We start from the raw sequence: 115,343 nt of genomic DNA, 5'->3' as shown, positions 1-115,343 counted from the left end.
GGGCTTTACCTGGTTACTGACGGAAAAGCAGGACTAGGGAAGTTTGTTAAGCAGTAAACGAGGGGCTTGGGTAATCCGGGAGGGAATGTTTCCCGGTCTGAGGCTAAACTCAGCGGTTGATTTCCGGCAGGTGTCTCCCGCACTTTTTGGGGTGTAGAGTGTTCTATACGCGGATAAACCAAGAGAAAACTATTTATGCCCGCAAATCCCGAAAAGGAAGCTACAAGTACCAATCTGGCTGACAGTATTGAAAAAATTGAGCTGAAGTACCTCACGATCGGTCAGTATCGTCAGCTCAAAGCATTAATGGAAGAAGCCTACGCTGTTCTTCCGGAATCAGCATGGGAACGGCACGAGATCCAGAAACTGATTGACGTGTTCCCCGAAGGGCAGATTGCGATACTAATCGACGGGCAACTGGCGGGTTGCGCACTGAGTATTATTGTCGATTACCCTCAGTTTGGGGATAACCACACCTACGCCGAAATTACCGGCGACTATAGCTTTAATACCCACACTGCTGAGGGTAATATGCTATACGGTATTGATGTGTTTGTTGCGCCAGCCTTCCGAGGTCTCCGCCTGGGGCGGCGGATGTACGACTACCGAAAAGAGCTTTGTGAACAACTCAATCTGGAAGGGATCGTCTTCGGAGGCCGCTTGCCCAAGTACCACCTTTACGCAAAGGAAATGCCGGTACGGAAATACATGGAGGCTGTCAAGTCGCGGGAAATTCATGACCCCGTGCTCAATTTTCAATTCGCTAACGATTTCTACGTCAAGAAGATCATCAAGGGCTATCTGGAGGGGGATACGGACAGTAAAGAATATGCGGCGCTCCTGATGTGGAATAACGTCTTGTATACTCCTCCTACGAAGAAGCCCTCTACCACCAAAAGTGTTGTCCGGCTTGGCCTCGTTCAGTGGCAGATGCGTCCGTACCGGACCCTCGAGGAGCTCATTGAACAGATGGAGTATTTCGTCCAGACGGTGAGTAACTACCGCTCTGACTTTGCCCTCTTCCCCGAGTTTTTCAATGCACCACTCATGGCTGCCTATAACAACCTCTCCGAGCCGGATGCCATCCGGAAGCTGGCAGAGTTCACAGAGCCCATTGTGCGCAAGTTCAGCGAGTTTAGCATTCAGTACAATATTAACATCATCACCGGCTCCATGCCTTCCGTGGAAAACGGAACATTATACAATGTGGGCTTTCTCTGTAAGCGGGATGGTACGATGGAGAAATTCTATAAGCTTCACGTTACCCCCGATGAGGTGAAAGTCTGGGGCATGACCGGAGGAAATCAGGTAAAAACATTCGATACCGACTGTGGAAAGATTGGTATTGTAATCTGCTATGATGTCGAGTTTCCGGAATTGCCCAGGCTATTGGCCGGGCAGGGAATGAACATTCTCTTCGTTCCTTTTCTGACCGACACCCAGAATGGCTACAGCCGGGTACGCCACTGCTCCCAGGCGCGAGCCATCGAAAACGAATGTTATGTGGCCATTGCGGGTTCAGTGGGTAACCTGCCGAAGGTGCACAATATGGACATTCAGTACGCCCAGTCAATGGTTTTTACGCCCTGTGATTTTGCTTTCCCCTCCAATGGGGTCAAAGCCGAAGCAACCCCGAATACCGAAATGATTCTCGTGGCGGACGTTGATCTGGACCTGCTCAAAGAATTACACGAACATGGCTCCGTTCATAACTTGCAGGATCGGAGGACAGATGTGTATCGTTTAGAGCTACAGTAGGGGAGGGGATTCACTTTGACTCAGGTATGTCAGCGCTAAGGTTATTTTTACGCCCAAATCATTAGCCTTGTCCAATCCCGTCAGATCTGCCCATCTCCCCTCCGCCGAAGTTTCCTGGTTTGCCCCCATCTGTAACGGTGATGACCGCTTTCTGGGCAAACGGGATCCTTTCTACAAAAGCAGTTTTCGCAACGCCAGCCAGATCGCCCGTACGGCGGATGAGCTGGGGTACCGGAATATGCTCTTGCCCAGCAGTTATCAGGTCGGGCAGGATACCCTGACCTTCGCCGCTGCCCTGGCTCCACAACTGCGGCAGATGAACCTGCTTACGGCCATCCGTTGCGGAGAGGTGCATCCCCCCATGCTGGCCCGCGCGCTGGCTACGCTCGATCATATGCTGCTGGGCAAACTGACCGTCAACATCATCAGTAGTGACCTGCCGGGAACCAAAGTGGAAAGCGCCGTCCGCTACCGCAAAAGCCGGGAGGTGATTGAAATACTGAAGCAATGCTGGACGAAAGATCATCTTTCTTTTAGGGGAGAGTTTTACGATCTTGACCTGCCCACGGCCCCGGTCAGGCCCTACCAGCAAAATGGTGGCCCGCTGCTTTATTTCGGTGGGTACAGCCCGGATGGGGTAGAGCTGTGCGCCGAGCATTGCGATGTCTACCTGATGTGGCCGGAAACAGAAGACAAGATTCAGGCGCACATGCAGAAGGTGGGCGCGGCCGCAGGTGCAAAGTTTGGACGAACGCTCGACTTCGGTCTCCGGGTCCACGTCATCGTCCGGGAGACGGAAGCTGAGGCTCTCCAGGCCAGCCGGGATCTGATGCACCTCATCGATGATGAATCCGGCGAAGAGCTGAAGAACCGGGCCCTTGACGCCAAATCTTATGGCGTAAGCAAGCAGGCTGCCCTCCGGGAACAATCGGACAAGGACGGCTTCGTCGAAGATCACCTCTGGACCGGCATCGGCCGCGCCCGCAGCGGCTGCGGGGCCGCCATCGTCGGTACCCCCGATCAGGTCTACGACAAGCTGATGCGCTACCACGCCATGGGCATTCGGTCTTTCATCCTTTCCGGCTACCCCCACCTGGAAGAATGCGAACTCTTCGCCCGCTACGTGCTGCCCCGCATGAAAACCTGCTCCCTGCCCGAAGAGCTGGGCCGCCGGCCCGCTATGGTGCCGGATTCGCCGCTGGGAGGAGGGACCAGACTTTAAGCCCGGGCTGGAGTCTTATGGCGACGTTTGGGCCGATCTTAAGAATAATCTGTGCAAAAGACGCTTGCTGACATTTCTTAAGTATTGGGTACTTGCCTTCGTCCGAAATTATTGTTGGAGTGTATTTAGATGCACGCACAAATATTATGTGCTTCTAATTTTTTCACACCAAAATATTTTCATCATGACCTTTTTCAGAAATATGTTTTATGCTAAAAGCAATTTCCTTTCGGCAAATCCTGAGAGCTCTTTAGCTTGTCCTAATTGCTGGGGCGTTCAGGAGTATGGTGGTTGTTACGTAGAGTTACTGCCTGACCAAACTAAAGCCAATATAAACGGAGATGTATTACGCAAGAAAACCTTCGTTCAGCAGTTTGTAGAAACTTATGTCACCGGTATTAAACTCAGAAAGCGTAGTTGAAATCAAAACTGCTATTCTTACGGTGAGATCCCCGCTAACCGATCAGTTAGTGGGGATTTTTAGTCGAAGAATCAAAGATTCAAAACTTTCAGAAAAAATTGAAAGTTTAAAATTTTCCCCTACCTTTGTCTTGTCATCAACCCCTGAAGACATGACTAACTACACCTTTCTCTACGACGATGCCTGCCCGATGTGCAAGGCCTATACTGGCGCCTTTACCCGTTTAAGCTGGAGTAAACGTAAGGCTTTCAGCCGTTTGGCAACCGGAGAACTCCCCACGCTTGACCTGGACCGCGGCCGACACGAAATACCTTTAGTGGATAGCGAAACCGGAGAAGTCCGCTACGGCCTGGACGCTATGACCACCGTGATCGCTGATGCCTTCCCCTTACTTCGTCCCCTTCTGAGAAGCCGCGTTTTTATCGCGGCCCTGAAACCCCTTTATTGGCTCATTACTTACAACCGGCGTGTAATTGCTGGCACAAAACCCCCGGCTGAAGGCTTTGATTGTGCGCCGGATTTTAATCCGGCCTGGCGCCTGGCGTACATTGGCCTGATGGTGGTGCTCATCGCCCTGCTGGGGGTTCCGTTCGTTCCCCTGCTGATGGGCTTCGGTCTGGCTTTGATTGTTGGCTTATTGGTGCACCGGGAGCGACTGACCTTCCTCGGTCACCTGGTGACCGTGTTGTTTATGGCCGCCATTGCTCTTGCGGTCTTGCCAGCAGGGTGGGGGATAGTTGTCGCCTACGGAATCACCATCTGGGAAGGAGGGCGACGCTTAGCCTAACCTTTCCCTGCACCTGCTGAAGTGCCCAAAAAATTCGGAAAATGAACCCTCTTAACCAATACGCCTGGGCGATTACTGCGCTCACCCTGATTGCCGGTTTCCTCTTGTTGCATTCCGGCTGGGCAGACTATGGCAGCGCCTTTTTTGTGTTGTTTCCCTGTATGGTCGGCTTCTCCATCGGCACCCATGACAAACGCACCAGAGGAATGATGAGCCTGCTTTTTGGGGGCTTGATATTCTTTGGCTTTCTACTCGCCGGAGCGCTGGAAGGCCTGGTCTGCGTAGCGATGGCATTGCCCATCTTTTTGATCATGATGCTGATCGGTTATGGTTTCCGGCGGTGGCTCATCCCTGACAGCCGACAACCCAAAAAGCCGACGGATCACCTGCTGGTTTCTCTACTGCCCTTACTCGTGCTTCTACTGACAAACCCCATCGAGCAGGCACTACTACCCGAGCCGGAAATAGTGGAGATTGAGACCTCCGTGCTATTGCCCTATCCGGCAGACCTCGTCTTCGATCAGGTGAAAGCGATGGATAAACTCGATGCCGAAAAGCCCTGGGGCATTTGGCTGGGTTTGCCCTCTCCATATCGTTGCATTCTGGCGGCCGATACCGTCGGCGCCCAGCGGCATTGCCTCTTTAAGAACGGGGAAATTATTGCAGAAATCACCCGCTACGAAAAGGGGGAAGTGCTGGAGATGGACGTCGTGGATTACACCCTCACCAGCCGCGAATGGTTTCAATTTCAGGACGCGACTTACACCTTTGAGCGAGTAGACGGACAAACGAAAATCACCCGGACGAGTTCCTATAAATCCACCCTGCACCCCCGCGCCTACTGGCAACCGCTGGAAGGCTGGGGAATCCAGCAGGAACACGATTTTGTGCTGGCGAGTTTGCGCAAAAACCTGGGGGAGATTAGTGGTCAGGAGTAAAATGGGGAGGCTCCGCTGCGCAGCAGCCCCTTCGCCTTCTGCGTCCCTCTCCTCCTTCCGCGCCACTCTGCGTGAAACCCTCCACTGCGCAGCAGCCCCCAAAAAACAAAAGCCCCACCTTCCTTCCGGAAAGCAGGGCTTCATTCTATGTTCTTAAACGACCTAAGCCGCCGTCAGCTGCGCTTCGATCTTCTCGATCAGCGCCTGCTTGGTGGTAACACCCACGTGCTTATCCACGACCTCTCCGTCCTTCAGGATGAGGATTGTCGGGATAGAGCGTACGCCAAACTGCTGGCTGAGCTCAGCGTTTTCGTCCACGTCGACCTTACCGACGAGCACTTTGCCTTCGTACTCTCCGGCAAGCTCTTCGATAACGGGGCCGATCATGCGACAAGGGCCACACCATTCTGCCCAAAAGTCTACGACAGCAACTCCGCTGGTTACTTTTTCCTTGAAGTTTGCATCTGTGAATTCGAAAGCCATTATTTTATTATTTTATCCTTGTTGTGCAATTCGCACGTTCATACAACAACGGCAAAATTCTCATAGTTTAATGGACAGACAAATCCCGATCCCTAAGTGACGCAAAACGACACCCCCTCAATGCTGAAAGTGACTTTTTCCCACTGGTGGCCGCTATTTGCGGCACTGCTGTTGGTGGGCTTACGCTTATTCGCTTCCCCGGCTTTTATCGAGTCTGTTTACAGCAGAGGATTGTACCCAATCCTGCGCTACGGCTGGGATTTTACCCTGCCATTGCTTTCTCCGTTCCCGCTTTATTATCTGTTTTGGGCCTTAGTCATTTGGTGGGTATGGGCGACGGTGCGCAGGTGCCGGGCAAGGGTAAAGGAAGCAGGGTGGGGAGCCGCCGTCGGCTTTTTTCTCCGAAGGCTACTGAACGCTATCGCGGGCCTCGTAGCCGTTTTTCTGTTGGTGTGGGGCTTCAACTACGGTCGGGAGGATGTAGACAAAAGAATGGGCTTCGGCCGCTACCAGCCCAGCCTGGAAGAGTTGCGCGAACGAGTCCATGACGGCGCCCGGGAGTTGGCCGACTGGCGCCGCCAGATTACGCCAGACTCCGCCGCGCTTACCGCCGCAGACCTGCCCGAAGACCCTTACCTGGCCGTCCGGGGGCTCGTCCGTCAGGCGCTGCGAGACCATGATTACCCCGATCCCGGCCGGCCCCGGGGCCGGCAGCTTCGGCCCGAAGGCATCCTGATGCGCTTCAGCACCGCCGGCGTCTACTGGCCCTGGGTGGGCGAGAGTAACATCGACGCGGGCCTTCACCCGCTGCAGAAGCCCGCCGTGATGGCGCACGAACTGGCCCACGCCTACGGCTTCGGCGACGAAGGCACCTGTACCTTCTGGGCCTGGCTCGCCGGCCAGCGGACGGAAGACCCCGCCCTGGCCTATGCCTTTCGCCTGGCCTACTGGCGGCGCATCGCCGGCCGCCTCCGGATGGCCGAGCCAGAAGCCTACGCCACCTGGCGCGCTGACTCCCTCGACCCCGGCATCCGCAACGACTTGCAGGCCATCTACACCAACTCCGCCCGCTTCGAAGACATCGCCCCCGCCATCCGCAACGCCACCTACAATACCTACCTCAAAGCCCAGGGCGTACACGACGGTCTGTTGAATTACGGAACGGTGGTGCAGTTGGTGGAGGGGTATCGGCGGGCTGAGCCGTCGGCCGGCTGAGTTAGCGTTCAAACCGGCGCCTCCTTCCTCGGGAATCGGGGAAACGGCTTTAACCTGCAACCAAAATATCCCTACATTAGCAGACCAAACACCCACTTAGGCTAAACCTATGCGAACCTTGTTAACCCTGGTATTTATTACCTCTCTCTTTGTTTCTCCTATGAACGCGCAAAATGAAGAATTAAGGCTTGTTCTTAAGCAACTAATCGAGAAAGAATACTTAAATAATACGGATACCGCATCCATCCTGCTGGAATACAAGGCCATCGCAAATGAAGTGCCTTTTCGAATGTATTTATTGAGTGATTTAGCTGATCGCTCTGCGTATAGGCTATTTCAAAGAATGGAGTTTCCCTATCCGGGAGAAGGTCACCGTGGAGCTGCGAATATGCTCATGAGTTCGGTTGGTAATCCGGACAGTTTTTACCCCGATAGGGAGAAACAAATAGATAAAATAAATAAGCTGAATACAGATCTACTCGAATTGGGCATAGTACCCAAAAAAAGCGAAATGACGGTCATGGCTCAGCTTAGGGGGAAGGTGGTGCCAGAGTCAATGGTACTTTTATATTATTCCTTTTTGGCAAGAGAGGCCGCGCTTTTACCCGGTAAGCGAAGAGAACAGGAGGAACGCATCAGGCAGTATCAGTCAGAGAATATATTTAGGGATTCTTTCATTGGTTCACCGGCTGCAACGGATCTGGAAAATGTAGATCATTTTGACTTGTTACCTTACTTCAAATTTTCAAAAACATTTTACACGGAAGAGGTGGCAACAGACCCTGATGATGGTTTTAGAGAGATTTATCAAAATATTTTGAGCGAATGTCCGGTAACCGGAATTGAGCTGACTGGTGTGTCGACCAGCATCGTAGAAGAAAATGATGGTAAAGAGTTACAGATAACTGTTGACTTAAGTGTCGACGGCACCATTGTGTCTGATACGTTTGCTTACTTGTTGTACAGAAACACTATGACGGATTCAGGGGATCCGAAGACTGAGTTCACCTCCTACATCATTTCAGTTTTAAATAAAGCGCTTAAGAAAAAGGATGCGCTTTACCGCTTGTATTTTTTTAAGCCAGAAGAAATGAGGGGGCGTGAATCTGTCGGCTTCGCTTACCTCACCCGAAGGCAGTATCGCCCAGTTAAGGAATTGACGAAAACGGGGTACTTTTCTGGTCCCCACCCGGAGGAATCCATGAGCCCCAACGTGGTGAAAGAGATGCTGGGGGAAGCTCAGCAACTTGGGCTAATACCAATGGATGCATCATTCAAGAAGGCGAAGGATACCATAAAAACAATGCGCAGTTTGCTGATAGCGTATAATATCGTTCAGAAAGAACCTGATTTAGGCAGTAAAGAAAGATATTCAGATCTTTTACGCCAACTAGCCAAAGCGAGTAGAGGTGATTTTGATCCTTCTAATTTCAAAGAAATAGACCGTGGCGAAGATGGTGGATATTTGCTGATGTTTGACCTGAACGGTACGTCGATAGAAATATCCACCGTAAAAAACAGTAGGAGTGGTTTTTATAGCCATTTTCTGAAAGAGCTTAGAAAGATAGTTCCAACGCTACAACTTCCCCGCTCTTTTTATACGGTTGGTGACACTTCAGATTATGGCAACAGCTTTGGTGTAGCGTATCTTAATCAGAAGCAATTAGAATGGCTGAAAAGTAATACTAATATCTTGTGGGTAGGCAAATACCTGTAGCATATATCTCACAACCTGCAACCTAAAACTTGCAACTTGAAACACCTCATCGCCCTCGTCTGGCTCGCCAACGGCCTCCTTGCCAAAGTTCTGAACTTCGTGCCCCGTCACACTGAGATTGTCGCTAATATCCTCGGCCCGGGCTACGCCCGGCCGCTCACCATCCTCATTGGCCTGTCGGAGATCGCTATGGCGGTATGGATCGTCCTCGACCGGCAACGGAAACCCACGGCGATCCTCCAGATCGCCATCATCCTGACGATGAATACCCTGGAGAGTGTCCTCGTGCCGGAACTATTACTTTGGGGCTATCTTAACCCGGTCTTCGCCGTCTTATTTTGTGGCGTGATCTATTACCACGCCTTTGTCGCTAAGGCTGACCACGGAGTGGTCAAACATCCTTAGCCCCGGACGAAGGCGAAGGCGGAGCCTTCCCCGTAGTCCGGGGAGTACGAGTGCAAAGCACGAGCCATGTCACGTCATCTTGAGCACGAATCCCAGGTCCTTCCACTTGCTTTGCCTCCCAATACCTCCCCATGCACCTGCGTAAGCGCCACCCTTTCCCCGTCTCTGCCCACTTCAACCAATCGTTGGTGCTCACCTTCGCCCTGCCGCCCGGGGAGTTGCAAACTCTCCTGCCGCCGCCGCTGGAACTCGATACTTTCAACAACGAGCACGCCTTCGTTGCCGTCGCTATGGTGCAGACCAAAAGCCTGCGGCCGAGCATAATGCCCGCCTTTCTCGGGAATGATTTTTTCCTGGTCGGTTACCGCATCTTTACCCGCTACGGGAACCAGGCGGGTAAACGGCTGCGAGGCCTGTATATTCTGGAATCCCAGACGGATAGCCGCCAGATGGCATTGCTCGGTAACCTGATGACGCACTACAATTACTCGAGAATTTCCGTACAACAAGAGAAAACCGCCGACCATTATCACGTGTCCAGCGCCAGCGAGAGCTTTGAGGTCAGCGTTCGCTACGCCGAAGATCCTGCTTTGCCGCCCGGCTCTCCCTTCGCGAACTGGAAGGAAGCCCGCCGCTTCGCCGGTCCGCTGCCGTTCACCTTTACCTACCTCGCGGAAACACGGGAAATGCTCATCGTCGAAGGTCGCCGCCAAAACTGGCAACCCCGCCCGGTAGCGGTTGAAAGTCTTACCTTGCCCTGGCTGGAAAAACGAGGTTGGCCGTACGCCACCCTTGCCAGCGCATTTGTCGTCGAAAACATTCCCTATTCCTGGAAAAAAGGAGTCGTGGAAACTCTGGAAGCCGAAAAACTATGATGGTTAATACACGCACACCTCTGCAGGGGCTTCGGAATATCATTCGCTTCAACTGGCCGTTTTACGTCCTGGCCATCGCCGGCGTGTTTGCAGGCATGTGGCTGGCGACCTGGCTGGGCGGGCGGTTCATTTTACTCGGCGGACTTATTGCCATTTTTGTGCTCTTTACCACCTTCACTTCACTACTCGTTTCCTGGTACGTTTACGATGGCTCCGATCTTTATGGACTGGACTGGCTGGGAGATTTCGGGCAACCCAAAAACATCGTTAATATCAACGCTGGTTTTGACGAGACCAGCAGCTTACTGGCCATTCGCTTCCCCAGCGCGAAACTTCGCGTTTTCGATTTTTACGATCCCGAACGACACACGGAACCCGCCATAAAACGCGCCCGCAAAATCTATCCGCCTTATCCCGGAACGGAACTTATCACTACCAGCCAGCTGCCGCTGGCAGCGCATTCGACCGACCTCATATTCCTGCTCTTCGCCGCTCACGAAATCCGGAACCCGGAGGAAAGAGCTAATTTTTTTGGGGTACTGCGGGAAAGTCTGAAGCCTGACGGGAAAATTATCGTCGTAGAACATCTGCGCGATACGGCCAATTATCTGGCTTATTCCTTTGGGGCCCTTCACTTTATCTCTGATGCCAACTGGCAGCTTACCTTCTCTTCGGCGGGCTTTGAAGACGTGACCAGGACCCGGATTAACCCCTTCGTTGTCAAATACACCCTAAGCCCGAATGCTGCTACATCTTAAAATTATTGGTGGGTTGTTACTATTCCTGTCCTTGCTTCACGTGTTTATTCCGGGGCACCTCGACTGGAAGCGGGACCTGAAGCCCCTCAGCCTGATGAACCGGCAGATGATGCAGACCCACATGATTTTTATCGCCATCACAGTGTTTGCGATTGGCCTGCTGTGTTTCACTTCTGCAGAAGAACTAACCACTACACCATTAGGCCGCAAAATCTGTCTTGGCCTGTCGGTTTTCTGGGCCCTTCGACTGGTTTTTCAGTTTTTCGTTTACTCCCCAAAGCTGTGGCGGGGAAAACGATTTGAGACCTTCATTCACGTGGTGGCAGTTGGCTTCTGGACCTATATGACGGTGGTGTTTTATCTGGCTGCCGGGATGTAGTTGAATAACTCAAGGAGTCAGAGCGCCTTCCCGTTTTCCTCCTCGGCGTGGACCCCCTCGCTGCGCAGCAGCCTCCCAACGCCTCCAATATGCGGCAGCCCCAAAGGACCAAAGGACCAAAACACCAAAGAACCAAAGAACTAAAGAACCAAAGAACCAAAGAACCAAAATACTATTCCCCAATAAAATCCAGCAATTCCCCATACACCATACTCTGCCGCAGAATTTCCGGGCAGCCGACGATCACGAGGTGCTCCCGTGCCCGGGTCATGGCTACGTTCAGCTTGCGGTCCACCCCTTCTTCACTGACCTGAGAGAGCATCTGGATCTGCGCGTCTTCGTTGGTGCAAAGAGATATGAGTACGATGCGTTTGGCACCTCCCTGGTAGCGCTCCACGGTGTCCACCATATAATTTTCGGCGGCGAGGCCTGCATCGTGAAGGTGCCGGCGGATGTGCGCAATCTGCGCCCGGTAGGGGGTAATGATGCCGATGTCTCCCGGGGCGATGGGGCGCTCGGTATCTGCATATAGTTCGGTGAAGCCAGCGATGAGTTGAATCATCAGCTCCGCTTCGTGTCCGTTCACCTTGGGGTCGGCGTTGCGGTGGTCGGGTGGGGTTTCGAGGAAGAGGAGGCGATGGCTGCCGAGACGAGTGGTCAGGGGCGCGGCCGCAGGTGCGGGGGGGAGTTTCTGGAGCTGAGTTTGGTGGTGAGGAATGTTCTCCGGTAAAATTTCCAGTTGCCCGTCGTAGAAGTGCCTGGCCGGAAAGGCCATAATGTCTTCGTGCATCCGCCCCTGGTGGCGGAGTTGGTCGTAGGCCCAGGTCCAGCCTTTGCGCTGGGCCGTGAGGAACAGGCGTTCGAAGAGGCTGGTCGCCAGGTCCTTCAGCCCGATGTCGATCAGCGCTTCGTCGGATACTTTCGTCTCCGCAGGGCGTTGCTGCACTACGGCAGGTAACTGCCGGTGATCACCGATGAGTAAGGCCCTCGGGGCACGCGGTAGCAGGCCCGCCAGCAACGGTTCGAGGATCTGGCTGGCCTCATCCACAATGATCCGGTCAAACTGCTTGAGCTGAAACAGCTCACTCTTACCCCCCACACTCGCCACGGTACTGACGATGATGCGGGTACGCTGGATCAATGCCCGCAATTCCGCCCGTTTATTGATCTTTTGGCTCTGCACCTGCAGCAGCCTTTCCTCAAAGCGAGGGGATACCCCGTAGCGACTACCAATGCGCAGGTAGTTAGTAAAAGACTCCCCCTCCGGCGTAACGATCCGTTCGATGCTTTCGCAGATTTCGTCTACCGCCCGGTTAGTGTAGGCGACGAGCAGGAGACTTTCCTGGCTGTTGTCCAGCAAGTGCCTTACGAGGTGGTGCAGCATCTGGCTCGTCTTTCCCGTGCCGGGCGGGCCCCAGAGGAGGAAGTAATCTGGCGCAGTGATGATCGTCTGCAGGATGCGGTTTTGCTCTTCGGTGAGACCGTCGGCAATGCTTGATGTGAGCGGCGGAGCCTGCCCCGGAGGGCGTTGGCCCAGCCATTGGCGGCGTAGCTCTACGGGAGCCGATGCCCAGGTAAGCAGGCCCTGGTAGTGGTGGCGGAAGCTACTGTCCAGTACGTCTTTTTCAATGCTCCAGAAGCCGCTCCTGCGGAAGGCTGCATCATTGAGTTGCTGGCTGCGTAGCCGCAGCCGTACCTGGCTTGGGCTGATCTCGATGATGGTCGATTTCAGAATCTGAGAGCGGATGGCGTCCTGCGGCCGGGCGGCCTCTTCGGCAGTTGCGTAAAGAGCAATGATGTCTCCCTGCCGAAACTTGACCAACCGGTCGTCCTCCGCCGGACGGGCCAGGGTGAGGATGGCCGTCTCGGGGTCGTAGGCAGCGTAGGTTAGCCCGTCGAGCAGCTCAAAGCGTTCGATCTTGTCTTCCCGTTCCTCCAGCCAGAGGCTGGCCAGCCCATTGATACTCTCCAGCCGCTGTTCACCGGTTTTGGAGAGTTGCTGTTCCCGGGCCGTGAAGCCGAGGAAAGCTCCAAAGTACCGCCGCTCCAGCTCATTGAGTTTTCCGTAGACGTCGAGTACTTTTTCGTGGTCCCGTCGGGAAAAAGTTCCCAGGCTGGGGATTTTGGCCGGGTTCAGCCGGCTGATCAGGGCATCGGTCTCTTTGGCAAGGTCTTTCCCGGCCTCCACGCCGAGTTTCCCGATCAGGAGTTCAACGCCCAGTAGCTGGTTTCTTGCGGCAATGGCTTCCAGCTTTTGCTGATATTCCGGCGGAGCATATTTGAGCCCGTTTTCAAAGTCGTTGCTGTACAGAATGTAGGACCGTACGTTGGCTCCTTCACCCAGTGCCTCGTTGATCATCAGATCGTAGAGCAAAGTTTGTATGTAGTTCGTCTGGTTGATGCCGTGCTTGTTCGGCTTCCAGTATTTACTGGTTTTTAGCTCGACAATAGTCGTTGGGTCTGCTTTGGTGGCGCCTGCTTGCAGCAAGTCCAGTCGGCCCTGCACACCGTAGGTTGGGCTCAGGAAAGAGGGCTCCAGAAGAATGGACTCCCGGTTGACGTCAATGCGCGCCAATTCCTGATTAACGAACTTTTGCAGGCTGACGAAGTGGTGCTTCAACTGGGCAATCAGGTCCGTAATTTCCCGGTCTTCGAAGAGGCAAAGAGCTAGTGGCTGGGTCTGGAAAATGTTAGCTAGTAGTTCTTTGAAGGTAACGTCGGGCTTTTCCACCAGCCGGTCAAGAAAGTAATTGACGAGATTACCCCGTACGAGGGGCAGAGCCGTTCGCATGGGCACCAGCTTACGGGCCATATTGCTCCAGGGCTGATAGCTCTTGTCCGATTCAAAGCTTTCCGCTACGGCGGTTACGTCGATCAGGTAATCCGGCTGTACGACGATCTGGGCGGGGTGCAGATGCCCGTCGCTCCGCAACTCGGCATTAATTAAGTTGAGCAGAACGGGGAGTCCGCTGATTTTTCGAACAATGGCGAGTGCCTGAGCGACGAACGGGTTATTCACCTCCTCCGCACCAAAGGGGATACTGTATACGCTTTCGGGGCGGGCTTCTTCCCGGACGTAGAGCAGTTCTTCTTCCGGCTCAATTTCCACGGCGAGGACACGCAGGCGGGCAAAACGGTCTTTTACTTCCGGTTTAACGTAGGGGAAAGGGTAGGGAAGGGTCAGGTAGCTCACCCAGTCTTCGGGCACTGCGCCGCCGAAGAGGGCGCGGGTGAGTTCCGTAGCCAGGCGATAGCCGGTGGTGAGCTGCTTGTCAATGTCTTCCGCGGAGAGCCGGGAGAGGCGGCGGCTGCGGAAGCGCCGCTCCTGATGAATATGCGTAGCCGGAATGCCGAACTTGTGCGCCGCGTAGCTAATCCGGGAGAAGTTAGTACTGAAATGCAATTGGTCTTTCTCCGTCGCTCGCTCAAAGAGCTCCAGCAGGAAGCGCCGGAGTGCCAGGCAGCGTTCCTGCGGGGTGTAATCTTCGTTATCCCGAAGGCGATTCAGCTTACGGTAGAAGTATTTACGGAAGGCATCGTTACGTTGGTCTTCAGTCATCAGTGGCGAAGGTAAAGACATTTTAGTTCGATATGACCTGCATTGTTTTACACCCTGCCCCTCAACCAATCCCCTGCACCTGCGGACCGCGCCGAGCCTGCTGAAATGCCTGCACCCGAAAAGCTGACCAAAATCCGACAAACAAAAGCTCACGAAGTCCGGCTTAAACCTATCTTCGCTACAGATGAAAAGAATCATGATCTGCGGTGCCGGCGGTCAACTCGGGCAGAAACTTATTGGTGCTGCCCGGGCGAGTAAAGAGCTGCGCATATTTGCCTATAACCGCTCAGCACTTGATCTGACCAAACCAGAGGATTTACGGGCGGCCTTTGCTGAGGCTAAGCCTGATATCTGCTTTAATGCTGCCGCTTATACGGCAGTGGATCGGGCGGAAAGCGAGCCGGATAAAGCCCGAGAGGTAAATGTAGAAGGTGCTGCCCGCCTGGCGGCAGCCTGCCATCAACGAGGTGTTGGCTTTGTTCACTTTTCTACGGATTATGTGTACGACGACGGATACAACCGCCCGCTGAGGGAGTCAGACCGTACACTGGGAACCAGTGTGTATGCCCGCACGAAACTGGAAGGAGAGAATGAGATCATGCGACACAACCCTGATGCCTGGATTATTCGAACCAGCTGGGTTTATGCGGAGTACGGCCATAATTTCCTCCGGACCATGATGCGTTTAGGGCAGGAGAGGGAAAGCCTGAGTATCGTAGCCGATCAGGTTGGCTCACCTACCTATGCCGCCGATCTTGCTGCGGCAGCACTGTCCCTTGCCGCCAGCGAAGCGCCTTCGGGTATTTATAATTTTGCGAATAGCGGTGTGGCTTCCTGGTACGATTTTGCGCACGCAATTTTCGAGAAAGCGGGAATCGATTGTCACTTAAAACCTATCCGCACGGAGCAATATCCAACCCCGGCGAAGCGCCCGTCTTACAGCGTATTGGATACGCAAAAGATTGCAGCGTATGCCGGCCCTCCCCGCCATTGGCGGGAGGCCCTGGAGGAGTGCATGAAGAAGATCACCTAGAGCAAAAGGGGAAGTTACCGCCGCCGCTTACTCCGGCTGTTACGACTCTTGTTGGCGTAGTTGTTCTGCTTAGGGCGGTTATTCTTCTTCTTTTTCTTTTTCTTACGAAGGTTGTCGTGTTGTGCAGGCTGGTTAGGGCCGGGAACTCCGATTTTAACATCGGGGAGCAAGACGAGTTGTTTATCACTCATCTCGTACAGGTCCTTACGAATCATTTCTTCATTGACGAACTTGCCCTGGTTCCAGGAGCTGAGGGCAACCTTCATGTAATAAGCTGCGGCGTAAGTTGCCTGATCTTTTTCCGGACCGTCTTCCAGCGCAATAGCAGACTTGATTAACTGCTGCACATTTTGACCGTAGTGCCGCATACGGGACTTGGTCTGATCAGGGTAGGGCAGGCGCTCGAGCTGTTCTACCTCGGTTTCCTTGTCCAGGCTGATCCCTTCGGGAATCGTAACTCTGAGTGGTTCGCCGGCAATTAAAAAGGCATGACGCCAAAGCCGTTCCTGATAGTTCTCCTGGGTCTTAATCCCCGGATCCATCTGTAACATCAGCTTAATGACCCGTTCTACATAGGCCTGCCGCTCGGTATCATCCTCCACGCTATTGGCATTGCGTAAGAGTTCCTGAACGTTACGGCCGTATTCACTGATGACGAGTTCATCCTGCGTGGTATTATAGGCGATATCCCATTCCATGGTTAGTATTTTTGGACGAAAACCGAGCCGGGGCCGGGTTTTCTTGTAAACATTCGCGGCGTCCTTTTTTAGACGCTAACGCTTATTGGCGAAAACCGTATTTAGGTCGGCTTTCCTCGAGGTGTTCACTCTTTTAAAGGGCGCGCTAAGATAGCTGCCACAAAATTAAAATAGCGAGTGCTGTGATTATTCAAAAAACAGCGGGTTTACTCTACCGTTACGGACTTGGCGAGGTTGCGGGGCTGATCAACGTTTCTTCCCAACTCTACGGCGATATGGTAGCTGAGAAGTTGAAGGGGGATAACCGACAATAAGGGGCTGAAGGGCTCTTCTGTGTCAGGAATTTCAATAACGTGATCGGCTATATTACTAATAGCTTCTTCACCCTGATTCACCACCGCGATGACACGGCCTTTGCGGGCAATGACTTCCTGTACGTTACTGACGATTTTTTCGTAGGCGCTCTTGTTGGTAGCTACCACGATGACGGGCATATTCTCATCAATCAGGGCGATGGGGCCGTGCTTCATCTCCGCAGCCGGGTAACCTTCTGCGTGGATGTAGCTGATTTCTTTAAGTTTCAGGGCTCCTTCCAGTGCAACGGGGAAGTTGTATCCACGCCCGAGGTACAGTGCATTGTGATGATCTTTGATCTCACCGGCAATGTATTTGATGTGATCGTTAGCTTTCAGAGCTTCTTCCACCTTGCCGGGGATGAGCTCCAGTTCACTCACTAAGCGCTGGAAATAAGTATTACTGATGGTGCTGAGCTTGCGCGCCAGGGTAAGGGCCAGCAAAGAAAGAACCGTTACCTGGCCGGTGAAGGCTTTAGTACTGGCAACACCAATTTCGGGGCCTGCGTGGATGTAACTGCCAGCATCGGTCAGTCGTGCGATGCTGGAGCCTACCGAGTTGACAATGCCGTAGATCATCGCTCCTTTTCTCTGTGCGAGTTCAAGCGCTGCCATCGTGTCGGCCGTTTCTCCACTTTGACTGAGAGCGATAACGATGTCCCGTTCACTCAGGATAGGATTACGGTACCGGAACTCACTGGCGTATTCTACCTCAACGGGAATCCGGGCAAGGTCTTCGATCAGATATTCACCGATAAGACCGGAGTGATAGCTAGTGCCACAGGCAACGATGATAATCCGGTCGGCCCGCACAAAGCGATTAGCATATTCTTCGATGCCACGGAGAGCTACCCGGCTGTCTTTACTGTTAATTCTGCCGCGCATAGCGTCCAGAATAGTTTTCGGTTGCTCGTAGATTTCCTTGAGCATAAAGTGATCGTAACCTTCTTTTTCGAGGGCTTCGATCTGCATGTCCAGTTCCTGAATAAAGGGCGGTTGCTCCTCATTATCAGTATTTCGGATTTGAAGACCATTTTTCAACGAAATGGAAGCCACCTGATTGTCGTCAAGATAGACGACCTTTTTGGTGCTGTCCAGAAAGGGAGACGCATCTGACCCGATAAAAAATTCATCCTTGCCAATGCCTACAACCAGTGGGCTGGCCTTACGGGCGCCAACCATGATGTCCGGGTTCTCCCGGTCGATGACAGCAATAGCGTAGGCTCCTTCCACTCGGGTTAGTGCCAGGCGAACGGCTTCTTCGAGTGAAAGATTCCCTTCCTGCTGTATTTGTTCAATCAGGTGAACGAGCACCTCAGTATCCGTGTCACTAAGAAAGGAATGACCCTCAGCAATTAGAGCATTTTTAAGAACGGCATAATTTTCAATAATGCCGTTGTGCACGAGAGCTAAGCGACTGTTTTCGCCCGTATGGGGGTGAGCATTGGTGTCATTAGGCTCTCCGTGGGTCGCCCAGCGGGTGTGGCCGATACCAACGGTGCCGCTGGTATCCGTATTTTTGATGAGCTTACGTAGTGCCTTAACCTTTCCAGCTTTCTTATGAACAGTAAGGGAGCCATTAATGATAGCAATGCCAGCACTGTCATACCCACGGTATTCAAGCCGTTCAAGGCCCTTAATGATTAATTCGTCAGCTTGACGATGGCCAAGGTAGCCTACGATTCCACACATAGTAAAGTCTTTAGGATGGTCTTTTATTTCATAGTACGACGGAGGAGACCCCGAGAAGTAACGCTATAGGTTGATCCTTAGTTTGCTGAAAAGAACAGGCTCGCTCTTAATCAAGATTGGTGTAGGTAACTTTAACAGTAGCCGGACGTACACTTGCTGCCGGGCCTCGTAGAATTACACGAGAAGGATCCTGGTCAATGGGGACTACCCTCAGGTATATAGTGGAAGGGACAACACCATCCACCATTTGCTGCATATGAACGGAAATCCGGGGTTGGAAGAAGATGTTTCCATCGTCATCCGTTTGGGGATCTCCACCGAGGAACTGCCGGACGGCAGCACTGGAGTTAGGGTTACCCAATCTTTGACGGTCCTGAATAGGAGTCAGGTTACCATCGTTATCCAGATAGTATAAGGCCACAAAGGTCGAGATGGGGTAGGTGTCGTAATCGTATCCTTCTATCTCATCTACATAGAAGGTAAGCTCCGCCTGGTTGATAACGGTGTTTTCTAAGTCCGTAAGGTTGGGGAAATTAATTTCCGTCAGCAGGCCGGCCTGGCCGGCAATCAGCGCCTGTTCATTGTCTATCCCGGTACGAAGCTTGTCTCCGGCCACCGAGCCGGCATAGTTCTTTTGGTAGCTGGGCAGCCATAAAGACAGCGGTGCCCGGTAAAAAGTAGGCGACTGATCGGAAGTGTCAGGATAGAAAAAATACATCTCGGCCCGGGAAACTTCACCCGTTCGCTGAAATTTGATCGGGAGCAGACTTCCGGATTCAGCCGTTGGTTCCAGAAACATTCCGGACAAAAACTGCCAGAAGGCGGTGTCGCTGTCGAAGGTTGAGGCTGGTGTTTGGTTGAGTTCCGTCAGGAACTGATCGTCAAAGGCAATTCTAACGTGAGGCAGAGAATCTCCGCCACCAATCAAAGTATCGTATACCAGCGTCGCCTCGGGTACCGCCGTGAAAGAATTGTCCCGGTTTAAATCGTTAAAGTCAACCGTCAGGCGATCATTGGAATAGTAATTGCGAAGTTGATCAACGATCGTTCCTCCTAAGCCTTTAAGCCTGTACTCAAAAGTGTTATTGGTTCCGTAGAGCCCTGCAAGAGTATCAAGGGGAAGAATAAGCACTACAGAATCCACCATTACGCTGGGGTCGTCAGCAAAGGCAGGCCGGGCAATCTGGCCATCCGCCGTATTACGACGCAGGGTCGGGACGATGTAGATGCCATGTTTCCACTGCCCGAAAACATCGTCGGTTAGCTGTCCGAAAGTAAGCGTACCGAGGGTCAGGTTATCGACAAAGTCAAACGCCAGCAAGCTGTCGTCTTCCACTACTTTCGTGGTGAACGTCAGATCAGTAATTTGCCCCAGCGTAGCCCGGTCTTCCTCCAGTAAATCAGATCCTACAGTGATGGGTTCTGTACAGGCGGATACCAAAAGTAAAGCGGTAGCAAAAAAGAGGTAGAGAAAATTGAGTTTCATTCGATGGGAGGGGGCAAGAGTTAGTATAGTAGTAAGGTAGTAGGATAGTGTTGTAGTACTAGTACAGTGTAACATAAGTTGAGTTAGGTTTTTGCGCCGGGATTTTGTTTGCTGGCTAGATGAAAAAATAGATGCATCCCGCAGTATTGCGGGACGGACCTGTTTTTTCATGACGCCAGCAGGCAAAAGACCAAGCAGAAATCAGCGAATACTTATATTACACTGTACTTGTTGCATTGGGGCAAATCAACACTGCCAAACTAAAACAAGTCCTTTTCCGGAAGAAAAGGACTTGTTTGCCTGGGAAAGACACCCGAAACCCGTTTCCGGTTGGCCGGGGAGGGAACAGAAGTGTCTTTTAACGGACGGTCATTTATTTGGCGACCTCTTCTTCAAGAAGGCTCTTGTAAAATTCTACACTGGCGGCCGGAGCATCTTCTCCCTGAACGTCGAGAACGGGGATTTCAGCTGCTGCCAAAAGTGCTGCATTACGTTCATTGATCTCCACGGAGCCTTTGATCACGGCGTCAGCGAACTGGATAGCCCCTGCGTGCAGGTCCGGCTTGCCTTCATGCATGTAAGGCGCCAGGTCTTCTTCAGCCAGCGCATTGATGCTTGCCTTAAGGGCGAACTCAGGATCAATGTGCTCTTCGGCTTCGCTCTGGTAGAGACTGTAGACGATCTTGCTGTCTTTGAACAGGGGCTCGGTCTGGTAAGCAGTACGGAGATAGAAAGGAATAAGGCTCGTCATCCAACCGTGACAGTGAATGATGTCTGGCGGCCAGCCAAACTTCTTAACGGTTTCAATCACACCCTTACAGAAAAAGGCAGTACGATCGGCGTTATCATCAAAGGGCTTGCCGTCCTTATCATGATGAACAAACTTGCGCTTGAAAAAATCTTCGTTATCGAGGAAGTAAACCTGCATCCGGACACCTTTGTCCGGTAGTGAAGCAACCTTGATAATGAGGGGGAAATCGTTGTCGTCAACAATGATGTTCATACCGGAAAGGCGAACTACTTCATGAAGACGGTGGCGGCGTTCATTGATGGTGCCATAACGAGGCATCAATACGCGAATTTCCATCTGGTTCTTCTGGAGGTGGGGAGCCAGGGCCCGAACAGTCGTCGAAATATCTTTCGCGATCGTGTAGGGTTCCATTTCCTGGGTGACAATTAGCACCTTCTTTTTACTCATATCGCTGGCGGTATCATTTCAGTTTTAGAGAGTCGGGCTGCCATTGCAAGCCGACCTCCGGCCTTAGCCGGGTGCAAATTTACGAAATATAATGGACACGGACTATCTTCGCGCCGTTTTGAAAAGTTCAGGATCACCTTCCCGGGCCTTTCGGGGCGCGCACGCAGGTGCAGGGTTCTGTCTTCAAAAGGCAGTGTGGGCTTCTCCTCATTGCTTTTAATACCTTCCCTCTGCACCTGCGTCTGCGCCCTGCTTCAAAAAATTATATGCAAACCATTACTACCGCTGCCGCACTCCGCGCGGCCCTTTCCAGCCGGTCAGGTTCCGTAGCCTTTGTGCCCACCATGGGAGCATTGCACGATGGCCATATGGCCCTGATCTCGGCCGCCGTGGCGAGTCACGATATTGTGGTGTCCAGCATTTTCGTCAATCCTACCCAATTCAATGAATCGGCTGACCTGGACGCCTACCCCCGTACCCCGGAAGCGGACGCAGCCCTGCTCCAGGCACATGGTTGTGACGTTTTGTACCTGCCGGAAGTAGCGGATGTCTACCCCGGAGGCACGGACGAAAGCCTGACGGCCGGGCTCGACTTCGGCAGCCTCACCGCCCGGATGGAAGGCGCTAACCGGCCGGGACACTTTGACGGTGTCGCTCAGGTCGTTAGCCGTCTGTTGGAAATTGTTCAGCCGGACACGTTGGTCATGGGGCAAAAAGATTACCAACAGGTAGCTGTCGTCAGATCCATGATCTCCCAGTTGAAGCTGGGGGTGGAATTGCTCATCGTACCAACGGTACGGGAAGCCAGCGGCCTGGCCATGAGTAGCCGTAACCGCCGGCTCAGTATTCCCGAAACGGTCGCCGCTGCAACCATTAACCGCCATCTCTCTGCCGTGACAGCGGGGCTGGCGGCAGGCTGGCCCGCCCGGGAGTTAGAGGCAATTGCCCTGCGGGAGTTGGGCCTTCACCCCATGCTAACCCCCGAATACGTGGAAATCTGTGACGGAGACACGCTGCTGCCCTACGAAAACGGAGCGCCGGTGCGGGAAATCGTGGTCGCTACCGCCGTCCGCTGCGGACCCGTTCGCTTGATCGATAACCGATTATTTGTGCCATCCCTGGCGGAAGAGGTCAACCCTTAACAGTCTTTTATGTTTCCATGGCGGCGACTATTCGTCAGAATCATTGTCACGCTAACTATTTTAGTCCAATTTGTCGACTTATGCTTATTCAGAGATTTAAAGGCAAGATTCATCGCGCCACCGTTACGGAGGCGAACCTCAATTATGTGGGCTCCATCACTATTGATGGGCTGCTGCTGGATGCCGCTGGCATCATTGAAGGAGAGAAAGTCCAGATCGTTAATAATAACAACGGTGAACGGATTGAAACCTACACCATTCGGGGAGAAGAAGGCTCGGGCATTATCTGCCTTAACGGTGCTGCCGCCCGCCGCTGCCAGGTCGGTGACCTGGTGATCATCATCGCCTATGGCTACATGACAACGGAGGAAGCCCTGGCTTTTGAGCCTAAGGTGGCTTTCCCGGATGAACAGAACCGGGTGTAAGCCAGCAGGCTTCAAGGCCACACTACTCCCCTAAATAGTATGCCCCGCCGGTCACCCACTCTCCGTCTGACGGATTAGAGAAGGTGACGAAATCTTCCACCACCTCTGCGTCCCGCAGAGCGGTTTTCTCGTATTTCCCGTTCCGCATCTGGAAAGCGAAATAGGTCTGTCCTTCTTTCACTACCGCGTCCAGCGGTAAGCCGTAGACCTCCTGGCTGCCGGTGAGAATAGTGGCATTGACGAACAAACCGGGAAGTAACTTCTCCCGATCTGTGCCCTCGAAATGGCAATGAACCTGCAGGCTGGAGGAGGCATCGTCTACCATCGGGTTGATTTTCTCAATCCTTGCCGTTCCGGTCTTCGCCTCAAAGGGTAAGGTATAGTTGACGGTTTGTCCCTTTTGCAATCGCCCGATCTGCTGGGAGGGCACCATCAGCTCCAGGTGGAGATGGTCCGTTCCCGCAATTTCCATCAACTGATCGCTGGGGGAAACCATCCGGCCTTCATTAACGGTGACTTCATGGATGAAGCCCGCAGCCTGGGCGTATACTCCTACGGTACTTTGAAAAGTTCCCTCCTTTTCCAGCGCATCGACCCCGATGCCGTACTGTTGCAATTCAGTCTTCAGGCCTTTGTAGGTAGCCGTCAGCAATGCCACCCGGCCTTTGCTGTCCTGTAAAGCGGCAGCGGTTGTTGCGTCCCCGGCACTGAGGATCTTTTGCCGCTCCAGGGCCTGCCGTGCGGTAGTCAGGCTGGCGCTGGTTTCCAGTAACTGGCGTTGTAGGGGAATCAATTCAGGGTTGGAAATCCGGCAAAGCAATGCTCCTTTACGGACGTAATCTCCCGGAATCAGGCGCAGGCCGGAGACCTGCCCCGTGGTGCGGGAGTGAACGGAAAGACGGTCCGAAGGAGGAATCTCGATCGTACCGGTGCAGGCAATGGAATTGCTGACCGTCCGCCGGGCCAGCGGCCCGGTGGTGATGGCTTCGTTGGTGGCTGCGACTTTTGTCGTCTCCGCTGCTGCTTTTGCCGGCTCGTCCGGCTGGCAACCAGGAAGTAAGACAAGTGCCAAAGGGAAAAAGATCAGGTACTTCATGATCAAAACTGGTTTTGGAGGTAGCTCAGTTCAATGACCAGCTGGTTAAGTTGATGGAGTTGTTGTAAGTATTGGCGACGGCCGTCGAAGCCCCGTTGACTTAGCTGGCTGAAGGTCAGGAAGTCAATTGCGCCCTGCTCGAATTGCAGGCGGGCGATCTGGCTGATTCGGGCATTGCTGGCGTCATTGGCCAGCTTGTAGGCAGCAATGGCGGGCTGCAATTGCGCGATTTGCGCGCGCAGGCTGCCCAGGCGGGTGGTGTAGCGGTCGGTGATCATCCGGCTCTGGTTGTTCAGCGTTTCCCGTTGTAGTGTTGCCTGCTCTGAGCGGACTTTTTGGTTGCGCCGGTCGAGCGGTAAACCCACCCCGATGGCCAGGCCCTGGAAGGCGAAGTCCTTTTCGATGGTCTGCAGGAAGTAACCGGCGGAGAGTTGCGGTTGGCGTTCCAGGCGGTTGGTGAGCGCGGTTTCTTTGTCCAGCCGGTCGCGTTGACGATCAAGAGCGGTGAGGTAGAGGTTTTCGGCAGTATCCTCTTCCGGAACGACTAACAGATTCGGGGGGCGCGGCCGCAGGTGCAAAGAATCCGGTAAGAGAGCAAGGAGGCGCAGCTCTGCCTCCGCCGCTGCCACGCTTTGCTCGCCTGCGACTACTTGCTGACGGAGGTTGCGTAGCTCCTGCCGGAATAGTTCTTCATCGATCACGCCCAGCGTACCCGCCCGGCGGCGGAGCTCGATCTTGTCCGTCAGCTGTACATAGTGCCGGGCCAGGGAATCCTGCAGCTGTAACAGAGCGTTTTGGTGCTCCCATTCCAGATAAGACTTCCGTAGCCTGAACGCCAGCTCCCGGACCAGAACGAGGTTTTCGGCCTCCAGCTCAGCCACTCTGGCGTCGATGACCTCCCCGCGAGGCCCTCGTGAAAAGAGATGGTTCAGATTTTGATGAACACTCAGTTGATGGTCGAAGTCAACGGCGTTGATCTGTCCGCCCTGGTAATCGATCTCCAGCGGAGACCATGCCCCGATCGACCGCCGGTTAAGTGCTTCGGCGCGGACCCTCAGCTGTTGGTTGGCCAGGGAAGGATTGTGCTCCAGGGCATAGTCCAAGAGTTCCGGAAAACTATTGATCGTTTGGGCGGAGAGGCCCGGGCTGAAGAGCAGCATTGCTATTACTACACTTCCCATTGCACCTGCGGCAGCGCCCCCGAAACGCTTCCGGTTCACCAGGTAGTACAGTGCCGGCAAAACCACCAGCGTGAGCAAGGTCGATGACAATAAACCGCCAATCACCACCGTCGCCAGGGGGCGTTGCACCTCTGCTCCACTGCCGTTAGACAGCGCCATCGGCAGAAAACCGAAAGCCGCTACGGCCGCTGTCATCAATACTGGTCGTAAACGGGTGGCCGCAGCATCGGTAATGAGCGCGGAAAAATCAGGATAGTCAGCGGGTTTCAAATGCTTGATCGCGCTAATCAGTACAATACCGTTGAGCACTGAAATGCCGAACAAGGCGATGAAGCCAATCCCCGAGGAAATACTGAAGGGCATTCCCCGTAGTTCCAGCGCTAAAATTCCCCCGATCGCTGAAAGTGGTACCGCAACGAAAATCACGAGGGCATCCCGGAAGGTGCCGAAGGCCAGGTACAGCAGTAACAGAATGAGCCCCAGCGCCAATGGCACTGCCACCAGCAGGCGTACGCGGGCCGACTGCAAGCTCTCGAACTGCCCACCGTACTGAACCTCGTAACCCGGTGGCAAGTCCAGCTTTGCCTCCAGCGCCGTTTGAATATCGGCTACCAGCGTCGCTACGTCCCGGTTACGGACGTTGACGCCGATGTTGATGAAGCGCCGTGCCTGCTCCCGCGAGATCAGCATCGGGCTCTCCCGTTCTTCCACCGAGGCAACTTCGCTCAGGGGAATTAACCGGCCGTTTCGTGCTGTGATGCTCAGTTGATCAAGGTCAAGCGTTTGCCGCGACTGATCGTTGAGCCGAACGACAAGGTCAAATTTTCGTTCCTCCTCGTAAACGCTACCTACAATCTCCCCGGCGTAGGCCGCGCGAATGAGTTGGTTGGCCGCACGAACGGTGACTCCGTATTGGGCCATACGGTTCCGGTCGTAATTGACGGATAGCTGCTGGAGCCCGTCCGTTTGGTCTACCCGCACGTCGCCAGCCCCTTCAATGCCTTCAATGATGGCTGCGGCACGGTCGCCGCTTTCTTTCAGGGTCTCTGCATTCTCACCGAAAATTTTCACGGCGATGTCTGACTTGGCTCCCGTCATCAGCTCATTGAAGCGAAGTTGGATGGGCTGGGTAAAGTCGAATGAGGCCCAGTTGATGGGGGCCAGTTTGTCTTTCATCATCGCCATCAGGTCTTCCCGGTTGTCGGCGGAGGTCCACTCTTCCTTGTCCTTCAGGATGATCATGATGTCCGCATCCTCGATGGCCATCGGATCGGTGGGTACTTCCGCCGTTCCGATCTTGGAGACGACGTGCTTCACCTCCGGGAAATTGTCCAGCAGGATTTTCTCCGCCATCGTCGAAGTATGGATGCTCTCCTGCAAGGAACTTCCCGGTTTGATGGCCTGTTGCATGGCAATGTCGCCTTCCTCCAGGGTAGGGATAAACTCACCGCCCATCCGGCTGAAGACGAAGAGTGCCGCTGCCAGTACCACCAGCGCGATGAGCAGGGTAGGGGCTGCATGGCGAACGGCGGCCCGCACTACCGGCCGGTAGTGCTGTTCCAGCCAGGCCATGATGCGGGCGGCAAAGCCGGTCTCGGCTTTGATATTTTTGGACAGGAACAGCGAAGCCATCACCGGCACGTAGGTGACACTCAGGATCAGGCTGCCCAGAATGGCAAAACTGACTACCTGCGCCATTGGCCGGAAGGTCTTGCCCTCCGTGCCCTCCAGCGTAAGAATGGGCAGGAAAACGAGTAGAATGATCAATACCCCAAAGGCGGCCGAGCGGTAGATTTCGCCCGTAGACTTACGAACCGCTGCGTCCATTTCTGCCTGGGACAAATGCTGGCCGACGTAGCCGATCGCCAGAGCGTGTAGCAGCCCTTCTACAATGATCACGGCGCCGTCAATAACGATGCCGAAGTCAATGGCACCCAACGACATCAGGTTAGCTGATATGCCGAAGTAGCGCATCATGATCAGGGCAAAGAGCATGGATAGCGGGATTACGGAGGCCACCACGAGGCCCGCCCGCAGGTTGCCCAGCAGTAGGAGGAGGACGAAGATGACGATGAGCCCGCCTTCGATCAGGTTGGTCCGGACGGTGTCTATCGTCTTGCCGATCAGGCTGGCCCGGTCAAGGTATGGGTAGATGGATACGCCTTCGGGTAAGGAGGCTTCTACTGTTGCCATCCGCTCCCGGACGTTGCGCAGGGCTTCAGAAGAGTTGGCACCCTTCAGCATCAGGGTGATGCCGCCAACGACCTCGCCTTTGCCGTCCATCGTCATGGCACCGTAGCGCTTGGCGCTGCCGATGGTTACCCTGGCTACATCGCGGATGCGTAGCGGTGGCCCGGCTTCATTTCCGAGCGGGATGGCCATAATGTCTTCCTCTGCACCCACCCGACCTTCGGTACGGATGTAATAGGAGTAGCTGCCTTGCTCCAGGTAACTGCCCCCGCTGTTTTCGTTGTTGTCTTCCAGGGCAGTAATCACCTCTTCAACACTTACGCCATAATTGCGGAGTGCTACCGGGTCAAGAGCTACTTCATACTGTTTCAGGTAGCCGCCAAAGCTGCTTACTTCAATGATGCCTTCGGTACCATTGAGTTGGCGTTTAACGATCCAGTCCTGAATGGTACGCAGCTCCGTAGCGTCATATTTGTGCGCGTACGCAGGTGCAACGGTGAGGACATACTGATAGATTTCGCCCAGTCCGGTAGTAATGGGCATCAGCTCCGTCTCTACGCCGGAGGGTAGTTCTCCGGCAGCGACGTTCAGTTGCTCCTGAACGAATTGCCTGGCCCGCAGTACCTCCACCTTCTCCTCAAAGACGATGGTGATCACCGATAGTCCGTAGCGGGAGATTGACCGGACTTCCACTACATCGGGGATGTTGGTCATCGAGGATTCAAGCGGGTAGGTAATGAGTTGCTCTACTTCCTCCGGGGCGAAAGTGGGGGCTATGCTCACGATCTGTACCTGATTGTTGGTAATGTCGGGAACGGCGTCCAGCGGAATCTGGGAAGCGGAGAAAACACCAATGATGCTGATGGCAAAAACGCCGATCAGCACGATCAGTTTGTTCTCAAGCGAGAACCTGATAATAGCGTCAAACATAGTAGAAAACGTTTAGCAAAATACGAAAACCACCCGCCTGGCCGAAGCGAAGCGGGGAACGAAAAAGAGCTAAACGATGATAGGTGGGCCGCGCGGCGCGTCGGCATCCGGGTACACTCCGGAGGGTGGAAAATGCCAACTGCGGAAAACCCGTTCACGGCGTGTAACGCCAGGCTCAGAGATGACAGCAAGCACAATGTGGGGAAGCGTCGCGGGCGGTAGCGTTGCGGTGAACGCCAGGTCGAGCGTTACGTCGTGATCAGCAGAGAAGTGTTCCAGGTGATCCTCTCCAAGGTCCGTGTTGGTAAAGAAGTCCTGGAGGAGGCCTAACAGGTCTCCCCCGGAAGCAGGGATATGCCCGGCCGTCACTTCCCCGGGCTTACCACACGGCAGACCGTGTACATGAGGCACTACGGAGTGCAGGCTAAGCAGGAGCCCGGCCAGGAGTAAAAGTGTGGTATGAAAGGGGGAATACCTCATTTCAATAAGTAAGGTAAGTGCCCTGCGGGCTTACTTGCTGAAAAATGGATGCTGAACCGGAAATTTGGACGGAGTCTTAATAGTAGGCATGTTGAGCCTTTGTTATGCCACCAGCCCCGAAGGGGCAGATCGCTGGCCGCGTCGGCAAAGTGAAGCCGGACCAAGCCCACAAAAGGAGCTGTCTACGCCGCCGGTAGCTTCGGGGGCAATATTTTTGAATTTCCCGGGCATGATTGCTTACTCCAGAAACACCTTCCCTGACTCCACCATCGCCTCCAGAAAAGCTTCCCGCTCTACCCCCGTCCGGTCAAAGCCGAAGAACTGAAAAAGGTTTTCCGTTGGCATATTGCCGGTCAGGTCGTCCTTGGCCATGGGGCAGCCGCCGAAGCCACGGATGGCACCGTCGTAGCGCAGGCAGCCGCCTTTGGCGGCGGCGGCGATCTTCTCCTCCCAGCTGTCCGGAGTGGTGTGCAGGTGGGCCCCAATCTCCAGGTCGGGATAGCGGGGGATAAGATTGCTGAACAGGTAGTGAATGTTAACGGGGTCACCCACGCCGATGGTGTCTGACAGCTGAAAAATGCGGATGCCAAGCTGGGCTAAACGGCTTAACCATTGCTCTACCACTTCCACGTTCCAGGGGTCACCATAGGGGTTGCCGAAGCCCATACTGAGGTAGAGCACCATCTCCTTGCCGGCCGCAACGGTGAGCTCCTGAATCTGCTTGACCCGTTCCAGACTCTCCGCCAGGGTAGCATTGGTATTCCTGAGCTGAAAGGTCTCGCTGACACTAAAGGGGTAGCCGAGATAGTCGATCTCCGGATGAGACAAGGCGGCTTCCGCGCCCCGGCGGTTGGCAACGATGGCGAGTAACTTCGTGTCGGTCTTACTCAGGTCGAGCATTCCGAGCACTTCGGCGGTGTCCCGCATTTGCGGAATGGCCTTCGGGGAAACGAAGCTGCCGAAATCCAGCGTATTGAAACCGCAGGCCAGTAATTTTTGCAGGTAAGCGGCCTTCGTTTCCGATGGAATGAAATCGTGGCGCCCCTGCATAGCATCACGGGGGCATTCGATGATCTTGATGGGGTGGTGGTTGGGCAAAACGTGGTTAGGTAAGCGGTTAAATCAGAAAGAATATCCTTTGTCGGTAAAATTAAAGCTCATTGCCTCAACACCATGGGCTTGATTGTAGTTTTACAAAAAATTATATCCCCGATGATCAAGCACTCTACCACCATCACCGTTATTGGATTCCTGTTGTTGATGATCGGCATCGTTACGCTCTTCCTCAATATGGTCGGCGTCGACCTGATCTTCCTGGACTGGCTCTACCGGATGAACGTCGGCTTATCTTTTGCCGTCCGGCTCGGTATGGTACTCATCGGTATCGTGATGATCTACGTAGCGCAGACGGATTGGGACCGGGAGGAGGCGTGAGGGATTCTTGATTCTCGATTCTTGATTTTGGATTTTGGATTTGGGCGCGGCCGCAGGTGCAATGTGAGTTGAAAAGCAGCGTATGAACACCCTGAAGTCTCGAATCTTCCAGTAGTTCTATAATTTTTACGCTTAGCGTTCCCCTCGAGTAATGCCCTTTTTCTGTCCAGGGCTTTGACGTTAGCATATAGGTGTTACAGCACAGCTAATGGGCCTTATCTGAAATAGCGAATTTATTTGTCTCTAATCCTGGACGGACAGACCGTTTTTAATTTTTTTCCGCAACCCGCAACCCGCAACCCGCAACCCGCAACCCCTACCAGTAAAAAGTCCCACTCAAACTAGGCAGAATGGGCAGCTGGTTCACGCGGGAGTTCGTGATCCGGTCTACGTAGAAGATGTTTTCCCGGTTGTAGGCATTGGTGACGCTGGCGGTAACTTCCAGGCGGCTGTCGGTGCCGAACTCAAAGGTCCGCTGCAGGGAAAGGTCCAAGCGGTGGAAATCGCTCAGGCGCCCGCCGTTCCGGTCGGGGCTAAGCAGAACGCCGAGGTCGCCGTTGCCCGTCAGGATGTTCGGAAGCACGGGAGCGGTCGTCAGGTCGGGCTCTTCGATGAAGCCCAGCGTTTGGGTGAATGGGAAGGCGGATCCGAAGTTAAAGCGGAAGCCAAATTCCCAGGCATTGTCTCCTCCAAAAACATAGGTGCCGTAGGCATTGACGTTGTGCCGGCGATCAAAGCTCGTGGGGTACTCCTGCTCGCCGTCGTCGCGGGTTACGAAACCCAGGCTGTAGTTAGCCGCCAGGAAGACACGCCCGCTGCGGTATTCTCCGCTGATGTCTCCACCGTAGGCGACACCGTCAAGCGTGACAAAGTTGGGGTCCGTAGCCCGCAGCTTATTCCGGTTCAGCTCAATGAGCTGATTGAAACCCTTGTAGTACCCCTCCAAGTTGAAGGTCAGCTTTTCATTAGCATCCACTTCAATACCAACGATGGCGTGAGCCGCCTTCTGGAGGTTGTCCGCAGCGGCGGTTTCTCCGTCTGGCTCAAAGATGGTGCCCTCCGGCCCGACGAGGAAGCCGGTGAAAAAGTTGACAATGTCGAGGTCGTTCTGGGTAGAGATCAGGTTCTGGCTGTAGAGGCCACCGGCAGCCTTCAGACGGATGTTGTCAGTGGCATTGAACTTCAAGCCCAGGCGTGGCTCAAGGCTGAAGGTGTTCTGGCTTGCGTAGTATTGCATCCGCAGGCCGGGTTCCACGATCAGTTTCCCGAAGGTGCCTTTATATTTTCCGTAACCGTTCAGCTCCGTGGTAAAATCTTCCTGAAGGAAGGTGATGCCCAGTGGATTGACGAAGGTGAAGTTGGTGTTCACGCCGTTATAATCGAAGCCGTAGGAGATCTCATTATTTCCGCCGAAGTAGGTGAAGTCGAGCCGGGCAGTGTAGTTGGCCACGGTACTGCTTCGCGGTGCGCCGTCGCGCTCGGCAAGGCTTACGTCATAGGTAGAGGCAGAAATAACGCCGTTGATGACGACGTTGCTGCTGGCCGGTACGATGTTGAAGCTTGCCCCGCCCCCGTTGTTTGTCCAGGCCAGAGAGGCAATGGCGGGTACTTCGAAGTCGTCCGTGAAGTTAAATCCGAATAGGTTGAGCTTAGAACCGTTGCCGCCTACGAGGCTGACTTTGCCGTAGATGTCCTGATAGTTGTAGGGCAGGCCAATGTCCCCCGCCGTTAGGTTCGAGCTGTCTCCAAGGTTGAAGAAATTATCCTGGACGGCGTATTCATAAATGGCTTTACTCGTTTCGGGGAGCAAGCTCCGCTTAGCGGTAAGCAGGAAGCTGATGCTGCTGCCGGAGTCGTTGAGTTTTTTGATAGGGCCTTCGGCGAGGACCTTCGCCTGGAAGGGGCTGGCGGAGACCAGCCCGCCGAATTGCTTCTTGTCCCCTTCCCGCGTCTTGATGTCAACGATGGCAGAAATACGACCGCCATGTTCTGCGTTGAAGCCGCCGGTGTAAACGTCCGCTGAGCGAATGGCTTCCGTCTCGAAAACGGAGAACAAACCGATACTGTGGAAGGGATTATAGATCGTCATGCCATCCAGTAGCAGCTTGTTCTGTACCGGGCTGCCACCTCGGATGTAGAGCTGGCCGCCCTGGTCGCCAGAACTGACAACACCGGGTAATACCGTCAGGTATTGGGCAATGTCCGGCTCACCTCCGGTGGAAGGTACACTCATGATCTCATCGCTGCTGAAGGTTACTTTGGAGACGGCAACGTCGGAGCGGGCCTGTTCCCGCCGGGCACTAACGTCTACCGTCGATAGGCTTACTCCGCTCGGGAGTAAGGTGATCCGCTTATACTCAATCTCGTTTTCAACGGCGATGTTGATGTCGAACTCTATCGTCTCGTAACCGATATAAGAGGCAATGAGCTTATAGTCTCCTACCTGAAGGTTAGCGAAGCTGAAGAAACCATCGATGTTGGTATTAGCCCCCTTATTGAGCCCATCGGCTCCGGTAAGCTGTACGGTGCCAAAGGCAATGGGGTCACCGTTGTCGTTATCATAAACGTTGCCGCGAATAATCGCAGACTGAGCAGATAAAGCAGTGGTGAATATGGAAAGAAGGGTAAGTAGCAGGTAGGGGCGCATAGCTGAGGTTCGGTGAACAGGCGCAAAAGTAGCTAATCACGGGTAAGGTTCAGAGACAGTTTATGTCGGGTATTTGCGGAGGAGCAATTATTCGGGGAATAAAGGAAAGGTACTCCTGCCCACACTGCTCTGTCCACCTCTCTTTGCACCTGCGGCAGCGCCGGAAAAAGGGCTCCGATCAATAAGAACACTCCCTGCCGACGAACTCCTTACCTTTATATCAGGTTTCCCTATTGTTGGCCGTAAAGGAATTTAGCTTCCGGTGCTGCATCCCTGCTATGTTAAAAAAAATCCTCCGCGTTGTACTGGTATTGTTGACCATTTTGCTGCTGTTGCTGGCAGGTGCGGGGGTGGCCATTAATTCCTATCTGAAGTCCGGTAAGCAGGAGATGCTTGACGATCTGGCCGAGAAGACAGGCCTGGAGGTCGCTTTTGCCGACCTCGACTTCCGGTTCTGGAGCACTTTTCCCGTACTCAAGGTCTCCATTGACAGCCTGGTGCTGCGGGATAGTGAACGGCCTTCCTCGGAACCCGCCTTGCTCTCTGCCGAAAAAATTGTTGGAGCCGTTTCGCTCGCTAAGTTATTGACGGATACCCTGATGATTCAGCAAGTCAGTATCCGTGGCGGCGGGCTCTACGTCAAACGGGATTCAGTGGGGACCGCCAATTTGGGACACCCTCCGCAGGAGCCCGCCCCCGCTTCACCGCCGGAGCTCCCCGGTTTACTCAACCCTGCCCTGGACTGGGGAGGCGTAGTTGTTCGTCTGGAAGATTTCGATGTGGCTTACCACTACGCTGCTCAGCACAAAAAAATGGAATTTTACCTGGACAGTTTACAGACCATCGCTGAAAGAGGAACAGGTAAAGAAGTCCATTTTGATGTCAAAATGGAGGCAGACGTAAAAGGCATTGCCTTTAATACTCTGACGGGGCATTACCTGGACAACTCCTCTCTGCGGGGTGAGGTGTTACTTAGCATGCGGGATACTGCCTGGGCTCTTGCTCCATCGTACCTCTACGTTAATGACGAACGCTACAAAATGAGCTTGTTGGTCGGCCGGAACGGCCGTAAAAGCCTGGATCTTGAGGTAGAAAAGGATGCCATCAATTATGAAGAAGCTCTCGCACTGTTACCCCGTGCGCTGCAAAAAAAGTTAAGTAACTACGGGGTGTCCGGCCCCTTCCAGGCGCAGGTCAAAGTAAAGGAACGGCCCGATGAAAGAGAGGATCCGGAAATCAGCGTTGATTTTGCTATTGCCGGGCAGGACGTTACCATCGAGAAGCACTTCTTTAGTAAGGTGCATACTTCCGGTAACTTCACTAACCGGTTGGCGGCTGAGCAGGGGGGGGTACCGGGAAGTAAACAGAACTTCTTAGTAAAGCTGGACAGTACGGAAGGCTATTGGGGGAAGCTTTTAGTGAAAATGCCACAAGCCGTTCTCCGTGGCACAAGGAACGACCTGCGCTTACGGGGCCCCGTGCGGGCCTTCGGCCCGTCCGACGAGATTAACGACGTCGTCAAAACCCGGGATTTTATCTTTAAGGGAGGTCGCTTTCAGCTAAACACATTCGTAGACGCCTCTCTGAATTCGGTGGATGAAATAATCACTACCAGCGATGGAAAACTGACCTTTCGCCAGGTCGATGTTATGTACCGGCCCGCAGGAATTGTTTTCCCTCTACGTTACCTTGAAATGGGCAAGCGGGAGAAGGACATTCAATTTGCTTTGGAGAGTAGTGCCCGAAAATCAGACTTCGCTTTTAAGCTGGAGGGAAAGCTGGATAATCTTCTTCCCTTGCTGTTGGACCGGCCGGCGGAGAACATCCGCACCGACGTTACGCTTACCGCTCCTCGTCTTGGGTGGACAGACTTTCTCAATGTTTTCGGCGAAGACGGCGTTTTGAGCCCGGAAGAAGAAATGAGCGATAAACAGCGTAAGGAGTCCATGAAAAAAGCGCTGCTTGGCCTTCAGGGAGCGTTTCATCCGAGCATTGAAGTGGAAATAGACACCGTGGCTTACTTTGACGTTTTCTCAGTACTGGATTTCAAAACGGGAATGCGGTTTGACGGAGATACTCTGGTGCTGGAACGAACCACCTTTAATTGGGAAGAGAGTGACTTTGGCCTGTCTGCCCGTCTGGGCCTGAAGCAGCCCGCTCAAACGCCCTTCCGCCTTGGGATCAATGCAGAAAATCTGGACCTGAACCGGCTGCGGCCGAGCCTGGAGTACTTTGGGCTTAGCCTTCCGGAAGGGCTGGATTCTTTGCCGGCTGACCTGAACATAGATTTCTACCATAAAGGGGTTATTGATGATACCCTGGGGATTGCCCCCGGGTACAACTTCGGGAAACTGGCCTTTAAGGAAGGTACGGAGAACCAGTTTGCCGGCACGCTGGCCTATCGCCCCGGCCCCGAAGGCATTCAGTCGCAGTTGCAATTAGACGGGGACCCCAGCTTCATTAATCACCTCTTTGCCGCCGAAGACTTTTTCTTTGGCTCCGGAAAGTTTCGCATTAATCTGGATATAACCGGCACCCCGGCCAGGCTGAGTGATCTGATGGAAAACTCCGTCCTCCGTCTGGAGATTGACAGCAGCCGGATTACCTACCGTCCTGCGGCCGTCTATTTGCCCATCCGAAGGTTTGTCGTGGACGCGAAGAACGAACAAGCCACCTTTGAGCTAGAGCTCTTTTCAGAATTTACCCGCAGCCACGTCAACGTCAGTGGAGTGATGGACCGCCTGACTGCCTTCCTGTACCCTGATCTGGGCCGATCTTTCACGATGAAAGCTGACGCCACGGCGCAAAGTATTCGTCTGTCGGATTTTCAGTACCTCATGCCGGCAGAGGTCGGCGCCACGGTGGCAAAGACCGATACGGGCAGCTTTAACCTTCGTCAGTCATTGATGGCAGCAGAGGGTATATTTTCCTCCTTTCGCCCGGATGTCAGCCTGAAGGTGGATACCTTTTTTGCGAACGACGGGACGGAGTTTACGGATATATACGCAGGCTTCCGCCGGGATGATTCTACCCGGCTGATACTGGAGAAGTCCGGTTTCAGCATCGCGGGCGGCGAGGTAGAGTTCTCCGCTACTTATGATTACAACAAAGAGAAGCAATATCCCTTCGCGGTGGAGTGGAAAACGGACTCTTTAGCCCTGGAGGCATTGAGCCGGAAAGCAGACAATATTAAAGGGCTTAGTGGTACACTGCCAAAGGCTTTGCGGGGAATATTATTTACGGAGGGTAAGTTCGAAGGCGTCCTGAACGATCAGCAAAAGAAGATATTGATGGATCAGACCGTAGGGGAAATCGACCTGCGGCTGACCGATGCGGAGATCAGTAATTGGTCCACGCTTCAGAAAATAGGTCGTAAGCTGAGGATGAGGAAGCGCTTTGAGCGGGTGAAAATGACGCCACTGCTGGTTAAAATGAACTTTGACAGCGGTCAGGTCTGGTTGCCGGAAACGGAGATTCAGTCCACCCCCTTACAACTGTTCGTGGAGGGAAGCTACGATACGCTTGGCGGAGCAGACCTGCTGATATCGATCCCGCTGCGCAACATTGGCCGGGGCGTATTGACGGAGGTACCCCCGCTAACGGGCTACGCGCAGGCTGGTCGTAAGGTCTACCTTGTGGTGGAGAACGATAAGGACGGGGCACCAAAAGTTCGCTTCCGGCTGGGGCGCAAACGGTATTTCCGGGACCGGGGCAGGCTGGGAGAACTCAAAAGTATTAAAGCCGCAGAGCGGGAACTGCGCAAGGCAGCAAGGCAAGAGAGGCGGCGCAAACGCAGGATCAAAGAGTAGTAGCGAACAGCAGGGTGGGGTGGCACGGCGCCTTAAAGGCCCTGCATTGCACCTGCGACCGCGCCCCCACAGTCTGGATACTGTTGCCAAAATCTTAAGGTCGCCCGAAAGCCTTCTCTCTCTGGTTAAAACCGACTTAAAAAACCCGGTGGGCTGCAACCCGGTAATGCCTCTTTCGGACCTTAGTAATACCTCAACTAAACAAGCCCGACATGAAGAACCTGTACATTCTTTTAGCTTTTTCCCTGATGGTTACCAGCGGTTGTTCCATAAGCGACCGAATTGAACGCCGTGAAGAGCGCCTGCTGGGCACCTGGGTGATTGACAGAGCTACCTTCGATGAAGATGGTGCTCTTTTCAATAATAACCTCACCGATGAGTTCCGCAACGACCGCATCACTTTCTTCCCGGACGGAACCCTGGAATACGTCGCCGGAAACGGAGAAGTGTTCGCGGGGCCCTGGTTCATTGACGCCCTCCGGGACCTGGACGATGATCTGGAATTTACCCTCGACGCCGACTTCTTCGATAACCGGGGCTTCCTCGCTTTCCGCTGGGTAGGGACCATTAGCCGACTTACCGAAAACAACTTCAATATCAACATTTCAGAAGTCGACGGAACGCTGCGCTTGCGTTGGGACAAGCTTTGAGGTTAGTCTCTTGCTTCGTTAGCTCGTTAGTCTTTCGGGCTGCCGCGTTTAGGAGGGGACTGCGTGTTGGTCTGTTGGTGAGTCGCAAAGCTGACTTACTTATTTCCTCCTAGTCGTTTTTTATACGGATACTTACGTGAGGAGCTCCAGCCTTATTTTTTGCCTCCCATGCCTCCCATGCCTCCCATGCCTCCCATGCCTCCCATGTGCGGTAGCCCAAAGAACCAAAAGACCAACCTACCGAACTACAAGACTGCGAACCGCCGTTCCCATTCCCCCCGAAACCCGGAGGAAATAAAGCCCCGCCGGCACCTCTCCCGTATTCAGTGAAAGCTGTTGCGGCCCGGAGGAGAGCTGGCTGTGGTAAAGCGAGCGAACTGCCCGCCCGGTCGCGTCCACGAGATCGATGCTTACGGGGCCGGCCTCTTTCAGCAAGAAGTCAAGGCGCAGACGCCCTCCCGTAGGGTTGGGACTCACCTCCAGCTGAAGCCGGGCGATGGCCCTGCTATTGGTGGAGGTGCTGAGGTCTCCGCCACCTCTTGCGATTGGGCGGTCAAGATAAACGTGGTGTTCTCCGGCTTCCAGATCAACCACCATGTCGGGGTCATTAACGGTGATGGATTCACCGGTGGCGTAGTCGTACCAGGTGCCGGCGAAGGGGAAAACACTGGCGGTGCGAACGGGGTTAACGTCAAAATTGCCCACAATGGCTGCCGTGCCGTCCGAGCCTTCGAGGTGGACAATCTTTGCGTCCCCTGACAGCTGCTGGCGGGAGATCGTGCCGTGAAGGAAGCTGTAGTTGTTGCGCAGAAAATTCAGATCCGCGATCCAGTTATAGACCTTTTGCCGGTCCGGGTCGTTGCGGTAATCCCAGCGGATGGGCTTATTGTCTACCCGGCAGTTCGGGTCAATACCGCCGCCAGGGCAGTAGTTGATGCTGAAGTCATACCCTAATTCCCCGAATTGCCAGAGCATTTTTGGTCCGGGAATGGTGTAAAAGAAGGTGGAGGCCAGTTGGATACGGCTAAGGCCGGTTGGGCGATTCTTAACGTTGTAACCATTGGCGGAGTTGCCAAATTGATCGTTCTTGAACTGCATCCGCTCTTCGTCATGGCTTTCCATATAGGCGACCAGCCGACGGCTATCGAATCCACGATTGCTGGCCAGAACCTCTCTGATGTTCCCGCCGTAGCCCATGGAGGCCTCCAGGTAAGCATCGTGCGGTTGGAAACCTGACCAGAAATACATCCCGTTTCCGTACTCGGCCAGTTCATTTTCTTCGCTGACCTCAGCCAGGTGTTCCATAATCATGTAGGTCTCATCGTCTATGCTCCAGATATGGTCGGCATAATCCTTCAGGATGGCGACGCGGCTGGCGTCATACTGGTTCCAAAAGCCGACATTGTTGCCGGAAAAAAGCTGAGTGAACCCCTTACTGAGGTCAAATCGGAAGCCGTCGATCCGAAACTCTTCGATCCAGTATTCGAGTCCGGTTTTCACGTACTCTTTCGTCAGGTCGCTTTCGTGGTTAAAGTCATAACCGACGTTGAAGGGGTGGCGGGCGGTGATGTTGAGGTAGGGGTTCTCCGCCGTAGGGCGGAAGGCGGCCTCGTCCCACCACATCCGGGCCAGCGGAGACTGGCCAAAAGCATGGTTGTAGACGACGTCCAGGATGACGGCCATGCCGCGGGCATGGCAGGCGTCAACGAAAGCTTTGAGGTCTTCGGGGCTGCCGTAGTATTTGTCCAGGGCCATGTGGAAACTGGGGTTGTAGCCCCAGCTCAGGTTGCCCTCAAATTCATTGAGGGGCATCAATTCGATGGCATTGACGCCGAGGCGTTCGAGATAATCCAGGGTGTCCGTCAGGGACTTAAAGCTATGGTCTTCGAGGAAGTCACGGATGAGGAGTTCGTAGACGACCATACGCTCGGGGTCCGGGCGATCGTAGGCGTCTTCGGTTTGCCAGTTGTAGGGGGCGACGGCGCGCCGGTGCCAGCTGACGATACCAGTAGTAGCAAGGCTTGGGTAGTCGGGTATACCCGCAAAGGTGGCCTCGCTGATGAAAGGATCGTTGTTGGGGTCCAGCACAAGGGTGCTGTAAGGGTCGGGCTGGCGCAGGTCGCCATCGATCAGGTATTGATACAGGAGGTCTTCTCCTTGTTCGAGGCCGGAGAGGGTGATCCAGAAGGTGGAACCATCAGCGGAGCGTTTCATCCGGCTTTCTGCCGTTGGGGTCCAGTCGTTGAAATTTCCGATAACGAAGACATCTGACTTGCCCGGCGCGCGCAGCTGCAGGGTAACTTCTCCGTTGTCTCCATCAACGGCTCCGGAACGTTGGCCGGCTGGTGGCTCAGCTGTTTCGGGCTCGCCGGTGACGAAGATCACGCGGTCAACTGCAGTTTCCCCGAGGTAGCTGCTACTTATCGTGTAGGTGGTTACTCCGGCGTTTGGCAAGCTTACACTCTCTGAAAAGTCTGTGGCATTTCCGGAAAAAAAGGTGTTGGTTCCATCGGAGAGAAGCAGGTCGCTGGAGATATAGGAAGTTCCGGTCAGGGAAACACTTTCGCCCGCTGCGGCAGAACTAAAGTCCCGGGAAGGTTCCGTAAACTCAACGACGAGTACCGCATCGAGAGTGAAACTCTCAGAAACTTCTTCCGTGCCCCGCCGCGCAACAAAACGAATGATGTGTTCTCCGGGAGTGGTGAAGACGAGCTCCGAGGCCAGTTCTACGTCGGTGGCTGAGGTGACCAGGGTCTCGTTGTCGTAGATCTCCAGGCTTGCCTCCGCCGTAGCGCCGGCTAAAACGGATAATGGTTTACCGAGCGGCCAGTTATCCTGGCCAGGGTTGCCAACCACGGTGAGGCCGAGGGCTCCGCCCCCGGCGCTAACGTCGACGAAGATGTCGGCTCCGCCAGTGGCTTTACCTTCCATCGTGCCGTCCGCATTACGGAAAACAAAGGCGATTTTCTGGATTTCTTCTCCCGCCGGTACGCTGAAATATTCCCGGATGCTGGGGCCGTAAGTATAGGTGAATTTATTGGGCTCGCCGGCTACCGGCGTGAGCTTCCAGTCTGCATTTGCAACTCCCCATTCGGTTTGTACGTACTTCCAGTCGCTTGGGCTGGAGCTGTTATTGGTAATGACGCCGGTATGGAGGTAGACATCGCAGTTGCAGTTGGCCAGCCCACCGGTACCCCGGGTGGCGTCAAAAGTGATGGTTACCGCCTGATCATCCGTTGGGGCGGCGGGGTCCGTGATGATCAACTGGGCCTGCAGGCCCAGGCTGACGCAGAGGGATAGTAGAAAGAGAAATGTCTTTTGCATGATCGAATGAAGTAAGGGTGGAATTCACTTGGTGTTACACGAATATACGCAGGCCGAAAAACCGCTGCCGGAACAATAGATTCTTGTCAGTATGATTTTCGGGGGTGACAAATCTACTGCTTGTCCAACAAAAAAAACACCCGTGAGCAGCTTGCCCACGGGTGTCTTTTGATTGGTCGATGACAATTAGGAGGATTAGTCCTGATTGTCGTAACGGCTGCTGTCGTCGCTGCGCGTCATACGCGGGCGCCGGCTGTGTCCGTAGTCATTGAAGTTGCCACGGCTTTCCATGTCATCGCTGGAGGAGTCACTGCGGTCATAGCGACCACGATCATAACGGCTTCCGCCGCCACCTTCGTCTCCGCCGCTGTTGCGGTCGAACCCGCCGCCGCGACCACCACGGTCATAACGGCTTCCGCCGCCGCTACCGCCGCGATCATAGCTTCCGCCGCCGCCGCCACGACCACCACGGTCGTAACCGCCGCCGCCGCCACGGTCGTAGCCGCCGCCGCCACCGCCACGGTAACCGCCGCCGCCGCCGCCGCCACGGTCGCCACCACCGCCGCCGCCGCCACGGCCACCGCCGCCGCCGCCGCCACCGCCGCCGCCGCCGCCGCCGCCGCCACCGTCACCGCCACCGCCGCCGCCGCCACGGTAACCGCCACCGCCGCCGCCGCCACCGCAACCGCCGCCGCCGCCGCCGTAGCCGCCACCGCCGCCACCGCCGCCACCTTGGCGATCGTTTTCTTTTACAACAATAGTGCGACCGTCAAGGTCGGATTGGTCCAGGGCCTCAATGGCCGCTTTGGCTTCCTCTTCGTTCGGCATTTCTACAAAACCGAAACCGCGCGAACGACCGGTCTCCCGGTCGAGGATGATTTTAACTGACTCTACTTCTCCGTAAGCGCTGAAGGTGTTCTGGAGAGTGTCCTCATCAGTATCCCAGCTTAACCGGGCAACAAATAAGTTCATAATAAAAAAGGAAAATGAAAAAAGAAGATGATATTGAAATAGCGGAAACTAAAAAAGGCGAAAGCGTAGAAACAAAGAACAAAAACATCTAGGATCTCTAAAAACAAATTAGCCTACTCAAAATCCGCTTGGTAAAGCGTTGATGGGAATAATCGTACAGTGACTATCCAAATACGAGACAAAAGTAGGGGCTTTAAAGTTGGTTTTTCGATTTTTCTTAACATTTGAGACAAGCAATCGGTGAAAAGTTGAGGATTTCCCTTGCTCAATTGACTTACCTTGCACCTGCGGGCCCTCGCTGAGCCTTCCTAAATGTCAGCGCTCCACACGCTTAATTTCTACCCAATGGCCATTCGGTTTTTACCTGCTCTTTTTCTCTGTTTACTACTTTTTAGTTGCCTGTCTGAGTCAGACAAAAAGGACAGCCGATACAGTAATTTGAACGATAATCTAGTCCTTCTCTCGAAGGAATTGGTGGCCGATAGAAGAACAGACCGGGCGGAGTTTGTACTTCGTTACGATGAAGACGACACGGAACTCAATGGATATACCACCCTGCCCGTGGCGCTGGATAGCCTGCAGGCACTCCTCAGGAGCTACCCGGAAATAGAGAATAAGGTCAGGCTTTTGCCGGACGCTGCGGTGGGAAACAAAACGGTAGGCATTATCAAAGTCTCCGTTGCTAACCTCCGGTCTGAACCCGGCCATAGCCAGGAGTTGGCCACCCAGGCTTTGCTGGGCACCCCCATCGAAGTCCTTGACCTGGTGGATAACTGGTGCCTCGTCCGGACTCCCGATCGGTACATCGCCTGGCTGGAGCCAGGCGCCTTTACGGCCATGACGGTTCCGGAAGCTAAAATTTGGCTTGAAGGAGAGCTGCTACGCCTGGTTCCCCCTTCCGGCTTTTTAACAGCAGCCCCTGGCGGCACCACCATTATATCTGACCTGGTGGCCGGCAACCTTCTGCGGCCTACCGGCCGCCAGCAAAGCCAATTCCTGGAACTCGCTTTACCTGATAATACTCTGGGCTGGGCTCCGAAGGCCGATTTCGAACCCTCCGGTAACTGGCAAAGCCCCGATGCCTTGTCTACGGATCGTTTACTGGAGGCCGCCCGCAAACTGGCGGGCCGTCCTTACCTCTGGGGTGGGACCAGCCCGAAAGGCATGGACTGTAGTGGCTTCACCAAAACGGCTTATTACTTAAACGGCTACGTGATCCCAAGAGATGCCAGCCAGCAGGTTCATGCCGGAGTGGAAGTTGAGCTAACGGATGATTTTAAAAACCTTGAAGCGGGAGATTTACTGTTCTTCGGCCGCTTTCGGGAGGATGGCAGTGAGAAGATTACCCACGTAGGGGTTTATCTCGGCGATGGGCAATTTCTGCACGCGGGAGCGGACAACGGACGCATTACCACCAACTCCCTGCGGGCAAGTGCCCCGGACTACGCCGAACACCGACTGAAGAGTCTGCTTCGGGCCAGACGTTTATCACCTGATTCTAAAGGTGTTTTGACGGTAAATGATGCTTTCCGTTCGCTGTTGACGAAGTGAGGGAATGGGACTTTATACAAGGTCTTCCTCACTATAGCCCCGATCATCGAGTTCCCGCAGAGGAATTTTTCTCGGCTGGTCCCGCAGATCGGGTAGCGGGCCCGAAAACTCTATGTCCTCTTCTTTCGGGTGAACGTCTTCCGGATCCTTAAGCGGCCCATAAAGACTCAAGCCCTGCATGGCCACCCCGATACCCCAGCCCAAAATGGGCCAGATGGCCCAGAATTGATGGCTGCCTCCCAGAATATTGAGAGCGATAAAGAAAACACTCATGACCAGATAGGTCCTGAAATGACGCTTAAAATCAATCTGCTTTTCGCGGAGTGTCTTCTCTTCGTATTTGGGTTTGCGTTTACGGCTCATGATGTAGGAACGTAGAAATTAGTAAGGTGTTATTTTCGGTAGTATCGAAAATACAACAAGAAAATTAATGCTAAAAGAGCCTTCTCGTCAGAGGCGGGCAATAATGGTCTTGTTTCCCTTTACCTTCTGATTCAGTTCTACCTCTGTTTTGGTGCCCAGGGGAAGAAAAATATCTACCCGACTGCCAAATTTTATAAATCCAAAATCTTCTCCCTGCCGTACGGCCTGGCCGACTTCCAGGTAGTTCTTAATGCGCTTAGCCAATGCTCCGGCGATTTGGCGAAGTAGAATTTCTGTCTTCCCGTTATCAATAACAACGGTCGTTCTTTCGTTTTCCGTACTGCTTTTTGGGTGCCAGGCAACCAGGTATTTGCCCGGGTGGTAGGCATTATACTTTACCTCGCCACCAATGGGGTTACGGTTTACGTGCACATTAACCGGAGACATGAAAATACTCACCTGAAGCCGTTTGTCTTTGAAGTACTCCGTCTCGACGGCTTCTTCAATTACTACTACCTTCCCGTCCGCCGGAGCGTAAACAATAGAGTCGTCTTCAACGGGCACCAGTCGGGGCGGATTACGAAAAAACTGTAGCACGGTAAGGAAGAGGACCAGACTGATCCCGGCAACCAGCAGCGCGATTGCGGGGAATTGCCAAAAGGCCAGTGCGGTAATGACGCCAAGGATAATAACCAGTATCAGGAGCATTCGGCGTCCCTCAGCGTGTATGCGAAGTGGTGATTTCAAGGTTGGGCTTTTTGAATGCGTAAAGATAATAGTAACGTAGATCGGGCAGGTTAGTTGGCTTAAAATACGGGCATTCCACTCCTAAAGGCTACCTGAGCTTCTCCGCGAGCCTTTACTTCCTGTAACATTTTGTCCACGTGCCCCCTGGAAGTCATGGGGTTAGTGAAGGTGCAGCGGAGCCAAACGAGGCCACGTAATTTGGTTTGGACAATGTAGAAATCTGTTTCCTGAATGATTTGAGCGCGGATCATCTGGTTGAGCCCGTTCACTTCTTCTAAGGAAAGTCCCGTCGTTTTGGGGTGATACCTGAAGCAAACAATGTTGGTCTCTGGCAGCACCGCCAGTTCCAATTCCGGTGTTTGACGAACGGCCACCGCACAATGGGCCGCAATGCCATTTACGGAGGTGAGGTAATCCCGGAAGACCTCCGGTCCGTATACGGAAAGGAGACTGAAAACACGCAAGCTCATCATGTTCTTGGTACACTCGAAGGTGCGCCGCCCCATATTGGCCCAGTCTTCTTCACCGGAATCAAAACTTAACAGGTATTCTGCCTTTTGATGAAACGTGCGATAGGCATCACTGCCGTTTTTAAAGAAAACACCAGTAGTCAGCCCTGGTGTCATCATCGTTTTATGGAAATCGACAATGACGCTGTCCGCCCGGTCCATTCCGCGAACCAGGTCCCGTCGGTCAGGGTCCAGGTACTGAGCACCACCATGCGCTCCGTCAACGTGAAACCAAAGCTTGTGCCGTTCCGCAACCTCCGCAATGGAGTCCAAGTCGTCAAAACTTCCCGTACTTGTTGTTCCCGCACTGCCAATGATGGCCAGCGGTGTCAGACCCTTTTTGCGTGCTTCAGCGATGAGACCGTCCAGCTCTTCGGTTTTCATTTTATAGGCTTCATCTGATGGTACGTTGATTATGCCTTGTTCTCCCCAACCCATAATCCGCACGGCGCGGTCAATGCAGTAGTGGGCCTGCTCATTAACTAAAACGCAGGGACGGAAGGGACCATTACCTGCCTGCCAGGCATCCCCTTCGGGCCATTTAGCGGCTCTGGCAGCAAGTAGCGCGGTAAGATTGGCCAGGGTGCCGCCGTTGGTCATAAAGCCACCCGTGGCAGAAGACAGGCCCAGCATGTTAGCGAAAGCTTCCATTACGAGCCTTTCCATTACGGCTCCGGTACTGCCCATCTCATAAATGGCCGTGCTTCCATTAATAATACCGTTAAGCAGATCTCCCAGCGCGCTAAGTGGAGCTGGTGGATTTACCTGGTGACCCATGTAGGCAGGAGCGTGCAGGTGCAGACTGTGGCGAAGCATGAGTTCATACAAATCCTCCGGCTTAGTCTTGTTGTTTGACAGCAAAGACCGGAAGGTGGACAGTAAATCCTCTGGTGCAACGAGCGGATTGGCGGGCAGGGTGGGGCAGGCTTCCAGGTAGTCAGCCAGCTGGTCCACCAGGGCGTGGCCCTGGCGGCGGAAGTCGCCGGGAGCATAAACTTGTTCAAGTAGCGGTGTCATGTACGGAATAGTTATGGGGCAATAGTACACTTTTTGGGGCAGTCATCAGGATATCACAAAGGACTTGGCGCAGCCGCAGGTGCAAGCAATGGTTAATGGCATGGGTAAAGCCCGGAAAACGGTTTTCCAAACTTTATGGAGGTTCTTTTAAGCTTGTTTTGTAATCAAAAAAGTTTCATTTTTGCGTTTTTATTGAGTTGTAGATGTTTTTGGCGTTAAAAAGTGAAAAATTATTTGTTTTAAAGTTGCTTTTAATTCAAACAAAGCCTAAATTTGTTTTATCAACAGCGGTTTTCAAACATGGATTTACAAATTCTCATCAGTAAGAAAGGTACCCGGGTCGTGAAGGCTACGGAGCTCCACCGGGCACTTGGCCTGGCGGACCATCATTACCAAAACAATGTTCGTCATTGGTTGAAGGATGTCTTTCAGTTTACGGATGGCATCCGCCGGCCTGAAGGTCTGAAAGACTATGCCCGTTCTCCCCAAAGCAAAGGGGCGCTGATGCAGGAGTACTACCTTCAGCTGGAGTTGGCCAAGCTCATTGCTCTAAGCAGTAAGTCGAAGGTCAAGCAAGCCATCGCCACTAAGCTCAGTAAAGAAGAAAAAGTATATCCGGAACACGTTAGCCTTACCGCTGCAGAAACGCTTGAACTACTCGAGCAAACAAAAGCGATGGCCCGCATCAGCTGCCAAAAAGCAGCGGAGAGCCGCCACTTGGCTTATTACACTTCTAAGCGGGGATCGAGTGAGTTCTGGAACCACTTCCGTAAGGAAAATGTAGTACTGACTACTATGGCCGATCTCCGTGACCAACTCGAACATCGCGGACAGAAACCCTCCGCCCGCTTTGATCTCCGTGATCTGCTGATCCGTGCAGATGCCTATGAACTTATCCGGGTAGGCATCATCGATCACTACGCTGCACTGGGAAATTCCCTGCCCTACGCTCAGGAGCTCGGCCGGTTGGCAAAAGAGCTGGCTATCCAACTCCGCCTCGAAGTAGTAGATGACCGTAAGGGTGACCTCCTCTTCGCTCCGGTTGCGGACGCGGAAGTTGTCCGGAAGTTGCAACGGGTAGCGGCCTGATTGGAATGACCTGTCTTCGCCCTTCAAGGGCGATTCACCTCGTGGTTGCTTGCGGTAGAATTCTAGAACGGAATAGATAGAAACCTATCCTAATAAGCGGTTATTTCCCCTTCCCCGCTGCGAAGCAGCCTTTCTCCCTTCTGCGTCCACTCCTCCTTCCGCGTCCTTCTGCGTGAAACTCCTCCGTCTACGTAAGTCCCTCTGTGATCACCTCCGCGCCCCTCCGTGTTTCCCCTTCCTCGCTGCGGAGCAGCCTTTCTCCCTTCTGCGTCCACTCCTCCTTCCGCGTCCTTCTGCGTGAAACTTCTCCTTCTAGGTAAGTCCCTCTGTGATCACCTCCGCGCCCCTCCGTGTTTCCCCTTCCCCGCTGCGGAGCAGCCTTTCTCCCTTCTGCGTCCACTCCCCCCTCCGCGTCCTTCTGCGTGAAACCTCTCCTTCTACGTAAGTCCCTCTGTGATCACCTCCGCGCCCCTCCGTGTTTCCCCTTCCCCGCTGCGAAGCAGCTTTTCCCCCATCCACAACCTCCTTTCCCTCCCCACGCCCTATTTTGCCGCGATGAAGCAAGATCTCATCCGCCCCTTCCTGTTATTCTTTCTTTTCTCCGGTCTGTCTGTGCTTACCGCCCAGACCGAAAAGGACTCCCCCACAAGTTTCAAAAACTGGGAAATTAAGCCCATCCTCGGCGTTCAGCTCTGGAGTACTTACACTATGGGTCATCAGGACTATGTGCCTGAATCCGATACGTACGTTGATGCTTCCGACCGTCTAAACTTTCTCGTCCGCCGGATGCGCTTCGGCTCAACGGCAAAGATTGGTGACCGGCTTTTTCTGAAGTTTCTGGGTGCCGCCGACTGGATCGGTGAAGACCAGCGATCCGGCCCTCCCGGAGGGGTCAACAACGGCGCGTTCCCTAATGCCCAAATCTGGGACATCTTCGCTCAGTACAAACTCAGCCCTAAAAGTGAGGCCCTGTACGTGATCGGTGGTTACCTGCGCCCGCCCGTTGGGCGGGAGAGCATGAGCGGTGCTCTGGGAACGAGTAGTATGGAAAAAGGATTCAACCAATGGTATATGCGACAGCACCTGACGGGAACGGGCCCTGGTGGCGCCGGAGGTGTTTATCTTGGAGGGCTTTCGTCTTTGTCAGAAAAGATTCACGTCGATTACCGGGCGGGTGTTTTTAACCCGCAGAACAACGGGATTACGGGCGGACGCACCTCCAGTTCCCTGTTGGTAAGCCGACTCAACTTCATGTTCGGTGATCCGGAGAAGGAGACCTGGACGTACGGCCTGCCCGCCGCGAATAGCTTTGGTAAACGCCGCACCGTCGCATTGGCTCTTAACCTCGCCAACGAAGGCCCGACCGGCGCTGCTCCGGAAGGCACCTCTCTTCTGGGGGTTGATGGTTTGATTAACCTTGGCCACTTTCACCTCGAAGGCGAATACCATCGAATGATCCGCAAGTCATCAGAGCCCGACCTGGAATCCGCCACCTGGATGATCCGTACCGGGGTGAACATTGATGTTTCCCCCGCTGGTGCTGACGTACCACGATATCTGGAGCCCAGTCTGATGTTTTACGGCTTCGACGGCACGACGGATATTGAGGACTATCCTGCCGTGTTAGCCACCAACTACTTTGGGGGTAGGGAGACGATCATCAATGCCGGCGTGAATTATCACCTGGTACCGGGCAAAGTCCGCATCGGCTTGCACTACACCGCCATCTCCGGAGACCGGGGAGATCTGCCGGCCGATGGCCAGCTCAGTCACTACTTCTCTCAGCCCGGTGTCGGGGGCATTCAGCGGGGAGATTATGCAGGGTTTGAGTTGATTTTGAATTATTAGTATTTGAAACTTTTTGTTATTTTGCATAATGTATCATCATACTAAAAACAAAGGAGATGTTGGAGTCGGATTTGTTATCGCAGACCTGATGTCAAAAGGCATTCATGTTTGCTTACCCATTTCCGAACATCTGCCTTTTGACCTCATCGCCGTCTATCCTGAAGGTCGGTTATCCCGTCTTTCAGTAAAGTATAGATCCGTGACCAAAGGAAGGATAGAGGTTGGGTTTAAGTCAACTTATTCCACCTCAAAAGGTATTTCCGTAGTTCCAATTGATAAATATATGGTTGACGCTATTGCGATATACTGCCCTGATACCAAGGAGGTTTATTACGTTGATCATCATAAATTTAACACCTCTGTTATTCTAAGAATTGATCCTCCTATGAACAATCAAACTAAAGGCGTTAACTTTGCGCGCAACTTTAGAGATCCTTTCGATCTTTAAGATAGTATCCGCTCCGTTAGCTCAGCTGGATAGAGCAGGGAACTTCTAATTCTCAGGTCATAGGTTCGAGTCCTATACGGGGTACTTTCAAAAGGGCAGTCGTGAAAACGGCTGCCCTTGCTCATTTTCAAGAAGGAGGAATCGGCTAAGTCATCGTGCAGGCTACGGCGGTGGTGCGTTCAGATGGACTTAGTGCGGGACAAAAGTCAGGGGCGGCGGTAAGCATTGCTCCCCACCTTTTACTTTGCACCTGCGTCCGCGCCCACCTCCGTTAGATAGGCAATCGAACAAAGCTTATCACCGAGTGCTTTATCTTCGACCAACGAAAAACCAACACCCATGAAATTTATCAAAGTTATTTTCCTGTTTCCGCTACTGTTTTTATTCAGCGCCTGTGGCGGAGATGCCCCGGAAACGATGGACGACCGGACATCAGAAGAAGGCACAGGAGAAGCCATATTAGAGGATCCCAACGGAGACAACACGGATAACTACGCCATTGACAATGAAGACCCCTACCTGATTTCGACCGATGGTTTACTGGGCATGACGCCGGGGAAATTGCTGGCTGATTTCTCCGCAGGCCTCCGGGAAGGAAAGTTAGATACCCCCGAGGGGGAATTTGATGTCTTGTACATCGACGGTGCTGAAGGCGAAGAACTCGGCTACCTGGTTCCGGAGCCCCGCGACGAAAGAATGATCGGAGAGATCACCATTACTTCCTCCAAAGTAGTGACAGCACCGGGCCTGCGGGTGGGTAACACTTTTGCCGAATTGCAAGAACGCCTGGCGGGCGACCTGGAAGTCTATGGATCCGAAGTGGAAGGCCGCACTTATGCCGTCAGCGATGGCGTCTGGTACCGTTTAGATGCCGGTAACTGGATGCAGGACGTAGATCAGGGCTCCATTCCGCCGGATACTAAGGTCATCGAAATTGTACTGCCCCGTATCTGATGGCGGAAGAAAGCCACCCACTGCTGGTTACCATTATTCTCGCCGCCGGGGAATCCCGGCGGATGGGGAAGCCTAAGCTTTTTCTGGATGTGGGGAAGGGGAGTATGCTTCAGCATGCTGTCAATGTCGCACTTGATCACCCTTTAGTGGTCGTCACCGGGGCATATCCTGTACAGACACAAGACCACCTGTCAGGAATCGAAGGCATCACCTTTGCGCATAACCCCGACTGGGAAAAGGGGATGGCCTCCAGTATTGCCATTGGCGTGCGTGCTGCCAGCCGATACAATCCGGCAGGTTACTTCATCACCCTGGCGGATCAGCCGTCCTTAAGTGTGGAGTCTCTTGCTTTACTGGCAGACTCTTTTCTACGAAATCCCGATAAGATCGTCGCTACCTGGTATCCTGAGCGGCTTGGCGTCCCCGCCATCTTTCCCGCCCGCTATAAAGATGATCTTCTATCCGGCGAAGGGCAGCGAGGTGCCCGTTCCTTGATCAAAGAGGCAGGAGACGAAGTAGAAGTTGTCCGTTTTCACCAACCGCCCGTTGATATTGACACCCCGGAAGAGTATCGAAACTGGATAGAGGACAGAACTAAGCGCTACTAAAGCAATTCTTCTACCATTCTGAAAGGAACAGGCTGCCCCACTGAGCTCCATTTTCTTCGGGTACCGCGGTGGTTGCCACCTCCAAGTCCGCCCCCCAACGTACCTTGCCATCCCATGCAGGAAATCCGTCAAATCATTCAGCTTTACGATGAACTGAAGGCCGAGGAAGTCGCCTGTGCGCTGGCCGTAGTGGTAAGCGTTGAGCAATCGTCTTACCGGCGGGTCGGAGCCCGCCTGTTGGTGTCCGAAGACGGCCGCTACGTAGGGGGCATCAGCGGAGGCTGCCTGGAGGGCGACGCGCTGCGGCGCGCCCGGCGCGCCATCCTGGCCGGCAAGCCTTCCACCCACGTCTACGATACGGTTGACGGGGAAGATGCCGTCATTGGCATTGGTCTTGGTTGCGAAGGCCGGATTGAAGTATTGTTTCTGCCCCTGAGGTTCACGCAGGCAGACAATGAAATTGAAATCCTCCGCCAATTAGCAGGAACCCGTACCCCCCGCGTGATTACCCGCTTGCTGAAGTCCGACGGACCGTCAATGACCATGGGCTACCAGCCTCGCACGGAGGATCAATTAGAAGAGTTGGGAGAAATACTGGGACATCCCCTCGCAGAAGTTGGTCGTAGTATCCTCGCTGAAGGAAGAAGTAAGGTCGTTGAGATCGCCAACGGGGCAGGGCGTAAACAAGTCGTTTATTTCGAAGTGCTGCAGCCCGAAATTCACTTGGTGGTAACCGGTACCAATTACGATATACCCGCTACACTCATCGCTACCAGAAATCTTGGCTGGCACACCACCGTGGTGGGCGCACGACGAAAATTTACCAGCGAAATCAGCCGTTTAGCCGATCAAATCCTCGATTACAGCCAGGTTGATGAAGTTAGCCTGGACGCTGCCACTGCCGTCGTTCTGATGTCTCATGACTATGACTGGGACCGTAAAATGGTTAAGCACTTTCTTCCCCGACAGCCAGCCTATTTCGGTATGCTCGGGCCCCGTAAACGAGTGAAGAAAATGGCGGATAGCCTGAAGACAGATTCAACACTAAACCTGCTGGAGTACCCCAACCTGTATTCTCCCGTAGGCTTAGACATCGGTGCTGAGACACCTCCGGAAATTGCCGCCAGCCTGATCGCCGAAATCATTATGGCTTTCCGTGGCCGCAGCGGGGGAGCGCTCCGAAACCGGAAGGGGAGTATTCACTGAGGCGGTTTTCCGGAAGTACTATCTTCTTCGCTAAGGCATCCGTTTTAGCCCAGGTCGCCTTGCGTTGTCCGCGTAGGTGCCGCTTGAAATTGCACTTCAATTTTGTAGTTAGGCCCAATACCCCGCACCACGGGTTGAAACATCGTGTTCATAAGTTCCCGGGCCTGGGTTTTGGATTTGCTCATGATGTTGCTCTCAAGGGCTTCTGCCCGAAAAGCTTCCCGCAGACTGTTTACCCCTTCGTTAATGTTGACACTCTCAATTTCCCGCATCCAGCCGATGTCTAGCTTTTCAATTTTGGGAAGTACTTCATGGCTGAGAATCATGGGTTCCGGAAGCGTGATGAGCACCGTTTTACTTCTCTCGTCGAGGTCAACGGTGAAGTAGTCGTTGAGTCGGAAACCAACCTTAAGAATGGAAATGGCGGTAATCTCTACGTCGGTTTCTGATACATTTAGTCCCCAGATAGAAGTCTGAAGTTGTTTGTTGATACCTTTTTTATCCCGGACCTCCATGGTGGCCAGTTCCCCGATCACATTTTCGACTTTCTGCTGAAAGAGCCCTTTACTTTGACTGAAATCATCAATGGCGGCCCGTTCTGCCATCCGGGCCATCATGGGCTTCAGTGCTTCGCCGGTAGCTATTTTACAGGGGTTTTGTACGTCAGCTCCCTTGGCGAGGATATTCCCGTTACGCGTTCGGATCACGGCAGCAATAACCTTGTTGACCATGAAGCAGGTGTAATTTGACGCAACTTCCTCGAAGATCTCCGTCAGTTTACGGCCGCCTTCTTCATACCAGGCCTCGTACACCGCAGCGGAGGTATCCCGCATTCGCATAAAGTCCGTGTAATAGAGGTCTTTCATTTGGGGGTGTTGCCGATCGTATTCCCGTAATACTTCCGTCCGCAGGCTGTCATTGAGTCCCATCCGGTTGCTTACGTGCTTTAGTATATCTGTATTGATATCATAGACGAGCTGATCAAACTCCCGGCGGTAACGCAGGGGGTTTTGCAGGATAGCTAACGCCGTCTCCGGGTCGATCGTCACCTGGAAATCTGCGGGCATATACTGCAGCTGATACTCCGCAGGCTTAGCCAGGAAGCTGCCGGGGGTGCCCCGGTAATACTTATAGGCCAGGGTGCCGAGAATGCCCGTGATGAGCACCACGATTAGCATCTGCGTCATATTGGTTTTCTTCGCAGGGGGTCTTCCTTCAGGCATATACTCATTAAGTAGCGTCGGCCGTTGGGCCGACTGGGTTACGCCGACCTTCAGGTCGGTTGATCAAACATTAAATGGTCGGAGCAGCCTCCAACAAGTCAAACAATTGGACGGACTGAACGGCTTCCGTCACATCATGAACGCGCAGAATATCTGCTCCCTGCTGCAGGGCAAAAAGGTGGAGAGCAGTAGTTGCACTCAGGCTTTCTGCGGCCGTTATCCCCAGTGGTCGCCAAATGGATGACTTCCGGCTGATGCCCGCCAGAACCGGCACGCCCAGCTGTTTGAAAACAGACAAATTGCGGAGTAGTTCGTAATTCTGCTGTACGGATTTACCGAAACCCCAGCCGGGATCGACAATGATGTCATTTACGCCGGATTCCCGCAGGGAGATCATTTTTTCCGCCAGGAAGTCCCATACGGCGGTGACGACATTGTCGCCGTAGCTGTCCGTAAACTGCTGCATATCTTCCGGGCTGCCGGGCATGTGCATCAAGACGTAGGGAACACGAAGTTCGGGTAGAAGTGGAAATAAGTCCGGGTCGAATTTTCCGGCGCTGATGTCATTGATGATGGCCGCGCCTGCCCTCACAGCAGCCCGGGCAGTATCTGCATAGATTGTGTCACAGCTGACGTAAGCTTCCGGCAGAGCCGCCATGATGGCTTCAATAACGGGCTGCACCCGGTCAATTTCTTCTGCCGCAGAAATCAGTTTTGCACCGGGCCGGCTACTCATTCCCCCAACGTCCAGAAAGGTAGCTCCTTCTTTCAGCATATTCCCCGCCCGGTCAACAGCCTGCTGTACGGAAGCCACCCGGCTGTCGGCGTGGAAGCTGTCAGGGGTGACGTTCAGGATCCCCATGATGAGTGGGCGTTCAGAAACGAGGAGACGACCGTTGCAGTTTAGTGTCATATGGTAGCGCCGGCCTTCAGACCGGAGGTGGTTAGCGCTGGCATTGCCGCCAGACAAACGCTAAGATATTAGCAAAAACTAATTACGAGGCGAATTCCCTAACTTTGCTTGACTGATACCGGCCTTGAGGCCGCTGATAAAAATGATGTATACCGAACAGAACATCCGGGGTCTGGCGATTAATTTTTTGCGCCAGCACTACAAGCACCGGCCTCGGTCGGGGACGAGTGGTACGCGGGTGGTCTCAAAAGTGCATTACTATCAGGGCGTAACGATTGATGCCCGCCTGGCCTATCAAAAACCAGACTTAAGTTGGTTTACGGCAACGGTGGAGGCAACGAGTCTTGATCGGGCGCACGAGGTGTTGTACCGGGTTAATTACTTCCGGATCGCGATGCACGCGATGGCGTTTACGCTGGCGGTCATGGTCTTCTTTCTGGCGCTGACGCAGGTGCAGGGGGAGTCCGTTTGGCAGTGGTTTGGCCGCCCGAAGGTTTACCTCTTTTTACTGACAAGTACATTCGCCACCTTTGGCCTGGCGGCCATCATCCTGAGCCGGATTAAATACTACCGGTACATCTATGCCATTGCCCAGTTTATTCGTTTTCATGCGGATGCACAGTGGGTGGCCTTCGATAAGCAGATTTTTGAAAACGTTCCCCGGCGGTACTACGAAGAGCTGGAAAGACAGTGCATTCGCTTTGGCTTCGGGCTGATGGAAGTAGGGGAGGAGAATAAGGTCCGCTGGGTGATTGAACCCAGCCATATTGACCAGTTTGCGGGCAGCCGGAGCCGATTGCCGGTGTGGGTAGCTGCCGTTCAGGCACCGCCGCTCATGCGGCGGCTCCAAAAATCATTGCCCCTGGGGAAAGTCCCTGCACCTGCGGCCGCGCCCCCCGTGCCAACTGATGGATTAACGGACCCGCTGGACGTAGGTAGTTACCTGCCCAGTGCCGTCGTCCGTGAGGCAGATTACGCCGCCGCCGTCGTCCCCGCCAGGCGGGGCCGGACACCCTGGTATAAGCAGCCCGTTCGCTTCACCAAAAGCCTCCGCTGGAAGGCTCGTAATGCTTATCGTTCTCTCTACCCGGACGAAATCAGAACCCGCCCCGGTTACTATGAACTCCCCGGGTGGCTGGTGGCCACGATCTTCGTGCTGCTCCTGCTGCTGAGCTACCTCTTCTATGAGCAGTCGCGCTGGGAAGTAGTGGCCCGGCCGGGAGACAAAGACGCCGTCACCGAGCTGCCACCACTCGAACCAGCCGCCTCCCCCGAACGCAGTGACGCCAGCCCGGAGCTCTTACCCGGTGAGTACGACCACCGCCTCTCCTCTAATGAAGTGGTGCCGGAGCGCGAACTCCGCGTAGACCCGCCTTCCATCGTGGAGGCAACCGTAGAGACTGACGTGATTCAGGTATATCGCATTACGGAAGACGGAGAGGCAAGCATCGACTACGACTGTCTGCCGCTCTACCAACTCACGGGTACTTTCTATCTGCTCGAAGAAGGGCGCTATCCGGAGTATTCCATTGCCCTCGAAAGAGCTAAGTACCTCAATGGCCGCTACGGGATGGCCACTACGGTTGCGCTCAACAACTGTGTCGAAGTCGGACGTTCCGGATACCTGATTTATCTCGGGGAGATACTGGAAAGTGAAGCGAGTGCCAACTTCCGTCTCCGCCAGTTACTGACGGATTTTGGGTTGGAGACAGAAGTGCTGGTGGTGAAATAGCAGGATAGTATTTCGTAGGAATCACGGCTCGAACAGGCGTCGCTTACAGGCACAGGGCACGCCCTGTGCCTGTAAGTTAGCATCATCGTAGGGAAATCGAAATAAGTTAGAGTACCTTATGGTAACACCACTGCTAACCTACTCCATCACTTCAACTCTCCGGCGCCTTCCCGGTAAAGCTCCGGTTCGTCCCCCGTACAAATGATAACGGTACTGGGCATCGTTCCTCCAATGCCGCCGTCGATGACGGCGTCCACCCGTTTTCCATAGGCATCGTAGATGTCTTGTGGGTCTGTGTAGTATTCCGAGATATCGTCTCCGGTCTTAAGACTGGCGGTGAGAATCGGGCGGCCTAATCCACGGACGAGGGCATCGACGATGTTATTGTCGATGATACGGACACCGATCGTCTCTTTGCGGTTCTTAAGGATCTTCGGCGTCTTGTTATTGGAGTTCAGGATGAAGGTGAACGGGCCGGGAAGGTTATGCTTCATAACCCGGAAAACGTCGTTGTTAATCGTTTTGGAATATTCGGTTACCTGGCTGATGTCCTGGCAGATGAAACTGAACATTGCCTTGCTGGGGTCAAGCCCCCGTAGTTTGGCTACGCGCTCTACGGCATTCTTATTGGTGATGTCACAGCCAATGCCGTAGACGGTATCCGTTGGGTAGATAATGACTCCTCCGTCTTCAAGGATGTCGATCATCTGCTGAATAAGACGTTGTTGCGGGTTTTCAGTATTGATGGATACGAGCATGGGCGGGTATGGTTTGGTTTATTTGGGCTTAATATAGGTGTACCGGATGAATTATTGGAAAGTATATCTGATGACAGAACCAAAAGGGGCTTATATTGCGTTATTCCTACGATCCTAAACTGACCATATGAGGTGGTATTTCCTGCTTTACTTGTTATTTCCATTGGTGCTCACGGCACAAACTTCTGCCTCCAGATTAGCGATGGCGGACGCTTACGAAGCAGGGAAAGTTGGCTCCGTCCCGCGTGCAGCCTATCCTACTTATGATCTTTACGTCAGGATTATGAATGATCTGGCGGCACAATATCCAGGTAGCTGCCGCCTCGAAAACTGGGGCACCTTGCCCTCCGGTCGTGAAATCCTAACCCTGCGAATTACGAAAAATATTGCCACCGCCGTTGGCCGGCCGCAGGTATTATGTACCGCTTCTATGCACGGTGATGAGACGGCGGGCTACTGGATGTTACTTCGGCTGGCTGAGGAACTGCTCAGGAATAATCCCGGCAGGTTGACCAACGATCTGGAAATTTATATCAACCCCTTAGCCAACCCCGACGGGGCTTTCGCCGGAGGAAACAATACCCTTAGCCGCTCACGGCGGGGCAATGCTCACGGTGTCGATCTGAACCGCAACTACCCCGACCCCGATGACGGGGCGCACCCTGACCGGCAGGAATACCAGCCTGAAACCACCATCTTCATGCGGGCCGCCAGGGAGCACAGCTTTGACCTGGCCGTCAATATTCACGCAGGAGCAGAAGTTTTTAATTACCCATGGGATACTTACCGGGACCGACACGCTGATACCGAATGGTGGCGACGGGTAAGCCGGGATTTTGCCGAAAGAGCGCAAGCCGCCAGCGGCCGGGATAATTACTTCCAGGACCGCCACAACGGTGTCACCAATGGCCATGATTGGTATCCCATTGCGGGCTCCCGCCAGGACTACATGAATTATTACCACCGTTGCCGGGAAGCAACCCTTGAAATCAGTGACGCCAAGCGGTTTCCCTCCCGTGACCTCCCGGAGCTCTGGACTTACGCCAGCCCCTCTCTGCTGGGGTACATCAGCGAAGCCCGCTACGGCTTCCATGGTACGGTGACGGACCGATACACCGGAGAGCCCATCAGAGCTAAGCTGCACATTCCTGGCCATGACCAGCGTAATTCCGCCATATTCGCGGATGGCAACAACGGAGACTTTCACCGTTACCTCTCCGCCGGAACCTATCAGATCGAGTTCTCCGCTAATGGTTATCGTAGCGAATGGAGAACCTTGTACCTCGACGACGGTGAGCAAGTGAATATGGACATTGAGCTGGAACGCCTTCGGCCCGGCTCCCGACCCGCTAAACGGGACAAGCGGTAGCCATCATCAATACCCGATACTAACCCCACTTTCCTGGTAGCCAATCCGCTGCGCTACGGCACGAAGTGTATCCCCCCTGACGTAATCAATGGGGCCGGTGTAAACCTGCCAGACAGGGTTTTTTTCTCCCGGCGTAACCATCTGGTAGGCGATTTGAGCACCCGGGGTTTTGCTGCTCAGCAGGAAGCGCCCCAGGCTGTCACGGCTGGCCTGCGGCCGGCCGGTAACGGGCATTTCTTCCTTCCCGTTCCAGAACCGGTCCACGAGTTCAATTTCGTTGATCGCTCCGAGGTCGCCTACCTCAGCGAGCCATTCATCCGTTGCGCCGCGTAGCTCGGCGAGCTTATCGGCGTAGTTCGGGTTCGCCGCCAGATTGTTGAGCTCGTAAGGGTCCGCCTGTGTATCGAAAAGCTCCTCGGCGGGTTTTGCTTTCCGGAACCACTGGGCCTGGGCATCGGTGAGGGTGCCGGCATCTCTTCCCTGAAGGAGAGATTGCATGGCGTTCATCTGCTCGCGGTAGACGACCGGGAGATAGTAGCCCCGCTCCGGGTAGTAATTGCGGAGGTATTTGAAGCGCCCGTCGCGGGCGGCCCGGATGCGGTCGTAAAAACCATCGAGGCGGTCAGAGGCGGCGAAGATGTACTTGCGGGCATCGGCAGCTTGCTCGCCGAGGATGGCCTGTCCCTGCAGGTAATCCGGCAGCTCGATACCGGCCAGGCTGAAGGCAGTTGGTGCCAGATCCACGAAACTGAACAAAGTAGAGTCAATCTCTCCCGCCCGGCGATCATCGGGCCAGGCAACAATCATGGGTACCCGCAGACCGCTGTCGTAAAGCAGTCGTTTCTGTCGGGGCAGCGGGCCGCCGTGGTCGCTGTAGAAGAAGATGATGGTATTGTCGGCTAACCCGTCTTCCTCCAACTGATCCAGTAGCAGGCCAACTTGCTGATCCAGAATTTCGATGTTACTGTACACCCGGGCTACGTCGGTGCGGGTGGGGGCATCGTCCACCAGATAGGGCGGCAGGGGGACATCATCGGGGGAAACCGTTAATGCCGGCCGCCCCGCGCCCTTAATGACGCCGGTTAGTTCCTCCACCGTTGAGGTGTCCGAAGAAAAATGAGGCCTGATGCGAAAGTGACGGGGGTTGGTTTGCCAAATCTGGCTCTCGTGAGTAACCTCCATGTTGAAAATACTGAAGAAAGGCTGCCTGGGGTCTTTACGATGGCGCCAGTGGGCTTTAGAACCCTTATCATCCCAGGCTGTTTTCGGGGCCCGAAGCTGATAGTCTTCTTTTCGGTTGTTGGAGGTGAAGTAGCCATTTTCCCGAAATACCTGAGACATCATTTTTACCTCCGGCGGCGGCAATGCGCCATAGCTGCCGGGCAGGCCGATGGCGCGTAGCTCGGTGGCTTTCCCGTAGCTCATAGTACGCATATTATGGCCGCCGATGCTGATCGGGTACATGCCGGTGGCGATGCAGTTTCGACTCGGCGCGCAGACGCCGGCGACGGAGAAAGTATTTGGGAAACGTACGCCCCGGGCGGCCAGCCGGTCCAGATTCGGGGTGTGGGCCGTGCTGTCGCCGAACATCGAGAGCATCGGGCTGATGTCTTCGCAGGTTAGCCAGAGGATGTTGGGGCGGTCTATCTCACTACGGGGGGCTTCCGTCGTTTCGGCGGCGCGGTCGCAGGTGCAGAGAAAGGTAAAGGAGAGGAGTAAAGTCGGGAGCCAGTGTTTCATGCGGGAAAGATAAAGAATAGGCGCAAAAAAGTCCCTTTTTGCCAGAACGACGGCTTCAGCCGTAGGCTAAAAACAAGCGAAGCGCGTTTTTCCATCTAAAAGGTCGAAGGCTGTCTGCTAAGAGGAACCGCGCAAAGCGCCTGTTCAGACTACGCACAACGCACACAAAAGGGGCTCTCCGGCATCAGCAGCAATCTTGGCGTCGGGATGGGCCGACTGCAGCGTTTACACAGCCCCAGTTTTGGGTCATCCAGATTCGCCTGCATGGTTTTAAGCCGGTCGAGCTTCTGGCGGGCGGTGCGCAGGGTGGCTTCCGTAACGGCTTTGTTGTTGATGGCGTCCATGCGGGAGACGCGGCCGATGGCATCGTCCGGCGTAACGGGGCCGGACATTTCTTCGTAGCCAGCGATCTTCTTTTCCGTCAGCGAAATCTGTTCGGCGAGCTTTTCGGCGAGTTGGGCTTTGTCGATCATGGCAATTACTTTCCAGCTAAGGTAAACAACCTGGAGGCGTTCTCCCGGCAGCCTGAGGTTCATGGCAGGGCAAACGCATCAAACTTCGTTTGCTACGTTTTTGATTGGCGATTGGCGATTTGCTTCGCAGTACTTCGTGCTCTCGATATTTGATTAGCTTCGCTGAGCCCTTCGGGGTTCTTGATTTGCTACCGCAAGTGACAGCTCACTGCGTTCGATCGAAACAAAAATCAACTATTAGGTTACAGTTTTAGATTTGATGCGTTTGCCCTGGGTTCATGGCTGCCGGGGAGAAGCAGACCGTTACTCCAGATTCACCGTCTGATGATTCGGGTACTTCACCGTATACCCGAATTGCATGCTGTGTTCTCCTTTTGGCTGTACAATGAGCTTAGCGGTGAGTATTCCCGTTCGCTCATCCAGGCGAAGTACACGGGGGATGTCAGTTTTGATCTCAATATCCTCATTCCCGCTCACGGGCACCTGATCCTTAATGGTGAGCTGAATGGGCTGATCCTTTTTATTCCGCACAGAGATGGTATAGCCCCGGCTATCGGTCTTCTTGTTGCCAAAGAAGTTTCTCTTCCGGTAGTCCTCCGTGGCTTTGCGTTCAATCACTACACCGGGGTCACGGCCTAAGGAAAGGTTCAGGGTGTCCGCAACCGTCTCCACGTTGAGGCGAGACTCACCGAGGTAAGTGCCCTCAAAAAAGAGGTTGATGTCTCCCGATAGCAGGTCGTATTGCTCCCAATCCGTAACCGAAGCAGTCAGGAAAGCGTCCAGGCTAAACTTGGGGACGGCGTAGTGCGTGTAAGTCGCCGGCAGCGTATGCCGCTTGATTTCTACTTCGCGCGCTTTCCCGTCGGAGGGGATATCGTAGGGTAGCTCAATATCGAAGTTGACGGTGGTCGCCCGCCGTTGGGTTTGTACGGGGACGGGGGCGGATGGGGCGGCTCTGGGAGCAGCGCTTCTGGCTGCCCGGCGACCCCTTGATTTTTTGGCGCGGTTGCTGCCGTACCCAGTAACGACTACCTCGTCCAATAACTCAGTTTCGGCTTGCAGTCGGGTCGTCATCAGTCCAGTAGAGACATTGACGAGTTGCTGACTAAAGCCGAGATAACTTACCCGAAGTTGGGTCGCACTGGCGGGTGCTTCCAGGTAATACTGGCCATCAAAGTCGGTCACCGTTCCAATCTCAGTGCCGGGAACGAGGATGGTAACACCGATCAATGGCTCCCCCGTTTCATCGGTCACTTTGCCGTGTAATTTCCGGAAACCGGTTTGTACTTGTGCTTTTGCTCCCGGCCGGTACACTGGCGGGCGGTTGTTGTAGCCCAGCCGCCACATCGGCAGGGTAGGGGCAATGGCGTTGGCCGAAGGGTCTCCGGTGCTGAGCTTCAGGCGCACGCCGGCCCAGTCTTCACCACTGTTCTGGCTCACTCTGGCGCGGTAGCGAAGGTCAACGGGCTGGCTGATGTCAGCCACCCGCACGTCGTAGTGCGGGACCCAACGGGCGTTGGGCACGAGATAGGTAATGACAAAATCGCTTTTGGTGGCGGATTTGTTTTGGGTGATGACGACGACCTCAGCGGTGGTTTTTACCTCTTCGGTTTTTCCTGCTTCGGCGAGCTGTTGCTGGAGTAAGGCCCGCTGATCTTTTAGTGAATCAAGGCTTCTGCTAATGGCGAGTTGCCGGAGCCGGATGTGAGTAATTCGCTCCCGGTGAAAATTGACCGCTTCCACCAGGTCCTGGGCGTCAAGACCGGTTTGCGGGCTGGCGACCACCCGGTTCAGGGCCAGGATGTCTTCTTCCTCTTTCAGAATACGGTAGCGGGTGCTGAGCAATGCTTTCTGCTCGTCGAGCTGATCTATTTGATCATAAATGTTATCGGCTTCCGGATTCTCTTTGGGCCGCTCATTGAACTTGAGACGGTGGCTTACGGAAAGAACAGTAAGGTCTTCGTCATCGGCCTTGATCTGGATACTCTTTGGATCCATCTCTGCCGTTAAGCCGGTGAAGACCAGTTGGTTTTTACCCGTAGCAGCTGAGACTTTCGCCATGCGGCTCACCTGCGCTCCTTCAAGGAAAACGGTGGCGTGGGTGATTTTGCTGGCGATGAACTGTTCGGTTTGGGCGGCGAGGGCGCTCGTCCATAAAATCAGTGCGAGAAATAAAAGCTTGCTCAGTTGGTGCATCAGGATGGTTTTTGGAAAGGTAGATGTATAAACATGCCGGAATGCATAACTACCCGGGAGCTATGCCGGCCTTTCTTTGCTTTTCAACCTCCTCTGCACCTGCGGCCGCGCCCAAAAATAGACAGGGCGCAGAATTCGCTCGGCGGAAGAATTAAAAATTGTCGCTAGTAATGAAATATCGGACACCCTCCCTCTTAGCGTCCTGGTGTTAGACTAGGGCAATCGCAAGCTCGGGTAACGCGGACGCTCGAAGGGACCTTGTAGCGTCGCGGAGCGACCTGCAAGCGTCCCTGCGTGGAGCTTGCGATTGCCCCGGTGTTAGACCACAAATTCCAATTTCTCTACCCATCCTTCGTAAATTGCCCCATGCGAATCACACTACTTTCCCTCCTCACACTATGTTCTCTGATCGTTTTTGGTCAGACTAATCCGAACAATGTTCCCACCGCGCCGCCCTCGGCGGATCAGCGATTATACGACATTGCGAATGCGGCTTCCGTAGAGCAATTGCGAACCGATGTAACCAGACTCGTGGGTTTCGGCACCCGGCACACGCTCTCGGACACGACCTCTTCCACCCGCGGCATCGGCGCGGCGCGGCGATGGATCTTCGATGAATTCAACCGCATCGGCAAAGACTGCGGTGGCTGCCTGGAAGTTTTCTTTCAACGGAATCTGGTAAAAGGTGATCCGGAATCGCGTATCCGCGAAGACACCTGGGTCGTCAACGTTGTCGCCATTCAGCGGGGCACCCAAGATCCCAACCGTATCATCATGATGAGCGGAGACATTGACTCCCGCATCAGTGACCCACTCAACGGAAAGGACGACAGCCCCGGTGCCAACGACAATGCCAGCGGCATGGCCGGCACTCTGGAAGCAGCCCGTATTCTCACGAAGTACCGATTCCCCGGCTCGATTGCCTACGTAGGGCTGAGCGGCGAAGAACAGGGGCTCTTTGGCGGCAAGGGGCTGGCCGAATACGTCAGGGAAAACGAGTGGGAATTACTCGGCGTCCTGAACAACGACATGATCGGAAACATCACCGGTGTTGATGGCGTGACGGACAATACTTCCTTCCGCATCTTCAGCGAGCCCTACTATCCGGACGATGCGAATGACGAACGCAAGAACATCTACCGCCGATTCTTCGGCGGAGAGGTGGATGGCCCCAGCCGGCAACTTGCCCGCTACGTTCATCGCCTCACCAAACAGTATACAACCAACCTCAACCCGATGATGGTTTACCGCCTGGACCGCTTTGGGCGCGGTGGCCACCACCGGCCTTTCAACGATGCCGGCTTCCCCGGTATCCGGATTATGGAGACGCACGAAAACTACACCCAGCAGCATCAGGACCTCCGCACCGAAGACGGGATCTACTACGGTGACCGCCTGGAGCACGTCAACTTTCCCTACGCCGCCAAGCTGACGGGCGTTAACTCCATCGTGCTGGCGGGGCTGGCCGCTGCACCTCCTCCTCCGCCACTGGTGATGATCGGTGGCACCGTGCGCCCCAGCGCACGCCTCAAGTGGGAGGCCCCAGAAACGAAAACCCCCATCGCCGGCTACTACGTCCACTACCGCCTGACGACGGAGCCCCAATGGACGCATAAACGCTTCGTGCCGGCGGATCAGATGAGCTACACCTTCACCAACATCGTGGTGGACAACTACTTCTTTGGGGTGTCCACCGTCGGGGAAGACGGGAATGAGAGCTACGTCGTATTCCCGAGTACGCTTATTCCACGGGGGACGAAGTAGCTAAAAAACAAGCCCCCCGGTAATGCTTTACCGGGGGGCTTGCCCTAAAAGGCCAAAGGCCGTCTGAAAAGGAGAAAGCGCGCAGCGCCTTTCACCGCTGCCGTTACCTGCCCATCAGTTGATAGCTGGAGGCTTCTGCTCCCGGAGGAATCACCTCGGCCGTCTCGCCACGAAGCTGATCGTAGAGCAGGAGACTGTCATTATTATTCATGCGGTTGAGCTTAGCATAAAAGCGGCTGACGAAGCGCCAGAGAATTTCCTGATCCACTTCGTTGAGCTCAGAAGTGTTAATCAGGCTGATCACGGCTTTGCGCTGCTCCCGGAAGGAGGAGGCAATATCCCGCATTACTTTGTCTTCCTGGGCGTAACCAAGGTATACGCGTTCGTAAATGCTGCGCTGACCGACTTCTGAAGTCGGGGTAGCGTAGGGGGCACCCACCCAACCGGTGAAGTCAAAGTCGTAGCCAACGGGGATCAGTTTGCCATTCGCCATTTTCACTATTTTGAGGTTGCGGGCCAGCGGTAAACTCCAGTCGCCGTTACCCACCAGGTACTGAAAGAGTGCGTGGGTGGCTTCTGCAGTAGCGTCAAAAGCTTCTGCTGGCTGCCCGAGGGCTTCCTCCACCTCTTCACCACCCAGGCGAGCGGCCATTTCATCCGTATCCTCGATCAGGAAGGCAGTTTCTGTTCGGTCAGGGTGGTTACCATTGCTGTCAACGTAGGTGATCTTTACCAACTGCACCCGGAAGCTGTTAGGGGTTAACAGGTGGTAAGCGCGGTAAGCGAGGTATTCCTTCATCACCAGATCACCTGCGAGAGGATCATCATTACAGGCCGTCACCAGCTTGTACTTATCGTGAGGATCAAGGCCGATAGCCTTCAGGTCCTTCTTGCTGAAGTTGAGTTTTAAGGGAGCGTAGTCGCAGAGATTGCGGCGGAATTTTCCGCGGATGTTAACGTCCAGGCTCCAACGCTGGCGCTGGCCATTGTTATCCGTAAACAGCAAGGTGGCTTCTTGCTTGTTCGGAGTTTTAGCCAGCAGACTGTCCATTGGTGCCTCCAGGCGAAGGGCAAGGGCTTGCTGCCTTCCTTCCGTGTAGAGGAGGTCGAAAATTGAGGTCGCAGAAACCATGAAAGGAAGCGCGATCAGGACCAGTAGAGAGAAAAGTTGTTTACTATTCATGCTCCGGAGAGTTTATGTTTTTTGGGCGCCAACGCAGGTTCGGGGTTTGGTTCTTTGATCACCTTTGTTTTGCCGCCGCAAAGATCTACTATTAAGACGTAGGTTAATGCCCTTTGTTCCCCGGTTAGTTACCGGTTGGAACCGAATTAATATTAGGTTTACGCAAAGGTCGTGCGGGCCTCCCAAAGGAAAGTGCCTATGTTTTCCAGCTTGCCGCATATATTATCGGATAGGAGGTTTTTCAGTCGAATTGGTTGTGCTGACAACACTTTTGACAGAATCAGGGGGCGGGGACTTCTTTTTCAGGCGTAAGAGGGGAATGACAAAACTTTAACATTCAGAAAGTGATCTTTTTTCTCCCGGCCCGCGAAATCCTGCTCTTTAAAAGAAAGTTTGCGAAAATTCGCTAGTTCCGCTCTTCCTAAACTAATTTTGGCGGTACCATGCAAAAGACAAACTACCCCCACCTTTTTGAACCCCTCGACCTTGGCTTTACCACCCTGAAAAACAGGGTGCTGATGGGCTCGATGCACACGATGCTGGAAGACATTGAAGGCGGCCACGAACGCCTCGCGGCTTTTTATGCGGAGCGTGCCCGCGGGCAGGTGGGCCTGATCGTTACGGGCGGAGTTGCGCCCAATAAGGCGGGCCTGGCGCTGCCCATCGGGCACCCGCTGGATACGGAGGACGAAGTCTGGAAGCACCGCCACGTCACCGACGCTGTCCACGCCGAAGACGGAAAGATCTGCATGCAGATTCTCCACACCGGCCGCTACGGTTACTCGGAGCACAACGTCTCCGCCAGTGACACCAAAGCCCCCATCTCGCCCTTTCCGGCCCGTGGCCTGACGGGCGAGGAGGTAGAGCAAACCATTAAGGATTACATCAACTGCGCCCTGCTGGCGCAGCAGGCCAATTATGACGGAGTGGAGATCATGGGCTCCGAAGGCTACCTTATTAATCAGTTCATCGTCTCCAAGATTAATCGCCGGGACGACGAGTGGGGTGGAGCCTACGAAAACCGGATTAAGTTTCCGCTGGAGATCGTCCGCCGCACCCGTGAGGCCGTTGGCCCGAACTTCATCATCATCTATCGCCTCTCGATGCTGGACCTGGTAGAAGGCGGCAGCACCTGGGAGGAAGTGGTTCACCTGGCTAAAGAGATTGAAAAAGCCGGAGCCACCATCATCAATACCGGCATCGGTTGGCACGAGTCGCGGGTGCCGACGATCGGTACGATCGTGCCGCGGGGAGGTTTTGCCTGGGTTACGAAGCGTATGATGGGAGAAGTCAGCATTCCCCTCATCGCCACCAACCGGATCAACAGCCCCGAAATGGCGGAGTCCGTGCTGGCGGATGGTTGTGCCCATATGGTAAGCATGGCCCGGCCTTTCCTGGCGGACGCTAACCTGGTACGCAAAGCCATGGATGGTCTTCCGCAGGAGATCAATACCTGCATTGCCTGCAATCAGGCTTGCCTCGATCATACCTTTACCTTGCAGGTGAGCAGCTGTATTGTCAATCCGAGAGCCTGCCATGAGACGGAGATCAACTATGCACCTGCGTCAGCGCCCAAAAAGCTGGCCGTCATTGGTGGTGGTCCGGCCGGCCTCGCTGCCGCTGCCGTTGCCGCTGAGCGCGGGCACGACGTAACGCTCTACGAAGCCAGCCACCGGCTGGGCGGGCAGTTCAATATGGCCACCGTCATCCCCGGAAAGGAAGAATACCAACAAACTATTCGCTACTACTCCGTTATGCTGGAAAAGCACGGCGTACAGGTGCTGCTGAATACTAAAGCGACGGTCGAAGGGCTCGCCTCCGGCGGCTACGACGACATCGTTATCGCTACCGGCGTTACGCCCCGCCGGCTGGATTTCCCCGGTATCGATCACGCTAAGGTGCTCGATTACGCCGAAGTGCTCTCCGACAAGAAGCCCGTCGGTAAGTCGGTAGCCATCATCGGTGCCGGCGGCATCGGCTTCGACGTAGCGGAGTACCTCAGTCATGATTTTGACCACCCCAGCGTCAGCCTGAACGTCGAAGAATACATGAAGGAATGGGGCGTAGACATGGACTATGCCCGTGGCGGTTCTCTGGCCGAATCTCCTAAGCCGCTGCCCAGCCCCCGGGAAGTTTTTTTGCTCAAGCGCTCCAAGGGAAAACACGGTAAGGACCTGGGTAAAACCACGGGTTGGATCCATCGTAGCAGCCTTGCTATGAAACAGGTGAATATGCTGGCCCAGTGTACTTACGAAAAAGTGGATGACGAAGGCCTGCACATCACCGTCGCCGGGGAGGCACGAACTTTAGCCGTAGATAATGTCGTGATCTGTGCCGGGCAGGTGCCACTGAACACGCTGGCAGAGGCATTGACCGCCGCCGGGCAGTCCGTTCACTTGATCGGCGGCGCAAGAAATGCTAAAGAGCTGGATGCGAAGCGGGCCATTAAGGAGGCTTGCTTGCTGGTGGCGGAGTTGTAGAGGAGCTGATATATCGAATAGCTAATTTTGCTCCGATCGAACACAGTGAGCTGTCACTTTCGGCAGCAAATCAAGAACTCCGAAGGGGTCAGCGAAGCTAATCGAAATCTCTGCTGCACGCGAGGCACTACATCTCAGGCTTCGCCGCTCTTGCGTACCTCGCTAAAAGTTTAGATCCGTCCCTATCGGGACTACGGATATTTGAAGGTGACAAATCTATCGTACTGTTTGGAGTTTAATGGAGGGTGTTCGATTTTATCGCATATCGCATATCGCATATCGCATATCGCATATCGCATATCGCATATCGCATATCGCCTACTTCCATACCCCTGTGTTTTCGATGATTATTGCCTCGTTTTAATTTAATGGCAACAAACCACCAATCCTCTCCCTACCGTATCTGTGGCATAGACCGTACTTTTGCGGTCGCTATTTCATCCCCCGAAAAATAAGCGGAAGTCGGAAACCGTTAAAAAAGCCTTAACACACACATTGCCGTTCCATTTTGGCGATTTATGTTCAGGCACCTGCAAATAATCCCCTCCAGCGGTGCAACTTCTTTTCGGAATATCACAATAGACAAATGCAAAGAATCTTACGCAACTTCCTGAGCCTGGTGGCTCTCTGCCTGTTTACCCTATCTCTTGGCGCTCAAAATGCCTGTGTACTTGACGAAAACGGTCGTGCCGTCCAGCCCGGTACGGGTGGTGATTGTGTCAACACCGTTGTTTCAGCCGTTCCGTTTTTACGGATCAACCCGGACGCCCGTGGTGGTGCTATGGGAGACGCCGGTGTGGCTCTGTCAGGTGATGCTAACTCCATGCACTACAACGCCAGTCGTCTGGCGTTTGCGGAAGAGGACTTGTCCCTCGGTGCTACTTACACGCCCTGGCTACAGGCCCTGGGCCTGAACGATGTATACCTCGCCTACCTGGGCGGATACAAGAAGCTAAACGATCAGGAAGCCATCGGTGCTTCCCTGCGCTACTTCAGCCTGGGAGACATTCAGTACACGGACGTTAACGGTCAGAGCACCGGTACGGGTAAGCCCAACGAGTTTGAGTTCGCCCTGGCCTACACCCGTAAACTCAGCGACCGCTTTAGCGCCAGCCTGACGGGTAAGTACATCAACTCCAACCTGGCCGCTGGCCAGGAAGTAAGCGGGGTGGTTCTTGAAGCCGGCCAGGCTTTTGCCGCTGACCTGGGCTTTACTTACCGTAATGACGATACCAGAAACGATAACGCTTTCGCCATCGGAGCCGCCATTTCTAACATCGGCTCAAAAATCACCTACACACAGGATACCGTTCGCGACTTCCTGCCCGCCAACCTGGCCATCGGAGCAGCTTACACCTTCCGCTTTGACGAGTACAACGAGCTTACGCTTACGGCGGAGACCAACAAGTTACTGGTGCCGACACCTTGTGACGGTACGGATGTCAACTGTGATCAGGACGTGATCGACGACCAAAGCCCCATCGCTGCCATCTTCTCCAGCCTGAGCGATGCGCCCCAGGGCTTCGGCGAAGAAATTCGTGAGTTCACCTGGAGCGTAGGTGCAGAATACTGGTACGATCAGCAGTTTGCGGTACGTGCCGGTTACTTCCGCGAAGACCCCACCAAAGGTGGCCGTCAGTACCTGACCGCAGGTCTGGGCCTGAAGTATAACATCTTCGGCCTCAACTTCAGCTACCTTGTGCCTACCAGCCAGCAGCGTAACCCACTGGATAATACCCTGCGCTTCAGCCTCCTCTTTGACTTTGGCGCTCAGGCAAGCCGGTAAATCGAGAATATCCGGCGAGTGTTAAAATCGGGCCTTTGGCGAAAAACCCTCTTCTCCCAACAATTTTAACAGCTTGTCACCCGTATAATGCATATATCCGGTTGCACCCGGAATAAGAATTTTTATAACTGGGGTTTAGTTCAGGAAAGGTATGGCACTTGTGCCATGCCTTTCTCTTTTCTAGTGTACCTTTCCGGCAACTCCGGAGATATGCCGCTTAGTTTAATCCCATTCCCTCAACACTTCCATCCTCCTTTCGGTGTGACGGAATCATTGCCCGTTTGCCGCAATGGGGTAAGAAGCTTTCCAGAAGGGACGCTGCAGTCGTTTGATCAGCCAGCCTTCGCCGAGATTATCATCCGGCGATACACAAACGGAGCGACCAGTAGAGGAATATGCGGCTTACTGCCAACGGCTGCCTTTCGGGACGGGCGCATAAAGCCACACGAAGAGACCCTGCTGTCCCGGCTGGAACGCCAGGAACATTTAATCAGGGAAGAGCGCGGAGCCCTGGGTAAGCCGGTATTGCTAACGGTAGCCAGCCTGAAAGACTGGTGGGACCGGCAAGACAAGAACTACGCCCCGGACGGAAAAGATATTGAGTTTGCCGGTGAAGACAACTTTTACCGGCTGCGGACTTACCTGCCTAAAGACAAGAAGCAGCCAGCGGCCTTATCATTGGATAATCTGGGGACGATGGTTATTGCCGACGGCCACCACCGGGCCGAAACGCACGCCAGGCTTATGGCCGCAGGCGCGGATTTCTGTGAGTACATCCCCGTTTGCCTCATCGGGGCCGATGAGTTGCACGTGGGCATTTTTGCCCGCCTGATCCATGATCAACGATCATTGGAAGAGCTCCTTCCCGCCCTTAAGCAGTTCTTTAGCGTAGAGGCCATCGAGGAACCATTGGCGCCCGAAGCACCGGGCATTTGGTTGCTCGTGAGCGGAGAGCGCTGTTTTCATCTCCGCAGGAAAAAAGATACCGCCACATTGCACGATGCTGACTGGCTGGAACACACCGTCCTGCCCGCCGTTTTTGACATCACGGACACCCGGTCTGATGAGCGCATTGAGTTTGAGGCCGTGACGGACATTGTTGATGGCAAAATGCCTCTTTTCCCTCGCCCGGACAGGCTTAGCCTCTACGGCTATCCGGTCACGAACGATGCTTTTTTCGCGGAGGTCGATGCCGGGCGCTGTTTTCCACCAAAGAGTACCCGATTCGAGCCACGGGTGCCGAGTGGGCTGGTGGTCTGGATGCCGCAAGGGGAGTAATGATAGTATGGTAGTAGTGGTGGTATGATAGTAATAACTGGTCGAGTTGACCAGGTCCATCAGACAGGCTGAGTCACCCATACACCGGTGGGATATAGTGGTTTTTCATTTGCCTGATCCCTACTACGATACTATCAATACTATCCCTACTATCAATACTATTTTACGGCGCTACCGCAGGTGCAAAGGGAAGCTCATAGAGCAAAGTGTTAAGAAAACCTTAAAGCCTTTGTCCACCGTAAGGATTCGTCTCTCCGCAGGAACCAATGGAGGTGAAGTACATAATCAATGACCACTACCGAGCGGGAAAACATTTACGCAAGCTGGCTGCAGGAGCACCGGGGCATCCTTTTCAAGGTTATCCGTGTGTATGCCCATCGTCAGGAAGACCGGGAGGACCTCTTCCAGGAAGTTGCTTTGCAGCTTTGGCGTTCGGTTGATTCCTTCCGGGGAGACAGCAGCCTCACAACCTGGATCTATCGCGTCGCGCTCAATACGGCCATGAAGTGGAAAGGGCGGGAAGAGGCCCGCCAGCAAAGGGTAGGGGAGCCAACACTGATCGCCGAAACTGACCAATACGAAAACGAGCAGATCAACTGGCTGTACCAACAAATTGGAAAGCTCTCCAAAGTAGACCGCTCCGTCATTTTACTCCTGCTGGAAGGGTTTAGCTATCGGGAAATAGCCGACATCATCGGGATTTCAGAAAGTAATACGGGGGTTAAAATTCACCGAATTAAGCAACAACTGGCGGAGGCCGCCAAATCAACGGACCACTATGCAATTTGATGAACTGCAGACGCAATGGTCTGCCCAAAAAGAAGAAGATATGTATACCATAAACCAGGAAGCCCTTCGCCAGCGAGTGCAGCAAAAAATGGTTAAAGCGGATCGTTTCTCGGACTTCATGGAGAAAATGCTGCTAGCGATATACCTGATCTTCGGAGGCGGCCTGATGGTCTTTTTGCCCGGAAGAGAGGAACAAGAGCTTGCTCCTTACCTGATTATGGCGTCCATGCTCTTATTCGCAGGCTACGTGACCTACGTGAGGATGCAACGACTGCGGGCTTCCGGAACGTTTGACCGGACGCTTGCCGGAGATGTGAATCAGGCCATCTCTGACACCCGCCACCGGGTGAGAATATCCTTTATGGGCTTATTGTCCATTCCACTGATTGCGCTCTTTTCTTTATATCATTTGTGGATAGAGGACAAGCCCGTCTGGGTCCTGGGCCTCGTGACGGTGTTATTCTTTCTGTCCTTTCTCGCCGGAAACTGGGAGCACCGGAACTGGCACAAAGGAAAACTGGAAGAATTGCTGCGGATGAAGGAAGAGTTAGGGCAGTAGCCTCAGTTCAGCTGATCCAACTCATGATCAACCGTAGAAGACCGCTCGAAGGGAATACGCAGCATCCGCCCGATGCTCTGGTGGTCGTCCAGCTCCATGTGCGTGTCCACGCCGTAGACCAGCTTCCGGTTGTCGACCTGTGAGTAGGTGCCAAAGAGCCGGTCCCAGATGCTGAAAATGTTGCCAAAGTTCGTGTCCGTATAGGGCAGGCGATAGTGGTGGTGCACGCGATGCATGTCGGGGGTGACGAATAGCAGGCCCAGTGGTTTGTCGATCCACTTCGGGACGGTGATGTTGGCGTGGTTAAACTGACTGAGCACCACGCTCATGCTCTGGTACAGAAATACCAGCCAGATCGGCGCGCCGAAAACGACTACGGCGGCCGTGGTGAATACAAAGCGGATCACGCTCTCTCCGGGATGGTGGCGGTTGGCGGAAGTAGTATCCAGGTGCTGATCCGTATGGTGGATGAGGTGAAATTTCCACAAAACCGGCACGCGGTGTTCCGTCCAGTGCGCCAGGTAGGCGCCGCCGAAATCCAGCAATAAAAGCCCTGCGATGGCCGTCGCCCAGAGCGGCATATCCAGCCATTGCAGCAGGCCGAAATTGTTCGCCACGACCCAGTCACTACTCCACACCAGGATAAAGGCCAGTACAAAGTTGACCACAATGGTGGTGAGCGTAAAAAAGATGTTGATTCCGGCATGTTTCCATTTCGAAGCCCGGAAGGTGAACAGCGGGACGGCGCTTTCAATAATCCAGAATAAAGCAATGCCGCCCACCAGAATGAGGCTTCGGTGGCTGCTGGGGATAGTTTCAAAGTATTGCACGATCGATTCCATGCGGGCAAGATAAGAAGTTAGGTAATAAGAGTCAGGTGAATCAGGGGCTAACATGAGGTCCTGAAATTAACCGTCCGGACCCAAAAACGGCTTAGGCTGCGTCGCTTCGCGCCTTGCCTGCCGTTTTATGGATCCGACCGCCTCCGCTGGCGGGTTGGTTAGATAAATTGGGCGCGCAGCGACAAATTTTCCGTCCGGATGCTTGGAGTGAACTTAGTAGTGACGGCCGGTGTGTATCACGAGATGCACGATTCATTAAAAAAACCTCTCCCCCGGCCCCCAGGGCTAACGCATACTCGAAGCCGGACCCTCACCACGAAGCAGCCCCGAAGGGAAAGGAACATTTTATCCTTCGCTCCGCTACGGAAAATGCACACTTCGAGGTCCTAAATTGGCAGTCTAGGACCTCGAAGTGTGCTCAGCCATGGAGCCGGAGGCGAAATTGCTGAGCTCCTTTGAGCGTCCGGTGAGTATGCGTTAGCCCTGCCCCCGGCCCCTCTCCTCCGGAGAGGGGAGACGTCTCAGGCGGCTTGACCGTGCATTTCGTGATACACACTGACGGCCGAAGCCATCCCCCCATTTCCCGATATGTCGTAAGTTGCGGGCCGATTCGGAAAAACACCTGCATTGATGTTAAAGCGATTTTTTCTCAGTGAACGCGCCATGCTTACGGCCATCATCATCAATGCGGTGGTGATCTTTGCACTCTATTTTCCAGAGTTCAAGGGCAATTGGTGGCTGCTGGCCATTGATCATGCCTTCATCATTTTCTTCCTGGTGGAGGTGATCGTCAAGTTAGCCGTACTGAAGCCAAAAGAGTACTTCGCCGCCGCCTGGAACCGCTTTGATTTCATCATCGTCATGGGGAGTTTGCCCGTTTTCCTGGAAGGCGTGGTCCACATCCCCGAAGCAACCGGACTACTCATCTTATTACGTCTTTTCCGCCTCGTTCGCTTAGTTCGCTTCCTGCGCTTTATTCCCAACATCGAACAGGTGATGTCCGGCCTGGGCAGAGCGCTAAAAGCCTCCGTCTTCGTGCTGGCCGCACTGGTGTTTCTCAACTTCATGTTGGCGATCATCACCTGCCACTTCTACGCTGACATCGCCCCGGAGTACTTCGGTAACCCACTGGTAAGTATCTACAGCATCTTTCAGCTCTTCACCCTGGAAGGCTGGAACGAAATCCCCGCCGCCATCGTCAAGTCAACGGATAGCCCAATGACCATCGGGATGACCCGCTTCTACTTCGCCATCGTCGTTGTCCTCGGTGGCATCTTCGGTATGAGCCTGGCCAACGCCGTCTTCATCGATGAAATGATGATGGACAACAACAAGGAACTGGAAGACAAAGTCGATCTGCTCACGGAAGAAATCCGTGCGCTGCGGGAGTCGTTGACGGAGAAGGAAAAGGGGTAAGGGGAGTAAGGGAGTAAAGGGAGGAAGGAGTAAAGGAGTCAACGCCCAGAGCATTTAAGGAAGTCAGCCCCTGCTTCCAAAAAAACTTCCCTCTGCACCTGCGGTCCCGCGCCCTGAATAGTAATGTAGTTTGGTAGTAATGTAGTGCTGCCGCATGGCTCCGGCACCACATTGCCATGCGGCAGCACTACAGAACTACACTACTACAAAACTACACTACTAAAAACTACTGCCCCGGCCGGAAGCGAACCCCCACAACCCCCCAAATGCCATACTGGCTGGTGGAGCGGATCAGGCTGTCACCTTCGCCGGGAACGCCAATCCATTCCTCGAAGGAGTTGTCCGTCAGGTTATTCAGGCGCAGGTAGACGGAGATGTTTTTGATCAACTCGTAGTCCGCAGATAAGTCCAGGGTAAAGAGGCCGTTGAGGTAGATGGCCTCCTCGTCCAGCAGACGATCAAAGACCCGGCCACGGTAATTGCCCGCAACGACCACGCTCAGCCGCGTGGTGGGGTTGTTGTAGACAAAGCTAAGGTTCGCACTTTGTCTCGGCGCCTGGGCGAGCGGCAGGTCATCGTCGATGTTGCCGCCATATTCAACCGAAATGGCGTTGAAATTATAGGTGCCGTTCACGTTGATGTAGCGCAGGCCGGAATTGGCTTTCAGGAAGCCAAGGTTCTGGTACAGGCCCATTTCGAAGCCCGCAATGCTGGCCTTCTCCGCATTGGTCACCGTCGAAACGTAAACCGGCCGCCCGTTGCCGTTAAAGAAGGCAGAAGAGGTCGTCAGGGTCGGATTGTCCAGAAACTTGGCGAAAAGACCGAAGGAGATCAGCCCGTCCCGCCGCCCGTACCGCTCATAGGCCAGGTCGATGTTCCGGCTGGTAATGGTGGCTACCTCGGGGTTGGAGACGGAAAACTCGTCAATCGAGATCAGGGGAATCGCACCACTGCTCAGCGGCCGGTAGCTGGCGTAGTTCGGCCGGCCGATGGCATCGTAGTAGCTGAACCTGATCTGGCGGTCGCGCCGAATCCGGTAGGTGACGTTCAGGCTCGGCAACAGATTGTTGTTGTCGAACAAAATGGTGTCAACGGCATTACGGGCTTCCACCCGGAGGTACTCATAGCGCAGCCCGGCAGAAAGCGATAAGCGGGAACTGAGGTTAGCCGAATACATCGCATAGCCGGCGGCAATACGCTGCTTGGCGTCGTATTGCCGGTTATCATCCAGGAGCTCGCCAATTTCTGACTGGATGGGCCTGTCCGTCAGCGGAGCAAAGGTGCCGGCGGGGATCGTCGGGCCGGTGCCCTGATTCTCCCGCAGACTGATCGCGCCGTAAGTTCTGTCTTTACTCCGGTATCTGGCCCCGATGCGCAAAAAGCTGTTGCGGGCCTCCGTCAGATAGCGGGTGATGTTCATACTGCCGATGGCGACGGTCTCTTCCAGAGCGACCTCGTCCTGAAAACGGTCCATCAGCGTGTAGGCTTCGTCGGTGATCTGATCGTTGGGCGTCAGGCCCAGTAGCTCGTCGTTGGTCAGAAGCGGACTGTTGGCGGTGAACGATTCCCGGAGGCGGTTATTCAACTCGTCCGTACTCTCGCTAAAGCTCAGTTGGTAGTCGAGTTTCGTCATGGGGAAGTTGTTCTCCACTTCCAGGGCAACCAGCCGGAGTATCTTTCGCTGCTGCCAGCTGCTGCCAATCCGCTGGGCCAGCCCTTCGCCCGCCCTTCCGTTGGAGGCAAAAAGCTGGCGGTGCTCAACGTCTTCCGTGACGGCGTTGTAGCTGTAACTCAGCCGCATCCGGTTGTAAATGCTGGGGCGTAGCTCCACCGCTCCCACAACGCCGGCCCGCTCCGTTTGCCGGTTTATGTCAGCGGGGCGGGAGCTGTACAGTTCGGTCCCCCGCTGGTTGGGCTGCCCGTATTCGAAAAGTTGCTGCCGGGTGCCCCGGTTTTGCTGCAGGTAACTGCCGGCGATCAGGGCGTAGACTTTTTCGTCGCTTAGCTCAGAGTTGAGTACGCCGGCCAGTTGCGTAATCCCGGTTTTCTGGCCGGGGTTACCGTCAAAGCCGAAGTTGCTGCCCCCGCCTGCCTGCAGCAGTACCTCAAACTTTTCCTCGGGCTGGCGGACGTGAAAGTCGACCAGGCCCGCAATGGCGTCTCCGTCCATATCCGCCGTCCGGGCCCTGACGACGCAGACCTCATCCACCAGGTTACTCTGGATGATGTCCAGGCTGCCCGACTGATCCTCCTCCGGCTGAATGGTGGGCAGCCGCTGTCCGTTCAGCGCCACGGCCGTGTACTGCTCCGGCAGGGCCTGCAGCTGAACGATCTGGTTGTTGCCGGCGTCCTGAATGAGAGACACCCCCGGCATTCGGGAAACGGTCTCCGCCATCGTAATGTCGGGGTATTTGTTAAAAAGTTCGGAATGAATAATCGTCTGGTTGACGATCGAAGATTGCTGGTTGCGCAGCGCCTGTGCCTGCCCCGTGGCGCGCCGGCCAAAGACGATCGCTTCCGGAGCGTCCACGAAGGATTCTGACAGCACCACGTCGATCTCAATCTCCCGCTCGGTGGTGAGCACCCGGAAGGTCGTGTCAAAATTTTCGTGGCCAATGTAGCTGACCAGCAGGCGAATACGCCCCGGTGGCACCTCAATGTGGTAGTGGCCGTCAATGTCCGTTGCATCCCCGATTACGGAGCCGATGACCTTGACGGTGGCACCGATCAGTGTTTCCCCCTCCGTATTGCTGACCGTGCCGGATACGCCGGCCTCCTGGGCGGAAAGGGAGCAGCTTAACCCGATACCTGCCAGGAGGAAAAGACAAAATCGGATGGCGGTGAAAAAGTGCATATAGTCGGATGATTGAGTGTTCTGGCGCTGAACGCAGGTGCAAAGGAAAGGATAAAGAAGCAGTGGGGGAGCTGCCGTAGCTGGTTTCTGCGGGAAAAGGTGGTTTTGGGGGGGACTCTTTGATGGCGCGGACGCTCGAAGGTCCCGCAATACTGCGGGACGCTTCGAGGTCCGCTTAATCTGCTGCAGGAACCCATCGCCTGTAACGCAAGGGTTCGCTCGGGTGTTTTCGTTGGCCGAATGGTTTAACGGCCCGCATCCTCTCGTCGGATGAGTCAAGCTATCGCAAGGCTCGGCCGACGAGCGAATGCTAGCGACTACCACGAAAACCTAAATATCGGACCCCCAGCCCGCGAAGTGAAAAAACATATATATTACACCGCAACCCACCCACCCATGAAAATCGTCTTCCTCGACACCGAAACCGTCGCCGACCTACCCGAAGAACTCGACAAATTCTCCCAACTCGGCCAATTCACCGGCTACCGGGCCACGAGCCCGGAGCAGGTCGTGCCCCGCCTGGCCGGGGCCCAGGTCGTCATCACCAACAAAGTGGTGATCGGCCAGCCGGAACTCGACCAGCTGCCCGACCTCAAACTCATCTGCGTGGCCGCCACGGGCACCAACAACGTAGACAAGGAGGCCGCCGCTGCGCGCGGCATCCCCGTCCGCAACGTCAGTGGCTACAGCACCAACGCGGTGGCGCAGCTGACCATCACGGCCCTGTTCACCCTGGCGATGGACCTCATTCACCTCAACGAGGCGGTCTATGACGGCACCTACTCCAAATCCCCCTCCTTCAGCTACTGGCGGCAACCCTACTACGAGCTGGGCGGCGCCCGCTACGGTATCATCGGCATGGGCACCATCGGCCGCCGGGTGGCGGAGCTGGCCACCGCCTACGGCGCTAAAGTCGTCTACTACTCCACCTCCGGCCGGAATACCGACCAGCCCTATCCCGCCGTCTCCCTCGACGAACTGCTCACCACCTGCGAGGTTATCTCCATCCACTGCCCCCTGACGGACGCCACCCGCAACCTCATCGGCCAGGCCGAGCTCGCCAAAATGAAAGCCTCCGCCTACCTCATCAACGTCGCCCGCGGCGGCATCGTCAACGAAGCCGCCCTCGTCGCCGCCCTCAACGACGGACAGATCGCCGGCGCCGCCAGCGACGTCTTCACCACCGAACCCATCCCAACGGATCACCCCTTCCTCAACGTCAACGAACGCCACCGACTCCTCCTCACCCCACACATGGGCTGGGCCAGCGTGGAAGCGCGGATGGAACTGCTGGCGGGGGTGAGGGGGAATGTGGGGGAGGGGTGGTGAGGATATTTTTTTCCTTTTGGTTGGCCTGTAGAATATTCGTACAACTGAGATGTTTGGCCGAACAACGAAATGGCGGCGAGCGGTTTATTGGAAACAACGTAACTTTTAGTTGTTGGAAACCCTCGATTTTATTAGGTTTACAGTTGTAAAATATTCGTAGGGGAGTTGATTGAATGGAATGTGGGTGTTAATCGTTATGCCCCATGAGAAAATACAAAACAAGAAAATTTTACAATTATGAGCTATTCAAATGATGAAGTATATTACTGCGGAAAATGCAGAAGACAACAACAGCCAAGAGAGGGCGAAAAATGCAAAATTTGTGGAAAGCTAACAGTAAGTTGGCACACAAACAGAGAAAAGGAATCTGATGCCATTAGGAAATGGAAACAGGTAAACGGATAATTAATCAATTAGTTCACTTTTAAATCAGACAATCATGTCAGACAATTTTGAACAGTTTCCTGAAATAGGACAAATAGACACACCCAAACAATTTCACCAATTAGGCATTTTCGTTTTGGACGGAAGTGGGTCAATGGCTGGACAAGCACAAGGAGGGGTGACAAAAGCGGATGCAGTTAATATTGCAGTTAGGGACTTACTAACTCGTTTCAAAGTCAGCCGTGTGAAACAGAATTTCTCGTTTTCTGTGGTCACTTTTGATACCTCAGCACAGTTGAGAACTCCAATAACAGAAGCATCGAACATTGATGACAATGATGATTACAACCCCCTGAATGGTCATGGTGGTGGGACAAACATTTTTGAAGGATTGAAAATTGCGGAACAACAAGCAAATGACTTTCTAAATCAAGCAGATGGAGACGGTGTTCCGCATAGTGTTATTATACTTGTTATGACAGACGGAGCTTGTTTTAATCCAGGACTGACCGTCCAAACTTCTGAGAATATCAAAAATGGACCAAGCGGGGGTAAGATTACCATTTGTAGTACTTTTTTTGGTCAAGTAGGTAATTCCGATGAAGGAGCTAAAAACTTGTTGCGAGACATTGCGACTGATAGAGTAATGGGATTCAAGGAAGTTTATGACGCTGAAACTCTTCGCACTTTCTTTGAAAAGTCAATTTCATCTGCATCAGGTGTGACAATTTAGAGTAATACACAAAATTTAATATGAATGTCAATCAATCAATAATCGGCAAAGGAACACTTTCTATAAAAGAAGTAAATCAAGATTTTGTAGCTGCTGCTAATGTACCCAACAAATACAACGTTATTGCGGTGGCTGACGGTCTTGGTTCCTTTTATAATTCAGAGTACGCTTCAAGGTTTGTCTGTGAAAACTTGGTTAATCTTATAGAAGACCATGACAATATGGAGGAACTCTTATTTGAAAATTTATTTGAAGAAATCACACTAAACTTAAAGAACAAAGTAGCCGCAGATTTTGGAAGTGACGATTCGCATAAAAATTGTTTCGGTACAACCCTTTTATGCTGTATCGAAACTGAAGATGAGTTCCAAATTGGCTACTTGGGAAATGGAGGGATATTTCATATACGTGGAAACTTCAATAGTTTTCCAGGTAGATTTTACTTACCGTGGAACTCAATCAATTTGTTAAACCCGCATAGTATTGAACAATCAGGAAAAAATGCCATGTATAAATTAATAGAGCCTAATTATAAAATCGGGCAAATAATCCCAAGTGTAATCAAAATTCGTAAGGACAAATTGCATTTTGGAGATATAATAATGCTCTGCTCGGACGGGGTGTATTCTTATGATGAGGTTCAAATGGGGAAAGACCCTAACGGAAAGATATGGATTAGTGGAGAAGAAGCAATGGAGAAGTTTTATAAGCATCTCAATCGTTATTTCTCAAACAAGGAATTTACTAATGAAGCACTTGATGTTGTTATTAATGAATATTTAGAAGACTTGAAGATGAGTGATTTAATTCATGATGATACATCTTTGGCTTTAGTGGTTTCAGGTAAGGTTCAGAGTTTTCAACTTGATAAAATAGCAAAAGCGGAGAATGGCAAGAATACACAAAATTAATAGCTTATCTTCTGGTATTTTTTCTGAATTTTCCTCTATTTCATCAATTGAAATGGAAGATAAACCTTTTGCGAGTGGAGGTTTTGGTGAAGTCTATCATTGTAGAAATGTAAACGGAAAAAAGACTACCATTCCACAGGTAATTAAGGTTTTTATTGACGTCAATGGGAGTGCCCAAAAAGGCTTTCGAACCATACAAAATCTTCAAAAGCAAATAGGAAATAAATCAAATGACCTCAAACAAAACTCAAAAAAAATTTAGTGACCAATATATTGGAATGTTGGGATGTCCTCAATTTTCATTTGAGGGGGAATTTAAAGGGAAGAAAGTATTTGGCTACTCGGCTAATAATCTAAAATCATTGGGCTTTGAAGAGTTCAAAGACATCTTACAAGACCCAAGCCTACTCAGAAAATATCAAAGGTTGCCTCTGCCAGATAAGCTTTTAATAGCCTTTCATATTGTTAAGTCTTTTGATTTTCTTTATGGTATAGGATATATTCATGCAGATTTTAAATCCGAGGCACTTTTTGTAAACTTATCAAAAAAGCAATGTGCAATCATTGATTTCGACAGTGGGTCTGTTATGAAGTCTAAGAGTGACAAGCCAACAACTTGGGGAACTCCACAAGATTGGTTAGCACCTGAAATATTTGAACAATTTGCAACTGGACTTAACAACAGAAGTAACGCTAAAGAGCCAATTCCTGTCAAAGTCGATTTACTATCCGATATGTGGTCAGTTGCTGTCTGCATTCATTATCTTATATTCACCTTTCACCCTTTTTTCTATTTTTCTGAAATTAGTCAACGAAGTCTAAGAAAGTATATTCAAGGGGGTTATGCTTTCCCAGATATTAGTAATCGCTTCCCCTTCTTAACTAAGAATCAACAATTACTGCAACTTCACCGTGGTTTTTATACCAATTACTTTCGTTCTCAACTACCCCAAGAGATAAAAGATAAGTTTGTCCAAACATTTACGAGTGGATGTTTAAATCCAAGTTTACGGACATCATACAGTCAGTGGAAGTCAGTGTTGAGAGTTACCCAATCTCCGCCAACTATAAATTACTTTAGAGTCAATAAGACGAAGATAGAAGATAAAAAGCCGGTGATAGCTGAATGGAGTGTTGATAATGCATCTGTATTGCTTGTAAATAATCAAGATGTAACGGGTAATAAAAAAATGTCATTATTAATTAGGAAGGATACTGAACTGACGTTAAAAGCGAAAAATCCGTTTGGAGAAGTGTCTAAAAAAATAAAAGTATCGGTTTCTAAAGACAAGCCAATTATCAGATATTTTAAGTCTAATATTCCAAACAATTTTATTCAATCTGAAAATAAAATTACACTTTCATGGGGTGTTACAGGATTTGACAAAATAGAAATAATAGGGATTGGCGACGTAACTAATAAGAAATCCACTACAATAAATCCCCCAAGGAAGGACGTGTCTTTAGTGCTTCAAGCGACAAGTTATTTTGGGCAAACAAGTAGGCATGCAATTTTCTTTACAGTAAATAAGAAGCCGCCCATTATTCAGTCATTTAAGTCTTCAATCAATACAATATTCGATAAAAACAGACCAGCCGAGTTAAGCTGGGATATCTACAATGCAGCATCAATTGAAATTGACAATAGTGTTGGCAATGTAACAAATAAAAAAAGAATAAGTGTCACACCTGTAAGAGATGCCACCTACACGATTAAGGCAACCTCTTTCTTTGGAGCAGTAGCAACAAAACAAGTTAGATTGTTGGTGTCGAAGATTCCTCCAATAATTAACACATTCAGTACAAACAAAAAGATAGTTAATAGAATTGAAGAGATAGTATTAAGTTGGGACGTTAGTGGAGCGGAAAGAGTTTTTATAAATCAACAAATAGGGGATGTTTCAAACCTTAATTCTGTAAAATATAAAGTAACAAAAGATGTTGTTCTCACTTTATTTGCAGAAACCTATTTTGGAGTTCAGGCACATCAATCTATTTCGATTCAGACATCCAAAGTTCCCCCAACAATAAAAAATTTTATAGCTTCGAAATACATCGTTGAGGATGATAAGCCAATTGAGTTAAAATGGGATGTTGATAATGCAGCAAATATAACTATTGATAATGGTGCAGGAGATGTTTCCAGTACGAATAGAAAGTCTGTTAGGATTCTTAAAGATACGACTTTTACCATAAAGGCAGTTAGCTGCTTTGGTGCAATTTCAACAAGGTCCATAAAAGTTCAAATTTCCAAAACGCCACCTAAAATAATCTCATTTCGCTCTCAATCTCTTTTGTTAGCAGAAGGACTAACTACAAACCTTTCATGGAGTGTAGAAGGAGCTTACTCGGTTGAAATAGATAATGGAATAGGTAAGGTTGTAATGTCAGGAAAGATAAATATTTCACCAGCAACAGATACTACATACACCTTGGTGGCTAAAAACTATTTCGGTTATGAAAGTCGTTCACATGTTTATTTGAAAATATTGCGTAAACCGAAATTAAATTATGGAAGTGTCCAGCTAAAACCCCTTCCAACATTAAAAAATCCTATTAAATGAATTATCTATCCAAAATATTAGCCAAATGTGGTGGGGCACATATACCAACTTTGGAAAAGTGTCCTTCTCAAGTAGGGAAATATGCATCCGTGGGGATTACCATAATCTTCACAGGAATATTTGCTGCATTTTCAGGGGGATATGCTTTTTTCAAAGTATTTAATAAAGAGGTTGTAAACTCTTCAGGACAAACTGAAAACACCTTTTTTTTAGGGGCAATATTGATGGGCCTTTTATGGGGCTTTATGATTTTTAACCTTGATAGGTTTATAGTCATGAGTATGAGGAAGCAAAACGAATTTTGGAGAGAGTTAACAACTGCTACACCAAGAATCATTTTAGCGATAATCATTTCATTGGTTGTTGCTAAGCCTTTAGAGGTTCGCCTTTTCCAAGATAGGATTGAAGCACAAATCTCTGACAATGAACTTGAAAAAAGGGAGCAAAGTCGAAACAGAATTTATGGCATTACAAACAAAGTTGAAATTGATAGTCTTAAGGGGTCAAGTGAATCCACAATCGCTGATATAAAAGCACAATTGAAACGAGAATGTCCAACCCAGGAGTGTAAAAGCGCTTTCGATGCCCAAAAGGCTGAGTTGGAAATATTTTATGACGTTAGGAGTCAAGTTCAACCCATAATCAATGATGCTGATAAGAACATTCAGTTTATTAAAAACTCGGATAGATACAAAATAATAACCATTGTTGACGGTATAGAAAGGAAGGAGTTGACACCTGAAGGTAGGAGGCTATTAAATCAATATAGAAATGTTTTTGACACTAATATTCAAAAAAGAAAGGCGCAGTGGGCAAAATATCAATCAAAACTTAATACATACAACACACTAAACACAAGGTACAAGGAGAGTAAAAAAGAGGAATTAGCCGCTGCTAAGGAAAAAGATAAAGAAATAGCAGAGAGACAGACAGAAGCTGACAAATTGACTGGTGAACTTGAGGAAAAATCAAGTGGTGCTGCTGATGTTGCATATACCAATAATTTTATTACTCAAATTGAAGCACTTGGAGATTTAACGAAATGGCGCTATAATGAATTAGATGATAATGGTAATGTCATTGAGGAAGCAAACAATACAATGTGGTATATGAACTTAGCAATTATCTTACTATTTATAGTAATTGAAACTGCTCCTGTGTTCGTCAAATTAATTTCAAATAAAGGTCAATACGATATTGCTTTAGAAGCTGATGACACCAAGAAAGAGGCGGGGTTTATACATGATGCTAATACTGATATTGCAATTGTTGAACAAAAAAGTCAGTTGCAATTGCAAGCAATAATGAATAATCAGCAAGCACAACTGGGTATGTTGCAAGCAGCTATTCAATCTTGGCAGAACCAAAAAACGCAACAGTTAAACAATGGAACTTTAAGTGATGAGGATTATAAAAAAATAATTCAGGAAATACTCGAATTTGATATACTTAGCAATAAGGCGTTTGGAACTACAAATACTAAAAAAACGAACCTTATTATTAGGGTATTAAATAAAGTGTTGAGAAGAAAGAATACGGAGCATAACAATGTGCGAAACGGCAATACTCCCTAAGCGGTCGTACTGCGTTTGTACCAACCGTTTCTACTTGATTCCAACCAACCAAAAGGAAAAAATTGGAAAACAAATACCAAATTTCTACCGAAAAGCAGTTGTTAGACGTCGAAATGATTCATGATTTCTTGTCGACAAAAGCCTATTGGAGCCTCAAGATTCCTAAAGAAACAGTCGTTAAGGCAATAGAGCATTCACTTTGTTTTGGCGTATACGAGGGCAACGAACAACTGGGGTTTGCCAGAGTAATATCCGATTATTCGACCATTGCTTATTTGGGGGATGTCTTTATTCTTGAAGCACACCGGGGAAAAGGGCTTTCCAAACTTTTGATGGAAGCTATTATGAATCACGACGAACTACAGGGGTTAAGAAGATGGATTCTACTTACGGGAGATGCCCACGGTTTGTACAAAAAATACGGTTGGAAAGAAATAGCAGATTCTACGGTATGGTTGGAGCTTCATGATCCTGGTGTTTATAAAGATCGGGTTTAGAGTAGGCAGGAATATGGCATAAAGTGTGCCTGTTATCCCCAAAAACACCCCCCATCGGCCCATGCCAACGAGGGGTGTCCTCACCAAAAAATTAAAGCAAAGGCGGTACTCTGCCAGACAAATGACACTTCAGCATCTCGAAGCGCCCTGACGCAGTCGGGTCTTCGAGCGTGCGGGTTACCCCATTTGTAAAGCAAAGACAGACGGTTTACCGCAGCAAAACCAACCGCTTCGTCACCACCTGGTTACCCACCCGGGCGCGTAGCAAGTAGACGCCCGCTGATTGCGTTGCCGCCGGCTGCCACTGCAGCGTGTGCGTGCCGGCGCCCCGGGCGCCGTCGAGGAGGTGAGTGACGAGCCTGCCCCGGCTATCGTAGATGTCGACCGCAACGGTCTCCGCCTCCGTCAGCTGCAGGGTGAAGGTGCTGGCGCCCCGGAAGGGGTTGGGCACGACCCGCAGGTCGAAGGCCGTACCGATCAGGTCTCCCGCCGAGGTAGTCGCCTCGACTTGGGTAACGTCGGGGATGATGCTGCGGAAGGAGCCCGCCGCCGTCAGGTCTTCGATGCGGAGATCGAGTTGGGGGGAGGCACCGTCGTCCGTCAGGGCTTCGAGGCGGATGGCGGTGAGCATCAGCCGGTCGGGGCCGCCCATGGGGTTAGCGTGGGCCAGCAGGAGGTGGCCCTGGCTGGTTTCGGAGAGGTTGACGTTCGGACCGGCGAAGCCGGGGTCATCACTGGCCACCAGCTCCACGAAGCGGTAGCGGGTAGCGTCCCAGCTGGCGGTGAGCTGGTAACTGCCGAGGCGTTCTCCGGTTCCCGCCAGATCAAGCGTCAGCGGAAGCAGGTAGGTGCCGTCTTCTTTCTCCAGCCCGATTTCCAGCGGCGCGTTGAGGGAGGAACGAGGCGTGGCGATGGTTTCGCTCAGCAGCCCGTCCGTGGCGGCGGTCGGGCAGACGGGCTCGCCGATGGCGAAGTCTACGGGCAGCCCCACGTCGTAGGTCAGGATGATGAGGGCATCGCGGGCGTTCGTGCGGCGGTTGCCGTCGACGTTGCCAAAGCCGGCGTCGATGCGTTCCTGCGCGACGGGCGGAATCGGATTGCCGACGGCGAAGGCCAGCACGAGCGCGGCATCGGTGGAGTTGATGCGTCCGTCGCCGTTCACGTCACCCAGCAGCTGTTCTTCCTGAATGGAGAAGCCGCAGTTGAATACGGAGGCACTCTCGGTCAGGTCCGTAAAGGTGCGGGCGCTTACGAGGGTACGCAGGTCGAGCACGGGGTTGACGTTGGTGCCTGGGGCACCAAGGGCGCGGAAGTTGGCGCTGAAGACGGGGACATCTCCGCTGCGTCCTTCTGTATCTGCTCCGTTGAAGATGATCGCTCCGGCGGTGGGGTTAACGAATCCGGTGAAGCCGGAAAGAATCTGTGCGTCGCCGACGTACTCCATCACCGTGGGGTCGTAGCGTAAGACGGCGGTGAAGTTGCCGAGGAAGTCGTCGGGCTTGGGCACGTTGCTCATGTCTACCCGCACGGTCAGCGGGAACTCGCAGTTGGTGGGCACGGCCTCGGGGCAGTCGACGAAGACCGGCGGGGTATTGTCTCCGCCGGTGTCAACGGGGTCGGGGAAGCGGATGCCTTCGGCGAAGGTCCGCCACCAGAACTGGTTGCCACCGATGGGCTCCAGGGTGCGGCTGTCCACCTGGGTCATGTTCAGGCGGTGAACGGTGTTGATTTGTCCCTGCCCGAAGGGAATGAAGATGACGTTGACGGGGAAGAGATCGCCCGGACGAAGGGGGATGCCGATCAGCGCGGCCCCGTCGTTGAAGATTTCGACGAAGCCGTTACCAATGTCCTCCACGCCTTCGCTCTGGCCGTTATTCTGCTGCCAGATGTCGTAGAGCTCTCCCATCTGTACGACGATCCGGCCGAAACGGAAAGGAGACCGCACGGCATCTTGTGGCAGCGTGAAGCGGAGATCTGCCCGGTATTCTTCCGCTCCGTAGTTGGCAACGATGACCTGGTTGAAGCTTCCACCGTCGCCTTCGGCGGCTTCGCCGACGGAGATGTTTTTCCAGACGATGTTGTTATTGTTCTTCACGTTATTCCAGAGGCTGGCGGTTTCGGGGAAGGTCATGCCGTCCGCATCTTCGATGCGGGAGAGTAAACAGAAGTGGGAGCGGTCGGCTCCGAAGCTGGCGTAGTCAACGGGATTGGGCACTACCCAGGGGAATTCGAGGATGGTGAACTCGCCACCGTCAACGGTGACGGGCGAAGCGCCGATGGAGGAGCCCATCAGTGCCGGTGTAGTGACGGATCCATCCCAGGGGCTGGGCCAGGAGAGACCGGAACTGGCCTTGGCCCAGTAGAGATTTACATTGCCGCTTTGACTTCCACTGCACCCGCGGTTGCGCACCCGCACGTACACGTAATTGGGACTTCCGTCCGGCTGGTAAACGGGATTGACGTGTTCCTGATTCGTCAGCCCGTCATTGGTGGGCCGCACCCAGATGTCGGCACTGTGGTACAAGCCCTCGGTGGTGGCGTTGGGCTCGTCGCCCACATCATCGTAGGTGTCGGCGCTCCAGAGGTCCGGCGTGGCGGGTGTTTCGGGTGGCGGCAGGTGGCCTTCTGAACCGATCAGGCTGCCCCGAACGGTAAACAGTGCCGCCGCTGCCCGCACGTGTTGCCCGACGGTAAACATGGTCATACAATCGTTGTCGACGTAGTCCATGTAGTTCATGAACATGTCTCCGTTGGGGGCATTGTCGCAGCTGCTGCTCGGGAAGGATGGGCAACCACTATTGGACAGCCCCTGATTCGGGGTATCGTCCACTTCGTCCGAGCCGCCGCAAATGTCGGCGGTTCCCTGGTCGTCTCCCCAGATGTGGCGCAGGTTGAGCCAGTGGCCGATTTCGTGGGCGAGCACACGACCCAGGTCGAAGGGCGCCGAGGCGGTTCCGTTGGTGCCGAAGGCGGTATGGTCCATCACCAGGCCGTCTTCGGCGGGGCGGGCGGCGAGGTCAGCCGGCCAGGAGGCGTAGCCCAGCAGCGTGCCGCTCAGGTCACAGGTCCAGATGTTGAGGTATTCATCAGACGGCCAGCCGTTTCTGCCTCCGGAGGAGGTGAACTTGACGGGATTGCGCTCGGTGGCCACGCTGCTGCCCGGGTTACGCCCGAAGGAAGTCGTGGAGGTGGAGGTACGGGTGATGCCATTCGTTGGTTCGCAGTCCGGGTCTCGCTGGGCGAGGGCAAACTGTATGCGCAGGTCGGCCACCTGGGGGGCGAAGACCCCCGGCACCGTGCTCACATCGGCGTTGGCGGCCCGGAAAACTTCGTTGAGGGCGTCGATCTGTGACTCGATCTGGGCGTCAGAAATGTTGTCCGTACTGTTGTTGTACACCACGTGTACGACCACGGGAATGGTGATGACCTCCCCGCCGAAGCCGAGCTCGTCGGCTGCCTGCAGTCCTTCCAGGTACTCCGCGGTAAGCTGTCGGATGCGGTCGTATTCCCGGATGAAGGGCGGGTCTTGCTGCAGTCGTTCCAGCAGCAGGTCTCCGGTGCCACACTCGAAGCCCCGGCCGGGCTGGCCGGGCAGGTATTCAACGTCGTCGATGAAGAACGTTCGCGCGGCAGAACCGCTGTCCAGGTCAATGACGTAGCCCAGTGCCCCGGGCGCCTCGATGACTTGCCAGCGGGTGGTAACCGGGGCGCGGAGGAGGAGCTCCGTCCGCCCGTCCGCATCGTAGCCATACACGAGAATGATGTCGGCGTCGGAAAAACCCATGGCCGCAAAGCGGATGCCGTTGGTGGGTTCGTTGAATTCCATCACGATGGCATCGGAGGGGAACTCGCAGCCAATGCCGCCGGAGCAGTTGGCTGCAACGTTGCGGCCGGAGGGGGCGCCGTCGCGCTGAAAGACGGTAACGGGGCCGAGCCGGCCTTCCGTTGTCGTCGGAAGTCCGGTCAGTGTCGGGGAGGGCGTTCCGAAGGAAACGCCGAGCGCGTCGAGTTCCGGGCTGGTGGTCAGCGTACCTTCAAAATTCTCAAAATCGATGATGGTGGACGGCTGTTGGGCCTGCAGCCCGAGCGCAAAAGCTCCGACGAGCAGGAGCATCAGTGAACTGCGCAGCCAGAACGGCCGCGCGCAAAAGGGTAAAAAACGCATTGGGATGAAATTTATGGGTTCTTAAATCGGTGAGAGCTCATCCCAGGGGTTACGGCTAAAGGGTCGGTGTTTTTATGCGTCGTGCCGTTTGTGTGTTACGACTTGCTTTACTTTTTAACGGTTTGTTGTCAGCAAAACTAAGGGGGAGGGCTGCTAACTTTAGTTATTGATTGCCCCGGCAGGACCTTCAGCTACCGGTCATCGGATGCATCTGATGAAAATCGGCTTTCCTTTTATCTTTGCTCCATGTCCTTCCCATCGCACCTGCGGCCGCGCCACCTCGTCCTCTTTCTGTTCCTCCCGTTCAGCCTCTTCGCCCAAACCGAAGCCCCACCGCCGGGCACCGATGATGAGGCGCAGCAGCAGCTCATCGAAGACATCGCCGCTAACGCCGAAGAAGAAAGCGATGAGTTCGATTTCAACGCTGCTTTCTCCTTGCTGGAGGCCTATCAGCAGCGCCCCTTCGACCTCAACAAAATCACCCGCGAAGAACTGGAAGAAACCTGGCTGCTGACGCCCATCCAGATCAGTCAGCTCCTGGAATACCGGGAGCGGATGAACGGCTTCGTCAGCGTCTACGAGCTGCAGGTTATCCCGAGTATGGACCTGGAGAGCATCCGCCGGCTGGCCCGCTACACGAAGGTGGGGGGCGGTCTGGACGACAATAAAATCTCCTTCAGGCGTATGCTCGCCGAAGGCGACCGCGAGCTCTACGTCCGCGCCCAGCGCCGCCTCGAAAGCCGCGTTGGCTACGAACGCGGGCCGGAAGACAGCCTGAGCTACTACCTCGGCAGCCCCGAGCGACTCTACGTCCGCTTCCGCCAGAAATTCAGCAACCGGATGAGCTTCGGGGTCACCGCTGAGAAGGACCCCGGGGAAGCTTTTTTCTCGGAGAATAACAGCAAACGGGGCTTCGATTTTTACAGCGCCCATTTCTACCTGCGCAACATCGGCAAGCGGGTCAAGGCCGTCGCCATCGGCGATTACAACATCAGCTTCGGGCAGGGCCTGATGCTCTACACGGGCTTTGGCTTCGGCAAGAGTAGCCAGACGACCAACATCGCCCGGGGCGGACAGACGCTGCGCCCCTACACCTCCGTCAATGAATTCAGCTTTCTGCGCGGAGCCGCCACAACGCTTGGCTTCGGGGAGAAGACCGAACTGACGCTCTTTGCCAGCCGCAAGGGCCGGACGGCCAACCTCATCCAGGCCTCCGACACGCTGGATCTGGACCCGGAGGAACTCGCCGTAAGCTCCCTCAATATTTCCGGCTTCAACCGTACACCGAACGAGGTAGAGGACCGCAACGCACTGACCCAAACGAGCTACGGCGCCTCCCTGCGTTACCGGGGCAGCCAACGCTGGCAGGTAGGACTTAACTTCCTGAGCGAAAACCTTAGCCGTCCGCTGGACCTGCGCGACCAGCCCTACAACGTCAACTTCTTTCAGGGTACGGACTTGCTCAACGTCGGAATCGACTATCGCTACCGGCTCAAGAATTTCACTTTCTTTGGGGAGGTAGCTGCGTCGGATAACGGCGGCCTCGCCCAACTGCACGGCCTCATGCTGGGGCTGGATCGCTACATCGACGTGTCCATCCTTTACCGGAACTATGAGGCGGATTATCAATCCCTAAGCGCCCGCCCCTTCGGCGAAACGGCCAGCGGCCGTAATGAAGAGGGGCTCTACTTCGGCCTCGAACTCCGCCCGGGCGCCCACTGGCGCATCAACGCTTACTACGATATCTTCCGCTTCCCTTACCTCCGCTTCAACGTTGATTCTCCGGACCAGGGGCATGAATACCGCTTCCGGCTTACCTACTGGCAAAAGCGGAAACTGGAAACCTACCTCGAGCTCCGCTCCGAAACCAAAGGTTTCGGCCTGACCGGCGGAGAGTTTTTCGATGCCGTTGCGCCCCGTACCCGTTTTCAGGGCCGCCTCCACTTTGGCTATAAGATTAACCCCTTCCTGGACTGGCGCAGCCGCATTGATGCTGGCTTTACGAAAGACGAACGGGACGGCACCCAGACCGGCGTAATGGTCTACCAGGACCTTCACTATCGCCCGCGTGGCCCCTGGAGCTTCAGCACCCGATTCGCGCTGTTCAATACGGAAGATTATGATGTTCGCTTCTACCAATACGAAAACGGACTGCTCTACAACGCCCGCGTAGTGCCCTACTACGGCCGGGGCACCCGGACTTTCTTCCTCGTTCGCTACAAGGGTATCCGCAGCCTGACCATCGAAGCCCGTATCGCCCAGACTTTCTACACCGATGGCCGTACGGTCGGCTCCGGCCTGGAAGAAACGAACGGCCCGCGGGGCACGGACGTGGGGATGCAGGTGGTCTGGCGCTTTTAGCATGACTTCAGCCCTGCTGCAAGCCTCTCCGCCGTCTTCTTTTCTCCTCCCGCTCCTCCGGAAAAAAGAGTTGCTTAGCGGCTGAGTGGACAGGGCCGATAGGATAAATTTTCCAAAAGAGCCGGAGGAGTGGAGGAGTTGGCGGAGAGAATTTCGCAGGATTTAATAATAAATCGGCGGAACTTTTGGATGCCGGGTCCATAGTCAGAGAGGTAAGATTTCCGAAAATTTGCAAGCCTCTCCTCCGTCTCCTTTTCTCCTCCCGCTCCTCCGGAAAAAAGAGTTGCTTAGCGGCTGAGTGCGCAGGATACGATAGGATGAATTTTCCAAAGGAGCCGGAGGAGTGGAGGAGTTGGCGGAGAGAATTTCTCAGGAGGCGATGATGAATCGGCGGAACTTTTGGATGCCGGACCCAGAGTCAGAGAGGTAAGATTTCCGAAAATTTGCAAGCCTCTCCTCCGTCTCCTTTTCTCCTCCCGCTCCTCCGGAAAAAAGAGTTGCTTAGCGGCTGAGTGCGCAGGATCGATAGGATAAATTTTCCAAAGGAGCCGGAGGAGTGGAGGAGTTGGCGGAGAGAATTTCGCAGGATTTAATAATAAATCGGCGGAACTTTTGGATGCCGGGGCCATAGTCAGAGAGGTAAGATTTCCGAAAATTTGCAAGTTTCTCCTCCGTCTCCTTTTCTCCTCCCGCTCCTCCGGAAAAAAGAGTTGCCTAGCGGCTGAGTGCGCAGGATCGATAGGATGAATTTTCCAAAGGAGCCGGAGGAGTGGAGGAGTTGGCGGAGAGAATTTCTCAGGAGGCGATGATGAATCGGCGGAACTTTTGGATGCCGGACCCATAGTTAGAGAGGTAAAAGTTTATCCGATGTCCCGGGCCGGCCGAACATCCCGTAGAGGCATCCATTTTATTTCCATGAAATATACCCACGATCTCATTGTTATCGGTGCCGGAGCTGCGGGCCTGGGCTGCGCTGGTTTCGGATCTTCCATCGGATTGAAGGTGGCACTGATTGATAAATCAGCCAAAAACTTTGGCGGAGACTGCCTCAATTATGGCTGCATCCCGAGTAAAGCCTTGTTGCACGTTGCGAGTCTTTTTGCGGGAGGTAAGGAGGCGGAGGCCTACGGATTGCAAACGTCGGGCAAAGCTGATTTTAAGAAGGTAATGGCATACGTTCATTCCCGGCAGGAAATCATCCGGGCGCACGAAACGCCGGAGCACTTCCGGGAAGAATTCGGGACAGACGCCATCATCGGGGAGGCCCGCCTGACCGGAAAGCAAGAAGTGACGGTTGGAGGCAAACAGTTGACGGCACCCAAAATTGTACTCGCTACGGGCTCCGTTCCGCGAACGCTGGATGTGCCGGGTGTGGAGAAAGTAAAACAGTGGGATAATGAGTCGCTCTTCTGGGAGTTGGACGAACTGCCCGAACACCTGCTGATCGTGGGTGGCGGACCGATAAGTTGCGAGATGGCGCAGGCCTTCGTGCGCCTCGGTAGCCGGGTTACGCTGCTGGTACGTGGGGAGCGCCTGTTGCAGAAAGACCCGCCGAAGATGGGAGAAATTCTGGCGGAAAAACTTCAGGCCGAAGGGGTGGACATTCGCTTTAAGACCGAGGTAGCATCGTTTAGTGATACACAAACGGCTGTATTAAAAGGCGGCGCGGACGCAGGTGCAGAGGAGGGTAGTGGAAGCATTGAATTCACTCACCTCCTGGTTGCCATCGGGCGCAAAGTCCGCACCGAAGGCCTCGGGCTCGCGGTAGCGGGGGTGAAGGTTGAGCGGGGCAGGATTGTCACCAACGAGCGCTACCGAACGAGCAACAAAAACATCTTCGCCATCGGCGATGCCTTCGGGCAGGAGCAATTCAGCCACGGAGCTGAATTTCATAATACCCAGCTGTGGAATAATCTGCTGAGCCCGCTCAAGAAGAAGCATAACCTGGACAAATTCAGCTGGGTAACCTTCACCGACCCGGAGATTGCCAGCTTCGGGATGACACCAGCGCGACTGCAGGAAAAGGGCATCGCCTTCGAAACAAGAGAACTGTCGCTGGAAGCCGACGACCGGGCCATCGCAGCCGATTACCGCAACGGCCACCTCATCGTCTACCTCAGCACCGGCTGGTGGGGCGGCGGCAAAGTACTCGGCGGCTGCCTGGCCGCGCCCGCTGCCGGGGAAATGATTCAGGAGTTACACTTGCTTCAATTTCAGGGTAAGAAGTACGGCGCACTGACGAATAAGATCTACGCTTACCCCGTCGGCAGTCGCATCATCCAGAAAGGCGCGCGCAAGGGCGCGTCGGACTTACTAACCTCCGGCCCGCTGCCAAAGCTCCTGCGGTGGATGTACCGGGTGGGGAACCGGTAGGCTGATTTTCTCCTCGGCCGGGAGATCACCCGATGTAGGGTGATAAGAATTTACTAATGCTTGTGTTAGGAAACCTCTCCCCCGGCCCCTAGGGCTAACGCATACTCGAAGCCGGACCCTCACCGCGAAGCAGCCCCGAAGGGAAAGGAACATTTTATCCTTCGCTCCGCTACGGAAAATGCACACTTCGAGGTCCTAAATTGGCAGTCTAGGACCTCGAAGTGTGCTCAGCCATGGAGCCGGAGGCGAAATTGCTGAGTTCCTTTGAGCGTCCGGTGAGTATGCGTTAGCCCTGCCCCCGGCCCCTCTCCGAAGGAGAGGGGTGACCCTTCGGCCATGATTATCAGTGAATTGTAGCACTTTTACTCTCTATTAATTTCTTATTTAAAGTTGGCGAGTTGCAAATTCTTATCACCCTACACCCGATGTGTAAAATCACCGCCGAAAAACCACCACCGCTCCGAAGGCCATGTTCGGCACTTCCTCTTCCTGCCAGCGGGGCAGGTTTCTGATACTCCAGAAGTTGTCCCGGTAACGGGCAAAGGTCAGGGCCGTACCGTTGGTCGTCGTGTATTTACCGATGATGGGGCCGGTCGTTCTGCCATCTTCCCAAATGGGGATATTGCCGGCGGGGGCAAGATATTCCAGCCCGATGAAGAGCCCTTCAGGAGGGAAGGCAATGCCGTATTCCCGTAGCGGAATGTTGATGAAGCCTCCTTTCCAACTCGTAGCGAATTCGACGGTCTCCAGCAACAAATCCTGTCCGGGGTGAAAGGTGTTCATGTTGGGCTTGCGGGCGAAGACCCGCACGCGAAAAAGCCCTCCGGAATTCAGGCTGCGGATACCCCGGGAAAACTGAAAGGTAGCCGCTGCCAATAGCCCCTCCTCGCCGTAGGGGTTCGCCACATACCGGGCGAATTGATTGCCAACGGGTGGAATCAGGCCTCCCCGAATTTTTCGCTTCTGAAAGCCAAGACCGACGACCTGCTCTTTTTCTTTTTTAGCGACAAAATCTACCGTTGGCAGGTCGTATGAAAGGGCTTGCAGACGAATGGTATCAGGAATCTCCCGCATACTAAATCGAAGCGGCAGGTAACCAAGCGCGGAAAAAATAAGCGTATCCGTGGTGGATAATCGCTGTAGCGAGAAAGTTCCGTCAGAATGAGCGTAGGTGCCTGTTTCTGTCCCGGAAATCCCCACACTGGCGCGGGGGATGGGCTGGCTGGTAGCCCGGTCCACTACGGTCCCGAATCGGGCTTCCAACTGGGCGGAGAGGCTGGTGCAGGCAGCCGCCAGGATGACTATCAGAAGGATTCTTTTCATGTTGGGTAAGGTGCAGTTGGCTCAACAAAATAATTTTTCAATACGGCAGCCACCCTTTGGTGTTTACAGCAGGCCCAATACCAGGTACAGCATGGCCGCCAGCCCACCCGCAATGCCTGCATAGGGTAACTGGGTTTTTACGTGATCCACATGGTCGGTGGCGGAAGCCATCGACGACAGGATGGTCGTGTCCGAGATGGGGGAGCAGTGGTCTCCGAAGACACCACCACCAAGTACGGCAGCAATGGCCATGAGCACGTTGGCATCCATCTGTTCTGACATGGGGACCGCGATGGGAATCATGATGGCAAAGGTGCCCCAGCTGGAGCCGGTGCTGAAAGCGATGAAGCAAGTCACAACGAATACCAGGAAAGGAACCAGGGCGGGGGAGAGGAAGCCCTTAGCGACGTCGGCCACATAAATGCCCGTTTCCAGCTGCTTACAGAGAGAGCCGATGGCGAAGGCCAGTAGCATCAGCAGGGCGAGGGGGATTAGGCCGGCGATGCCCTTTAGCACCAGGTCAACGCTCTCCCGGATACCAAAAATGCCCTGGGCTTTGTAGAAGCCCATACTGACGAGAATAGACAGCGTTACGGCCACCAGCACGGAGGTAGAGCCGGAGCCCCTGCCCACTGCTAATAAAAAGACTTCCACGGCACCTGCGTCAGCGCCCAGCACACCTCTGGCCGTATCCCAGCCCGTATAAGCCAGCATGAGCGGCATGCAAAGTACCATGACCACAATGGGAAGCACCATGTTCCAGAGGTTAGGAACGACGCCCTCTTTGGCGGCAATATCCGTCAGCTCCGTATCCACCACCGGTGTTGCCCCATCACTCAGTAGCTGCCCACCCTGCGCCCGGGTTTCGGCCTTCCTCATCGGCCCGAAATCTCGTTTCAGCAGGATGATGACAGGCACCAGCAGGAGCGCGATGATGGCGTAAAAGTTGTAGCCCAGCGCCTTGATCATGGTCGAAAACGGGTTGGCGAAACCCTCCGCCGCCAGTAAGGTCATGATGAACGCTCCCCAGCCATTAAAGGGGATGAGGATAGAACTCGGTGCCGAACTGGAGTCGGCGATATAGGCCAGCTTCTCCCGGCTGATGCCCATTTTATCGAAGATGGGCCGGTAAAGCGTGCCCACCGTAAGCACAGAAATAGAGCTTTCCACGAAGACCAGCGCACCCGTCAGCCAGGCCAGCAGCTGAACGACAACTTTGCCGGAGCCATCCTGTCGGTCTTCGTATTTCTGCAATTTACGCTCTACGAAAGCGATAAAACCGGCTACACCACCCGAACGCTGCATGAACACAATCAGCGCACCGACCAGTGCGCAGAACATGATGGTACGGGTATTGCCGGCGTCCGAAAAAACATCCACCAGCCCCTGCATCGTGTCCAGAAAACCCAGCCAGGGGTTACCACCCGCCAGGATCACGTAGCCCATAAAAATGCCTACGATCAGGGAAATGAAAACCTGTCGCGTAGCGATGGCCAGCAGAATGGCAATGACGGGAGGAAGAAGCGTAAGAATACCTAAGGATTCTGCCATGGGAGGTAGTGTGTAAAGTGTAGGATTGATTCGTCAGGGGCGGGACCGTGGCACAAGCTAAGGATTTCGGCAGGCTTGCGCTTAACTACGGTGGTTGTGGGCCGGATTAACAATGAGAAATGTGCATTTGGTGAAAAGGAGGGTGCTGTTTGTTTTTCCCAATTTAAAATAAATAAAATGTGATAATGTAGAGTTAATAATTGTTCATTGTGATAAATTCAGTCATTTATTTTGATGTATGGAAGTTAAACGTATCTTCAGGCATTCTTAAAGTGGATCTGAACAAACAAACAGGACTAATTCGGACAAGCAGGTATCACACGTTCAAGGTTGTATTATGACCGCTCAGTCGAAAGCAGGGTGGCTTAATTTACCTGGCAGTGAAGTACGCTGCTTTGAGGCAAGTGCTCGACAATAAAGTTTAGAGAAGCTCTTCATCAAAACACATTAAAATGATTGGTACTATTATTTCTCTTCTTAGTGGCGCACTGGGTGGTAACCTTGCCGGCTCGCTCATGAAGGACTCTTCTTTGGGCACCCTTTGGAATTCTGTCGTTGGCATCGCTGGCGGCGGTATTGGTGGTGTCATTCTTGGCATGCTGGGCCTGGGCGCTGGTGCAGGTAGCGAAGCGTTGGATATTGGCACTATTGTGAGTAACGTGGCCAGCGGTGGCGTTGGTGGTGGTGTTTTGCTGGCCATTATCGGTATGATTCGCTCTGCCATGGCTAAATAGCCGCACAACAGAATCAGAAGCTGTTCTTTTTCCTTTGGAAGAAGAATAGCTTCCTTTTCTATTCGTTCTGATGTAGATTTTTCTAATCTGGCCGCGAAAAATGAGCATTCGTAGGTCGATTGGAAAAGTCTACATCGGTGCTTCACCAAAAAAAAGCGATCAACGATCAGCTTTCAGGCAAAATCCTGCTGAATGCTGTCCGTTGATCGCTTTTTGCTTTTTAGGGAGGCAGGCAGGGCAGGGCAGGGCGACGGGGCGCGGGTGCAGTGGATTGGATCAGGGCAGTGAAATCCTCGAAAGGGCCTGTCGACGATGATGGTTTTGCCGTCACCCGGCCGACAAAGCCTAAATGGTGAGCCACCTTCGTCTATTTGTTAGCGTCTTTAGTCGATAGACGTTTAGGTCTCGTCTCAACGTTTTAGACCTTATAGCGATAAGTTTTCACCCTTTAACCATTCATTCATGCGTTTACGATTATTAGCCGCCCTCTTTATGGCGGCCACCTTTACCCTTGCGGCCCAAAAGGTCCCCGAAAAAATAACTACCGTAGAGGGCATCACTGAATATCAGCTGGAGAACGGCCTGAAAGTTCTTCTTTTCCCTGATCAGTCGGTCCCTAACATCACCGTCAACATTACTTATAAGGTTGGGTCCCGCCATGAGGCCTACGGCGAAACCGGTATGGCTCACTTGCTGGAGCACCTCGTCTTTAAGGGTACGCCCGATCACCCGGACATCCCGGCCGAACTCACCAGCCACGGTGCCCGCCCCAACGGTACTACCTGGTATGATCGTACGAACTACTACGAGACCTTCGCCGCCAGCGACGAAAACCTCGATTGGGCCCTCGACATGGAAGCCGACCGGATGGTTAACTCCTTCATCGCCAAGAAAGACCTCGACAGTGAGATGACCGTGGTCCGTAATGAGTTTGAGTCCGGAGAGAATAACCCCGGTGGTATTCTCATGCAGCGGGTGCTGAGCTCTGCTTATCTCTGGCACAACTACGGCAAATCGACCATCGGCTCCAAGGCCGATCTGGAGAACGTGCCGATCGAACGCCTGCAGGGCTTCTACCGCAAATACTACCAGCCGGACAATGCTGTACTGGTGGTGGCCGGCAAAATTGATGAAGCCAAAACATTGGAACTCATTCAGGAAAAGTTCGGTAAAATTCCGCGTCCGGAGCGCAGCCTCTACCCAACCTACACCCGCGAGCCGGTACAGGACGGAGAGCGTTTTGTGGAGCTTCGCCGTACGGGTGATGTACAGGTCGTACAGGCCGCTTACCACGTCCCTGCCGGTCCGCATGCCGATTACCCCGCCGTGTCGGTATTGATGGACATTCTTACCAGCCAGCCCAGTGGCCGGCTTTATAAGGCATTGGTGGAAGACGGAGATGCGTCCGTCGTTTGGGGCTTTGCCCCGGCGCTGGCCGAGCCTGGCTTCGCCATGTTCAACGTCAACGTGCTGAAGGAAAATGACCTCGCTGCCGTGGAAGCGGCCTTCAAGGAGACCATCGAGAAAATCCGTACGGAAGCGCCTACGGCTGAAGAGGTGAAGCGCTCCAAAGACAAGCTGCTCAAGAATTTTGAATTGGGCCAGCGGGATGCTAACCGCGTAGGCCTGACGATGAGCGCCTACATCGCGCAGGGAGACTGGCGCCTGGGCTTCATCAACCGCGACCGCGTTAAGGAAGTAACCCCGGAAGACGTCATGCGGGTAGCGAATACCTACTTTAAGCCTTCTAACCGCACGGTTGGGCGTTTCTTCCCCACCGAAGAGCCTGATCGCGTAGAAGTACCCGAAGTGCGTGACCTGAGCATCATCACCAACGGTTACGTTGGCGGCGAGGCCGTCGCCGAAGGCGAAGCCTTTGACCCCAGCTACGACAATATCGACCAGCGCACCCTGTCCGGCAAGCTGGGTAAAAAGGAAACCATCGAGTTCAGCCTGCTGCCTAAGGAAACCCGCGGTAACAGTGTTCAGGCAAATATGAACGCCCGCTTCGGTAATCTGGAGGCACTGCGCGGCCGCGCCGCGGCGGCCAGCTTCACCGGCCGGATGCTGATGATGGGAACGGATGAGATGAGCCGACAGGATATTCAGGATAAGTTCGACGCGCTAAAAGCCCGTGTCCGGATCTATGGCGGGGTAAATAGCACCGGCTTCAGTGTGGAAACCGAACGGGATAACCTGGCGGAAGTCATTAAGCTGGTGGGCGAGATCATGCGTAACCCCAGCTTCCCGGAAGAAGAATTTGCCAAAATGAAAAAGGAACAGCTCGCCGGTATTGAGCAGAGTCGCTCCGACCCACAGGCCATCGCTTTCACCGAAATGAGTAAGCGGACGAATCACTTCCCGAAGGATCACCCTTACTACGCTACCAGCTTCGACGAGAGCGTGGAGCGCATCAACTCCGTTACGATTGAAGACGTACGGAAGTTCTACGATGACTTTTACGGCGGTGCGAACATCACCTTCGGCGCCAGTGGAGACATGGACGCAGAGGAGGTGAAAACCGCGCTGACGGAAGCCTTCGGTGATTGGAAAAGCCCGACGGATTATGTCCGCATCGGCCGTAAGCACCGTGATACCAAGCCGGATGCCGTCAAAATGGAAACACCGGATAAGGCCAATGCTGTCTTCGTAGCCACCCAGGCATTCCCCATCGGACAGGATCATCCGGATTACCCCGCACTCGTAATGGGCAACTTTATGCTCGGGGGAGGATTTCTGAACAGTCGCCTGGCTACCCGCATTCGCCAGAAAGAAGGCCTGAGTTACGGCGTAGGTAGTAATTTCAACGCTGGTGCCATTGATAAAACCGGCACATTCATGGCCTATGCTATCTACAACCCCGAAAACCGCGAAGCGCTGGAGAAAGCTTTCCGCGAAGAGATCGATAAGGTTCGTACCGAAGGCTTCACCGCCGAAGAACTCGAAGCCGCTAAAAGCGGTTGGGTGCAAAGTCGGCAATTGAGCCGGGCGCAGGACCGCTCGCTGGCTAGCAGACTGAGCAACAACCTCTTCCTGAAGCGGGACATGCAATGGTCTAAAGCCCTGGAAGAAAAGATGGTCGGCCTGACGCCGGAAGCCATCAATAAGGCCATGGCCAAGTACCTCGACGTAGACAAGATGCTTATGGTCCGGGCTGGTGACTTCGCTAAGGCGGAGGCGAAGCGGCCGTAGTGAAGTAATGATAGTAGGGATAGTCTGATAGTAGGTCTGCTATCATTACTGCTTCCTGAATTTTTAGCGATCAGTCATTAGCATTCAGGCATCACCGCCAGGATGTTAATGGCTGATCGCTTTGTTTATTCTTATGCATAGCAAGATCAATCTTTGCACCTTTCGGGACAATCATATCTGAGCTTTAAAGTGGAATACGGCGCGAACCGCAGGTGCAGGGTATAGATAACGAGCAAGGGAGACCTGCTTAGTCTCTAAAGGCGAGATTCCTCCGGAATCGCAATGAATACCCGGTTGAAGCCCCATCTCTAAAGGATAGCGCCTACACAGCTCTTTTCTACTCTTTCTTTGCACCTGCGGACCCCGCTAAGCCTGTCGAAGTGTCCGCGCCAGAATCTACTAAAACGGTACAGTATCAATGTGAAATAGTCTCCAACATGTTGTAGCCCAAAGAACCAAAACACCAAAGAACCAAAATACCAACCTACCAAAGAACCAAAATACCAACCTACCGCACCTCCCGTATCGAAGTCTCTCCCCGGTTCGTCATGTCCTTATCAAACATCCGCTGCTCCAGCCACTTACGGTTTTTGGCAATGTTACCGTTGAGGTATTTCTCGATCATCAGACTGGCGATGGGAGCGGCGACGGAGCCACCATAGCCACCGTTCTCGATGTAGACGAGGATGGCAATTTTAGGATTGTCCTTCGGCGCAAAAGCGGTGAAGGCGGAGTGGTCTCCGTATCTGTTCTGGATCGTTCCGGTTTTACCGCAAATGTCAATGCCAGGGGTGAAGGCTAAGCGGGCCGTACCGTTAGTGACGGTTTGCCGCATGCCTTCCACCACCGTTTCAAAGTGCTGGCGGTCGATGTCAATATCGTGTCGTTCTACCTTGACTGGCCGGCCAACACCTTCATTCCCTACTTGCATCTGTTTTACCAGATGAGGGGTGTACCAGTGCCCGCGGTTAGCGATGGCGGCAATAAAATTGGTGATCTGCAGGCTGGTCAGCTCATATTCGCCCTGGCCGATGGCAAGGCTCCGGATCCAAATGGCCCGCCAGTACTGCTCGTCGGCAAAGCGCTTGGCATAAAACTCACTGGTAGGCACAAAACCGGAAATCTCACCCGGGAAGTCAATCCCTAACTTTCTTCCAAGTCCGAACTGATAGAGATAGTCATTGAAGTCATCCATGCCTTCTACCGGAGATAAGCCCCCGTAGCGATTGACATTTTCCAGCCAAGAGGTAACGAAGTAGTTATTACAGCTCTGCGCAATGGCCTGCTCTACGTTATTGACGTATGGGTGGCTGTGGCAGCCCAGTAACATTTTCCCTCCACTCCAGAAACCGCCCCGGCAGGCCATACCCCGGTTGGCGTCCAGAGTGCCGGTTTGAAGCCCGATGAGGGCAACCAGGGTCTTGAAGGGGGAGCCCGGCGCATATTTACCGTTGATGGCGCGGTTGAGCAGCGGCTGCAGGGTATCCCGTTGAAGTTGGGTAAAGAAGCTGCTCCGGTCCCGCCCGATCCGCAAAGAACGCGGATTGTAAGTGGGCGCAGAGATCATCGTCAGAATTTCTCCCGTAGCCGGCTCAATGGCAATCACCGTCCCCACTTTATTCACCATCAGGCTCTCACCGTACTGCTGCAAATCAAGGTCAATGGTTGTAATCAAATCGCTACCCACCACGGCTTCTTCTTCCACACCGGAGGAGCCCACGGCCCGCCCGAGTCGGTCGCGGTACAGCCAGCGCTCTCCTTTCTCACCCCTCAGGTCTTTCTCATACTTATACTCCAGGCCGGAGATGCCGTGATAGTCTCCCGTGGAATACCGATCGCCCTCACGATCAATGGCTCGCTGGTCCACTTCCCCCATATAGCCCAATACGTGCGCTGCCACCGGCCGCGGGTAATTTCTTGAACTCCGCAGACTGGCCGAAAAGCCCGGGAAGCGGAAAAGATTCTCCTGAAAGGTCGCGTATTTCCGGGGAGAGACGTTCGCCAGAAAGATGAAAGGCTTGCTCTTGCTGTACTTCGGCGCCCACTGCTTGGGAATCGCATTTTCGAAGTACTCCGGAGAAATTTGCAGCAGCCGGCAAAACTCGCTCGTGTCAAATCGCTCGTGTTCCTTTATGAACTGATTATAGATCATTTCGATCTGATACACCGGCTCGTTGATGGTGAGTAATTTGCCATTACGGTCGGCCATTAAGCCCCGTGCGGGATACAGTTTTTCTTTACTTTCACCCACTCTTGCGGCCCGCCCCTGCCAGTATTCGCTGAAAACCTGCAGATGTACGGCTTTACCCACCAGCATAGCAGCGATGATCAGAATAATGATTCTGATGGTCGTTCCCCGTTGTACCTGCCTTGTGGTGTTAGATCCGGTCATGAAATGCTGCAAGAAAATCCAGTTATCTACTATCCGTGTTTACATAGCGCTATTAACAAAGATCGACATTTTAGGGGAAACAATCAGTCCGCTAAATCCTCGGTCGTAAAAAGCTTACCAATATCACAGAAACCAGCCAGGAAACCGGGGTCGTAAGCAGTGTTTTTAAACTGATGTCTTTCCAGAAAACCGGAGAAAAAGCCTCCATACTGAAGTAGAAAAGACAGTATCCCCCCAGCATCAGGCCAAGGTAGCGCAGCCACCAGCTCTGGGGCAGATCATTGCCGTCCGGATTGGCTTTTACCTTATAGCCGTCTTTAGGCGCCAGAATAGTTAACACAAACTGCCGTATGTAGCCGGCAAAGGTAGCCGCTGCGGCGTGCAGGCCAAGTGTTTCGTAGAACAGGTCTGTTCCGAAACCAATCAGGAAAGCAAAGATTACCACCAGCGGCTTTGGTGTCCGGAGCGGAAGTAGGGCAATGAACAGCGGCGTGATGAATATGAATAGCAACTCCTTGCCACCATAGCCCAGGCTGATCTGACGAAAGAGAAACACCTGCAGGAACAGCAACAGGATGAAACGAATAACATTGCTTACCGGATCAGCTCCCCGCATATTCTTTATTGAGCGTTTAAAATGCCAAGTTCTTCCTTGAAAAGATCCTGAACAACGTAAACGGATGAAACCCGAAGGGGATCGTTAAACAAGCGTACCTGAAGGTTCATGCTTCCAGTACCGGCCTGAATTTCGGTGTCTGTAACCAGGCCAATGGCATGGCCCGTTGGAAATACATTAGAATAGCCAGTGGTGAAAACAGTGTCCTGCTGGCTGATTTCTGTGTAATCCGGGATGTCGGTCAGGGTCATGTATCTGGGGTCCTTTCCATCCCAGCGTAGGGTGCCGAAGGTGTTGTCTTTTAGCCCGGCACTAATGCGGGTATCCTGGTGGAGGATAGAAATAACCCGGGCAAATAACTCCGTTGATTGATCAACTATTCCCACCAGGCCACGGTCGTCGATAATGCCCTGCCCCGCCTGAATCCCAAGGTTATCTCCCCGGTTGATAACCAGAAAATTGTTGGGGCTGTAGGGAGATCGGTTGACAATATTGGCCGGGAGGAAGTTATACCGCTGCAGGTACTTACCATCAATGATGCTGTCTACGTTGGCTCTGAGATCGTAGAGCGCATTGGGTAACAAGCGTCTCAGTCGGGCATTTTCCCGCATTTGGACCTCGTTTTGTTCCCTGAGGTCAAAGTAGTTATTGACCGTGGTGGACACACTTTTGTATTTGCCGGTTCCAATAGACCAGGTCTCCGCCGCAATAGCACTTTGCGCGCTGTTGTGGTTTATGATCAGGTAAAAGCACAAAACCTGCAGGGCACAGAAGGTGAAAAAACTGCCGTTGTTGTAAAATAAGCGGAGGATTTGCTCCATCTGGCGGGGTTGATTTCTAGCTTACACTGCTGCTGGGCACCAGAATGGCGCGGTACCGGTGGGTGTCGGCAAGGGCCTTACTCGTTCCGCGTACTACGGCCGTTAGCGGGTCCTCAGCTACGTGAACCGGAAGCTGGGTCTTCTTACTCAGGCGTTTGTCTAGTCCCCGAAGCAAGGCTCCGCCGCCGGTCAGGTACAGGCCGGTGGAATAGATGTCACTGGCCAGTTCCGGAGGCGTGGTTTCCAGCGCCCGAATAACGGCCTCTTCGATAGAAACGATGGATTCATCCAGCGCAGCAGCAATTTCCTGATAGGTTACCGTAATCTGCCGGGGGATACCATTGAGCAAATCCCGTCCATTGACGGCGTAGTCTGCTGGTGGATCGTCCAGTTCCGTCAGTGCGGAGCCGACGTGGATTTTGATCTGTTCTGCCGTTCTTTCTCCGATCAGGATGTTATGTTGCCGCTTCATGTAGCTGGCAATGTTCTCCGTGAACTCATCTCCCGCAACGCGGATACTCTGGTCACAAACAATGCCCGAAAGCGCGATTACCGCAATCTCGGTCGTTCCGCCGCCTATGTCGACGATCATATTGCCGATGGGTTCCTCAACGTCAAGGCCGATACCCAGCGCCGCAGCCATGGGCTCGTAAATCAGGTAAGTCTCCTTAGAGTCTACTCTGGCCGCACTCTCAAATACAGCACGCTTTTCCACTTCCGTAATACCGGAAGGGATGCAGATTACCATTTTGAGGTGAGTAAAGAATGATTTTCGGGTGCCGATCATTTCGATCATCCCCTTGATCATGTGCTCCGCAGCGCGGAAGTCAGCGATCACGCCGTCTTTGAGTGGCCGAACGGTCTTGATGTTCTCATGCGTCTTCTCATGCATCTGCATGGCCCGGCGCCCTACTGCAATCGTCTCTTCCGTCCGGCGGTTGATGGCAACGATCGAAGGCTCGTCGACGACGACTTGCTCGTTCTGGATAATCAGCGTATTCGCTGTTCCCAGGTCGATGGCTAAATTTTGTTGAAACAGGCTAAAAAACCTCATCTATCGTGTTATGTGTCTTTCCCGTGTAATTACGTCCGCAAAAGTCGTAAAAAAGCAGCGTAAACCCGTCATTTCCTTCCTTTAATGTTACAAGGACCATTTTTTGACCAGTTTGCGGAGGTAAAATGGACTTTTTTTATCGTAGAAAAGAAATCTTTGTGTGATTTCCGGGGCTAAGCGGCGCCGGGGCGCAGGTGCAAAAAAATGTTCGAAGGTGCCGTGTTGAGAAGGAGCCTATGCTATTGATTATAAGTGCCTTATGAAGCTGAGGCACTCGTGCCAATATCAGGTGGTTTCACCCAGTGGCCGCGACACCTGTTCCAGGGTCAGAGAACGAGCGCCCTCGATCTTATCCCCGCCACCGACAATTATCTCCCAATCGTCTCCCGGACTTAAGTAGCGTTCTGCCAGCTCCCGTAGCTCATTGGCTGTAATGTGATGGATCGTATCCTCTAAGCGGGCGAGGAAATCAATGGGCTCATAATCTTTGATGATGGCGGAACGATAGCGGAAGGCGTGGCCAAATGGGCCGTCCAGCTCCATGGAAATACTCCCTCCCAGGTAGGCCCGGACCATGTTGAGCTCCTGATCGGGGATCAGGTCCTGCCGCAGCTTTCTGGCTTCGAGGTCAATTTCCCGCCTGACGTTTTCGAGGTTTTCGTTAGCCACATCGGCGGAAACACCGAAGCTCCCGTCCAGTCGGTAAGTATCCAGGTCGCTTTCAATGCCGTAGGTGTAGCCCTTCTCTTCGCGGATGTTCTTCATCAGTCGGCTACCGAAGTAGCCGCCGAAAATAGTGTCCAGTACCACCAGCCCGGGATAGTCCGGATGTTGAATGTGTACGCCCCGCCGGCCACGGCGGATCATCGATTGTTGCGCTTTCGGCCGGTGTAGTTGTATGGTCGTCGGCTTTACCGCTGAGGCCAAAGGAGTATTCACCATGGCTGCCGGCCCGGCCGGCAGTTGGCCAAAGGTGTTCTCCAGGCTTCGCTTTACGGCTTCATTGATGTTGCCGATCACCAGCAGCGTACCGTTGCCGGCATGAAAATGGCTTTGGTGGAAAGCGCGAATGTCTTCGAGTTGAAGGCTGTCGTACAGATCCGGATAACCGTTGTACCCGTAGGGGTGTTCAGAGCCAAATACCGCTTCGGTAATCAAGCGGTAGGCCAGGGTGTCATTGTCACTCAAGCCTTCGCGAAGGCGTTGTTTGCGGCGGCGGAGAAAACGCTTGAAACTGGCTTCGTCGAAGGCCGGCTCGGCAATTACCTCCGCCATAACCGGCAATACCTCGTCCATCCGACGGTGGATAGTCGCCAGGGCCAGGTTGCCCGTGTCCATGAGGTCTGGTAATACCAAACGAGTGCCAAACTGCTCGAAAAAAGACTCCAGTTCGGCGGCCGAATGCTGTCGGGTGCCTTCCGCCAGAAGGTCGTTCGTCGGGCCGGCCAGCAAAGGCCTGGGCTCAAACGGACGCCCCGCATTCCAAATCATTTCTACCCGTAAAACGGGTGCTTCAACACCGCCCATCGCTACTACGGGAAGTCCGTTGTTCAACGTCCAGCGTTGCACGGGAAGAAGTGCCGGGATGGTCGCCTGATGAATCGGAGGCCCCGTTTTCTTCAGGCGATTAGTGGTTTTAATCTGCTGCATGAACGTTCTTTAACAGCCTAAAGACCGAGTAGTTGCTACCGTAGGCCATTCAATGCTCATTTACCTTTTTTTGCACCTGCGGGGAGCGCCCGGATTATGCTTCCTGTGATGGGCTGAAGGAGTAGAAACCGGTGTGTTTCAGCCCGATTTCAACTGGCTTAAACACTGATCAGAGGATTGCTTTCCAGGCCCTTCAAATCCCGGATAACCCCCGCTGGATCTTCGGCTTTGAAAACAGCACTTCCGGCCACCAGTACCCGTGCGCCGGCTTCGAGAACTTTTCGGGCATTTTGCAGCCCGATGCCACCGTCTACCTCGATGATTGCCGGGCTGTTTCGAACGACAATCATATCATACGCCTGACGGATTTTTTGCAGGCTCTGATAGATGAATTTCTGGCCACCAAAACCAGGGTTGACGGTCATAATCAACACTAAATCAATGTCTTCGATCACATTTTCGAGTACGCTTACGGGAGTGTGGGGGTTCAACGCAACACCGGCTTTGCAACCCGCTGCCTTAATCTGTTGGATCACCCGATGCAGGTGCTTGGTCGCTTCGGCGTGCACCGTAATTCCGTCGGCGCCAGCCTCCGCAAAACTTTCAATATAGCGCTCTGGCTGCTCAATCATCAGGTGTACATCCAGGTACTTTTTAGCATCCTTCGCGACCTGCTGAATGATGAATTGTCCGAAGGATATATTGGGCACAAACATGCCGTCCATCACGTCGAGATGGAACCAGTCGGCTTCGGACTTATTAACGAGCGAGATGGCCTGGTCAAGACGGCGAAAATCGGCGGCGAGCAAAGAGGGGGCGATAAGGTGCATAATCTACATAATTTGTGAACCACAAAGCTAAGTGAAAGCAACGACTAGACCGACTCCGAAGGAGTTAAACCTCCTTAGCCCCGGATGGAGCCGCCGGCGTAGCCGCGGTGCAATCCGGGGAGTCCGAGCGCGAAGCGCGAGCATGTGGCGTTCATGAGCGCGAAGCGCGACCTACTTCCAAAAATCCAATGTATACACCAGCGGAATCAGCCCCGGCATCTGCTTCAGATGCCAATGCCCCGGCTCGCCGGCGGGTACGGAGTCGTGAAAGCATTTGTAGGGAGAGTAGTCATACTCCTGAAATCCCTTCAGGGTAAGCCCTGCGCCCAGCAGGGCGGTAACAACGGAGCTGACGGTGTGATCCCAGTTAACCTCTGTACCACGCACCTCATCACTGCCATCGGTATAACTGGAGGTCATTTCTTCCACGATGGGTTCGGGGTTGAAGTAGGGGTATTTGATGGCGGTTCGTTCGTCGTTCCAGAGGTAGGCCATATTATGAAATTCAGCAAAGACGAATTGCCCGCCGGGCTTGAGGTAGCGGGCAACAATGCCCGCCCAGCGATCCAGATCTGGTAGCCAGGTGATGGTGCCATAGCTGGTGAAGACGATATCGAAGGTCTCCTCCTCCTCCAGGTGATCGGGCAAAGAATAGAGGTCGCAGTTGATAAAGCGAGCCTCGAGGTTGGCTTTTTGGGCTAATTCGCGAGCGGCGGTGATCGCTGCGTCACTGAGGTCTACACCGGTAACGATGGCGCCGTGACGGGCAAAGGTCAGGGTGTCTTGCCCGAAATGACACTGGAGGTGAAGAATCCTGAGCCCAGAAAAATCTTTGGGTAAAATGGCCAGCTCCGGCGCTTTGAGGCTGTCTTTCCCGGCCAGCCAGCCTTCTACGTCATAAAATTCGCTGGTCAGGTGTGCTTTTGTGCGGGCATTCCATTGTTCCCGGTTCAGGGAGAGGTAGTCAATCATGATGTTTGCTTGAGTATCGCTAAGGTAAGGTGACGAGGTATGGAATAAGTTTCCGGGGCCCGCAGTACTACGGGGCAGGTGCAGGGAAGGTTGTTTGTACCGTCGACTTCAGTCGACGGATATGTTCTTTCCGTCGACTGAAGTCGACGGTACAAAAGCTTTTTTGTAATTTCGCGTTACGGGCACAGCCCACTGACTTACTGTATGGCCAAAGCAAAGAAAAAATCTACCAAACAACTCGGACTTAAATTCGGGTTGAGCGACGAGCGTATCCCTAAGCTCTTCGGGCTATTGCTGTGTTTTTTCGCCGTCTATCTCTTTGTAGCTTTATTTTCCTATTTGTTTACCTGGCAGGTGGATCAGGACCGGGTTCTGCGCTTCAGCTGGAAGCTTTTGCTCAACGATGGGCCTACGGTAGATAATTGGTTGGGCCGCCTGGGGGCGTTTCTCTCCAATTTTTACATGTATTTTCTCTTTGGGGTGCCCAGTTTCCTGCTGGTCTACTTTCTTTGGCAGTTGGGTGTTAACCGGCTGCGCCGGCAGTCCATCAAGCCAATGGGTAATCTGTTCGTGAAGGTGATGCTGGCAACCATCGGCCTGGCCGTTTTGCTGGAGTTTGCTTTCGGGTCATTGACACAGTTTCCGCTGGGAGGTGGGGTAGGGAAGTACCTGGTGAGTCACCTGACGGGCGTTCTTGGTGGCTTTGGGGTAATATTACTGTTACTGGCTTTAGTAGGGCTTTATCTGGTGTTTGAGGCCCGGATTGATTTCAATGGCTCTCCACGACAGATCAAGAATGATGTCGTGGATCATTTCTCTGAAAGAATCCGTTTTCGGGGCAAGACACCCCCTCCACGCCCCTCCGCCTCGCCGAAGGCTGATGCTGTTGCTGACTTTAGTCCCGCCAAGGCACCTGCGTCTGCGCCCAGAAAAAGTCCGGTTTCTCTGAGCCCCGGTGATGGGTCAATGTTTGAGGTGGATGGCCCTGACCTGCCTTCTGACCGTGGGATTGAGCAACTCCCCGGTGAACAAACGGCTCTTCCTCTGGAATCAGTAGGTGATCTGACGCTGGTGGGGAAAGATCCGCTGGCCGTTGGTTCTGACAATCTCATCATTGCGGATGGTGATCAGGGCATTGATACCAGTTTAGCGGTTACGGAGGAGAATAAGAACCACACGGAACCCTATGACCCTACCTTAGACCTGCCCAATTACGCGCCGCCGCACCTGGAACTGCTGCTGGACCGAGAGCAAGGCAAGGCCGAAGTAGACCGCTCAGAACTGGAAGCGAATAAGGATCAGATCATTGAGACCTTATTAAACTATAAAATTGAGATTACGAAGATTCGGGCAACGATTGGGCCAACGGTTACACTCTATGAGATCGTTCCTGCGCCTGGCGTCCGGATTTCGAAGATCAAAAATCTGGAAGACGATATCGCCCTGTCACTGGCGGCGCTTGGCATCCGGATTATTGCGCCGATTCCCGGTCGGGGCACCATTGGTATTGAAGTGCCGAATAAGAATCCGCAGATGGTCTCCATGCGAGAGGTGATCGAAAGTGAAAAATTCCGTACTGCGAAGATGGATCTGCCGCTGGCCCTCGGTAAAACGATCAAAAACGAGGTACTCATTGCTGATCTGGCCAAAATGCCTCACTTATTGGTGGCGGGGGCTACCGGACAGGGTAAATCAGTGGGGATTAACTCGATCATCATGTCGATTCTTTACAAGAAGCACCCTTCACAGGTGAAGCTGGTAATGATTGACCCTAAAAAAGTAGAGCTTTTCCCCTACGCTAAACTGGAAAGCCACTTTTTGGCCTTCCTTCCCGGGCAGACAGAGCCGATTACGACGGAGACCACGAAAGTGATTCATATTCTCAATAGTCTTTGTATTGAGATGGATCAACGTTATGACCTCTTAAAGAAGGCCTCTGCGAGAAACATCAAGGAGTACAACGAAAAATTTGTAGCGCGCCGGCTTAATCCGGAGAAAGGCCATAAGTTCCTGCCGTTCATCGTTTTGATTATCGACGAATTTGCAGACCTTATAATGACGGCGGGAAAGGAGGTGGAAATGCCGATTGCCAGATTGGCCCAGCTTTCCAGAGCCGTAGGTATTCACCTGGTTATCGCTACTCAGCGCCCCTCGGTGAATATTATCACGGGCGTCATCAAGGCGAACTTCCCGGCCCGGATTGCTTATAAGGTGACAGCTAAGGTTGATTCACGGACCATTCTGGATGCCGGTGGAGCAGATCAATTGATTGGCCGGGGGGATATGTTGCTCAGCAATGGCGGGGACGTTGTCCGATTACAGGGGGCTTTTGTTGATACCCCTGAAGTAGAGGAAGTGATTGACTTTATCGGTAATCAGCGAGGATACGTTGAGCCTTATCTACTACCGGAATACAACACGGATGAGGAGATGGCAGGCTCTGGTGGCTTAACCTATGCGGATTTGGACGATATGTTCGAAGATGCTGCCCGCTTGATCATTCAGCAACAGCATGGCTCTACTTCTATGATCCAGCGCCGGCTGAAGCTTGGTTATAACCGGGCCGGTCGTATTGTCGATCAAATGGAGCAACTGGGGATTGTGGGGCCGTCTCAGGGGTCTAAGCCGCGGGAAGTGCTTGTGTATGACGAGCAGGAACTAACCCGCTTTATCGATGACTTGCGAAACCGGGGCTAAAGTCATTCTAAGGGTAACTATAGTGCTATATTAGCAGGTGGAAACCGATTCCCTCCTGTACAGATACAAGTCGAAACAGTTAAAGGGGGGCTACAGGCACTATTTTTTTTATAAAGTGTTACCAATAGTTCAATACTTCTACTTACTTTTGGGGTATCTTATGTATTGGGCCTATTGCCCTATTAATGTAATCTCTAAGAATTTTAAGACGACAATATGAAGAATCTACTACCTAATTGGGGCCGATTGGCCCTTTTATGCCTGCTGTGTTTCAGCGGGTTAACTGCTTTTGCGCAGGATCCTTGTGATATGGACACAGAGGCTCCAACGCTCCTGGCTCCAAACATGCTGAATCTCGAGATTCTAACCAGCAATATCGCTGAAGCCTGTCCTGGTAGCACTTTTATCCAAGACAATATCCTCGGCCAAGACCGTACGGTTACAGAAATCATTGAGTTCTGTAACGGTTTGCTGGTTGAAGGTGCAGGCCTTGATGAAAACTTCATCATGTCTCTTTTTGACGACAACTGTACTGCTGATGGCGATCTCATCGTTCGTGTTAATACGGCTGACTCTGAGATTCAGGCTGATGGCTCTGACCTTATCACTCTGACTGGTGTCATCGTTGATGAAGCGGGTAACGAAAGCGTTGAAGACATCGCTACCGTTCTTCTTGTAGACGACATCGCCCCCGAAGCTGTTTGTGCTGACGTAACCGTTGAGCTCGACGAGAACGGTATGGCTTCTATCATCTCTTCTGGTGGCGGTGGAGCTGTGACTCAATTCACAGGAACTTTCGGAACTGGACCTCAGTTTGATCGTCCAATTGGGTCTAGCACAACGTGTACACTGGCTAACTCCGCAGAAGACCACTTCTACGTAGCTTTCCCTTTCAGTGTTGATGCTGATGACATGTACACCTTTGAAATGCAGGAATCTGGCAATTTTGACGGTTACTTCCTGATGTACGAAGGTGACTTTGATCCTGCACAGCCTTGTCTGAACCATATTAATGGTGATGACGATGACGGTGAGTTAAATGAGCCATTGTTGATGCTGCAGCTTGAACTGGCTCAGGGTGATTACACTCTGGTAGCCACTACTTTCTTCTCTGACCAGGCTGGAGAATTTGTTATTGATGTTTCCAGTGAAAATGGTGGTGTTGTTTCTGAAGCTGGCGGTGAAGCTGGTGCTCTTCTCATCGACGGTGGTTCTACTGACAACTGTACGGTAGAAGTTTCTGCTGACGTTACGGATTTCACTTGTGACGATATTGGCGACAATACGGTAACCCTGACGGCTACTGACGGTACCAACACGGTAACTTGTGAAGCTACGGTAACTGTTGAGGATAACATCGCCCCGGTTGTTGTTGCTAACGACCAGTTAGTTGTTCTTAACGACGGTACTACTTCTGTTACGCTTACTGAAGGTGACGTTCTTGTTGCAACGGACAACTGTGACGCTGATGTCGTAGTAGAATTTGACCGTGACCTTATTTTCACTGGTGATGACATCGGAACGGTAACCGTAACTGGTACTGCTACGGACGCTGCCGGAAACGTTGTTGACTTTGAATTCGACGTTGTAGTAACTTTCGATCAGCCAAACCTGGCTTGTATCTCTGAGCTCAACCTTACCCTCAATGACGAATGTCAGGGACTGTTGATTCCTCAAATGCTGCTGACCGGTAACACCGGCCTGCTGAGCTCTTTCGTATTCGACATTACGGTAAACGATAACGACCCAAGCAACGGCCCGATCGTTGACGGTTGTGGACGTTTCCAGTACTCTATCTCTCCAGCCAGCCTGGGTGATGAGCCAACGATTGGTTTCACGGGTGATTTTGCTCCTGAGAACTGGACCCTTGAAGCTTTCTTCACAGATGGTTTCCCCATCGCTCCGCCAACCATTGGTTCGGTTGAGTTTTCTGACCCTGAGACCATCACGCTACAGACGCTAGCGGATGATTCTGGTGTACTTCTCGTTGCTCGCGCTGTTGTACAGATTCCTGAAACAGGAACGGTAACGCTTGACTATGATTACAATGGTCAGGACGAAGGTTTTGACGATGCGATCGTTCTTTACACCTTTGAAGGTGCTATTGAAGAAGTACTTCTTGATACTGATATGCCAGAAGCTGGTACACTTTCTTTCGAGGTAGGGCCAGGTAATACACTAATCATCGGCATCGTCGACGATGGTTTCACGCCAATTTTCAGTGACGATCCCACCGCTCCTAGTGTTCTGGAGATTACTAACTTCTCCTTTGCCCCACCAATTTCTCCACTGACCCTCGACTTCGAAACCTGTTGGGGCTGGGTTAACGCTGAAGACAAGACGCCACCAGCTGTAGTTTCTACTCCTGATGATGTTGAACTGCTTTGTGTTGACATCGACGGAAACAACCTTACTACTCTCGATGCTAGCGTAAGCAAGTGTTACCGGGTCAACTCCAGCACTGGTGCTACCATTCCTGGTACCATGGCCACGGCTTTCCGCAACCGTCTGTTCGCAGGTGGTGGCAGCCCACTCGTACCGACCTTTACGGATGGTTGTACGCAGGAGATCGAAGTTTGTGTAAACGACGTTCTTGTTTACGACGAAGAAGATCCTAGCTGTAACGACGTTGTACTGACGCGTACTTTCACCGCTACTGAGATTGCTGTATGCCCATCAGCTGCCGGCGAAGAGAACCCAAGCGTAACGGCTTCTTACACGATCACTTTCAGCCGTCCTACCTTGGATGACCTGAGCGATGACAACATCGAGGCTGTAGTAAACTATGAGCAGTGTGGTACGGCTAACCCCACCCGCGCTGACTACCCAGCTCCACGTGTACAGGACTTCCCATTCCTGGAAGTTGCTGGTCGCGTCTTCAACCTGAGTGCTGGAGATGCAGTATGTAACATTGGTGTAACTTACGCTGACGGCGAACCTGTTGTTACTTGCCCATTCACTTACAAGTTTGTTCGTACTTACACCGTCATCGACTGGTGTAACCCAAGCGACGTTCGCACCTTCACGCAAGTTGTGAAAGTTGGCGATACGACTGCTCCTACTTTCTCTGGTCCTACGCAGGATCGTGACTTCGACGGTGTTGTTGACGGTGACCTGATCTTCACGACCAACGCCGGTAACGTTTGTGCAGCTTACATCCGCCTTGACGCTGGTATCAGCGCTACGGACAACTGTTCTGACGACGTAACCATCACGGCTACTATCTACCCAGGTGCTGACCTGAGCGCTACGCCAATCGGTGCTTTCGACGTTGATCCTACGGACAACAACGCAGAAATTACTTCTGCCATCCCCGTTGGCTGTCACCTTCTCCGTTACACCTACACCGATGAGTGTGGTAATACGGACTTCTCTGACTACCCATTCTGTGTAGAAGACGGAACTGCTCCGGTTGCTATCTGTGAAGATGGTCTGAACATCAGCATCTCCAGCGGTTCTGCTGCCGGTGGTGCCAGCACGGGTATCGCTATCCTGACGCCATCTATGATTGATGCAGGTTCTTACGATGACTGTTCCGGTGTAACGCTGGAAATCGCTCGCGTAGACGCTGACAACATTGCTACTGAAGTATACGACCAGGAACTGGTGCTGACTTGTGCTGATCTCGGTACGGTTCGCGTTGGTCTGAAAGTAACCGATGCGGAAGG

82 protein-coding genes and 1 tRNA gene (1 of these 83 running past the window's edge) are annotated in these 115,343 nt (G+C 53.3%); 48 read left to right on the top strand and 35 right to left on the bottom strand.

The features are described from left to right. The 6 genes from BM123_RS16025 to BM123_RS16000 all read left to right on the top strand — a co-directional run. Positions 1–57 carry the 3' portion of a right-handed parallel beta-helix repeat-containing protein gene (locus tag BM123_RS16025; protein ID WP_090170358.1) on the top strand. Its footprint begins 2,088 nt before the window's first position, so the window shows 57 of its 2,145 coding nt (coding positions 2,089–2,145); its start codon lies beyond the left edge, outside the window; the stop codon is at positions 55–57. Positions 58–195: 138 nt separating this feature from the next. After that, on the top strand, positions 196–1,758 hold the full coding sequence (locus tag BM123_RS16020; protein WP_090170356.1) for a carbon-nitrogen hydrolase family protein: 1,563 nt from the start codon (positions 196–198) through the stop codon (positions 1,756–1,758). A gap of 67 nt (positions 1,759–1,825) precedes the next feature. Further along, complete coding sequence (locus BM123_RS16015) at positions 1,826–2,980, top strand: LLM class flavin-dependent oxidoreductase (RefSeq protein ID WP_090170353.1); 1,155 nt, start codon at positions 1,826–1,828, stop codon at positions 2,978–2,980. 184 nt (positions 2,981–3,164) lie between these two features. Next, positions 3,165–3,401 (top strand): hypothetical protein, encoded by a 237-nt coding sequence (locus BM123_RS16010; protein WP_090170351.1) that lies wholly within the window; start codon positions 3,165–3,167, stop codon positions 3,399–3,401. A 151-nt stretch (positions 3,402–3,552) separates the two neighbouring features. Then, a complete protein-coding gene (locus BM123_RS16005) occupies positions 3,553–4,188 on the top strand; it encodes a thiol-disulfide oxidoreductase DCC family protein (RefSeq protein ID WP_090170349.1) in 636 nt (211 codons plus the stop codon). A gap of 41 nt (positions 4,189–4,229) precedes the next feature. After that, complete coding sequence (locus tag BM123_RS16000) at positions 4,230–5,126, top strand: hypothetical protein (RefSeq protein ID WP_090170347.1); 897 nt, start codon at positions 4,230–4,232, stop codon at positions 5,124–5,126. A gap of 162 nt (positions 5,127–5,288) precedes the next feature. On the opposite strand, the gene trxA is transcribed toward BM123_RS16000, so the two are convergent. Further along, positions 5,289–5,609 (bottom strand): thioredoxin, encoded by a 321-nt coding sequence (gene trxA, locus BM123_RS15995; RefSeq protein WP_090170344.1) that lies wholly within the window; start codon positions 5,607–5,609, stop codon positions 5,289–5,291. Positions 5,610–5,729: 120 nt separating this feature from the next. Here trxA and BM123_RS15990 point away from each other — a divergent pair, with 120 nt between their 5' ends. From BM123_RS15990 to BM123_RS15965, 6 genes are all read left to right on the top strand, one after another. Continuing rightward, positions 5,730–6,824 carry a DUF3810 domain-containing protein gene (locus BM123_RS15990; protein ID WP_090170341.1) on the top strand — a complete coding sequence of 365 codons (1,095 nt, stop codon included), beginning with the start codon at positions 5,730–5,732 and terminating at the stop codon, positions 6,822–6,824. A 118-nt stretch (positions 6,825–6,942) separates the two neighbouring features. Then, on the top strand, positions 6,943–8,541 hold the full coding sequence (locus tag BM123_RS15985; RefSeq protein ID WP_139211913.1) for a hypothetical protein: 1,599 nt from the start codon (positions 6,943–6,945) through the stop codon (positions 8,539–8,541). Between the two features lie 36 nt (positions 8,542–8,577). After that, complete coding sequence (locus tag BM123_RS15980) at positions 8,578–8,946, top strand: DoxX-like family protein (RefSeq protein ID WP_217642174.1); 369 nt, start codon at positions 8,578–8,580, stop codon at positions 8,944–8,946. A gap of 131 nt (positions 8,947–9,077) precedes the next feature. After that, positions 9,078–9,821: a DUF2071 domain-containing protein gene (locus BM123_RS15975; protein WP_090170333.1), complete on the top strand. Its 744-nt coding sequence runs from the start codon at positions 9,078–9,080 to the stop codon at positions 9,819–9,821. Next, entirely contained in the window at positions 9,818–10,579 is a 762-nt protein-coding gene (locus BM123_RS15970; RefSeq protein ID WP_090170331.1) for a class I SAM-dependent methyltransferase, read from the top strand. The genes BM123_RS15975 and BM123_RS15970 overlap by 4 nt, the downstream gene beginning before the upstream one ends. Next, positions 10,563–10,958 carry a hypothetical protein gene (locus BM123_RS15965; protein ID WP_090170329.1) on the top strand — a complete coding sequence of 132 codons (396 nt, stop codon included), beginning with the start codon at positions 10,563–10,565 and terminating at the stop codon, positions 10,956–10,958. Before BM123_RS15970 ends, BM123_RS15965 begins: the two co-directional genes overlap by 17 nt. Positions 10,959–11,130: 172 nt before the next feature. Here the strand turns inward: BM123_RS15965 and BM123_RS15960 are convergent, their stop codons facing one another. Continuing rightward, entirely contained in the window at positions 11,131–14,517 is a 3,387-nt protein-coding gene (locus tag BM123_RS15960; RefSeq protein ID WP_175489422.1) for an AAA domain-containing protein, read from the bottom strand. A gap of 184 nt (positions 14,518–14,701) precedes the next feature. Between BM123_RS15960 and rfbD the strand changes: the two genes are divergently transcribed. Next, positions 14,702–15,550 (top strand): dTDP-4-dehydrorhamnose reductase, encoded by an 849-nt coding sequence (gene rfbD / locus BM123_RS15955; protein WP_090170325.1) that lies wholly within the window; start codon positions 14,702–14,704, stop codon positions 15,548–15,550. Between the two features lie 14 nt (positions 15,551–15,564). On the opposite strand, the gene BM123_RS15950 is transcribed toward rfbD, so the two are convergent. The 4 genes from BM123_RS15950 to BM123_RS15935 all read right to left on the bottom strand — a co-directional run bounded on the left by BM123_RS15950 (position 15,565) and on the right by BM123_RS15935 (position 20,977). Beyond that, a complete protein-coding gene (locus BM123_RS15950) occupies positions 15,565–16,248 on the bottom strand; it encodes a DUF4290 domain-containing protein (protein WP_090170323.1) in 684 nt (227 codons plus the stop codon). Positions 16,249–16,454: 206 nt separating this feature from the next. Next, complete coding sequence (glmS, locus tag BM123_RS15945; RefSeq protein ID WP_090170321.1) at positions 16,455–18,293, bottom strand: glutamine--fructose-6-phosphate transaminase (isomerizing); 1,839 nt, start codon at positions 18,291–18,293, stop codon at positions 16,455–16,457. Between the two features lie 106 nt (positions 18,294–18,399). Further along, positions 18,400–19,779, bottom strand: coding sequence for a DUF4270 family protein (locus tag BM123_RS15940; RefSeq protein WP_175489421.1), 1,380 nt, complete (start codon positions 19,777–19,779; stop codon positions 18,400–18,402). A gap of 373 nt (positions 19,780–20,152) precedes the next feature. After that, positions 20,153–20,977: a glycogen/starch synthase gene (locus BM123_RS15935; protein ID WP_090170317.1), complete on the bottom strand. Its 825-nt coding sequence runs from the start codon at positions 20,975–20,977 to the stop codon at positions 20,153–20,155. Between the two features lie 266 nt (positions 20,978–21,243). Between BM123_RS15935 and panC the strand changes: the two genes are divergently transcribed. Together panC and panD are read left to right on the top strand one after the other, a co-directional pair. Next, positions 21,244–22,119, top strand: a complete 876-nt coding sequence (gene panC, locus BM123_RS15930; protein WP_090170314.1) for a pantoate--beta-alanine ligase — start codon at positions 21,244–21,246, stop codon at positions 22,117–22,119. Between the two features lie 80 nt (positions 22,120–22,199). Further along, the gene (gene panD / locus BM123_RS15925) at positions 22,200–22,544 is read left to right on the top strand and encodes an aspartate 1-decarboxylase (RefSeq protein WP_090170312.1); all 345 of its coding nucleotides are present in this window, start codon (positions 22,200–22,202) and stop codon (positions 22,542–22,544) included. A 22-nt stretch (positions 22,545–22,566) separates the two neighbouring features. On the opposite strand, the gene BM123_RS15920 is transcribed toward panD, so the two are convergent. The 4 genes from BM123_RS15920 to BM123_RS15905 all read right to left on the bottom strand — a co-directional run bounded on the left by BM123_RS15920 (position 22,567) and on the right by BM123_RS15905 (position 29,471). Beyond that, on the bottom strand, positions 22,567–23,640 hold the full coding sequence (locus BM123_RS15920; RefSeq protein ID WP_090170310.1) for an efflux RND transporter periplasmic adaptor subunit: 1,074 nt from the start codon (positions 23,638–23,640) through the stop codon (positions 22,567–22,569). Between the two features lie 2 nt (positions 23,641–23,642). Continuing rightward, positions 23,643–27,941 (bottom strand): CusA/CzcA family heavy metal efflux RND transporter, encoded by a 4,299-nt coding sequence (locus tag BM123_RS15915; RefSeq protein ID WP_090170308.1) that lies wholly within the window; start codon positions 27,939–27,941, stop codon positions 23,643–23,645. Between the two features lie 69 nt (positions 27,942–28,010). Continuing rightward, positions 28,011–28,421, bottom strand: coding sequence for a hypothetical protein (locus BM123_RS15910; protein ID WP_090170306.1), 411 nt, complete (start codon positions 28,419–28,421; stop codon positions 28,011–28,013). A gap of 237 nt (positions 28,422–28,658) precedes the next feature. Continuing rightward, positions 28,659–29,471, bottom strand: coding sequence for a beta/alpha barrel domain-containing protein (locus BM123_RS15905; protein WP_090170374.1), 813 nt, complete (start codon positions 29,469–29,471; stop codon positions 28,659–28,661). Positions 29,472–29,633: 162 nt separating this feature from the next. Between BM123_RS15905 and BM123_RS15900 the strand changes: the two genes are divergently transcribed. Beyond that, entirely contained in the window at positions 29,634–29,855 is a 222-nt protein-coding gene (locus BM123_RS15900) for a hypothetical protein (RefSeq protein ID WP_090170305.1), read from the top strand. 316 nt (positions 29,856–30,171) lie between these two features. Here the strand turns inward: BM123_RS15900 and BM123_RS15895 are convergent, their stop codons facing one another. Further along, the gene (locus BM123_RS15895) at positions 30,172–32,502 is read right to left on the bottom strand and encodes a TonB-dependent receptor (protein WP_090170303.1); all 2,331 of its coding nucleotides are present in this window, start codon (positions 32,500–32,502) and stop codon (positions 30,172–30,174) included. A 278-nt stretch (positions 32,503–32,780) separates the two neighbouring features. On the opposite strand from BM123_RS15895, the gene BM123_RS15890 reads away from it, so the two are divergent. Both BM123_RS15890 and BM123_RS15885 read left to right on the top strand, forming a co-directional pair. Then, on the top strand, positions 32,781–36,311 hold the full coding sequence (locus tag BM123_RS15890; RefSeq protein ID WP_090170301.1) for an AsmA family protein: 3,531 nt from the start codon (positions 32,781–32,783) through the stop codon (positions 36,309–36,311). A gap of 212 nt (positions 36,312–36,523) precedes the next feature. Continuing rightward, positions 36,524–36,961: a hypothetical protein gene (locus BM123_RS15885; protein ID WP_090170299.1), complete on the top strand. Its 438-nt coding sequence runs from the start codon at positions 36,524–36,526 to the stop codon at positions 36,959–36,961. A gap of 237 nt (positions 36,962–37,198) precedes the next feature. Here BM123_RS15885 and BM123_RS15880 read toward each other — a convergent pair whose 3' ends face one another. Continuing rightward, the gene (locus tag BM123_RS15880) at positions 37,199–40,285 is read right to left on the bottom strand and encodes a DUF4961 domain-containing protein (protein ID WP_090170298.1); all 3,087 of its coding nucleotides are present in this window, start codon (positions 40,283–40,285) and stop codon (positions 37,199–37,201) included. A gap of 195 nt (positions 40,286–40,480) precedes the next feature. Then, positions 40,481–41,257: an RNA recognition motif domain-containing protein gene (locus BM123_RS25005; protein ID WP_090170296.1), complete on the bottom strand. Its 777-nt coding sequence runs from the start codon at positions 41,255–41,257 to the stop codon at positions 40,481–40,483. A gap of 438 nt (positions 41,258–41,695) precedes the next feature. Between BM123_RS25005 and BM123_RS15870 the strand changes: the two genes are divergently transcribed. Continuing rightward, positions 41,696–42,808, top strand: a complete 1,113-nt coding sequence (locus tag BM123_RS15870) for a C40 family peptidase (RefSeq protein WP_175489420.1) — start codon at positions 41,696–41,698, stop codon at positions 42,806–42,808. Positions 42,809–42,820: 12 nt separating this feature from the next. Here BM123_RS15870 and BM123_RS15865 read toward each other — a convergent pair whose 3' ends face one another. From BM123_RS15865 to BM123_RS15855, 3 genes are all read right to left on the bottom strand, one after another. Further along, on the bottom strand, positions 42,821–43,171 hold the full coding sequence (locus BM123_RS15865; RefSeq protein ID WP_090170293.1) for a 2TM domain-containing protein: 351 nt from the start codon (positions 43,169–43,171) through the stop codon (positions 42,821–42,823). Positions 43,172–43,258: 87 nt separating this feature from the next. Beyond that, positions 43,259–43,918: a phosphatidylserine decarboxylase family protein gene (locus BM123_RS15860; RefSeq protein WP_090170291.1), complete on the bottom strand. Its 660-nt coding sequence runs from the start codon at positions 43,916–43,918 to the stop codon at positions 43,259–43,261. 59 nt (positions 43,919–43,977) lie between these two features. Further along, a complete protein-coding gene (locus tag BM123_RS15855; RefSeq protein WP_090170289.1) occupies positions 43,978–45,444 on the bottom strand; it encodes a pyridoxal phosphate-dependent decarboxylase family protein in 1,467 nt (488 codons plus the stop codon). 300 nt (positions 45,445–45,744) lie between these two features. Here BM123_RS15855 and BM123_RS15850 point away from each other — a divergent pair, with 300 nt between their 5' ends. The 7 genes from BM123_RS15850 to BM123_RS15820 all read left to right on the top strand — a co-directional run bounded on the left by BM123_RS15850 (position 45,745) and on the right by BM123_RS15820 (position 51,597). Then, positions 45,745–46,533, top strand: a complete 789-nt coding sequence (locus BM123_RS15850; protein WP_090170287.1) for a hypothetical protein — start codon at positions 45,745–45,747, stop codon at positions 46,531–46,533. Positions 46,534–47,088: 555 nt separating this feature from the next. Then, entirely contained in the window at positions 47,089–48,381 is a 1,293-nt protein-coding gene (locus tag BM123_RS15840) for a hypothetical protein (RefSeq protein ID WP_139211912.1), read from the top strand. 28 nt (positions 48,382–48,409) lie between these two features. Further along, complete coding sequence (locus BM123_RS23985) at positions 48,410–48,829, top strand: group I intron-associated PD-(D/E)XK endonuclease (RefSeq protein WP_139211911.1); 420 nt, start codon at positions 48,410–48,412, stop codon at positions 48,827–48,829. 10 nt (positions 48,830–48,839) lie between these two features. Beyond that, positions 48,840–48,913, top strand: a tRNA-Arg gene (locus tag BM123_RS15835). A gap of 255 nt (positions 48,914–49,168) precedes the next feature. Beyond that, positions 49,169–49,783 (top strand): hypothetical protein, encoded by a 615-nt coding sequence (locus tag BM123_RS15830; protein ID WP_090170281.1) that lies wholly within the window; start codon positions 49,169–49,171, stop codon positions 49,781–49,783. Beyond that, positions 49,783–50,391, top strand: coding sequence for a nucleotidyltransferase family protein (locus BM123_RS15825; protein ID WP_090170279.1), 609 nt, complete (start codon positions 49,783–49,785; stop codon positions 50,389–50,391). The genes BM123_RS15830 and BM123_RS15825 overlap by 1 nt, the downstream gene beginning before the upstream one ends. A gap of 114 nt (positions 50,392–50,505) precedes the next feature. Further along, a complete protein-coding gene (locus tag BM123_RS15820; RefSeq protein WP_090170276.1) occupies positions 50,506–51,597 on the top strand; it encodes an XdhC family protein in 1,092 nt (363 codons plus the stop codon). 44 nt (positions 51,598–51,641) lie between these two features. Here the strand turns inward: BM123_RS15820 and BM123_RS15815 are convergent, their stop codons facing one another. Beyond that, the gene (locus BM123_RS15815) at positions 51,642–52,784 is read right to left on the bottom strand and encodes a DUF4230 domain-containing protein (RefSeq protein WP_245748588.1); all 1,143 of its coding nucleotides are present in this window, start codon (positions 52,782–52,784) and stop codon (positions 51,642–51,644) included. 106 nt (positions 52,785–52,890) lie between these two features. Then, on the bottom strand, positions 52,891–53,790 hold the full coding sequence (folP, locus tag BM123_RS15810) for a dihydropteroate synthase (protein ID WP_245748587.1): 900 nt from the start codon (positions 53,788–53,790) through the stop codon (positions 52,891–52,893). An 85-nt stretch (positions 53,791–53,875) separates the two neighbouring features. On the opposite strand from folP, the gene BM123_RS15805 reads away from it, so the two are divergent. After that, entirely contained in the window at positions 53,876–55,465 is a 1,590-nt protein-coding gene (locus BM123_RS15805) for a hypothetical protein (protein ID WP_139211910.1), read from the top strand. 146 nt (positions 55,466–55,611) lie between these two features. On the opposite strand, the gene BM123_RS15800 is transcribed toward BM123_RS15805, so the two are convergent. Then, complete coding sequence (locus BM123_RS15800) at positions 55,612–56,223, bottom strand: L-threonylcarbamoyladenylate synthase (RefSeq protein WP_090170268.1); 612 nt, start codon at positions 56,221–56,223, stop codon at positions 55,612–55,614. 127 nt (positions 56,224–56,350) lie between these two features. On the opposite strand from BM123_RS15800, the gene BM123_RS15795 reads away from it, so the two are divergent. Continuing rightward, complete coding sequence (locus tag BM123_RS15795; protein WP_090170266.1) at positions 56,351–57,592, top strand: M14 family zinc carboxypeptidase; 1,242 nt, start codon at positions 56,351–56,353, stop codon at positions 57,590–57,592. A gap of 6 nt (positions 57,593–57,598) precedes the next feature. Here BM123_RS15795 and BM123_RS15790 read toward each other — a convergent pair whose 3' ends face one another. The 3 genes from BM123_RS15790 to BM123_RS15780 form a co-directional block, all read right to left on the bottom strand. Next, positions 57,599–59,332 carry a sulfatase-like hydrolase/transferase gene (locus BM123_RS15790; RefSeq protein WP_090170264.1) on the bottom strand — a complete coding sequence of 578 codons (1,734 nt, stop codon included), beginning with the start codon at positions 59,330–59,332 and terminating at the stop codon, positions 57,599–57,601. 149 nt (positions 59,333–59,481) lie between these two features. After that, entirely contained in the window at positions 59,482–59,868 is a 387-nt protein-coding gene (locus tag BM123_RS15785; protein ID WP_245748585.1) for a TraR/DksA family transcriptional regulator, read from the bottom strand. A 240-nt stretch (positions 59,869–60,108) separates the two neighbouring features. Continuing rightward, positions 60,109–62,001, bottom strand: a complete 1,893-nt coding sequence (locus BM123_RS15780; protein WP_090170261.1) for a DUF4139 domain-containing protein — start codon at positions 61,999–62,001, stop codon at positions 60,109–60,111. Between the two features lie 366 nt (positions 62,002–62,367). Here BM123_RS15780 and BM123_RS15775 point away from each other — a divergent pair, with 366 nt between their 5' ends. Then, positions 62,368–63,765 carry a M28 family metallopeptidase gene (locus BM123_RS15775; protein WP_090170259.1) on the top strand — a complete coding sequence of 466 codons (1,398 nt, stop codon included), beginning with the start codon at positions 62,368–62,370 and terminating at the stop codon, positions 63,763–63,765. A gap of 103 nt (positions 63,766–63,868) precedes the next feature. On the opposite strand, the gene BM123_RS15770 is transcribed toward BM123_RS15775, so the two are convergent. Beyond that, a complete protein-coding gene (locus BM123_RS15770; protein ID WP_090170257.1) occupies positions 63,869–64,948 on the bottom strand; it encodes a hypothetical protein in 1,080 nt (359 codons plus the stop codon). Between the two features lie 443 nt (positions 64,949–65,391). Here BM123_RS15770 and BM123_RS15765 point away from each other — a divergent pair, with 443 nt between their 5' ends. From BM123_RS15765 to BM123_RS15745, 5 genes are all read left to right on the top strand, one after another. Then, entirely contained in the window at positions 65,392–67,428 is a 2,037-nt protein-coding gene (locus BM123_RS15765) for an NADPH-dependent 2,4-dienoyl-CoA reductase (protein ID WP_090170255.1), read from the top strand. Positions 67,429–68,014: 586 nt separating this feature from the next. Next, the gene (gene porV, locus BM123_RS15760; RefSeq protein ID WP_090170253.1) at positions 68,015–69,214 is read left to right on the top strand and encodes a type IX secretion system outer membrane channel protein PorV; all 1,200 of its coding nucleotides are present in this window, start codon (positions 68,015–68,017) and stop codon (positions 69,212–69,214) included. Between the two features lie 210 nt (positions 69,215–69,424). Beyond that, on the top strand, positions 69,425–70,492 hold the full coding sequence (locus tag BM123_RS15755; protein ID WP_175489419.1) for a DUF1015 family protein: 1,068 nt from the start codon (positions 69,425–69,427) through the stop codon (positions 70,490–70,492). 288 nt (positions 70,493–70,780) lie between these two features. Next, positions 70,781–71,281 carry an RNA polymerase sigma factor gene (locus BM123_RS15750; RefSeq protein ID WP_090170250.1) on the top strand — a complete coding sequence of 167 codons (501 nt, stop codon included), beginning with the start codon at positions 70,781–70,783 and terminating at the stop codon, positions 71,279–71,281. Next, complete coding sequence (locus BM123_RS15745) at positions 71,271–71,840, top strand: hypothetical protein (protein ID WP_090170249.1); 570 nt, start codon at positions 71,271–71,273, stop codon at positions 71,838–71,840. The genes BM123_RS15750 and BM123_RS15745 overlap by 11 nt, the downstream gene beginning before the upstream one ends. Positions 71,841–71,842: 2 nt before the next feature. On the opposite strand, the gene BM123_RS15740 is transcribed toward BM123_RS15745, so the two are convergent. After that, on the bottom strand, positions 71,843–72,682 hold the full coding sequence (locus tag BM123_RS15740; protein ID WP_090170247.1) for a sterol desaturase family protein: 840 nt from the start codon (positions 72,680–72,682) through the stop codon (positions 71,843–71,845). A 630-nt stretch (positions 72,683–73,312) separates the two neighbouring features. On the opposite strand from BM123_RS15740, the gene BM123_RS15735 reads away from it, so the two are divergent. After that, positions 73,313–74,098, top strand: coding sequence for an ion transporter (locus BM123_RS15735; protein ID WP_245748584.1), 786 nt, complete (start codon positions 73,313–73,315; stop codon positions 74,096–74,098). A 226-nt stretch (positions 74,099–74,324) separates the two neighbouring features. On the opposite strand, the gene BM123_RS15730 is transcribed toward BM123_RS15735, so the two are convergent. Next, positions 74,325–76,952, bottom strand: coding sequence for a TonB-dependent receptor (locus BM123_RS15730; RefSeq protein ID WP_090170245.1), 2,628 nt, complete (start codon positions 76,950–76,952; stop codon positions 74,325–74,327). Positions 76,953–77,222: 270 nt separating this feature from the next. On the opposite strand from BM123_RS15730, the gene BM123_RS15725 reads away from it, so the two are divergent. From BM123_RS15725 to BM123_RS15700, 7 genes are all read left to right on the top strand, one after another. Beyond that, positions 77,223–78,281 (top strand): NAD(P)-dependent oxidoreductase, encoded by a 1,059-nt coding sequence (locus BM123_RS15725; protein WP_319922097.1) that lies wholly within the window; start codon positions 77,223–77,225, stop codon positions 78,279–78,281. A gap of 439 nt (positions 78,282–78,720) precedes the next feature. Continuing rightward, the gene (locus tag BM123_RS15720) at positions 78,721–79,398 is read left to right on the top strand and encodes a vWA domain-containing protein (RefSeq protein WP_090170241.1); all 678 of its coding nucleotides are present in this window, start codon (positions 78,721–78,723) and stop codon (positions 79,396–79,398) included. A gap of 20 nt (positions 79,399–79,418) precedes the next feature. Continuing rightward, positions 79,419–80,309, top strand: a complete 891-nt coding sequence (locus BM123_RS15715; protein ID WP_090170239.1) for a protein phosphatase 2C domain-containing protein — start codon at positions 79,419–79,421, stop codon at positions 80,307–80,309. Beyond that, a complete protein-coding gene (locus BM123_RS23980) occupies positions 80,287–80,571 on the top strand; it encodes a hypothetical protein (protein ID WP_139211909.1) in 285 nt (94 codons plus the stop codon). Before BM123_RS15715 ends, BM123_RS23980 begins: the two co-directional genes overlap by 23 nt. After that, positions 80,540–82,873 carry a protein kinase domain-containing protein gene (locus BM123_RS15710; protein WP_090170237.1) on the top strand — a complete coding sequence of 778 codons (2,334 nt, stop codon included), beginning with the start codon at positions 80,540–80,542 and terminating at the stop codon, positions 82,871–82,873. Before BM123_RS23980 ends, BM123_RS15710 begins: the two co-directional genes overlap by 32 nt. After that, a complete protein-coding gene (locus BM123_RS15705) occupies positions 82,870–84,447 on the top strand; it encodes a DUF4407 domain-containing protein (protein WP_090170235.1) in 1,578 nt (525 codons plus the stop codon). Before BM123_RS15710 ends, BM123_RS15705 begins: the two co-directional genes overlap by 4 nt. 62 nt (positions 84,448–84,509) lie before the next feature. Next, positions 84,510–84,944, top strand: a complete 435-nt coding sequence (locus BM123_RS15700; protein ID WP_245748583.1) for a GNAT family N-acetyltransferase — start codon at positions 84,510–84,512, stop codon at positions 84,942–84,944. Positions 84,945–85,152: 208 nt separating this feature from the next. Here BM123_RS15700 and BM123_RS23975 read toward each other — a convergent pair whose 3' ends face one another. Continuing rightward, positions 85,153–89,109, bottom strand: a complete 3,957-nt coding sequence (locus BM123_RS23975; protein WP_139211908.1) for a M43 family zinc metalloprotease — start codon at positions 89,107–89,109, stop codon at positions 85,153–85,155. 246 nt (positions 89,110–89,355) lie between these two features. Here BM123_RS23975 and BM123_RS15690 point away from each other — a divergent pair, with 246 nt between their 5' ends. Next, complete coding sequence (locus tag BM123_RS15690) at positions 89,356–91,470, top strand: ComEA family DNA-binding protein (RefSeq protein WP_090170233.1); 2,115 nt, start codon at positions 89,356–89,358, stop codon at positions 91,468–91,470. A 915-nt stretch (positions 91,471–92,385) separates the two neighbouring features. Continuing rightward, complete coding sequence (locus BM123_RS15685) at positions 92,386–93,843, top strand: dihydrolipoyl dehydrogenase family protein (RefSeq protein ID WP_175489418.1); 1,458 nt, start codon at positions 92,386–92,388, stop codon at positions 93,841–93,843. 435 nt (positions 93,844–94,278) lie between these two features. Here BM123_RS15685 and BM123_RS15680 read toward each other — a convergent pair whose 3' ends face one another. Next, the gene (locus BM123_RS15680; protein ID WP_090170230.1) at positions 94,279–95,166 is read right to left on the bottom strand and encodes a carboxypeptidase-like regulatory domain-containing protein; all 888 of its coding nucleotides are present in this window, start codon (positions 95,164–95,166) and stop codon (positions 94,279–94,281) included. Positions 95,167–95,229: 63 nt separating this feature from the next. Then, a complete protein-coding gene (locus BM123_RS15675; protein WP_090170228.1) occupies positions 95,230–96,717 on the bottom strand; it encodes a Na+/H+ antiporter NhaC family protein in 1,488 nt (495 codons plus the stop codon). Between the two features lie 452 nt (positions 96,718–97,169). On the opposite strand from BM123_RS15675, the gene BM123_RS15670 reads away from it, so the two are divergent. Both BM123_RS15670 and BM123_RS15665 read left to right on the top strand, forming a co-directional pair. Further along, a complete protein-coding gene (locus BM123_RS15670; protein WP_090170226.1) occupies positions 97,170–97,451 on the top strand; it encodes a hypothetical protein in 282 nt (93 codons plus the stop codon). Positions 97,452–97,913: 462 nt separating this feature from the next. Next, positions 97,914–100,643, top strand: coding sequence for a M16 family metallopeptidase (locus tag BM123_RS15665; protein WP_090170224.1), 2,730 nt, complete (start codon positions 97,914–97,916; stop codon positions 100,641–100,643). Positions 100,644–101,151: 508 nt separating this feature from the next. On the opposite strand, the gene BM123_RS15660 is transcribed toward BM123_RS15665, so the two are convergent. The 7 genes from BM123_RS15660 to BM123_RS15630 form a co-directional block, all read right to left on the bottom strand. Further along, positions 101,152–103,035, bottom strand: a complete 1,884-nt coding sequence (locus BM123_RS15660; protein ID WP_090170222.1) for a peptidoglycan D,D-transpeptidase FtsI family protein — start codon at positions 103,033–103,035, stop codon at positions 101,152–101,154. A 91-nt stretch (positions 103,036–103,126) separates the two neighbouring features. Continuing rightward, positions 103,127–103,651: a hypothetical protein gene (locus BM123_RS15655; RefSeq protein ID WP_090170220.1), complete on the bottom strand. Its 525-nt coding sequence runs from the start codon at positions 103,649–103,651 to the stop codon at positions 103,127–103,129. Positions 103,652–103,656: 5 nt separating this feature from the next. After that, positions 103,657–104,472 (bottom strand): rod shape-determining protein MreC, encoded by an 816-nt coding sequence (gene mreC, locus BM123_RS15650; protein WP_090170218.1) that lies wholly within the window; start codon positions 104,470–104,472, stop codon positions 103,657–103,659. A 16-nt stretch (positions 104,473–104,488) separates the two neighbouring features. Next, positions 104,489–105,526: a rod shape-determining protein gene (locus BM123_RS15645; protein ID WP_090170216.1), complete on the bottom strand. Its 1,038-nt coding sequence runs from the start codon at positions 105,524–105,526 to the stop codon at positions 104,489–104,491. A 285-nt stretch (positions 105,527–105,811) separates the two neighbouring features. Further along, positions 105,812–107,176: a M16 family metallopeptidase gene (locus BM123_RS15640; protein ID WP_090170214.1), complete on the bottom strand. Its 1,365-nt coding sequence runs from the start codon at positions 107,174–107,176 to the stop codon at positions 105,812–105,814. Positions 107,177–107,334: 158 nt separating this feature from the next. After that, on the bottom strand, positions 107,335–108,006 hold the full coding sequence (gene rpe, locus BM123_RS15635) for a ribulose-phosphate 3-epimerase (RefSeq protein WP_175489417.1): 672 nt from the start codon (positions 108,004–108,006) through the stop codon (positions 107,335–107,337). A 171-nt stretch (positions 108,007–108,177) separates the two neighbouring features. Then, complete coding sequence (locus BM123_RS15630; protein WP_090170210.1) at positions 108,178–108,978, bottom strand: class I SAM-dependent methyltransferase; 801 nt, start codon at positions 108,976–108,978, stop codon at positions 108,178–108,180. A 204-nt stretch (positions 108,979–109,182) separates the two neighbouring features. On the opposite strand from BM123_RS15630, the gene BM123_RS15625 reads away from it, so the two are divergent. Together BM123_RS15625 and BM123_RS15620 are read left to right on the top strand one after the other, a co-directional pair. Beyond that, positions 109,183–111,675, top strand: coding sequence for an FtsK/SpoIIIE family DNA translocase (locus BM123_RS15625; RefSeq protein WP_090170207.1), 2,493 nt, complete (start codon positions 109,183–109,185; stop codon positions 111,673–111,675). Positions 111,676–111,891: 216 nt separating this feature from the next. Further along, a partial coding sequence (locus tag BM123_RS15620) for a hypothetical protein (protein WP_139211907.1) occupies positions 111,892–115,343 on the top strand: 3,452 nt, incomplete at its 3' end.

This window comes from Neolewinella agarilytica, from assembly GCF_900110645.1.
GTDB lineage: Bacteria > Bacteroidota > Bacteroidia > Chitinophagales > Saprospiraceae > Neolewinella > Neolewinella agarilytica.
The sequence above is the reverse complement of the archived record's forward strand: the minus strand, read 5'-3'. Positions and strand labels throughout refer to the sequence as shown.

What these genes read in the sequence shown, in the direction of transcription:
- BM123_RS15795 (WP_090170266.1), top strand. Translation starts at nt 56,351, where the DNA reads ATGAGGTGGTATTTCCTGCTTTACTTGTTATTTCCATTGGTGCTCACG.
- BM123_RS15815 (WP_245748588.1), bottom strand. Translation starts at nt 52,784, where the DNA reads ATGACGCAGATGCTAATCGTGGTGCTCATCACGGGCATTCTCGGCACC.
- BM123_RS15750 (WP_090170250.1), top strand. Translation starts at nt 70,781, where the DNA reads ATGACCACTACCGAGCGGGAAAACATTTACGCAAGCTGGCTGCAGGAG.
- BM123_RS15970 (WP_090170331.1), top strand. Translation starts at nt 9,818, where the DNA reads ATGATGGTTAATACACGCACACCTCTGCAGGGGCTTCGGAATATCATT.
- BM123_RS15775 (WP_090170259.1), top strand. Translation starts at nt 62,368, where the DNA reads ATGCGAATCACACTACTTTCCCTCCTCACACTATGTTCTCTGATCGTT.
- BM123_RS15745 (WP_090170249.1), top strand. Translation starts at nt 71,271, where the DNA reads ATGCAATTTGATGAACTGCAGACGCAATGGTCTGCCCAAAAAGAAGAA.
- BM123_RS15805 (WP_139211910.1), top strand. Translation starts at nt 53,876, where the DNA reads ATGATGTATACCGAACAGAACATCCGGGGTCTGGCGATTAATTTTTTG.
- BM123_RS16010 (WP_090170351.1), top strand. Translation starts at nt 3,165, where the DNA reads ATGACCTTTTTCAGAAATATGTTTTATGCTAAAAGCAATTTCCTTTCG.
- BM123_RS15905 (WP_090170374.1), bottom strand. Translation starts at nt 29,471, where the DNA reads ATGCAGGGGCGCCACGATTTCATTCCATCGGAAACGAAGGCCGCTTAC.
- BM123_RS15785 (WP_245748585.1), bottom strand. Translation starts at nt 59,868, where the DNA reads ATGAACCTCAGGCTGCCGGGAGAACGCCTCCAGGTTGTTTACCTTAGC.
- BM123_RS15755 (WP_175489419.1), top strand. Translation starts at nt 69,425, where the DNA reads ATGCCGCTTAGTTTAATCCCATTCCCTCAACACTTCCATCCTCCTTTC.
- BM123_RS15740 (WP_090170247.1), bottom strand. Translation starts at nt 72,682, where the DNA reads ATGGAATCGATCGTGCAATACTTTGAAACTATCCCCAGCAGCCACCGA.
- BM123_RS15720 (WP_090170241.1), top strand. Translation starts at nt 78,721, where the DNA reads ATGTCAGACAATTTTGAACAGTTTCCTGAAATAGGACAAATAGACACA.
- BM123_RS16020 (WP_090170356.1), top strand. Translation starts at nt 196, where the DNA reads ATGCCCGCAAATCCCGAAAAGGAAGCTACAAGTACCAATCTGGCTGAC.
- BM123_RS23980 (WP_139211909.1), top strand. Translation starts at nt 80,287, where the DNA reads ATGGCAAGAATACACAAAATTAATAGCTTATCTTCTGGTATTTTTTCT.
- BM123_RS15790 (WP_090170264.1), bottom strand. Translation starts at nt 59,332, where the DNA reads ATGAAACACTGGCTCCCGACTTTACTCCTCTCCTTTACCTTTCTCTGC.
- BM123_RS15965 (WP_090170329.1), top strand. Translation starts at nt 10,563, where the DNA reads ATGCTGCTACATCTTAAAATTATTGGTGGGTTGTTACTATTCCTGTCC.
- BM123_RS15670 (WP_090170226.1), top strand. Translation starts at nt 97,170, where the DNA reads ATGATTGGTACTATTATTTCTCTTCTTAGTGGCGCACTGGGTGGTAAC.
- BM123_RS15960 (WP_175489422.1), bottom strand. Translation starts at nt 14,517, where the DNA reads ATGACTGAAGACCAACGTAACGATGCCTTCCGTAAATACTTCTACCGT.
- BM123_RS15655 (WP_090170220.1), bottom strand. Translation starts at nt 103,651, where the DNA reads ATGCGGGGAGCTGATCCGGTAAGCAATGTTATTCGTTTCATCCTGTTG.
- BM123_RS15900 (WP_090170305.1), top strand. Translation starts at nt 29,634, where the DNA reads ATGATCAAGCACTCTACCACCATCACCGTTATTGGATTCCTGTTGTTG.
- BM123_RS15940 (WP_175489421.1), bottom strand. Translation starts at nt 19,779, where the DNA reads ATGAAACTCAATTTTCTCTACCTCTTTTTTGCTACCGCTTTACTTTTG.
- BM123_RS15840 (WP_139211912.1), top strand. Translation starts at nt 47,089, where the DNA reads ATGAAGCAAGATCTCATCCGCCCCTTCCTGTTATTCTTTCTTTTCTCC.
- BM123_RS15800 (WP_090170268.1), bottom strand. Translation starts at nt 56,223, where the DNA reads ATGCTCGTATCCATCAATACTGAAAACCCGCAACAACGTCTTATTCAG.
- panC (WP_090170314.1), top strand. Translation starts at nt 21,244, where the DNA reads ATGCAAACCATTACTACCGCTGCCGCACTCCGCGCGGCCCTTTCCAGC.
- BM123_RS15675 (WP_090170228.1), bottom strand. Translation starts at nt 96,717, where the DNA reads ATGGCAGAATCCTTAGGTATTCTTACGCTTCTTCCTCCCGTCATTGCC.
- BM123_RS15705 (WP_090170235.1), top strand. Translation starts at nt 82,870, where the DNA reads ATGAATTATCTATCCAAAATATTAGCCAAATGTGGTGGGGCACATATA.
- trxA (WP_090170344.1), bottom strand. Translation starts at nt 5,609, where the DNA reads ATGGCTTTCGAATTCACAGATGCAAACTTCAAGGAAAAAGTAACCAGC.
- BM123_RS15910 (WP_090170306.1), bottom strand. Translation starts at nt 28,421, where the DNA reads ATGAGGTATTCCCCCTTTCATACCACACTTTTACTCCTGGCCGGGCTC.
- BM123_RS15715 (WP_090170239.1), top strand. Translation starts at nt 79,419, where the DNA reads ATGAATGTCAATCAATCAATAATCGGCAAAGGAACACTTTCTATAAAA.
- BM123_RS15765 (WP_090170255.1), top strand. Translation starts at nt 65,392, where the DNA reads ATGCAAAAGACAAACTACCCCCACCTTTTTGAACCCCTCGACCTTGGC.
- BM123_RS15915 (WP_090170308.1), bottom strand. Translation starts at nt 27,941, where the DNA reads ATGTTTGACGCTATTATCAGGTTCTCGCTTGAGAACAAACTGATCGTG.
- BM123_RS15920 (WP_090170310.1), bottom strand. Translation starts at nt 23,640, where the DNA reads ATGAAGTACCTGATCTTTTTCCCTTTGGCACTTGTCTTACTTCCTGGT.
- BM123_RS15890 (WP_090170301.1), top strand. Translation starts at nt 32,781, where the DNA reads ATGTTAAAAAAAATCCTCCGCGTTGTACTGGTATTGTTGACCATTTTG.
- BM123_RS15885 (WP_090170299.1), top strand. Translation starts at nt 36,524, where the DNA reads ATGAAGAACCTGTACATTCTTTTAGCTTTTTCCCTGATGGTTACCAGC.
- BM123_RS16005 (WP_090170349.1), top strand. Translation starts at nt 3,553, where the DNA reads ATGACTAACTACACCTTTCTCTACGACGATGCCTGCCCGATGTGCAAG.
- BM123_RS15735 (WP_245748584.1), top strand. Translation starts at nt 73,313, where the DNA reads ATGTTAAAGCGATTTTTTCTCAGTGAACGCGCCATGCTTACGGCCATC.
- panD (WP_090170312.1), top strand. Translation starts at nt 22,200, where the DNA reads ATGCTTATTCAGAGATTTAAAGGCAAGATTCATCGCGCCACCGTTACG.
- BM123_RS15895 (WP_090170303.1), bottom strand. Translation starts at nt 32,502, where the DNA reads ATGCGCCCCTACCTGCTACTTACCCTTCTTTCCATATTCACCACTGCT.
- BM123_RS15850 (WP_090170287.1), top strand. Translation starts at nt 45,745, where the DNA reads ATGGATTTACAAATTCTCATCAGTAAGAAAGGTACCCGGGTCGTGAAG.
- BM123_RS15820 (WP_090170276.1), top strand. Translation starts at nt 50,506, where the DNA reads ATGCAGGAAATCCGTCAAATCATTCAGCTTTACGATGAACTGAAGGCC.
- BM123_RS15730 (WP_090170245.1), bottom strand. Translation starts at nt 76,952, where the DNA reads ATGCACTTTTTCACCGCCATCCGATTTTGTCTTTTCCTCCTGGCAGGT.
- BM123_RS15975 (WP_090170333.1), top strand. Translation starts at nt 9,078, where the DNA reads ATGCACCTGCGTAAGCGCCACCCTTTCCCCGTCTCTGCCCACTTCAAC.
- BM123_RS15710 (WP_090170237.1), top strand. Translation starts at nt 80,540, where the DNA reads ATGACCTCAAACAAAACTCAAAAAAAATTTAGTGACCAATATATTGGA.
- rpe (WP_175489417.1), bottom strand. Translation starts at nt 108,006, where the DNA reads ATGCACCTTATCGCCCCCTCTTTGCTCGCCGCCGATTTTCGCCGTCTT.
- glmS (WP_090170321.1), bottom strand. Translation starts at nt 18,293, where the DNA reads ATGTGTGGAATCGTAGGCTACCTTGGCCATCGTCAAGCTGACGAATTA.
- BM123_RS15950 (WP_090170323.1), bottom strand. Translation starts at nt 16,248, where the DNA reads ATGGAATGGGATATCGCCTATAATACCACGCAGGATGAACTCGTCATC.
- BM123_RS15990 (WP_090170341.1), top strand. Translation starts at nt 5,730, where the DNA reads ATGCTGAAAGTGACTTTTTCCCACTGGTGGCCGCTATTTGCGGCACTG.
- mreC (WP_090170218.1), bottom strand. Translation starts at nt 104,472, where the DNA reads ATGGAGCAAATCCTCCGCTTATTTTACAACAACGGCAGTTTTTTCACC.
- porV (WP_090170253.1), top strand. Translation starts at nt 68,015, where the DNA reads ATGCAAAGAATCTTACGCAACTTCCTGAGCCTGGTGGCTCTCTGCCTG.
- BM123_RS15825 (WP_090170279.1), top strand. Translation starts at nt 49,783, where the DNA reads ATGGCGGAAGAAAGCCACCCACTGCTGGTTACCATTATTCTCGCCGCC.
- BM123_RS15935 (WP_090170317.1), bottom strand. Translation starts at nt 20,977, where the DNA reads ATGAGTAAAAAGAAGGTGCTAATTGTCACCCAGGAAATGGAACCCTAC.
- BM123_RS23975 (WP_139211908.1), bottom strand. Translation starts at nt 89,109, where the DNA reads ATGCGTTTTTTACCCTTTTGCGCGCGGCCGTTCTGGCTGCGCAGTTCA.
- BM123_RS15770 (WP_090170257.1), bottom strand. Translation starts at nt 64,948, where the DNA reads ATGAATAGTAAACAACTTTTCTCTCTACTGGTCCTGATCGCGCTTCCT.
- BM123_RS15640 (WP_090170214.1), bottom strand. Translation starts at nt 107,176, where the DNA reads ATGCAGCAGATTAAAACCACTAATCGCCTGAAGAAAACGGGGCCTCCG.
- BM123_RS15865 (WP_090170293.1), bottom strand. Translation starts at nt 43,171, where the DNA reads ATGAGCCGTAAACGCAAACCCAAATACGAAGAGAAGACACTCCGCGAA.
- BM123_RS25005 (WP_090170296.1), bottom strand. Translation starts at nt 41,257, where the DNA reads ATGAACTTATTTGTTGCCCGGTTAAGCTGGGATACTGATGAGGACACT.
- BM123_RS15680 (WP_090170230.1), bottom strand. Translation starts at nt 95,166, where the DNA reads ATGAAAAGAATCCTTCTGATAGTCATCCTGGCGGCTGCCTGCACCAGC.
- BM123_RS16000 (WP_090170347.1), top strand. Translation starts at nt 4,230, where the DNA reads ATGAACCCTCTTAACCAATACGCCTGGGCGATTACTGCGCTCACCCTG.
- BM123_RS15665 (WP_090170224.1), top strand. Translation starts at nt 97,914, where the DNA reads ATGCGTTTACGATTATTAGCCGCCCTCTTTATGGCGGCCACCTTTACC.
- BM123_RS15855 (WP_090170289.1), bottom strand. Translation starts at nt 45,444, where the DNA reads ATGACACCGCTACTTGAACAAGTTTATGCTCCCGGCGACTTCCGCCGC.
- BM123_RS15830 (WP_090170281.1), top strand. Translation starts at nt 49,169, where the DNA reads ATGAAATTTATCAAAGTTATTTTCCTGTTTCCGCTACTGTTTTTATTC.
- BM123_RS23985 (WP_139211911.1), top strand. Translation starts at nt 48,410, where the DNA reads ATGTATCATCATACTAAAAACAAAGGAGATGTTGGAGTCGGATTTGTT.
- BM123_RS15625 (WP_090170207.1), top strand. Translation starts at nt 109,183, where the DNA reads ATGGCCAAAGCAAAGAAAAAATCTACCAAACAACTCGGACTTAAATTC.
- BM123_RS15690 (WP_090170233.1), top strand. Translation starts at nt 89,356, where the DNA reads ATGTCCTTCCCATCGCACCTGCGGCCGCGCCACCTCGTCCTCTTTCTG.
- BM123_RS15880 (WP_090170298.1), bottom strand. Translation starts at nt 40,285, where the DNA reads ATGCAAAAGACATTTCTCTTTCTACTATCCCTCTGCGTCAGCCTGGGC.
- BM123_RS15630 (WP_090170210.1), bottom strand. Translation starts at nt 108,978, where the DNA reads ATGATTGACTACCTCTCCCTGAACCGGGAACAATGGAATGCCCGCACA.
- BM123_RS15725 (WP_319922097.1), top strand. Translation starts at nt 77,223, where the DNA reads ATGAGTCAAGCTATCGCAAGGCTCGGCCGACGAGCGAATGCTAGCGAC.
- BM123_RS15660 (WP_090170222.1), bottom strand. Translation starts at nt 103,035, where the DNA reads ATGACCGGATCTAACACCACAAGGCAGGTACAACGGGGAACGACCATC.
- BM123_RS15780 (WP_090170261.1), bottom strand. Translation starts at nt 62,001, where the DNA reads ATGCACCAACTGAGCAAGCTTTTATTTCTCGCACTGATTTTATGGACG.
- rfbD (WP_090170325.1), top strand. Translation starts at nt 14,702, where the DNA reads ATGAAAAGAATCATGATCTGCGGTGCCGGCGGTCAACTCGGGCAGAAA.
- BM123_RS15685 (WP_175489418.1), top strand. Translation starts at nt 92,386, where the DNA reads ATGAAATATACCCACGATCTCATTGTTATCGGTGCCGGAGCTGCGGGC.
- BM123_RS15645 (WP_090170216.1), bottom strand. Translation starts at nt 105,526, where the DNA reads ATGAGGTTTTTTAGCCTGTTTCAACAAAATTTAGCCATCGACCTGGGA.